Here is a 109,124-nt window from a genome sequence, read left to right as displayed (position 1 = left end):
CCGTGCCGCAACACCCGCCGAGCTTACCGCAACCCTTAGCGACATGCCCTTGCCACTGGTCATCAAAGCCGAAGGGCTGGCGCATAAGACCGAGGCAGGCGGCGTGATCTTTGTCCACCACGCGGACGACCTTGCCGAGGCTCAGGCCAAGGCCCGCGCCATGCCCTGCCAAAGCTGGCTCATCGAAGAGATGATCGCGGCCCCTATCGCGGAACTGCTGATCGGAGTGCTGCGCGATCCGGCGCATGGGTTTGTGCTGACCTTGGGCGCAGGCGGCACGCTGACCGAAATCCTGCGCGATACAACCAGCCTGCTCTTGCCGGTCACAGAGGCCGACCTCACCCAAGCCCTCAGCCACCTGCGCACAGCACCCCTGCTGGGCGGCTATCGTGGCCAGCCCGCCGCCAACCACGCCGCCATTCTGCGGGCGGTCATGGCCGTTCAGGACTATGTGATCGCCCATGCCGCGACCCTCGAAGAGGTGGAAATCAACCCGCTCCTCTGCACCGCATCGGATGCGGTCGCCGTGGATGCGCTCATCACCAAGGGAGAGAGACCATGACCGACACGCCCATTCGCACCGAACGCAACGGGGCCGTGCTTGAGGTGACATTGGATCGCCCACGCGCCAACGCCATAGACGCCGCCACCAGCCGGATCATGGGCGAGGTGTTCCGCGACTTCCGCGACGATCCCGACCTGCGCGTTGCCATCCTGACCGGCGCGGGCGGAAAATTCTTTTGCCCCGGCTGGGATCTCAAATCCGCCGCCGAGGGCGAGGCCCCCGACAGCGATTATGGCGTTGGCGGCTTTGGCGGATTGCAGGAATTGCGCGGGCTGAACAAGCCGGTGATCGCCGCGATCAATGGCATCGCCTGTGGCGGCGGGCTGGAACTGGCGCTCTCAGCAGATATCATTCTGGCCGCAGATCACGCCACCTTCGCCCTGCCCGAAATCCGCTCGGGCACCGTGGCCGATGCGGCCAGTGTCAAACTGCCCAAGCGTATCCCCTATCACATCGCCATGGAGCTTTTGATCACGGGCCGCTGGTTCGATGCAAAAGAGGCCGCGCACTGGGGGCTGGTCAACCACATCCACCCCGCCGACCGGCTGATGGACGAGGCGCGCGCCATGGCCCAGACCATCGCCGCCGGCCCACCGCTGGTCTATGCCGCAATCAAGGACATCGTGCGCGAGGCCGAGGCCATGCGCTTTCAGGATGCGATGAACCGCATCACCCGGCGACAGTTCGAGACTGTGGATACCCTCTACGCCTCGGACGATCAGAAAGAGGGCGCGCGCGCCTTTGCCGAAAAACGCGATCCTGTGTGGAAAGGGCGCTGACGAGGTTTCGATTGGCCAGAGCGGGGAATGGCCTGAAGGCGACATTGGACCTGTGCGATGAGCCGCGCGGTCGCTGGGCCGGGGACTAGCGATGCAACGGCAGTGACTGCCACTTAATGCAAGCAAAGTCCGTATGACTTGAAAGAGATGCGCTACATCTCAAAATCGCTAGGCCGCGGGACGGCCCAGCGATCGCGCGGCGCCCTTCGGGCTTGATTCCGCGCGTAAGCGCTTGGGGCCAATGTCCGCTTCAGGCCAAAACCCGTCCTGCCTCCTCACAGCCGCTTCAAATCCGCCCGAACACAGCCGCCAGAATCTCGCTCAGCCGCGCCGCATCCTCTTCGGTAAAGGCCGCCGGTTGATCGCTGTCGATGTCGAACACCGCAATCAGCCGCCCCGCCCCGTCGCGCACCGGCAGCACAATCTCTGAGCGCGTGGAACTCGCACAGGCGATATGATCTGGAAATGCCTCGACATCCGGCACCAATTGCACCGTGCCCGTGCGCGCCGCCGCACCGCAGACACCGCGCGAAAACGGGATGCTCAGGCAGCCATGCCCGCCCTGATAAGGCCCGATCTTGAGCATCTCAGGCGCGGTCACACGGTAAAACCCGGTCCAGTCGAACCGATCATCCGCATGGTGCACCTCGCACACCACCGTAGCCATGAGCGCAACGGCGTCGCTCTCCCCTTCGGTAAGCGCGGCGATGGTGCGGGCGATATGGTCATAATCAATACGCATGACAGCCCTATGCCACGGCCCAAGCGCCAAGGCCAGAGCCCGCATGCAGCCTTTGGGTTGCATCCTGTGTCCACCCATGGCAGAGACGCGCCCGCGATAAAATTACGACATGGACTATAAGGAATACGACAGATGTCCCGGCTGACCCTGCACCGCAACCAGACCCGTGATCTTGAACCTCTGGCACGCCTTTTGACCGACAAGGATGATCTTGCGCTGGTCAATCCACAGGCCAGCCATCCGTTTGACGCACGCGAATGGGCGCTGAAATGGGTGGGCGACCTTGAGGACGAAACCTTTTATCTCTGTGATGAGAACGGGCAAGAAGTGGGCTTTTTCGCCCTGCGCGTGGGCGTCGGCCCCGAGGTGCGCCACCTCACCTATGTCTTTGTCGAAGAACGCATGCGCGGCGGCACCGGCGAGGTGCTCTTGTCCCTCGCCGAAGAGGCCGCCCGCCAACTCAAGGCGCTGACCATCACCCTCAAGGTCGAACTCGACAACGCGCCCGCGCTTAACCTCTACCGCAAGGCGGGATACGAAGAACTGTCGCGCCGCCGGGGCATGGCCACCATGCGGCGCGATCTCGAGGCGGCCTGAGGGGCGTCAGACCCGCTCAATCGCAATCGCCGTGCCTTCACCGCCACCGATGCAGATGGCGGCCACACCACGGCGCAGCCCGCGTGTTTCCAACGCATTGAGCAGCGTCACCATGATCCGCGCGCCGGACGCCCCAATCGGATGACCCAGCGCACAGGCCCCACCATTGACGTTAAGCCGCTCTCGCGCCACGCCCATCTCGTGCATGAACGCCATGGGCACCACCGCAAAGGCCTCATTCACCTCCCAGAGATCGACATCCGCCACGCTCCAGCCCAGCCGGTCCAAGAGCTTGCGCGCCGCAGGCACCGGGGCGGTGGTAAAAAGGCCGGGGGCCTGCGCATGGCTCGCGTGCCCCATGATCCGCGCGCGCACCTGAAGGCCCCGCGCCTCGGCCGCCGCGCGCGACGCCAGCACCAGTGCCGCAGCACCATCGCTGATCGAGCTGGAATTGGCCGCCGTCACCGTGCCCCCCGGCCGAAACGCTGGTTTCAGCGTCGGGATTTTTTCGGGCCGCGCCTTGGCGGGTTGCTCATCCGCAGAGATCACCACCTCGCCCTTGCGCCCCCGCACCGTCACCGGCGCAATCTCACGCGCGAACGCCCCCGAGGCTTGCGCGTCCAGCGCGCCTTGCAACGAGGCCAGCGCATAGGCATCCTGCGCCTCACGGGTGAATTGAAACGCCTCGGCGCAATCCTCGGCAAAGGTGCCCATCAGGCGGCCCTTGTCATAGGCATCCTCTAGCCCATCAAGGAACATATGATCGACCACCTGCGCATGACCGAGCCGCGCGCCGCCCCGCATCTTGGGCAAAAGATAGGGCGCGCCCGACATCGATTCCATGCCGCCCGCGATCATCACCTCGGCATGACCCAAGGCAATCTGGTCAAAGGCCATCATCGCCGCCTTCATCCCCGACCCGCACATCTTGTTGAGCGTCGTGGCAGGCACCTCCTCGCCAAGCCCCCCCAGAAAACCGGCCTGCCGCGCCGGGGCCTGCCCCTGCCCCGCAGGCAGCACACAGCCCATCAAGACCTCGTCCACGGTCTCAGCCCCGGCATCCAGCAGTGCCGCGCGAATCGCAGCGCCGCCCAGTTCTGCCGCCGGCACACCATCGAAATCGCCCTGAAATCCACCCATGGGCGTGCGCGACGCCCCGGCAATCACCACCTCTTGCATCTTTGCCTCCTCGCAAATCCTGATCCTGCATACCGAATGGTAAGGAATTGGGTCTAGCGTGCCCTGTATTACTACGTATCCTGCCGGAGGCACCATGGATCTCAACACCACGCATCATCCTGACATGACCATCATCACCGTCGGCGAGGCGCGTATCGACGCCGCCGCCGCCATCCGCTTCAAGGACGCCATGCGCGCCGCTACGGCCAGCGGGGTGGGGCCAGTCGTGCTCGATCTGGGCAATGTCACTTTTGTGGATTCCAGCGGGCTGGGCGCCATCGTCGCCGCGATGAAACAGATGGGCGGCGAGCGGCGGCTCGACCTCGCCTGTCTTACCCCCGATGTGGCCAAGGTGTTTCGCCTCACACGGATGGATACGGTGTTCACCATCCATGACGATCTGCGCAGCCTCCAATCCCGCGCAACAGGGTGATCGGGCAGGATGGGCGGCCCCATGATGACCCTTGCCAGAGGTCGCGCGCCGTGATCCCCGATCCTGCGGGTCAGCACCTCACGCTTCACACCCGTGCCTCAAACCTCGCCGTGCGCGAGGTGCTGGCGCGCACCCGCGACTGGCTGCACGCCTGCGCCATGCCCGATGAGGCATGTGGCACCGTCGAACTCGTGCTGGCCGAGGCGCTGAACAATATCGTGGAACATGCCTACCCGCCCGAGACCCCCGGCGACATCCAGATCGCGCTTGCGCTTCATCCGGCCCGGCTTGTCGCCATACTCAGCGATCAGGGCGCGGCCCTGCCCGGCCTTTGCCCCCCCGACGGCCTCTTGCCCGAGCATGACGTCGCGCGCGGTGCCTTGCCCGAGGGCGGGTTTGGCTGGTTTCTGATTCGCGATCTTACCGAGCGGATCGACTATCGCCGCGCCGCCGGATGCAACCATTTGACCCTCGAATTCCACCGCGCCCCGCTCTGACACAACCCTAGGGTTAGACCGCCGCAATCTTACCTTAATCCCGGCCAACTCGCGCCGCAGAACCCCGTCATACCGAAACCTGTAGCTGCATATGGCTTCCCTCGGCGTCGCGTGTAATTGCCCCCACCCAGCGCGCGGCGTCGAGGCTTACTCTTCTCCCCCGATTGGCAAAGCCGCAAACTGCGCCTAGTGTCCCCCCATCACGGACACAAGGACAAGACATGCGCGACTTTCACAAGCCCGGCCGCTCGGCCACCTTTTCCACCAACGGAATGTGCGCGACCTCGCACCCGCTTGCGGCCAAAACCGCCATCGACATTCTCGAACGCGGCGGCAACGCCATGGACGCCGCGATTGCAGGCGCGGTCCTCTTGGGCATTTGCGAACCGCAAATGACCGGCATCGGCGGCGATTGCTTCGTCCTCTTCACCAAACCGGGCGATCCCACCATCCACGCGCTCAATGGCTCTGGCCGCGCGCCCGCCGGGGCCTCTGCCGCCGCCCTGCGCGCCGCAGGCCATGACACCGTACCACTTCAAAGCGCACATGCCGTCACCGTCCCCGGTGCAATTGACGCCTTTTGCCGCCTCAGCGCCGATCACGGCCGGCTTGGCCTCGATACCCTCCTCGCCCCCACGATCCGCTATGCCGAAGAGGGCGTGCCAGTGGCCTCCCGTGTCGCCTTTGACTGGCCCACGGCGGGTGCCGCGCTTCAGGGTCATGGCCTCACCCATTACATGCCCTCAGGCACGCCGCCCACAGCAGGCCAGATGTTCCGCGCCCCCGGTCAGGCCGAGGTGCTGCGCCGCATCGCCCGCGACGGGCGTGCCGCCTATTACGAAGGCGAAGTGGCCGAGGACATCATCACCACGCTCAACGCCTTGGGCGGCACCCACACAGCGGCCGATTTCGCCAACCAACACAGTGACTATACCACCCCGGTCAGTGGCGAATACAAAGGTGCCAATCTGGTCGAGCATCCACCAAACGGCCAAGGTGCCACCGCGATTCTGCTGCTCAACATCCTGAAACATTTCGACATTGCCGGAATGGACCCGTTTGGCGTCGAACGCACCCATATCGAGGCCGAAGCGACCAAACTGGCCTATGACGCGCGCAACCGCTTTATCGCCGACCCCGATCACATGCGCAAACTCGACTATATGCTCTCAGACGAGACCGCCGCAAAACTCGCCGCGCTGATTGATCCCAAACGCGCCATGGCCGCCGCCAAACCCCTGACCGAGGCCGTGCATCGCGACACGATCTATATCACCGTGGTGGACCGTGACCGCATGGCGGTGTCATTGATCTATTCCATCTTCCACGGTTTCGGCTCTGGCATCGCGTCTGAAAAATTCGGCGTTCTGCTGCAAAACCGTGGCGCAGGCTTTACGCTGGAAGAGGGGCATCCCAACGAACTCGGCGGCGGCAAACGCCCGATGCACACGATCATTCCCGGTATGTTGGTGGAAAATGGCCGCGTGACCATGCCCTTCGGCGTGATGGGCGGCTCGTATCAATCAACGGGCCATGCACGTCTAGTGTCGAACCTGCGCGATTTCGGGATGGACCCGCAATCCGCCATCGACGCGCCGCGCGCCTTTGCCGATCCTCTGGGCCTCAACCTTGAGCGGGGCTATGGCGACGCTGTGGCGCAGACCCTCGCCGATATGGGGCACGAGATCCTGCGTATGCCCGGCCCCATTGGCGGCGCGCAGGCGATCTATATCCATGACGATGGCGTGCTTGAGGGCGGCAGCGACCCGCGCAAGGATGGCTGCGCACTTGGCTATTGAGCATGGGCTAGGGTGGGTGCAAACCCACCCTAGCCCACTCAATTCAACTGAAAATGCAGCGGATAATGCCCATCCTCGAACGGACCAAACAGGTCCGGAATATCGGGATGCCCCACCGGCTCGCCGGAATAATCGGCGACAAGATTCTGTTCACTCACATAGGCCACATAGTAGCTTTGCTCGTTTTCCGCGAGCAGGTGATAGAACGGCTGTTCCTTGGATGGGCGGCTATCCTCAGGAATCGAGGCATACCATTCCTCGGTATTCGAGAATTGCGGATCGACATCAAAGATCACCCCGCGGAACGGGTGTTTCTTGTGACGGACCACTTGGCCCAGATGGTATTTTGCACGTGTTTTAATCATATCGCGTTTGCCCCTAATACCAGAGTGTAAACCTTTCAAGGGTGGTTTGTCCAACAGTCGGCTGAATCATGCGAGAAACAGTCTGTGAACGTAGGCGTTACAGCGCCGCAGCGCGCAACCGCGGCGAATTCGTGATTTCCCCCGGCCAGAATTTCCAGTAAACTGCATAAAAAAAGAGAGCGAGAGGCAAATGAGCAGAACTCTTCGCGCGTTGATGGTGTTGTTTGTGCTGGCTTCCTGCGGCGGTGGCGGCACGGGCTATGGCACCGCCCCGCGCAATCTAGACCACGCATGCGCCATTCTGGACGAGCGCCCCGAATACGCCCGCGCCTTCCGCGCGACAGAGCGGAAATGGGGCGTGCCCGCCCATGTGCAGATGGCCACGATCTATCAGGAAAGCAAATTCATCAGCGATGCGCGCACCCCGTTTCGCTGGACCCTTGGGGTGATTCCCACGGGCCGGGTCAGTTCGGCCTATGGCTATAGCCAGGCGCTGGACGGCACATGGGAGGAATACCAGCGCGAAACAGGCCGGTTCGCGTCTCAGCGCACCAATATTGCGGATGCCACCGATTTCATGGGCTGGTACATGGCCAAATCCAACCAGAGCCTTGGCATCCCGCTCACGGACGCGCGCAACCAGTATCTCGCCTATCACGACGGGCGCACCGGCTATGCCCGCGGCAGTTTCAACAGCAAGCCGTGGCTGCTGCGCGTCGCCGACAGTGTCGAAACCCGGTCACAAAATTACCGCGCGCAGCTTGGCACCTGTGCTCTTGGGCGCGGTCTGATCTGATCCTTGCTGGGCCTGCGGCGCGGGCTCAGCGATCCACCCGCATCCGCTCTTTGCCCGGAATGACGAAACTCTCGTCATTCAGCCGCACATCGCGCTGCATATCGCCCAGAACCACCGTGGTCTGGCTGCCGCTGCCGTCATGGATCACCCATTGACGCAATTCCACGGGGCTGCCGGTAAAGACCAGATCAATACTGCCATACTCAGGATTCGCCGGGTCTTGCGCGCGCACCGTGGTCGAGGTGCCGTCGCTCGCATGTCCCACCACCATCCGCTCGCGCGTCAGGTCCACATTGCGCGCCAGGATGATTTTCAGCGGCGTGCGGTGAAGTGGATAGCCCACCGGCCCATCATTCGAGCGCGGGTCGATGATCCCCACCGTATCGCCATCGGCCACCACCAGCGCCTGTTCGGGCGGATCGTATTCAAACCGCACCCGACCGGGGCGCTTGATCAAAATCCGGCCCGTGCTGATCGTGCCATCCTCGTTGATCTGGGTAAACGCACCTTGGGCGGTCCGCAAACCGTTCAGATAGTTTGAGATTTCCGGCAAAGACAGCTTTTCCGCCGCCGCCGGGAGGGCCATCGCCGCCCAGAGGACGGGAACCATAAGAAAACGCATCTTGTTCATACCCCAAAGATAAGACACCCCGCGCGGGATTGCACCAGCGCGGGGCGTAAATTTTTCGCAGCTGAGCGAGGCACCGCCGGTCCTACTGCGGCTCCGGCACCAGCACTTCGCGCTTGCCCACATGGTTCGAGGAACTGACCACGCCCTCATCTTCCATCTGCTCGACCAGACGCGCGGCCTTGTTATAGCCAATCGCCAGTTTCCGCTGGATATAAGAGGTCGAGCATTTGCGATCCTTGATCACAATCGCCACCGCCTGATCATAGAGCAGGTCATCACCCTCGGCCCCGCTGCCTGACGAGAGACCCAGCACCGCATCAATGCTCTCGGCCTTGTCCTCATCCGGCCCTTGCAGCACCGATCCCACATAGGTCGGCGGGCCATAAGCCTTGAGGTGATTAACCACCTCCTCCACCTCTTCATCGCTCACAAAGGGGCCATGGCAGCGCGTGATCTTGCCGCCCCCCGCCATATAGAGCATGTCGCCCATGCCAAGAAGCTGCTCGGCGCCCATCTCGCCCAGAATGGTGCGGCTGTCGATTTTCGATGTCACCTGAAACGAAATCCGCGTCGGGAAATTCGCCTTGATCGTGCCGGTGATCACATCAACCGACGGGCGCTGTGTCGCCATGATAAGGTGAATACCGCTTGCGCGCGCCATCTGCGCCAACCGCTGAATGCAGGCCTCGATCTCTTTGCCCGCCACCATCATCAGATCGGCCATCTCATCGACGATGACGACGATATAGGGCATCTTCTCGGGTGCGAATTCTTCGGTTTCAAACACCGGCTCGCCGGTGTCATCGTCAAACCCGGTCTGCACCGTGCGGCTGAACATCTCGCCCTTTTTCAGCGCCTCCTCGACCCGGCCATTATAGCCGTCGATATTGCGCACGCCCATCTTGGACATCTTGCGATAGCGGTCCTCCATCTCGGCCACCACCCATTTGAGCGCAACCACCGCCTTTTTCGGATCGGTCACAACAGGGGATAGCAGATGCGGAATGCCATCATAGACGCTCAGTTCCAGCATCTTGGGGTCAATCATGATCAACCGGCATTCTTCGGGCGTCAGCTTGTAGAGCAGGCTCAGGATCATCGTGTTGATCGCCACCGATTTGCCCGATCCCGTGGTCCCCGCAATCAGCAAATGCGGCATCTTGGCAAGGTTGGCCACAATGGGATCACCGCCAATATCCTTGCCCAAGGCCAAAGGCAGCTTTTGATTGCCATCGCCATAGGCCCGGCTTGACAGGATTTCCCGAAATCCAACCATCTCGCGGTTGTCATTGGGCAATTCGATCCCGATCACCGACCGCCCCGGCACGGTGGATACCCGCGCTGACAGCGCCGACATCGACCGCGCGATATCATCCGCCAGACCAATCACCCGGCTCGCCTTTAGGCCCGGCGCCGGTTCCAGCTCATACATCGTAACCACGGGGCCGGGGCGCACGCTGACGATCTCGCCCTTCACGCCGTAATCATCCAGCACATTCTCCAGCATCCGTGCGTTTTCTTCCAGCGACTCGTCGCTCAGATGATGGCGCTGAATATGCTCGGGGTCCGCCAATAGGCTGAGCGGCGGCAACTCATAAACCGGCTGCGCGGGGGCCTCAAAACGCAGCGCTGGCTGCGCTTCGGCCATGGCCCGCGACGACGGCTGCAAGGGCTTGCGCGGTGCATGTTGCACAACCTTGCGCGGCTCAGGCATCGGAATGCGCGGCGCAGGTGCCGCCATCTCGGGCGCATCATCTTGCCCAAACGCCTCGATCATCGCGTCGAAATCGTCGTCCTCCGTCACCTCCAACATGGGGGCGGCCATGCTCACCGGTGCGGCGGCGGCGCGCAGTAACGGCTCGGCCCTCAGCGGCGTTTGCACCACATGACGCGCCGTCAGCGGCGGCTCGGGCGGCAAAACACCACGCGGCGCAGTGTTCAGGATCAAAGGATCAGGCCCACGCCCCCGACCCTTGGTCAGGGGGGCCACAGATGCGATCTGCTCCGCCGGGCTTTGACGCACCCGCGCCTTGATCACATCGGAAATCTTGGCCCGGATCCGGTCATCGCCAGGCATCTCGGCCTCGCCCTCATAGGTCGCGGCCTCTACCAATTCCGGCTCGGGCATGACCTCGGGCTTGCGCATCAGCATCGGCATCCGCGCCAACAGCCCACCGGGCTTGTCCACCGGCTGCGCAGGCTTGGGTGCGACCGGCGCGTGCCGCTGGGCTGTCAACGGAACGGGATCTGCGCGGCGCACCCGCGCGCCGTCCAGCGCAGGCTCTGCCCGCAGCGGCACCGCCGCGCGCGCAACAGCCGCCTCACCCCGGCGTGCGCGTCGTTCCGCCATCATGGCCTGCATCGCCTGCCCCGCTTGGGCTGCACCACCCGCGCCACGACCCATCGCTTTCATCAGCGCGGCATAGCACAGGATCACCCCCACCAGCAGAAAGCGGCCCATGCGCTGCAACTCTACCCGTGTAAAGCCCAGCACAAACGCCCCCATCCCAAGCACGCCAACCCCCAGCACCAACGACAAAAGCTTGAGCCCCACACTCGCCCCGACCGGCAGAATACCCAGCAAGGCCCCCAAAACCGTGTCACCAAAAAGCCCGCCCAAACCGAAACTATGGGTCTGCGCCCACTCCGCCCCCGGCGTCAACGACGCGGCATAGAGCGCCAATATCGCAAGCCAGATCGGCGCGAAAATAAGCCGCCCCATCGCCCGGTCCTCGCCCCGGTGCAGCGCCATGCGCGCGCCCCAGACCCCCAGAACAATGGCAAATCCCCAGGATCCCCAACCGATGATCATGAACAGCGGCGCCGCCACCGACGCGCCCAAACGGCCCATCCAGTTCTGCACCGGCGCATCCGTGGCCGACATCCAGCTTGGATCGTCCGGAGTGTAAGAGACCACCATCGCCGCCGCCATAAGCGCCACCGCCATCAGCACAAGACCCAGCAATTCCTTGCCGCGTTTCTCGATTGCCTCAGCCATGTTGCTGTCCAGCAAGGGGTCGCGCCCGCGCGTCTGATATGCCATCTCGTCCCTCGTCCTCAATCATCCATAGAGACAGGCGCGCAGCCGTCTCAAACCATCTGCCATCTCATCCTTGGGGGCCACCATCGCAACCCGAATATACCCCTGACCGGGGTTCACGCCGCCTGCCTCTTGGCTCAGATAGGCCCCCGGCAACACCCGCACGCCGGTTTCCTGCCAAAGCCGCAGCGTCGCCGCCTCGCCATCCTCGACCGGCAACCACAGGAAAAATCCTGCCTCCGGGCTGCGATAGCCGGGCAGATTGCCCAGAATCTCATCGGCAATCTCATATTTCTCGCCATAAAGACGGCGATTTTCGATCACATGCGCCTCATCCGCCCAGAGCCGCGCGGCCGCATGCTGCAACGGCATCGGCAAGGGTGATCCGGCATAATTGCGCAACTGCTTCATCTGCGCGATATTCTTGGGGCCAGAGGCAACAAAGCCCGAGCGCAGCCCCGGCAGGTTCGACCGCTTCGACAGGCTGTGAAACGCCACGATACGCTCAGGATCAGCCCCCATCTCCTGCGCGACCTCCAGAATACCCACCGGCGGCGTATCGCGGTAAATCTCGGCATAGCATTCATCGGCGAAAATGCGGAAATCATAGCGCTCCGCCAGCCCGATCAACTCGGCCCAATAGGCGCGGCTCGCCACTGTGCCCTGCGGATTGGCGGGCGAACACAGATAGGCCACCGTGACGCGGTTCAACACCTCTTCGGACAGCGCCGCGAAATCCGGCAAATGCCCGGTTTCATGGGTGGCGTTCAGGAAAATCGGCTCCGCCCCCACGCTCAGCGCCGCCACCATATAGACCTGATAAAACGGGTTCGGTGCCAGCACGACCGGGCGCTTGCCGCCCTTCACTTCGGGGCTGAGCGCCATCATCGCATTATAAAGCCCCTCGCGCGTGCCGTTCAGCGCCATGATCCGGCTTGCCGGATCAAGCGTCACGCCATAGCGCCGCCCCACCCAATCGCTGGCCGCCTGCAACAACTCAGGCATGCCCTCATTGACGGGATAAGAGTTAAAGCCATCGGCATTTTCTGCAATGACATCAACGATCCAGCGCGGGAACGCATGCTTGGGCTCGCCAATCGTCATATGCACGACCTCGCCGCCGGGCGCATGAGCGTCAAGCAGGGTCCGCAGACGCGGAAACGCATAGGCCGGTAGGTTCGCAAACCGCTCGGGAAACATCTGATACTGCCTCAAGGTTCGGGATCATTCGCGTCCCGTTTCCGTGAATCTACCCAAGCCCTGCCCTCAGGTCCAGCAAAACCAAGGGCCTAGCCCCCGAATTGTGGCATTTTTGGCAAGGCGCTCAGCTTTCATCGTTCTGAAAAACCGTCTTGCGACCCGGCCTCATGCGCTCTGGCCAAGGTATGAGCGTTTAGGCCGCCGTTAATTGCCCGCCCTGCCAGCCCGTCACACGCGCCCGCACAATCTGGCCTTCGGGGTGATCGCGGTCGAAAACCACCTCGGTGAATTGCTCGGTCCGGCCCATGCGCGGGGCCTCCATCAGCACGGCATGCTCGCGCCCCTGCTGTGCGGCCAGATGGGCGGCAACCCGCCCCTCACCGGCGGCCCGCAACCGCGCGGCGCGTGCCTTGATCGCCGGGCCTTTGACCTGCGGCATCCGGGCGGCTGGCGTGCCGGGGCGGGGCGAATAGGGAAACACATGCAGCCATGTCAGGTGACACTCCTCAACCAGCCGCAGCGAGTTTTCAAACTGCGCCTCGGTCTCAGTCGGAAAGCCTGCGATAATATCCGCGCCAAAGGTCATCTCGGGCCGCAAGCGCCGCGCCTCTTCGGCAAAGCGGATGGCATCGTCACGCAAATGCCGCCGCTTCATCCGCTTGAGGATCAGATCATCGCCATGTTGCAGGCTCAGGTGCAGATGCGGCATCAGGCGCGGCTCTGTGGCAATCGCCTGCATCAGGTTTTCATCCACCTCGATGGAATCAATCGACGAAATCCGCAGACGCGGCAAATCTGGCACCAGCCGCAAAATCCGCATCACCAGATCACCCAGTTTGGGTGCTGCGGGCAAATCCGCCCCCCAGCTTGTCAGGTCCACGCCGGTCAGCACAACCTCGTTATACCCCGCCCCCACCAAGCGCTTGATCTGCTCGACCACGACGCCCGCAGGCACAGAGCGCGAATTGCCCCGGCCATAGGGGATGATACAGAATGTGCAGCGATGATCGCAGCCGTTTTGCACCTGCACATAGGCGCGGCTGCGGCTGCCGAATCCGTCAATCAGATGCCCCGCCGTTTCGCGCACCGACATGATGTCATCAACCAGCACGCGCTCGGTCTCGCCGATAAAATCGCCCGCCAGCCGCGCCCATGTGTCCGCCGCCATCTTTTCGGTATTGCCGATGACCGCATCCACCTCAGGCATTGCCGCAAAGGTTTCCGGCTCGGTCTGCGCGGCACATCCGGTCACGATCAACCGCGCCTCCGGGTTCTCGCGCCGCAAGCGCCGGATTTCCTGCCGCGCCTTGCGCACCGCCTCGGATGTCACAGCACAGGTGTTGACGATGACGGCATTGCCCAGCCCCGCTTGGCCCGCCAACTCCTTCATCGCCTCGGTCTCATAAGCGTTCAGGCGACAGCCCAGCGTGGTGAATTTCGGCGCTTGGCTCATCTCTGCGCCGCCAGAAACGCGGGCGTGAACACGCCGCTTGCCACATGCGCGGTCTCGCCGGTCATCCAGACGCCATCCTCGCGCCAATCGACATGGATCGTGCCACCATCCAGATCAACCCGCACCGCGCGCCCCGTTAGGCCCCGCCGCGCCGCCGCCACCGCCGTCGCACAGGACGACGAGCCAGAGGCCAGCGTCACCCCAACCCCCCGCTCCCAGACCCGCATGCGGATATGGTCGGGGCCAATCACTGTGGCTACTTGCACATTGGTCCGCTCAGGGTAAAGCGGGTGATGCTCATAACGCGGCCCGAATTGCGCCAGCGGCACCGCCTCGGCATCGGCCACGAAAAACGTGCAATGCGGATTGCCCATGCCCGTGGCCACCGGCCCGCCCTCGATGGGCAATTCCAGCGTATCCATCGCCTCAGCCAGCGGGATCTCGGCCCAGTCAAGCTGCGGCTGTCCCATGTTCACCGATGTCAGCCCGCCACCGGCATCCACGGCCACCAGCGCGCCGCGCGCCGTGCTCAGCTCCAGCCGCGCCTTGCCGCTTTCGTCCATCAGGTGCCGCGCGATACAGCGCGTGGCATTGCCGCACGCCGCAGAGGTCGAACCGTCGGCGTTGTAAAAGGTCAAATGTGCATCACCCATGCCTTGAGAGATCACCGCCAATTGATCGAATCCAATGCCCCGATGCCGGTCGGCGATGGCCATGATCAACGCAGGCGTCAGCCCCAGATCGCGGCCACGCCCATCCAGCACGACAAAATCGTTTCCCAGCCCATGCATTTTGAAAAAGGGCAGTCCGGTATGATCAACTTGGTCCATGCTCGCGCATATAAACCGCGCCTCGCGACGAATCCAGCAGATCGCGGAATAATCTTGCACTTTCGGGGTTGACCCCCCGCCCCGCTCTTTCTAGATAGCGCGTCTAGTGGGCCGTTAGCTCAGTTGGTAGAGCAACTGACTTTTAATCAGTGGGTCGCAGGTTCGAATCCTGCACGGCTCACCACTACTCAAAAAATGGGCGTAAGAAACCCGATGCGATGTGCCGTTCAGCGCGCGTGCAATAGCGCTGAATGGCCAAGAGCGGCGACCGTTAAGTCGCCGCCCTCTCGTGGTTTTTGGGCCTATCGGCTCAATCTGGGGCGCAGATCTGCGCCACGCCCCATATCGCCGCCCTAAGCCAGATCAATCGTCCAGACGCTCGACCACGGTTGTTGCATAGGCATCGACCAGAGCCGCGTAAAAATCGTCTTGCGACGGCTCGATCGTGACCCAACCTTCGGGGGCCGGGGTATCGCCGCTGACAGCGGTCATTTGCAACGCATAGCTGCCGATCTGTTCATCGGGATTCTCCAGACTATCGGCATTGGTGGCAACGGCATCGTTAAGCCCCTCAAAGGTCGAAACCGTCCCTTCCAGCTGGTTGAACTCGCCGGTATCCGGCAGGATGGTATCGCCATCAATCGCCACTTTGTTGATCTCAACTGCGATTCTTGGCGCGTCAGCGGTATCATTCAGCGTCACTTTCGACGCAATCGCCGTGGCAAGGTCCGCCTCAAGGGTCGGCCAATATTTCAGGACATTGTTGTCCGCGTAAGCGCTGAGGTCCACCTTGACGTCAAGGCCCGAGAGGGTCTTGTCCATGGCCAGAACTGGGCCAACGCTGGCCAAAGTCATCCCGGTGAAAAGTGCTGTCGTAAGAAGCCGTTTCATTGCAAAGTCTCCTTCTATGGGTCGTATCAAACCCGCAATGCATCAGATGCGGCGGGCAGGTGACACGCACGCCTGTGTGGCGTGATGTGATCAAAGAACGCGCGCCCTCTGGTATGGTTCCCAAAAACCTGAATACTCCGCCAAAACCGATGCATGCCGGACCCAGCCAACGCCGGAACCACAGGGCCACCACGGCGTTATTCTTCCAGACAACGACTACAGGCCGGATACAAACCAGATACAGGCCAGAGCAGGAGCACAGCGCCAGACATGCCAAAGGATGCAGCACCGGATCATGAAACAGCGGCCGATCTGGTCGAGCAGGGATGGGATGCGCTGAACGGGGACTACACCAGCGTGGGGGATATCGTGGATACGCTCGGCCGCGCCAATTTCGCACCTCTGCTGATTCTGCCCGGCTTGGCGCTGGTCTCGCCGCTCAGCGGGGTGCCCGGCTTTACCACCCTGTGCGGGCTGATCATCGCGGCGGTCTCTTTGCAGCAGATGGTCCACCGCTCATCGCTCTGGCTACCACGCTGGAGCCGCGCTGCCCGCCTGCGCACAAGCCGGGTGCGAGAGGTCTATCGCTGGTTTCGCATCCCCGCGCGCTGGCTTGACCGGGTCACGCGCCGACGGCTGCACATTCTGGTGACAGAGCCGCTGGTGATCCTGCCACAGCTGTTCTGCCTGATCTTGGGCGCGGTGATGCCATTCCTCGAACTGATCCCCTTCACCTCGTCGATCTTGGGCGTGGTGATTACCGCGCTCGCCGTTGGCATGTTTGTCGGCGACGGTCTCTTGGTCTTGCTTGGAATGCTCTTGGCTATAGGGGTCGCGACCGGCGTCGCAACCCTCGTGATGTCGTGACCGTGGCCCGCCCCTGAATGCACCTGAGGCGCCCATCCACCAGATGCGCGCCTCATATGTCTTGCAGGGTCGGATCAAACGGTCAGCTCTGCACATCCTGCGATGCACCCGTCACCGCCTGTCCGGCATCCTCGATGTCGCGACCGGCACCCTCGACCGTCTCGCAGCCTGCCAGAACACCCATAAAGAGCAGCGAAATGAGGGAAAGTTTTGCACGTGTCATTGCGTTCTCCGTTTGATTTCTTGTGCAATGACAACGCAGCGCGGCCTATTCGGTTCCCTCCGCTCCGCATATTTCCGGCAAACTCAGGCGTCGTCCTCGTCTTGGGTGGGCCATGTCATCGGAAAGACAACATGCAGCTCATACCGGTCCGGTTGCGGCGAAATCTCAAGCGTGCCGTTCAACTGGGCCACAAAGGATTCAATCAGCTTCGATCCCAGCCCCGACCCATCAATCGGCGTGACCTCAGCCCCCTCCGCAGCCTGCCCATCTGGCGCGCGCGAGTTCACAACGCTCAGGCAAAAACGATCCTCCGACACCGCTTTCAACGCGATGTTGATCCAGGCATCGGTGCCACTGGTCATGCCGCAATATTTCACGGCATTGATCGCGGCTTCTGTCGTCAAAAGAGACAGGGGCACCGATTGATCCGGGCTGATTTCCACAGGCTCCAGCGCGGTTGTCACCGCGATCTGCCGCCCCCTATCGTCCAAGGTTCCGACGATAACCAATTGCTGAATGATATCTTCAAGCAGCTTGTCGGCCCGCACCAGCGACAGTTTGCGCGCCAGATAAAGGTATCGGTGGATCGCCGACAGCGCCATCACCCGATCCTGCACCCGCCGCAAAAGATGCTTGGCCTCAAGACTGCCCGTCGCGCGGATCTGCATGTTGAGCATGCTTGAGATAAGCTGAAGATTGTTTTTGACCCGGTGATGCACCTCGCGCAATAGCACGGTCTTCTCGTTCAGGTCTTCTTCCAGCCGCCGTTCCTGCTCTGACAGCCGCCGCGTCATCGCCCGAAATGCCTCAGCCACCACCTCCAACTCTTCGGGCGCATTGTCCAGCCGGGCCTTGTCCAGATCGCCACGCCCCGCCGCGTATAGCCGCATCCAGGATCGCAGCCGGCGCACATGCCGGATCACCAGATGATTGACCCCGATATAGGCCACGATGATCGTGATCACCCACATCGCCAGCGGCAGATAAAGCGCAAAGGTGCCCTCATACCCCGGCAGCAATCCGCTCCTGTGTCGCGGCTCCCAACTGCCCAGCGCCAATACCCGGTCGCCCACAATCGGCACCACCGCAAAATCGCGGGTATTGCCATCCTGATTCACATCGCGAAACGTCTGCCGCCCGGTATCGGCCAGATCCTGCAACCCATGCGAGGCCGGCAAAACCGAGCGCCGAAAATCCGAAAACTCCGCCGTGGCGACAATCTCGCCCTCGGATTGAAACAGCACCAGATCAACATCGGGCACCACCGTCGACAGCTGGTCATTCAAGGCGCTGATCGGCACCGCGATCCAGACCGTTCCCCGAAATTGCCCCGCCGCGAACACCGGAACCGCCACGCTGACCGTGGCAATCCCCCCAATGAACTCCAGCGGATGCATCAAAATCTCGGTCCGCCGCCCCGTAAGCTCAGAGCGGATGGACGCAAGATTGCTCAGGTCCTGCCGCCCGCCGTTCGATGCACAGACCAGCGACAGCGCGTCATCGACAAACCCCGCAAAACTATAGATCGGGCTCTCTTCCACAACCCGCGCCATCACCGCATCGCAGGTCGCCTCAGCGGTATCAAAGACCGATACCGTGATCGCCAGCGTCTCGGCTGTGCTCAGCGCGGATTGGATGATGTCGCGGCTCTCTGACACGGCCTGCTGGGTCTGCTCCAAAAGCGCGGTTTCCGACAGGGCCTGCCGTTCTTCCAGAACCTTATAGGTCTGATAGACCGACACAAAACCAAGCGGCAGAATGGCAAGGCTCAACCCAATGCCCAATTGCAGCGCCAGATTAGGCGTCCAGAGCCCGCTCAGCGCGGCCAGACGCAACCTCATGCAACAGAGGTTCCAGTTACGACGGCCATCGTCGCGGCATCGGTCATCGCCAACTCATCCTCATCGTCCAGATGCATCAACTCCGCCAGCCGCTTGCGCGCGCGGTTGGTGCGGCTCTTGATCGTGCCCACCGCACAGCCGCACATTTCGGCGGCCTCCTCATAGGAAAACCCTTCTGCGCCCACCAGAACCAGAACCTCGCGCTGCTCATCGGTCAATTGCGCAAAGGCCGCGTGGAAATCCGTCATCGCCAGATGCCCGTCATGCGCGGGCTTTTCCGACAATTGCCCAGCCATCTTGCCATCGGGGTCTTCAACCTCGCGGCGACGCTTGCGATACAGGGAATAATAGGTGTTGCGCAGAATGGTGAACAACCACGCGCGCAGATTGGTGCCGGGCTTGAACTTGTCAAAATTGCCCCACGCCTTGACCACTGCATCCTGCACCAGATCATCCGCCGTCGCGGAATTGCGCGTCAGGTTCAACGCAAAGGCGCGCATCGCAGGCAAATGCCCGATCAATTCGTCGCGCGGGTCCATTTGGGGCGTCCGAGAATCCATCACGAGTCGTCACCAGACGGCTTTTGCTTCTCGCCCGACTGCTCGCGCAACTGCTCCAGCAGCTTGATAAAGCGGTCCGGTACGGGCTCCTTGGCCGTGTCCGCATAGGCACGCCGGAGATTCTCGTCGATCGTTTGCGTCAATTTCTTGGTCCTGCGATTCTTTTCCATTTCGCCTATTCATCTGCCACTAAGAGAACGGCACTTTTCTGCACCCGGTCGGGAACATAACACGCAGCTCGGCGTTTGGTTCCCTCAAAGGATACATTTTTGAGGACAGACATGACGGACACACCGCGCCAGCCAGACCTGAGCACTCAGATCGCCGAACACCTCCCCTATCTGCGCCGCTATGCACGCGCCCTGACCGGCAATCAGCAGACGGGCGATCACTACGCGCTCGCCACGCTCGAGGCCCTGCTCGAGGATCGCACTGTCTTCAATGCCGGTCTTGCGCCGAAACCTGCGCTCTTCCATGCCTTTCATAAGATATGGATGTCCTCCGGTGCCCCCATCGCCGAGGCTGACAGCGCCTCTTCCCCCGAGGCACGGGCGCAATGGCGGCTGTCCACCCTCACCCCGAACACCCGCGAGGCGCTGTTGCTGCACAGCATCGAGGGGTTTCGCGTCTCCGATATCGCCCAGATCATCGGCGGCACCGCAGACGAGGTCAGCACGCTTTTGAGCATCGCCCGCACCGAAATGACCAATGCGATCAGCGGGCGGATCATGATCATCGAGGATGAGGCGATCATCGCCATGGATATTCGCGCCATTGTCGAAGATATGGGCCATGACGTCACCGGCATTGCCCGCACCCGCGATGAGGCCGTGAAACTCGCCCGTCGCGACCCGCCCGATATGATCCTCGCCGATATCCAACTGGCCGATAAATCCTCTGGCATCGACGCGGTCAATCACATCCTCACCGAACTGGGAGAGCGGCCCATTGTCTTCATCACCGCCTTCCCCGAACGGCTCTTGACCGGCGAACGGCCAGAACCGGCCTTTCTGATCACCAAACCCTATAGCGAGGAACAGGTGCAATCCGCCGTGAGCCAAGCCATGTTCTTTGCCAGTACCGAAACCCTTCAGGGCTGATCTGGCCAGAAAAAGACCCCGCGCAACGGGCGCGGGGTCTTATGCCGTCTCACTCACGGCGCGCGGCCACGCAAGGCCCGTGCGATCATCGCCACGACAAACAACACAAGAAAGACCACGAACAGGATCTGCGCAATCCCCGCCGAAGCCGAGGCAACGCCACCAAACCCCAAAACACCGGCAATCAGCGCGACCACCAAAAAGACAAGCGCCCAATAAAGCATTGGAATCTCCTTTCAAAGCAACATGGTTTCGATTGCTAACCCAACGGTCACAGCCCTGTTTGGTTCCCGCCGCCTCGTCTTTTCCCTCAGAAACCGCTTTTTTCCAGAATTCCCGGAACCTCGCGCGCCCCTCCGCGTTGACCCATCGTAACAACATGAAAGGACGCCCCAATGGCACAGGCAAAATCCGCCGACACATCGCCGCAAGACGAGATGGATCACCTCTCCCAGCAGATTTCGACCTTGAGAGAGGATATTTCGGCCATTTCCAAAACCCTCGCAGGCCTTGGTGGCACCACCCGCGATGCAGCGGTAGATGGCGCACGCCGCAAGGTGTCACAGCTGCGCGACGCCAGTTCCGAACAGCTGCACGCCGCACAGCACCACGCCGAAGACATGGGCCAACAGGCAGCCGACGCCGTGCGCAACCAACCCGCAGCCGCGGTTGGCCTTGCGGTCGGGGTGGGCTTTTTGCTCGGGTTCCTCACAGGCCGGAAATAACCGATGAGCGGCCTTGTCTCTCACTTCCGCCGTCGGGCGCGCCATGCGGCGCGCGCGGCGGCCTTTACCGTCGCAGGCGTGATTTTTGGGATGGCGGGCTTGGCCTTTCTGACCGTGGCGCTCTGGATTCTGATCGCCACCTATGAGAGCGCGCTTGTCGCCCATGCCGTGATCGGGGCTCTCTATCTGCTCCTTGGCATCTGCTTTCTGGCCTTTGGCGGTCAGTCCACCGGCGCAGAGACCGCCCCGCAGCCCGCCGCCCCCAAAGAACCGCTGCTCCAGGTCGCCGAGGCCTTTGCCGTGGGTTTGAACGCCGGTCGCGCCGCGCGCGGCCCACGCTCCTAGGCGCGTCACGCACCCTTGACCAAGGGCTGCAACACACCGCGCACCATGTCATCGGTAAACGGGCGCACAAGCATGGCCCAGCCTTGCTTGACAACCTTGATCTCGTCGTCTTCGCCCATGGTCAGCACGATCCGCGCGCCCCGCAGGGCGAGCGCGCGGTCCAGCTCCGCCTCCAGCACCTGATCATAGCGCATTTCCAGAAACGCCGCCGAAATACGCGCCTCTCCGTCCAGCACGCGAATCAACTCATCCGGGTGCGGCACATTGAGAACACGACAGGGGCCCGCCGCCTGCAACGACCCGCAAAGATCCTCTGCAATCAATATGTTGCTGTCCATGACGATATAAACCGGCGGCTCCGGCGGCGTCGTCTCATCATAGGGCATAAGGGGCTCTTTCATCGTATCAGGTCCAAACATCCCTCATTCTGGAACATATTCCGACCTTCTGCATTAAACTATGACATCTCGACGGAGTTTTCCCATGGTTACAGATTGTCAGAATTGCCCGCTGCGCAGCCGCGCCATCTTTGCGCCAATGACGGACGCAGAGGTGGCCTTCATGCAAAGCTTCAAAACCGGCGAGCTTGAGGTTGAAGGCGGCGCCACCCTGATGATGGAGGCCTCCAACAGCCCGCAACTCTACACCGCCCTGCGCGGCATGGGCCTGCGTTACAAGACCCTGCTCTCGGGCGAACGACAGGTCATCAACTTTGTGATGCCCGGCGATTTCATCGGGCTACAGGCGGGGGTGATGCAGGAAATGCAACATTCCGTCGAGGCGACAACAGATATGAAACTCTGCGTCTTTGACCGCAAACGCCTTTGGGCCTTGTTTCGCGACCATCCCGACCGCGCCTATGACCTGACCTGGATTGCCGCCGTCGAAGAACACCTTCTAGGCGAGAGCCTTGCGATCCTCGGTCATATGAGCGGGATCGAGCGCATCGCGCGCGCCTTTGTGCGCCTTTTTGATCGCGGCGCGGCGATTGGCCTGACCCGTGGCGCAGACATGCCCCTGCCCTACCGGCAACAGGATCTCGCCGATGCGCTTGGCCTCTCGGTGGTGCATGTCAACAAGATGCTCAAACGCCTGCGCGAACAGGGGGCCGCCACATGGCAGAACGGTCGACTGACGCTGCATGATCGTGACCGTCTTTGTGATATTGCCCAACTTAACCGCGACCGTACCCCGATGACCCGCCCGCTGATCTAAAACCGTCATAGGTTCATTTTCCTGCACCACGGAACCAATCGCACGCTCATGCGTTCTCATCGTCATGCACAGATTATTCGTCAACGATGATCCGACTCTTCGCATGGCGGTGATCGTGATCGCCCTCATCCTCAGCTTTGCCGCGCTCAAGATCGGCGGGGATATTTTCGCACCGATGACCTTGGCCATCGTCACCGGGGTCATGCTCGCCCCTGTCACGGATGTCTTCGAGAGGATCGGCTTTTCCACAGGTCTCGCCGCCTCAACCGTGCTGATCCTCGGGGTCTCGGCCATTGGCATCTTGGCCATCTTGGCCGAACCCGTGATCTGGCAGATCGCCGAAGAATTGCCGCGCATCCAATACGAACTCCGCTCGATCATCGCGGAATTCAGCAACCTCATTCGCGGTCTGCAAGAAATCAACCGAGAGGTCGAAGCCGCACTTGGTGCCGCTCCAACCCCCGCAAAGGACGCCGGGGAAGGCGGCAGCCTCCCAAGCATCACAAGCGCGCTCTTCATGGCCCCTCTGGTTCTGGCGCAGGCGCTGGTCTTTTGCGGTACGCTTTTCTTCTTTTTGCTGACCCGCAAGGGCATGTACGCATGGCTGTCGCTCTGGATCGGCACCCCGGACGATACCGCCGATATTCTACGCCGCTTTACCAATGCCGAACGGCTGGTGGCCCGCTATTTCCTTGCAATTTCCAGCATAAACGCCGGCCTTGGCGCGGCCTTGGGCGGGGCGCTCTTGTTGATCAACCTGCCGGGGCCTTTCGTCTGGGCCATGGTCGCGGCCTTGCTTAACTTCGTGCTCTACGTCGGGCCGATGACCGTAACTGCGGGGCTGCTCGTGGCAGGCATCGTGGCCTTTGACGATCTGATGGTTCTGGCCCCCCCGGCGATCTTTCTCGCGCTCAACATGCTTGAGGCCCAGTTTGCAACGCCCGCCCTTGTCGGACGCCACATTTCTGTAAACCCGCTCCTGATCTTCGTGTCGCTGGTGTTCTGGCTCTGGCTATGGGGGCCCATCGGCGGCATCATCGCCATTCCGGTTCTGGTTATCGCCCTGGCCCTGCTCGACATCTTCGCAGTCGACGGGGAACCAGACAAGAGCGGGCCTTAAACCACCTCTTCGGGCATGCCCGGCAGGGGCATGGCAATCGCCTTGGCAACATCGGAATCGTAATCCACCAGAAATCCCTCACGATGCCGGGGCGGCAACACGCTATTGCTGCCAACCATGCCCTGCCACGCGCCAAAGGCGGTTTCGAGATCCAGAAACGAGGAATCCGCCTCTTTTGGCAACCAACAGCCCATGACCTTTGCCCGAATCTCGGCCACCTGATCGCGCCGGGTCACATGCAGCCCCGCTTCAGTGTCCCATCTCATGCTGCGCCCATTGAGATTGGCCGAAGACACAATTGCCTCCGCCTCATCAAAGATCGAAACCTTGGAATGCACATAGATCAGGGGCGCGCCCTCCAGCGCATCCCGCGCGGCGCTGTCGCTGGCGCGCGGCTGCACCGGCGACGCGATCACCAAACGCTCCGGCCCGAACGCCGCCTTGAGATAGGCCAGCGCGCGCGCCTGCTGATGCTCCCCAAACCGCCCATCCAGCCCCGGATCACTCGAAAACGCCACCTCCTCGGGGGCCGCTGGCAGCACAAGGATCAGGCGCAGCTCCGGGCATTGCCGCGCCCGCCGCGCCAAGGCCCGCGCCAGCGGCACATACCGAAAATACTGCGTTTCCAGATAAATCAGCCGCTCCGCCTTGGCGATGGCCGCCAAATGCGCGCTCTCGATCTCGCGCAGCACCGTATGCGGTGACAACCGCATCGGCGCGCTCAACCGGCGACGCGACAGCGTGCGCAAAAATCCCGGCACCGAGGGCGGCGGCGCGGATTTACGCGCAACCGCCGCCAGAAACCCCTCCAGATGTGCCTGGGCTGCCTTGGCAACCGGGCCCGTCGCCAGAACCTGCACATCATGCCAGGTCTGGTTCGGCTCTTGGCGATGTTGCTTGGTATCATACCGCCGCTCATTAAGATCGAGACCCCCGATATAAACCAGACGGCGGTCGAACACCGCCAGCTTCTGATGATGTGTCGCCGGATGCAGGTCCATCAACCGCGCCGGAAAACACAGTTGATCCCGGTCATCCACCCGGCAAAGGCTGCGCAAGCGCGGCGTCTCAACCCGGAACCGCTCGCGTTCCGGCTTGGTCATGTGGCACCAGCGGTCCACCATCTCGCGGATTTTCATCCGCACCAGCGGATAGAACAGCACGCGGGGGAATATCCCGCTCTTGGCCTCATGCAATGCCACGGTAAAGTCGAGCCGCGCCTCTGGCTGCGCCATTTCCCGCACCGCCGCGATCTGGCGCAATGTTTGCGACGCCAACCGATGCAGATGCACCGCCGCAATCGGATCGAAATCGGATACCAGCAGACGGATCGACACCCCGCGATCAAGCGTGTGAACAACCAGATCAAACCACGTCGCGCCAATCGCGCGCGCCTCGTCCGAGCGCAGCCGCGTCCGCAAATCAAACACCCGAAAACAGGCCGAAATCTCTGTCTGCGCCTCCAAAAAAGCACGCTCCAAAGCCGGATACGCCTCTTCTGCGGTAATCAGAACCTTGAGGTCTGTAATCGCATCTGCCGCTGTATCACCCTGCGCGGGCCTGCTCTGGGTCATGGTCCTGCCGATCAGAGGTTGAATCCAAGGCCGGTTTCCCGGACGATCTGTCGTAAATGCCCCCGCCGGGACAGGCGGGGGCAAGCACCCTAGGGACACGGGCCGGGTGCAGCAGAGCTTGGCTTGCATCTGGGGGATGACAGTCAGGCTCCGGACAGTCAGCGCCTCACGCTGACCATGCTCTTGTAACGCGCCTCCCCCCGTTCGGTTCCCTGAAAAATTCGGCGACACCAAAGACAAGCGTCCCTCGGCCTTGGCACAAAGACGGCGTCACACCCGCCCAGACCGCGGCCCGAACAACAACCACAGAATAAAGCCCAAGAGCGGCAGCAACAGGATCAACACAACCCAAAGCACCTTCTTGCCTGTCGTCGCCCCCGACCCAACAACCGAAATGATAGCCCAAATATCGAGGATCAACAGAATGATCCCGCCAATGCCGGTAATCTCAAGCATGTTCAAAACTCCAATCTTGCAGGGCGCGCCACATCTGGAACCCGCAAAGGCCAGCCCGCAACAGGCGGGGGCACGTCCCCGAGGAACGCACAAAAGCCCTCAAAGTTCCCTCAGGATCACAAGTATATTTTGACCGATTTTTGAAACCTTCTGCGCCTCTGACGGTTGGATTGACAGGGTGCCGCCTCTCAGCGGCCTCTCATCACAGCAGGACAAAGGAGTTCCTCCATGAAACGCATTCTCGCAACCACCGCAATCGTCGCACTCAGCGCAATGCCGGTTCTGGCGCAGTCGGACACCACCGATCAAACCGCCCCAAGCGCGACCGAATCCTCTGACATGACCACTGGCCAATCGGGGGCCAACTCGACCCCAGAGGCCGATGCTGGCACCACGGCGGACACAACCACCAATGCCGACGCAGCAACCATGCCGGAACTGTCCGGCGAGGAACGCGCGGCCCTCACCGCCGAGGATCTGCAAGGCGTGGCGCTCTATGACAGCGCAGACGAGCATGTCGGCGAAATCTCGGACATTGTCGTGACCGATGATGGTCAGGTCGAGCATGTCATCGTCGATGTTGGCGGCTTTCTCGGGCTGGGCGAAAAGCCGGTCGCCGTAGACTTTGACGACATCACCCTGACCCATGACGCGGACAGCGTGACGTCTTCGATCCAGGCCACGACCAGCCTCACGGTCGAGGACTTCGAGACCATGCAAGAATGGCAAGGCTAACCCCCTCGCCACATCCTCTCTTGGTCGGGCCGGGCATCTTTGCCCGGCCCTTTTTCTTGACGCGGCGGCTTTGCTAAACCGTGACCCACATTGGCCTCAAAACGGCACCGCAGCCCGAAACTTGACGCCGGCACCGCCATCCGGATGGCGCAGACGCAATTCCTCGGAATGCAGCATCAGGCGCGGATGCTCCCGCGCCGCGCCGCTCGCATAAAGAGGGTCACCCAAAATCACATGGCCCAGCGCCAGCATATGCACCCGCAACTGATGGCTGCGCCCGGTCTTGGGGCTCAGCCGCACCCGGCTTTCTTCGTCGCTCGCGCGCAGCACCCGCCATTCCGTCAGCGCCGCGCGCCCGGTCTCATGGCACACCTTCTGCAACGGGCGGTTGGGCCAATCCACGATCAAGGGCAGATCAACCACGCCCACCTCCGGCTCCAGTCGCCCCCAGACCCGCGCCACATAGGTCTTGCGCGTCTGCCGCTTTTCGAATTGCAGGCCCAGATGCCGCTGCGCATGCGGCGTCAGCGCAAAAATCATCACGCCCGATGTATCGCGGTCCAACCGATGCACCAAAAGCGCGGTGGGAAACACATCCCGCACCCGCGCCATCAGACAATCGGCCAAATGCTCGCCCTTGCCCGGCACACTCAAGAGGCCCGCAGGCTTGTTCACCACGACGATCTCATGATCGTCATGCAGCACCTCGAGCGGATCGGTTGGCGGATCATAGTCACTCATGGCCGCGCCTTACACGACCCGCCCCGCCATGACCACTCCCACATTCATCTGGCCCGAAATACCTCGGGGGGCGTGGGGGGCTGGCCCCCCACCCTGCTCACGCCTTCACGCGCTCGGATTTGGGATCATACATCGGTTTCAGTGACGCCTCCGCCTTTACCCGCACCCCGGCCACATCGACCTCATAGTTCGAGGCCAAAACCTGCTCCGCGCTCTCGCCCGCGCAGGGCACATAGCCAAGGCCCATCGCGCCCCCCAGATGATGGCCGTAAGCCCCGGAACTCAGATAGCCCACGATCTCGCCATCCCGCAGCAAAGGCTCATTGTGATATAGCATCGGCTCAGGGTCCGTCAGGCGAAACTGAACCAAGCGCCGCTCCAACCCCGCCGCGCGCTTGGCCAGCACCGCCTCGCGCCCGATGAAATCGGCCTTTCCTGTCGCCACGGCAAAGCCAAGCCCGGCCTCCAGCACATGATCCTCGCAGGTGATATCATGGCCGAAATGCCGAAATGCCTTCTCGATCCGGCAACTGTCCATCGCGTGCATCCCGCACAGGCGCAGGCCATGATCCGCGCCCGCCGCGTGCAGCACCTCGAACACATGGCCGCACATATCGGCACTTACATAGATCTCCCAACCCAACTCTCCCACATAAGAGACGCGGTGCGCCCGCGCGACACCCATGCCAATCTCGATCTGCCGCGCCTGCCCAAAGGGATGCGCGTCGTTCGAGAAATCATCAGGCGAGACCGCGCGCAAAAGATCGCGCGCCTTCGGGCCCATCACCGCCAACACGCCCTCGCCCGCCGTTACATCGGTGATCACCACCGGGTGAGCCCCGACATGCCGCCGCAGCCATGTTTCATCCGCCAGCCGCGTTGCGGCCGGTGTCACCACCAAATAGGCCGTCTCGCTCAGCCGCGTCACCGTCACATCCGCCTCGATGCCGCCCTTGGCATTCAGGAACTGCGTATAGACAATCCGCCCCGGGGCCACAGACATATCCGCCCCGCAGACATGGTTGAGAAAGGCTTCGGCACCGGCTCCCTCAACCCGCAGCTTGCCGAAACTCGACATATCATAGAGACCGACAGCCTCGCGAAGGGCGCGCACCTCGGCTGCCGTGTTCTCAAACCAATTCTGCCGCTTCCAGCTATAGCGATACTCCCGCTCCTGCCCGGCCTCGGCATACCAATTGGCCCGCTCCCAGCCTGCCAATTCGCCCATGACAGCACCTTGGGCCAAGAGTTGCGCATGAAACGGCGTGCGCCGCACACCGCGCGCCGTGGCCTTTTGCCGGTAGGGGTAGTGATCGGCATAAAGCAGGCCCAGCGTCTCCTTGGAGCGCTCGAAAAGATACGTCTTATTGCCCTGAAAGGGCTGCATCCGTGCCACATCCACATCGCCCAGATCAAACGGTCGCTCCCCCGCATCCATCCAGAGCGACAGCGCATGCCCTGCCCCCCCGGCCGACTGAATACCGATCGAGTTGAACCCGGCCGCCACCCAGACATTGTCCATCTCGGGGCAAAGCCCCAGATGATAGGCATCATCGGGGGTAAAACTTTCCGGACCGTTAAAGAACGTGTGAATTCCCGCTTCCGCCAGCATCGGCATCCGGTTCACCGCCGCCTCCAAAATCGGCTCGAAATGGTCGAAATCCTCGGGCAGCTGGTCAAACTCAAAACTCTCCGGGATGCCCTTCATTCCCCAGGGTTTCGAGACGGGCTCGAACGCGCCCAGCATGATCTTGCCCGCATCTTCCTTGTAATAGGCGCATTCATCCGGCACCCGCAGCACCGGCAATTGGCGAAGGCCCGCAATCGGCTCGGACACGATATAGAAATGCTCGCAGGCATGCAGCGGCACATTGGTGCCCGCCATCCGGCCCACCTCATGCCCCCACATGCCCGCGCAATTGACGATCATCTCACAGGCGATATGGCCGGCACTGCCATCCTCGCCCTGCCAATCCACGCCTGTCACCCGGCGGCCCGCACGGGCAATCCGCGTGACCTTCACGCGCTCCTGCACCCGTGCGCCCCGGTTGCGCGCGCCTTTGGCCAGCGCCAGCGCGATATTGGCCGGGTCCGCCTGCCCATCGGTGGGCAGCCAGACACCGCCCGTGACCCCGTCAAGGTTGAGATGCGGATAGCGCGCGTTGATCTCGGCCGGGCTCATTTCCTCGACCGGCACGCCAAAGGCCCGCGCCATCGCGGCATTGCGCTTGAGTTCCTCCAGCCGCTCGCCCGTCAGCGCGACCGACACCGATCCCACCTGCCGGAACCCGGTGGCAACGCCCGTCTCGGCCTCAAGCCCGGTATAAAGCTCTGCTGAATAGCGCGCGAGCCGCGTCATATTGGCCGTCGCGCGCAACTGCCCGATCAGCCCCGCCGCATGCCAAGTGGTCCCCGACGTGAGCTGCTTACGCTCCAAAAGAACCACATCGCGCCAGCCCAGCTTGGTGAGATGATAGGCCACAGAACAGCCCACGACGCCGCCGCCGATGATGACCACACGGGCCTGAGTTGGAAGATCGGTCATTCATAACCCCATGAAACGATGATGAAAGGTACGAGGGTGGGGGCGCTGCCCCCACACCCCCGAGGTATTTTCGGCCAGATGAACGCCTCAGACGATGTCATGCCCAGCCGCCCGCAACCGCCGCGCCAGTTCCTCGATATGCGCAGGCCCCACTTCGCAACAGCCGCCCACGATACTGGCCCCTTGATCCACCCACCCCATGGCAAACTCGGCATAGGCAGCCGGGGTCAGATCATGCCGCTGCTCCAGCGCGTCGACCGTGGGTGCCGCCCCAAGAAAGCCCGCGCTGATACAGGTGAACCCATTGGCATAGGCCCCAAAGGGCAGGCCAAACCCCTTCACGATCTCCAACCCCGCCGCCACGGATTCAGGCCGTGTGCAGTTGATCAACACCGCCTCGGGGCCAAACTCGGCCACCAGCGCCGCCAGATCCCCCAACGCCTCGCCCGAACGCAGCCGCGTGCCGTCATCATCCATGACCGTCACCCCCAGCCAGACCGGCAGGCCACTCAGCCCCGCTGCCATCAACCCGCCCCGCGCCTGATCGACCGAGGACATGGTTTCCAACAGGATCAGGTCCACCCGATCCTTGAGCAGCGCGACATTCTCGGCATAAAGCGCCGCCGCTTCGGACGCAGGTGGGCAGAGATCGGGCCGATAGGATTGCACCAGCGGCCCGATGGCCCCCGCCACCCGGCCCGACCCATGCGCATCGCGTGCAGCCACTGCCGCCCCCACCGCAACATCCGTGAGCCGCGCCACCTCATCCTGCAATCCCACGCGCGCCAAACGATCCCGCAGAACCGCATAGGTATTGGTCGAGGCCACCGTGGCCCCCACCGCAAAATAATCGTCATGCACCAGGCGCACGATCCCGGGATGGTCGATCATCACCTGCGTCGACCAGAGCGGCGTCGCCCGGTCGCCCGAGCGTTTCACCAATTCCTGCCCGATAGAGCCATCGAGCAGCGTGATTTCGGTCATTCTTTGTCCTCCGGGGGTAAAAGCACCAATTTCCCAGCATGGGTCTTGGCCTGAAAATCCGCCTGCGCACGGGCGATGTCGCGCAACGGGTAGGTGGCGGCGATCCGGGGGCGCACGCGCCCCGCGCGCGCCATCTCGATCAGCCGGGCAAAGACCTGCGGTGCCTGATAGGTGCAGCCATGCAGCGTGATATCACGCAGGTAAATCCGCCGCAGATCAACCGTGATCATTGGCCCGGCAATCGCCCCCGCCACGGCATAATGCCCGCCGGGACGGAGCGCATCAATCAGCGCGATAACCCCCGCCCCTCCCACTAGGTCAATCACCGCGTGAAAATGGTTCTGCGGCAACGGCGCGTCGCGCGCGATCACCGCCGCTGCACCGTCCGCGCGCACTATCGCCGCCTTGGCAGGCGCGGCGATGCCGGTGACGCGCGCGCCCATCGCCGCCGCAAGCTGCACCGCCGCAAGGCCGACATTGCCCGAGGCCCCGGTGATCAGCACCTCTTGACCCGGCCCAACGCCCGCCCGCTCCAAGAGGCCCAGCGCCGTGCCAAACCCACAGGGCAAGGCCGCAATCTCGATATCCGAAAGCGGCACATCGCTCACGTCATAAAGATCAGCCGCCGCCATCAGGCAATATTCGGCAAAGGCCCCGTCAATCTCGGACCCGAGCGCAACAAAGCCCACCGGGTTTTCCTCGGTCGGGCGCGGGATGTTGATGGGGCAGGTCACACGCGCGCCCAGCGCCGGGGTCTCAACCCCCGGCCCCCGCGCCACCACAACGCCGCACAGGTCACCCCCTTGGATACGCGGAAATCCCAGCGCGCCCGCCCAGCCGCCACGCGCCACACCATCCGCCGTTTCGCCCGTGGCCCCTGTCACCTCTGCCGCATACCACCCCTCGCGGGTGTTGATATCGGTGTTGTTGACGCCCACCGCCCGTACCCGCACCAAAACCTCACCGGGGCCGGGCCGTGGCAGCGGGATATCCTCGCGCCACTCCAATGCCTCGGGTCCTCCATGACGGGTGAGGATCACACCGCGCATGGTCGCGGGCAGGGTCATGCGCGCAACCGTTCATTCTCAGGGTCCCAGAGCGGCGCATCCGCCTGCACCACCGCGCGGCAGCGTTCTCCGTAAATCTCCACCTCGATTTCGGTCCCCGGCACCGCCAGATCGGCGCGCAGCATGCCCAAGGCCACGCTGGCATTCACCCGGTAGCCCCAAGCGCCACTCGTGGTCTCGCCCACGATCTGCCCCTCATGCCAGAGCGTCGACATATAGGGCGCATCCGCCGCCTTGGCCTCGACGATCAGCGTGACAAAACGCTTCTTCACGCCCGCCTGTTTCTCGGCCAAAAGTGCTGCTTTGCCGGTAAATTCCTGCGGCTTGTCGAATTTGACGAACCGCTCCAGCCCGCCTTCCAACATCGAATAATCGGTGCTCAGATCGCCTTTCCACGCGCGATAGCCCTTCTCGATGCGCAAGGAATTCAGCGCGAACATGCCAAAGGGTTTCACACCTGCGCCAATCAACGCGTCATAGATCGCAGGGATCGCCGCGTTTTCGGCATGGATTTCCCAGCCCAACTCGCCGGTAAAGCTGACCCGCGCCAGAAACGCCTTTTGCCCCGCAACACTCGCATGCTGATGGCTCAGCCACGGCAGGCTCAGATCGGCATCGCTCAGCCCTGCCAATATCTCGCGGCTCTTGGGCCCCGCCACCAAGAGCGCATCGCGCTCCGCCGTTGTCTCGCGCAGGCTCAGCCCCTCGGGCAAGGCGCGGCGTACCAATTCGCCGTCATGCCATTGCGCGGTCGAGGCCGTGATCAGCACGAAACTATCCTCTTGCAGACGGATGCAAGAAAACTCCGTCACGATGCGACCGCGTTTATCGGCCACATAAACAAGGTTCATCCGCCCGACCTTAGGCAGCCCGCCGGTCACAAACCCGCGCAGCCAGTCATCGGCCCCCGCGCCCTCGATCCAGAGCCGGGTGAACCCCGGCAAATCAAGCACGCCGCAGGCATCGCGCACCGCCTCGCATTCCTCGCGGATGCGCGCCTCCCACGGCCCCGCGCGGTCCCAGGTCTGCGTCGCCGCCTCAGATGTATCATCGCCCGGTTGCACAAACCAATTGGCCCGCTCCCAGCCGTTATAGACGCCCATCACGCCGCCCAAGGCCTTAACCTTGTCATGCACCGGCGACACCTTGCGATCCGGTGCCGCAGGCCAGCGATGCCACGGGAAATGCATCGCATATTCATGCCCATACACCTCCATCCCCTTGGCCACACAATATTCCGGGTCGGTGTAATCAGTGTAGCGGCGCGGATCACAGGCCCACATATCCCATTCCGTCGCGCCTTCCGTCACCCATTCCGCCAGCACCTTGCCGGCCCCCCCGCCCTGCGCGATGCCAAAGGTAAAGACACAGGCCTCGAACGCATTCGGAACCCCCGGCATCGGGCCAATCAGCGGCAGACCATCGGGCGCATAGGGGATCGGCCCGTTGATGACCTTGGCAATCCCCGCCTGTCCCAGCAACGGCACCCGCGCCATCGCATCCTCGATATACCACTCCAGCCGCTCCAGATCGTCGGGGTAAAGCTGAAAGCTGAAATCCTCCGGCATCGGATCCTCGGGCTTCACCCAATGCGCCTTGCAATTGCGCTCATAGGGCCCAAGGTTCAGCCCGTGCTTTTCCTGCCGCAGGTAATAAGAACTGTCGACATCGCGCAAAAGCGGCAATTTATGCCCCTGCTCCCGGCTCCACGCCTCTAATTCCGGGATTTCATCGGTCAAGAGATACTGATGGCTCATCACCATCATCGGCACGGTGCGCCCGCCATAGGGCTTGAACCATTCGCCAACCCGCTGCGCATAATATCCGGCGGCGTTGACCACATACTCACACCGGATCTCGCCCTTTTCAGTCGCAACAATCCACTCCCCGTTTTCGCGCCGCACCCCGGTCGCGGGCGTGAACCGCAGGATCGTCGCCCCCATGTCGCGCGCCCCCTTGGCCAGCGCCTGCGTCACCTGTGCGGGATCAATATCGCCGTCATTGGGATCATAGAGCGCGCCTTGCAGATCATGCGTTTCCAGAAACGGATAGCGCGCCGTGATCTCATCCACGCCCAGAATATCAAGGTTCATCCCCTGATACTTGCCCATCCCCCGCGCGCGCTGAAATTCCTGCATCCGCTCGCGGCTATGCGCCAACCGGATTGACCCCGTCTGGTGATAATTCATCGGATACTCCACCTCCGACCCCAAACGGGCGTATAGCTCGGTGGAATAGCGCTGCATGTTCATCACCGACCAGCTTGTCGAGAACGTCGGCACATTGCCCGCCGCATGCCATGTGCTGCCAGCGGTCAATTCGTTCTTTTCCAAGAGAACACAATCCGCCCACCCCGCCTTGGCCAGATGATAGAGGCAAGACGCGCCCACCACCCCCCCGCCGATGATCACAACCCGTGCCGTGCCCGGAAATTCCGCCATGTCCCTCTCCCTCAATCCGTTTGCGGCACGCCGTCCGCGATGTCGTAATAATCACCCTTGTCCTTGACAAAGATGTGCTTCTCCAACCGCAGCCCGGTCGGCGCCTCCAGCGCCCCTAGCGCGAAACTGATGGTGTCCTCCGCGTGCGCGGCCCAGAACAGGAACGCGCCGCACTTGGGGCAAAACCCGCGCTTGGCGATGTCACTCGCCGCATACCAGCTCACCGGTCCGGAAATGCTCAACTCCGCCCTTGCCACATAGGCCGAGGCCCAGACATGCCCCGATTGCTTGCGGCATTGCCCGCAATGACAGGCACTTGCCCCTTCCGGGGGCGCGGTCACAACAAATGTCACATCTCCACACAGACACGATCCCTTGTGCATCATCCTCTCCCCGGTGTTGCGGCGCTGCCCAAGGCCACGCCATAGATCACGAAACAGGCGGCCATCCCCCGCCGCAGCCAGACATTGAACACAGCGCCCAGCGCCGCCCGGCCAAGCCCCGCCCCAAGCGCGGTGTAGCCCATATAACTCAGCGTCGTCAGGCTCAGCGCGGTGGGGAAAATCACCCACATCTGCGCGCCAATCGGCACATCGGGCTGCACGAATTGGCTAAATGCCGCGAGATAGCCCGCCACGCTCTTGGGGTTGATCGTGGCAATCGCCAAGGCCCGCCAATAGACCGAGCCTTTCGGGGCCTCCCCCGCCTCAACAGGCCGCCGCGCCATGATCCAGCCGCGCACGCCAAGGTAAATCAAAAACCCCGCCCCGATCAGCTTGGCCACCTGAAACGCCACCGGCGAGGCCGCGATCAGCGCCGTCACCCCCGCCGCCGACAGGCACAAAAACAGCGTCGCCTGCGTCAGTATCGCCAACACCCCCCACAGGCTGCGCCGAAACCCGAGCGTCATGCCGTTGGTGACGCAATTGACCGCATTCGGCCCCGGCGTGGTGACAAAAACCACCCAGAAGAGCGCAAAGACAGTCCAGGCTTGATAGCTCATGCCATCCCCCTCAATACACCGGCGGGGCGATCACCCAGATCGCCACGCAAGGGATGTCATAGGGATTGGCCCAGCCATAGGGCTCACCGCGAAACCGGAAACTGTCGCCGGGGCCAACGGTGAATTTCCGCTCCCCAATACTCAGGTCCAGCCGCCCGGACAGGATATAGCCCACCTCCTGCGTCGGGCGCTGCGCCGGGCGCTGCATCTTGGAGCGGGGGCGGAATGTCGAATGGATCACCTCGAAATCATCGGTCAGGTCCGGCGAGAGCAACTCCTCGATCAACCCTTCCTCGCCCGATCCCATCGGCCGTCGCGCGCCCGCGCGCACGACATATCCCTGTTCCTCGGCCGGCGCGCTCGCATGACCAAAGAGCAGCGACATTGGCACGCCCAGCACCTCCGCCACCTGCCGCAGATCGCTGATCGACGGCTCCGACAGATCGCGCTCGACCTGAGACAGCCACCCGACCGACCGCCCCAGCATTTCGGCCAGTGCCGCCAGCGTCAGCCCGCGCGCCTTGCGCAAGGCGCGCAGGTCCGCGCCAAGGCTTCGCATCGCGTTGATCTCAGTCTGCTGCATGGAGGGTCTCGTGAAAATTTCCGCTCAATTTTCACGCTGCGCCGATTCCGTGAAAAAATCAAATGAAATTTCACGGGCGCATCGGCTTGCCTTCAGCCGCGCGGTCGCCGACCCGCGGGGTGGCGATCCGACGCGTGTGAGGGGCAGTTTATCTAGGCAAAGCCTGCCCTAAGTCCGTGGGTGCCAAAACCTCAGCCAATCGCCGCCCCGGGGGGCGGGTCGGCGATCGCGCGGCGGCCTTCGGCCTTGTTCCGCGCGAAGAAAAACGCCGACCTTACAAAATCCCCTTACAAACCTTACGAATCGTAAGGTCTAGGCCTTCGCCGCCACCTTAGGCCGCAACACATGCGGCATGACCGGATCATAGAGCGCGCTATCCTTGAAATCCGTGATCTCGCCCAGAACTTTTCCTACCATAATCAAGGCAGTACGGGTGATTTTCTCGGCGCGAACCTTGGCGTGAATATCCGCAAGCGTGCCCCGGATAAACATCTGATCCGGCCACCCCACGCGATAGGCCACCACAACGGGGCAGTCATCACCATAGTAAGGTGCCAAAATTCTGTGTATTTCCCGTAGGTTACGGATACCAAGGTGGATCGCCAGCGTCGCCCCGGTGCGCGCGAAATTCTCCAGCGTCTCGCCCTCTGGCATCGACGTGGATTTCATAGAAACCCGTGTCAAAACAATGCTTTGCGCGATTTCCGGCACGGTCAATTCCTGCCCCAGTGCCGCCGCCGCCGCCGCATAGGCCGGAACCCCCGGAATGATCTGATAATCAATCCCATCCGCCCGAAGTTTACGAATTTGTTCCGCAATCGCACCATAGAGTGACGGATCGCCTGAATGCACCCGCGCCACGTCCAAGCCCTTGGTATGGCTGTCTAAAATGACCGCATGGGTATCCTCCAGCGTCATCGGCGCGGTGTCCATCACCAGCGCGCCCTCGGGCGCACCGGCCACAACCTCGGCTGGCACAAGACTCCCGGCATAAAGGCACACGGGGCATTGCCCGATGATGCGCTCTGCCTTCTTGGTCAAAAGCTCCGGATCACCCGGCCCTGCGCCGATGAAATAGACAGTCATTTCAATGCCTTCCCTGTTCTGACCTCAGCCAGATCACCATCAATCTTGCGCGCATAGCCGCGCGGCGTGAACATGCGCGGCCCTTCGCCCAACTGCGCCAAACGGCTGTTGGACGACCCCACCAGCACCACCGTTAACATATCCACCTCATCCACCTGCAAATCGGCCAAACGCCTGTAACGCAAGGATTCTTCCGGTCGCCCCAGCGAGCTTGCCAACAGCACAGGTGTATCCGCCGGGCGGTGTTTGAGCAAAATATCCCGCGCCTCCGACAATAAAGTGCGCCGCGTTTTGGATACCGGATTATAGAAAGCGATCACAAAATCGCCCTCCGCCGCAGAATTCAACCGCCGAATGATATCTTCGCGCGGCGTTAATAGGTCACTTAACGAAATCGTGCAGAAATCATGCCCAAGTGGGGCCCCCGCCCGCGCCGCCGCCGCCTGAAGCGCCGACACACCGGGCGAGCACACAACCTCCACCCGCCGCGCCGCGTCACTCACGCCTTGCGCCTCCGGCCCTCGGTCAAGCAACTCGAAAACCAGCGCCCCCATCGCGTAAATACCTGCATCTCCTGAACAAATTAGCGCAACACTCTTTCCCTGCCCCGCCTGTTCCAACGCATATCGGCACCGCGCCTCCTCGCCTCCCAGCGGAAAATCACTGCGACTCTTACCCGCCGCCAAGGGTCCTAGCAGGTCGATATAAAGGCCATAGCCCACCAACTCATCCGCCTCAGCCACAAGCCGCGACACCTCCGGTGTCCGCCAGCTTGCCTGACCGGGGCCTATACCCAGCACGCTCAACCGTCCCCGCGCCCGCCCCGGCATCTCTGTAATGACCGCCTCAGAGCGGCTCAGCGCACAGGTTGCATTGGCAGTTTTCCTTTTTTCTACAATCAGTTGCCCACCACACGCCAGCGCCGCCCCCTCGGACACGCCATGGCATCCGACCTCGGCAAAGACCACCTCGGATGGGTTCGCCAACTGCCCGGCATAGGCCTCCAGCTCTGCCGCCGAGAACAGGCGAAACGGCACACCCAAGCGCCGCGCCACCGCATTCATCGCCGCCTCATCAGCCTTGAGATCAATTGACGCCACACAAGCAATCGCCCCCGGTGCAATCCCGCTCTCCTCCAGCGTCCGACAGACCAAATCCCACAGTTCCTCGGTCGCACATCCCCGCGCGCAGCCAAGGCCAAGCGCATAGCGCTGCGGATGATAGACCAGCCGCCGATCATTGCCCGCCACCGGCGCTTCGGTCACCGCCAATGCGACAGCGCCCCCTACATCATTGATATCAAATATATTCTCTCCTGTGACGCTGACGCCCTCACCCGCCAACATCGCCGCCATCGCCGCCTTGGCGTCGCCGGGATTGGCCAGCCGGTAACCCAGAGGGGGCGCATCGAGCGCCACGCCCATCGCCACATCGCCCGCCGTCGTCACCGCCGCCACGGCCCCCAACCCTTCGGCGATCATCGCTGCCAACCGATTGGCCCCCCGGTGCCCGCCCAAGAGCGGCACCACAACCGCCCCGTCGTCACTGACCGACACCACCGGCGGCTCGCCGCGTTTGTCGCTCAAGAGCGGTGCCACCGCCCGGATCAAGATGCCACTGGCACAAACCCCCACCACCGGCACCCCGGCGGCAAATAGATCGCGCGCGTGATCCAGCGCATTGGGAAACCACGCCGCGGCGTGGTCTACTCGCCCGTCGCGCCCATGCACATCGCCGTCAATCAACGCGGCTACACGGTGCGCGACGGCTTCACCCGACCGGCTCAGCGCCAGAACAACAGGTCTCACAGCCATGGATCGGCCCCTTTCGAAAGCAGAATCATTGAAAAATATGGTGCTTTTTCCGGTGCTTGCGCCAAGGGACAGACAATTTCCTCGGCAAGGCTCGCGCGTTCGACATAGACCGCCTCGGCAGTCAGGCCCAAACTTTCGATCACCCCCCGGATCTTGGCCAGATGCCTCCCCACCTTCATGATGGCGACACTCTCGGCCCCTTCGATCCGCGCCCGCAACTCGGCCTCGGGCAAGGGGCCGGGCAACACCGTCAAGCGCTCGTTGCGCGCCACCAATGGTCGCCCCGCCCGCGCCGCACAAGCGGCGATCGAAGTGACACCGGGCACGACTTCGACCTCGTAGCGCCCGCTCAGCCGAGCAAAGAGATACATGAATGAGCCATAAAAGAAGGGGTCGCCTTCACAGAGGCACACCACATTGTCGCCCCCGTCAAGCGCGTCAGCTATTTCCGCAGCTCCCCGATCATACGCCGCCTGCGCCGGGGCGCGCTCGACACTCATCGGCACATCCATCACGATCTCGCGTGCGCCCGGCGCAATTGCGCCCGCGGCAATCGCCCGCGCGAAACTCTCGCCGCCCGCCAATGCCGGATAGGCCACCACTGTCGCGCCAGCGATCAGCCGATGCGCCCGTAGCGTCATCAACTCGGGGTCCCCCGGCCCAAGGCCCACGCCATAAAGCTTACCGGCCATGCGAGACCCTGCCTTTCATCGTTCCAGAACTACTCAAATCCGACGCCCACCGTTCATCGCTTCACCAGGCTCCATTGCGTGACCGGCATAAGGGGTCGCCAGCCGGTCAAGCCCCCCACCGGTTCGGCCCGGCTGATTTGCAACTTGACCAATTCGCCACCGTGTCGCTTGTAGAGCGCCACCAGCACCGCCTCGCTCTCGAGCGTCACGGCATTGCACACCAGCCGCCCCAAGGGGCGCAACGCGGCCCAAGCGGCGTCAAACACCGCCTCGGTCAGCCCGCCACCGATGAAAACTGCATCAGGTGCCTCGAGACCGTCCAATGCCTCGGGCACGCGGCCTTCGATCAGTTCCAACCGTGGCACACCAAGTGCCAAGGCATTCGCCGCCGCCATCGCGCGCCGATCCGCGCGCGGCTCGATCCCGATCGCGCGGGCATAGCGCGCGCCGCGCATCCATTCCACCGCAACCGAACCACAGCCGGTGCCGATGTCCCACAGTAGCGCGCCGCGCATCGGCATCAGCTTGGCCAGCGTGGCGGCCCGCACCTCACGCTTGGTCATCGTGCCATCATGCTGAAAGAGGTCATCCGCCAGCCCCGGCACCCGTGGCATCAGCGCGGCATCAGGGGCGGCCACACAGTCGACGGCCAGCGTGTTGAAAGGCGGCACCACATGCGCCCAACTTTCGGCCAGCCCGTCAAACCGCGCCTCCTCAGCCCCGCCCATATTGGCCAGCACTGTCATCCGCGATTGTCCAAACCCCCGCTCGGTCAGAAACTGCGCAATCTGTGCGGGCGTTTCGGCCCCCGTCGTCAGGATCAAAAGCCGGGCATCGGGTTGGATAAACGCGATCATCTGCTCGACGGGGCGCCCATGCACCGTCAATGTCTCAAGGTCCGCCATGCTCCAGCCCATGCGCGCGGCCGCCAGTTGAAAGGCCGAAAGTTGCGGGTGATACACGATCTCGGAGGGTGGCAAAGACCGCCCGATGCGCGCGCCGACCGAGAACCAGAGCGGGTCGCCCGTGGCCAGCACCACGACGCGCCGCCCCCGCAATCCCGCCAATAGGCCTGTCAGCGCGTCAAAAGGCGAGGGCCAAGCGATCCGCTCTGCCGTCACAGCCTCGGACAAAAGGTGATGCCGCTCACCGCCGACGATCACCTCTGCGGCCTCTAGAATGGCGCGGGTTGCGGGCAAAAGTCCGGCCATCCCATCCTCGCCAATGCCCACAATATGCAGCCAAGGATCCGCAGTGGCCGTCATGCGCCCACCTCCGGCAAACCGGCAGACAGCGCATTGACCGCCGCACTTGCCATCGCCGATCCGCCGCGCCGCCCGCGCAGAGCGACAAATTCGCAGCCGCGTGGATTGTCTGCCAGTTCGGCCTTGCTCTCTGCCGCCCCAACAAATCCCACAGGAAAGCCAAGGATCAGCGCCGGACGCGGTGCCCCCTGATCGAGCAGTTCCAAAAGGTGGAAAAGCGCCGTGGGCGCATTGCCAATCGCGACCACGGCCCCCTCTAGCCGCTCTGCCCACAACTCAACTGCCGCTGCTGAACGTGTATTGCCGATCTCCGCCGCGATTCCCGGCACCCGCGGATCGTTCAGCGTGACAATCACCTCATTGTTGCAGGGCAGATAGCGGCGGATGATCCCGGCGCCAACCATCTCGCAATCACAAAACACGGGCGCACCGGCCTGCAAGGCGGCATGGCCCGCGGCATAGGCCCCGCTGGAAAACGCCAGCCGATCCGCCACCTCGACCATTCCACAGGCATGAATGAGCCGTATCGCAAGGCTCTCCATCCCTGGGCCAAACCGATCCAGCCGCGCCTCTTGGCGTACCGTGGCAAAGCTCATCTCATAGATGGCCGAGGGGTTCTTTTCGTAGGGGCGCAAAATCAACCCTTTGCGATTGCGGCCGGTGTCGGAGCCTCCGGCGGGAGTATTGTCACCAAGAAGAAACGCACTCAGGCCTTGGTCCGCCGCGCGCTTTCGGGCCCATGCGGATGGCGGGCATGGGGATAGGGCGCGTGGTGATGGTCGTGATCATGGTCATGGTGGTCATGGGGATGATCATGATCATGGTGGTGGTGATGCCCGTGATCATGGTCATGGTGGTGATGCTTCGCCTGCGCCTCCAACCGACACAGACCGGTGCAGAAGGTGTCGCACAGCGTGCAATCCGCCACGTTCGAGCCAGGCGCAGAGGCCCCCTGCCCTTCGACATGGTGGTGATGGCTTTCTTGCACGGCGCCAACCTCGGCCTCAAAGCCCAGAATTTGCGTGCGATATTTACACATGACGCATGTGGGCGGCGGCACATCGCCAAAGGCCGGATGCCCGGTGCCCCGTGCCTCGGCCAAGGCGGCGCGCTGTTCGGGCGTGATCCGCTGCACCGCGCCGCCCTCGATGGCGAGGATCTGCGTGCGATACTGACAGGTGCCACAATTGGGGGGCGGCACGGCGCTCAATTGCTCTGTCACACGCTCGGCAAAGGTTTCCAGCACCTTGGGATGGTCGCCCAAATACCCTGCTTTGACAAATTGCATGCCCGGATGTTCATCGGCGACGCGGTCGGTAAAGCCATAAATGCGGTCTATCAAGATGCCGGAAAAGAGGAAGTAGGGGAACACCACAACACGCTTGTAGCCCAGTTTAACCACATGTTGCAGGCATGGCTCGACCAGTGGGAAGGTGACACCGGAATAGCCCACTTCGCACCAGCCAAAGCCGATACCCTCATGCAAAAGGCGCGCAATCTTGGCGACATTGGCATTGGCATCGGGGTCAGACGCGCCGCGCCCAATCACCACAAGGCACGTGTCATGCACCCCGACCTCGCCGTATTTCACATTGGCGCGGTCAATCGCTTCGCGTATCCGTGCCCCTGCGGCGGCGATCATCTTGGGGTCCACCCCCAATTCGCGACCATAGCGCACCTCGATACCATGCGTTGCGGCATAGGTATTAAGCACGGTGGGAATATCGTTTTTGGAATGCATCGCCGCAAAGAGCATCCCCGGCACAGCCAGAATTCGCTCGCAGCCAGCCGCGCGCAGCCGGTCAAGACCGTCACGGATCACCGGATTGGCAAATTCGAGATAGCCATATTCCATCAGCCAGTCATCCGGCAGATAGCCCGGCAGTTTATCCGCCAATACGCTGAATTCATCCACCGCCGATTGACTGCGCGACCCGTGTCCGCAGATCATCACACCCGTCTTGACCATGCTCATGCCTCCTGCGGCGCCTCGTCGGCGGCCTCTTCTTCGTTCTCTTGCGTCTCTGCCCGCTCTTTGCGCGCGCGCAGACCGGACCAGAGGCCAATGGCAATCGCGGCCCCAAGTGCGGCTGCCCCCAACCAGTGGCCATGCCCCGCAACCTCTGCCAGATGGCCCGGATGGGCATAGGCGGCAGTTCCGCTCAAGAGCGCGGTCAGAATGGTGGCAAGTCGCATGGCAGTCCCCTTATCCTCGGTCGCGCAACAGGGCGAAAAGGGGCGATCGGGCCAAACGGCCCCGACGACGCGCGATCTGCCCCCGACATGGGTCAGCGATCCGTGCACACCTTTCCGGCCCGGTTGCGGGCTTCGTCATAGGCTGTGTATAGGCGCAGCGCCCCAAGGCTGCAAACGAAGAAACGAAGCCCCCGGCCCCGTTCGCGACATGTGCAGCCCTGCACGGGCGCTGCGCGGTGCTGCGGATTACTGGGGCCAGCCCATGCGCCTAGATTGATGCCAAAGAGGAGTAATCACATGGGTCAACTGGTCAACGGTAAATGGCAAGACACTTGGTATGACACCGAATCAACGGGCGGAAAATTCGTGCGCTCGACCGCGAAATTCCGGAACTGGATCACCGCCGACGGCACGGCTGGGCCCTCGGGCGACGGCGGCTTCAAGGCGGACAGCGGGCGTTATCACCTCTATGTCTCGCTGGCCTGCCCTTGGGCGCATCGCACGTTGATCTTTCGCGCGCTCAAAGGGTTGGAAGATCACATCGACGTCTCAATCGTGCATCCCGATATGCTGTCAGAGGGCTGGGAATTTCGCACGGATTTCCCCGGTGCAACCGGCGACCGTCTTTATGGTCTGCCTTACGCACGTGACATCTACCTCAAGGCCGACCCCGACATTTCCGGTCGTGTCACCGTGCCCATCCTGTGGGACACAGAGCGCGAAACCATCGTCTCGAACGAGAGCGCCGAAATCATCCGGATGTTCAATTCTGCCTTTGACGACATCACCGGCAACACACTCGATTTCTGGCCAAAAGATCTGCGCGCCGCCATCGAGCCTGTGAACGCGCGTACCTACGACACCGTGAATAACGGCGTTTACAAGGCCGGTTTTGCCACCAGCCAAGAGGCCTATGAGAGCGCCGTGCACCCGCTTTTCGACAGTCTCGACTGGCTCGAAGGCCGTCTTGGCCAACACCGCTACGTGATGGGCGACAACGCGACCGAGGTCGACTGGCGGCTCTTTACCACGCTCATCCGGTTTGATCCGGTCTATCATTTGCATTTCAAATGCAACCGGGCGCGTATCGTCGACTATCCGAACCTATGGGGCTATCTGCGCGACCTTTACCAATGGCCGGGCGTGGCGGGGACGGTCAATTTCGAGCATATCGTACGCCACTATCACTATAGCCATGACACCATTAATCCCAATCGGATCATCCCGATCAATCCGGTGCTGGATTTCGATGCGCCACATGGTCGGGGCTGAGCACCGCCCCGACCAAGGTCAAAAGGCTCAGGATGACGGCGGCCAGAGAAAATCAGGGCGCAGCGCGGCATAGACCGGGCGGCCATCGCTGGGCTTGGGTACGCCTGTGGCCGGATCATAGAACGCATGATAGCTTGCGGCACCGATCTGGTCACCATAGCCCATCAGGTTGGGCACGATCACCCGGATGCGATGCTGCTTGTCATCCAGCATGATGGGCGCGCCGCACGTCCCGCAAGTGCAAAGCTCGAGCGGACCATCGGGATTGTTAGCATTGAACGGCTGGCGGTTCATCCCCGCCTCATTGTCCGCAACAACATCACCATGGTTGTAAAACACCACATGCGTGGTGTCTTGACCTGTCACGTTCTTGCAGACGGAACAGTGGCAGTTGTGATTGTCGATCGGCGCGTGTTTGGTATGGGTGTGAATGTGGTCGCAACCACCAGAACATTGGTCAGACATCGGCCTTCCTCCTCAAAGCGATGCGGATGGGTGATCCAAGGCGAAAGCCCTCGGCTCAACCCCGGCTCTGAACCTATCACGCTCCACGTCCGAGCCCGGCGCTGATTCTGGTCGGACGCGACTAAAGGATGACAGCGGCGCAAAATGCAAAACGCCCCGATCCTTTTGGACCGGGGCGCTTTTGTGCGATGGGCTGGGCTACTCCAGCCGGAGCGGATTTAGCCGCGCTCTTCGATGATCTTAACCAGATGCGGCAGCTTGTTGACCATGCCACGCACCGAGGGGGTATCCTCGAGCTCGCGGGTCTTGTGCATCTTGTTGAGGCCCAGACCGATGAGGGTCTGACGCTGATCTTGAGGGCGGCGGATCGGGCTGCCGATCTGCTTGACGACGATGGTTTTTGCCATTTGTCCGGTTCCTTACGCTTCTGCCGCTTCAGCAACCGGCGCTTCGTCACCCTTTTTCAGGATGTCAGCCACCTTCTTGCCACGGCGCTGCGCCACCATACGCGGGCTGGTCTCTTTGCGGAGACCATCGAGCGTGGCGCGGATCATGTTATAGGGGTTTTGCGACCCGGTCGATTTCGCGACCACGTCCTGAACGCCCAACATCTCGAACACGGCGCGCATCGGACCACCGGCGATGATGCCGGTACCATGCGGAGCTGTGCGCATCACGACTTTGCCGGCGCCATGGCGACCTTCCATGTCGTGGTGCAGGGTGCGGCCCTCGCGCAGCGGCACGCGGATCATTGCGCGCTTGGCAGCTTCGGTGGCCTTGCGGATCGCCTCGGGAACTTCCTTGGCTTTACCTTTGCCAAAGCCGACGCGGCCCTTTTGATCGCCCACGACCACCAGCGCCGCGAAGCCAAAGCGCTTACCGCCCTTGACTGTCTTGGACACACGGTTGATCGCGACGAGACGATCGGCGAACTCCGGGGCTTCCTCGCGTTCGCGACGGTCGCGGCGGTTGTCTTCTCTTGCCATTCTCTCGTCTCCTTAAATCTTCAGGCCAGCTTCACGCGCGGCGTCGGCAACTGCCTTGACACGCCCGTGAAACAGAAAGCCGCCCCGATCGAAATAGGCCTCGGTGATGCCGGCCTTTTGGGCCCGCTCGGCAATCGCGGTGCCAATCTTGGTGGCCGCCTCGACATTGCACTTGCCCACCAGGCCCAGATCCTTTTCGAGGGTCGAGGCCGCCGCGAGCGTCACACCGTTGACGTCGTCGATCAGCTGCACGCTGATGTTCTTGTTGGAGCGGAAAACGCTCAGGCGCACGCGCCCTGCATTGACCTTGCGGAGTTTGTTCCGAACGCGCAGGCGGCGTTTGAGGAACAGTTTTCTTTTGCTGTTTGCCATCTGTCGCGTCCTTACTTCTTCTTGCCTTCCTTCTGGAAGATGTACTCGCCTTTGTAGCGGATGCCCTTACCCTTGTAGGGTTCGGGACGCCGCCAGTCGCGGATGTTTGCCGCGACCTGACCAACGAGCTGCTTGTCCGTGCCTTCAACCACAAGCTCAGTCTGCTTGGGTGCGGTCACGGTTACACCGTCCGGAATGGGGAAATCGACATCATGGCTGAGGCCGAGGTTCAGCTTGAGCACGTTGCCCGCCATCTGGGCACGATAGCCCACACCACGGATTTCCAGCTCTTTCTTGAAGACATCCCGAGCGCCGTGCACCATGTTGGCGATGACCGTACGGGTCATCCCCCACTGCTGGCGCGCGCGCTTGGATTTGCCGCGCGGCATTACCGAGATCGCATTTTCCTCGATGGTGATGGTGACATCATCCGTCGCGGTAAAGGTCTTGGTTGCCTTGGGGCCTTTGACTTCGATCTTCTGTCCCGAGAGCGTCACAGTGACGTCGGAGGGCAGGGGTACGGGTTTCTTGCCGATACGTGACATGTCTGGTCTCCTTAGAAGACAGTGCAGAGCACTTCGCCGCCAACATTGGCTGCGCGCGCGGCTGCATCCGACATCACACCCTTGGAGGTGGAGACAATCGACACACCCAGACCCTGACGGACCTGCGGAATGTCATCGACGCCCAGATAGACGCGACGACCGGGCTTGGAAACCCGCTTCATTTCGCGAATGACAGGCGTGCCTTCATAGTATTTCAGGCTGATCTCGATGGCAGGATGGCCATTGGCATCCTGTGTCATCTCATAGCCACGAATGTAGCCCTCGGAGGCCAACACATCGAGAACGCGCACGCGCATTTTCGAGGCGGGGGTCAACACCGTGGACTTGCCACGCATCTGCGAGTTGCGGATACGGGTGAGCATATCGCCGATAGGATCGTTCATATCTCTGACCTCCTCACCAGCTCGATTTCACGACGCCGGGCAGCTGCCCGCTCGAGCCGAGCTCGCGCAGCATGATCCGGGACACTTTAAGTTTGCGGTAATACGCATGCGGACGGCCCGTAAGCTGGCACCGGTTGTGCAGCCGTGTGGCCGAGCTGTTGCGCGGCAGTTCCGCAAGCTTGAGAGAGGCGCGGAAACGCTCTTCCATCGGCTTGCTCTGGTCATTGATGATCACTTTCAGAGCGGCGCGCTTCTTGGCGAAACGGTCAACCAGCACCTGGCGCTTCTTCTCGCGCTCGATCATTGATTTCTTAGCCATAGATCTATCCTCCCCCGGCTCAGCTGTTGAAGGGCATGTTGAAATGCTTCAACAGCGCCTTGGCTTCAGCGTCGGTCTTCGCCGTGGTTGCGATGACAATGTCCATCCCCCAAACTTCGTCGACCTTGTCGAAGTTGATCTCGGGGAAGATGATATGTTCCTTGATGCCCATGGCATAGTTGCCACGACCATCGAACGACTTGCCCGAAACCCCGCGGAAGTCGCGGATACGCGGCATCGCAATGGTGATCAGACGGTCAAGGAAATCATACATACGGTCGCCACGCAGCGTGACCTTTGCCCCAAGCGGCATGTCTTCGCGAACGCGGAAACCGGCGATGGAGTTGCGGGCCTTAGTGACGACAGCGCGCTGACCAGCGATCGTGGTCAGGTCTTCCTGAGCCGACTTCGCCTTTTTCGAGTCGCGCACAGCCTCGGCACCGCAGCCGATGTTGAGCACGATCTTTTCCAGACGCGGGATCTGCATGTCGTTCTTGTAGCCAAACTCTTCTTTCAGAGCAGGCTTGATGGCCTCACGGAAGTGGGCTTTCAGGCGCGGGGTATAGGTTGCGGTATCAAGCATCGATCACGTCCCCCGTGGTCTTGGCGTAACGGACTTTCTTGTCGCCTTCGATCTTGAAGCCAACGCGGGTCGGTTTGCCGTTCTTGTCAACAATCGCCAGATTGCTCAGGTCGATGGGCATCGCCTTGGGGATGCGGCCACCTTGGCTGGTCTGGCTCTGACGGGTGTGGCGGATCGCCATATTCACGCCTTCAACCACGGCCTTGCCGGATTTCGGGTCAACATTGGTGATCGTACCTTTTTGGCCCTTGTCCTTGCCGGACAGAACGACCACGGTGTCACCTTTTTTCAGTTTAGCAGCCATCTTACAGCACCTCCGGGGCGAGCGAGATGATTTTCATGAAGTTCTTGGCGCGCAGCTCGCGAACGACCGGCCCGAAAATACGGGTACCAACCGGCTCACCTGCGTTGTTCAGGATCACGGCGGCGTTGCGGTCAAAGCGAATGGCGGTGCCATCTTCACGACGGACTTCCTTGGCGGTGCGCACGACGACGGCCTTACGGACGTCGCCCTTCTTCACGCGACCGCGCGGGATGGCTTCCTTGACCGAGACGACAATGATGTCGCCCACGGATGCGTATCGACGCTTGGAACCACCCAGAACCTTGATGCACTGAACTCGGCGAGCGCCGGAGTTGTCAGCAACATCCAGGTTGGTCTGCATCTGGATCATTTGGTTTCTCCCGACCTATGGGGGGCGATGCACTGCCTTGTCCCCAGGGTTTCGATTAATGCCAAAAGGCGCTAAAGGCTTATGCCTCCAGCACCTCCCAGCGTTTCGTCTTGGACTTGGGCGCGCATTCGATGATCCGAACGGCATCGCCCACTTTGAACGTGTTGTTCTCATCGTGAGCCCGGTATTTCTTGGACTTACGAATTGTTTTCTGAAGCACGGGGTGCTTGAAACGACGCTCGACCGATACGGTTACGGTCTGGGCGTTTGCGTCAGAGGTCACAACCCCTTGAAGAATACGTTTGGGCATATCTCGGGCTCCTTACTCTGCTGCCGCGTTGGCTTTTTCGTTCAGAATGGTCAGCACGCGCGCGGCGTCGCGGCGGGCAATACGCATTTGAGCGGGATTTTCCAACTGGCCGGTAGCCGCCCGAAAACGCAGATTGAACTGCTGCTTCTTCAGGTTGGTGAGTTCTTCCCGGAGCTGATCCGGGGTCTTGTCACGCAGTTCCTTGGCGTTCATCGCCTTTTCCTTTCTCAAAACACCGGCCAGCCCCTGACGGTTTGCTCAGGGTAACTCGAAACCCGGTGGATGAATTGCAAATACCCGAATCCCCGGACTGGCCGGGGTGTGCGGATTGGGGCTCTATACGGGAGGCGGTGGCAGAGGGCAAGCGAAACATCCGACAATCGCAAAACACTCAAATCCGTTTCCACATAAAGAAACGGCCCCGGGTTTCCCCGAGGCCGTTCCCATCAGTTCAGATCGCTTATGCGAGCTGGAGGTTCGACGCGCTCTCACGGCCGTCACGGCCGGATTCGATGTCGAAGGTCACTTTCTGATTGTCGGCGAGGCCGGTCAGGCCTGCGCGCTCAACAGCGCTGATGTGGACGAAAACGTCCTTGCCGCCATTGTCGGGCGCGATAAAGCCGAAGCCTTTGGTTGAATTGAACCATTTCACGGTGCCGTTGGCCATCGTGATGTCTCCTCTGGTAGTGCTGCCCGCGGGAATGCGGCAGTCGCGGCGTGGTCGGTCTGGATCGAGATACTGACAGCCGGTTTAGAGGAGCAGATGATCGAAATAGAATAACGTTAGCACCCTGCACATGGGGGAGTTTGCCGCGTTTTACAAGGGGAAATCCCAAAAGACCGTAGATTCGGCGGAAAACGGGTGTTTTTGCACCCTCAATTCCAAGAATAATTGAAGCTGACGCTGATCCGGTCGTCTTCCGACATGTTCATCGGAACCTCATGACGCAGCCATGATTCCCACAACAGCACATCCCCTACCACCGGCTTGGCGTAGATAAAGGTGCGCAATTCCTGTCTCGCGTCCTTGCGGCGGACAGGGGCCGCCATCATCCGGGCCGACCTTGGGTCTTCCAGCTTGAGCGCGCTGGCGCCGTCAGGCATCGCCACGTAGGTTGTGCCGGAAATCACGGAATGCGGATGGATATGGCTGGCGTGCATCCCTCCTTCGGGCAGGATGTTGATCCATATGTCCTCTAGCTTCAATTCCTTGCCGTCGAGATCGAACTCCAGATCCTGGGCGAAGGCCGCCACATGGGCATCCAGCACCTTGACCAGATCGGCAAAGATCGGGAACCGCCACGGCAGGTCGCTGAGCGAGGCATAAGAGGTATAGCCGGGATAGCCATTCTCGTCGCACCACTCCTGCCCCGCCTCGTCATCCTCGGCGATGGAATAGCAGGACGCCTCCAGTTCCTTGGCATCAATGGCGGGGGCGTGCTCGCTCAGGGCGGCACGATAGAGGCGGGTCACGAAGAGGGAATCGATATTGGGCATGGCTCGCAATAACCAGACAGTCAGGAAAAGAGAAGAGCCCGCTTTCAAATCGAAGGATTGGACGTGGCCCTCCCGCTGTTTTTTGATACCACCCTTTCAACCTAGACCCGGTTTTCAAAGGAGAGCCCCATGCACACCCGTATCGCCCTGAGGGCGGTCACAGCGTTCTTGCTGCTTGGCACGCCTGCTTCGGCCGATGTCTGCAACTGGCGTCTCAGCAAATTGCTCGGAACCGCAAGAGCGAATGTCGCCGCGCTGATCGAGCCTGTAACAAGCCCAACGACACTCGCCGAAAAGGCGCTTGGATTCTACACGCTCAGCCATTCCGTGACCGGCGCAACCTTGCTTGGCACAACCATGGCAGGAAGCTCTGCCGCCAGCACCATAGGCATGATCGCCGGGTCGGGTGGCAGCGCGGGGGCGCTTGGGGCCGCTCTGATGTCTCCCACCGGAATTGTCGTAGGCACCATCGTCGGCGTCGGTGTCGCTGGCACCGAGGGCTACTGCTACTTCTTTCAGGATGAAAAGGTGACGGACTACGCCGAGGTTCTCTTGATCATGGACGGCTTGGCGCAGAACGCCGATCCGCGGTACTTCGAGATCGACAAACCCACCGATGACACCCTTGAAACAGCCGCGATCTTTATTCGCGGCGACGACGGGGTGCGCCAGATGTATCGAGTAAAGGACCTCTACATCGTCAACGGGGCTTTGATCCATCGGAAATGGGGGCGCAACACGCACCTCGGCAATATCGGTCTAGAGGTCGTTACTGCCCCGGACAGTGCGGCACCGGAAACCAACGCGGTTGAAACCAACCCGCCGCAAGTGAACACACCAGACGTTATCCCGCCAGAACAAGAGTAGCACCAGAAAAAACCCCCGCGCGATCTCTCGCGCGGGGGTATCTCTTAGGCTGGGTTCTACCCCGCGGCCTTTACCAGTCTTCGCGGACCACGACGCGGGTTTTGATCGGCAATTTCATCGCCGCCAGACGCAGCGCTTCAAATGCGATCTCTTCGCTCACACCGTCGATCTCGAACATGACCCGGCCCGGCTTGACCTTGCAGGCCCAGTAATCGACCGAACCCTTACCTTTACCCATCCGAACCTCGGTGGGCTTGGACGAGACCGGCACATCCGGGAAAATCCGGATCCAGACACGGCCCTGACGTTTCATGTGGCGCGTCATGGCACGACGAGCGGCCTCGATCTGACGGGCGGTGATACGCTCGGGCTGGGTGGCCTTGAGACCGAAAGTGCCAAAGTTCAGATCAGAGCCGCCTTTGGCTTCGCCTTTGATCCGGCCCTTGAACTGCTTGCGGAATTTAGTGCGCTTTGGTTGAAGCATCTTTCATTCCTCCTTAACGGCGGCCGCCGGCGCCACGGGGCGCGGGACCATCCTGGAGTTCCTGGGCCTTGCGGTCACGGGCACCGGGATCGTGCTCCATGATTTCACCCTTGAAGATCCAGACCTTGATACCAATGATCCCATAGGCCGTGGTGGCTTCGACGGGAGCATAGTCGATGTCCGCACGCAGCGTGTGCAGCGGCACGCGGCCCTCGCGATACCATTCGGTCCGCGCAATCTCGGCACCGCCAAGACGACCCGAAACGTTGACCCGGATACCAAGAGCACCCATGCGCATTGCGTTCTGCACGGCGCGCTTCATGGCGCGACGGAAGGACACACGACGCTCAAGCTGCTGTGCGATGCTCTCGCCCACAAGGGCCGCATCCAGCTCGGGCTTGCGCACCTCGACGATATTGAGGTGCAATTCGCTCGCGGTCATTGCCGCCAGCTTCTTGCGCAGACCCTCGATATCGGCGCCTTTCTTGCCGATGATCACGCCCGGACGTGCGGTGTGGATCGTGACGCGGCACTTCTTGTGCGGACGTTCGATGATCACACGGCTGATCCCGGCCTGTTTGCACTCTTCGCCGATGAACTTGCGCATCGCAAGATCTTCGAGCAGCAGATTGCCATAGTCCTTGGTGTCGGCATACCAGCGGCTATCCCAGGTACGGTTCACCTGAAGGCGCATGCCAATCGGATTGACTTTGTTACCCATTAGGCTTGCTCCTCAATTTCACGAACCTTGATCGTCAGCTCCGAAAACGGCTTTTTCAGCGCGCCAAAGCGACCACGGGCACGCGGACGGCCCCGCTTCATCACAAGGTTCTTGCCGACATAGGCCTCTGCCACGATCAGACCATCCACATCGAGATTGTGGTTGTTCTCAGCATTGGCAATTGCGGACTGAAGACACTTCTTGACATCCTGCGCGATGCGCTTGTTCGAGAAAGTGAGATCGGTCAGCGCCTTGTCGACCTTCTTGCCACGGATCATCGCGGCAACGAGGTTCAGCTTCTGCGGGCTGGTACGAAGCATGCGCAACTTGGCCATTGCTTCGTTGTCTGCCACGCGGCGGGGGTTCTTTTCCTTGCCCATGACTTACTTCCGCTTCGCTTTTTTGTCTGCGGCATGACCGTAATAGGTCCGGGTCGGTGAATATTCACCGAACTTCTGACCGATCATGTCTTCGCTGACGTTGACAGGGATATGCTTGTGGCCGTTGTAGACGCCAAACGTGAGACCCACGAATTGCGGCAGGATCGTCGAACGACGCGACCAGATCTTGATAACTTCATTACGCCCCGACTCGCGCGCTGCCTCGGCCTTTTTCAAGACATAGGCATCGACAAAGGGGCCTTTCCATACAGAACGTGCCATGTGTTAGCGGCCCTTCTTCTTGGCGTGACGCGAGCGCACGATGAGATCCTGCGACGCCTTGTTCTTGTTGCGGGTGCGCGCGCCTTTGGTGGGCTTGCCCCAAGGCGTAACCGGGTGACGACCACCCGAGGTCCGACCCTCACCACCACCATGGGGGTGGTCGATCGGGTTCATAACCACACCACGCACAGACGGGCGGATGCCCTTGTGGCGCATACGGCCCGCTTTGCCGTAATTCTGGTTCGAGTTATCGGGGTTGCTGACGGCCCCAACAGTGGCCATGCATTCCTGGCGCACCAGACGCAGCTCGCCCGAGCTCAGACGGATCTGAGCATAGCCACCGTCGCGGCCCACGAATTGTGCATAGGTGCCAGCGGCGCGTGCAATCTGCCCGCCCTTGCCGGCCTTAAGCTCGATGTTGTGAATGATCGTGCCGATGGGCATGCCTGAGAACGGCATTGCATTGCCCGGCTTGATGTCGGCCTTGGCCGACGCGATGACCTTGTCACCAATCGCCAGACGCTGCGGTGCAAGGATATAGGCTTGCTCGCCATCTTCATATTTGATCAGCGCGATAAATGCGGTCCGGTTCGGGTCATATTCGATCCGTTCCACGGTTGCCGAGATATCAAATTTCGTCCGCTTGAAATCGACGATACGATAGAGGCGTTTAGCCCCGCCGCCTTTGCGACGCATCGTGATCCGTCCGGTATTGTTCCGGCCGCCATTCTTGGTCAAACCCTCAGTGAGAGATTTGACCGGACGTCCTTTCCACAGCTCCGAACGGTCGATCAGCACCAGCCCACGCTGGCCCGGCGTCGTCGGCTTATACGACTTGAGTGCCATGCTTTCTGTCTTCCGTTTGCTTACGGCAGGTAAACCCGCCTATGTTATAGCCCCCCGAGGGTGGCCAAGGTATGAGGCCCCGTAGGTCCCCGGTTAGAGTTGCCCTTGCGAACAACAGCGAAGCCCCGGACGAATCCGGGGCCTTGCGGATGGGGTCTGATAAGGGAGGCCACATGCGCGGTCAAGGGGTTTGCCCAAGATTTACAGGCGGAAACCACCAGTGATCAAAGGCCCAGACCGATCATCACCTCGTCCAGTGCCTCTGGCATTTTACGCATCAGCCTTGTGCAGCATCACACGGCGTGTTTTCGGGGGCGAGTCGAGATCTGTCAGGGTGCCGAACGTCTCCAGCTTTTCGGCCTGCACCTTCGCCGTGCTCCGGCGCAGATCGAATATCGCAGCCCCACCGGGACGCAAAACCTTGTCGAGAAATGGCAGATACATATCCACAGGATAGTGGAACCCGCAGGAGAGAAAGCTGACAACCAGATCGACGGGCTTGGCCGTCTCAGCGGGCTTTGTCATTGGATTGAGCGTTTCAATTCTGTCAGCCTTGATCCCGTTCGCCTTGAGCAACCCTTTGGCGCGGCTCAGCGAGGAATAGGCGGCACCTTCGGTGTTGAACCCGAAATGACGATGCGTGTTCTCCTCTAAGTCGATCAAGAGCACCTTGCACCCCAGATCCTGCGCCGCAAAGAGATCGAAAAACCCATAGCCACAGCCAATATCCGCGATCCGCTTGGGATTGAGATCCTGTAGGAGGCTCTTGATTAACTTGTATTCGGCGTGAATGACGCCTGCCGCACGACGCGCTATCGTGTCTCCCATCTCATCCACCACGGCTTGGATCGGGGCATCGTCGCCCTCCTGCCAGGCTTTGATGATCCGCCCCGATTTGGGCCGGTCAAACATCACCTCAGAACGCTGCAAGATCAGGTTCACATAATCGCCGCGATCAAAGCAGGTAAGGTCAAGTGACGCGATCCGATCCTCCATTGCCTCGGCGGCAATGTCTATTTCAAGCTGCATGTCGATCCTACTCTCTGCAACGCCGCCAACTTGCAGATAAATGCCAGTATTCCAGAGGAAAGTCGCCCCTTTTCGACAAGCGAAAAGCGATCACAAGGGTCATACAAGACCGTGAAAAGCGAAACCCCGGCCACCTCTCGGCAGCCGGGGTTCACGCTTAATTCGTAGCGTGGGTGTTACCCCATCACGATCAGAGACCGGTGGTCACGTCGATCGTGTTGCCTTCGGCAAGCGTCACATAGGCTTTCTTGACGTCATTCCGACGGCCAAGCTGACCCCGGAAGCGCTTTTGCTTGCCCTTGGTGATCGTGGTGTTCACAGCCGTCACCTTAACTCCAAAGAGCGCCTCAACGGCCTCCTTGATGGCAGGCTTGTTGGCGTCCATGTGGACTTCGAACACCACAGCCCCATTTTCCGAGACCATAGTGGCCTTTTCGGTGATGATCGGCTTGCGGATCACATCGTAATGTTCAGGTTTCGCGCTCATTTCAGACGAGCCTCCAGTGCTTCGACACCCGCTTTGGTGATCACGAGCGTGTCACGCTTGAGGATGTCATAGACGTTTGCGCCCATCGACGGCAGCACATCGAGACCCTCGATATTGGCTGCGGCACGGGCGAATTCTGCATTCACCTGTGCGCCGTCGATCACCAGCACGCGCTTCCAGCCGAGGTTCTTGACCTGCTTGGCCAATTCCCCCGTCTTGCCGTTCGAAGATGCCTCGTCAAGGATGACAAGCGCGCCTGCCTTGGCCTTGGCCGAGAGAGCGTGCTTGAGACCAAGCGCGCGAACCTTCTTGGGAAGGTCATGGGCGTGGCTACGCGGGGTCGGACCCTTGTAGATACCACCATGGCGGAAGATCGGCGCGTTCTTGTCACCGTGGCGTGCGCCGCCGGTGCCCTTTTGGCGATAGATCTTCTTGGTGGAATAGCTGGTTTCCGACCGGGTCTTGACCTTGTGCGTGCCGGCCTGCGCCTTGTTGCGCTGCCAACGAACGACGCGGTGCAGGATGTCTGCGCGCGGCTCCAGGCCGAAGATGTCTTCGCCCAGATCGACCGAGCCGGCCGTCCCGCCGTCCAGTTTGATCACGTCGAGTTTCATTCTTCGCCTTCCTTCTTCTCAGCCTGAATGCTGGCCTCAGCCTCTTTCAGTGCAGCCTCCTCAGCGGCGGCGGCCTCTTCGGCCAGACGCTTGGCTTCAGCTTCTGCTTCCGCCGCAGCAGCAGCGGCCGCAGCCTCAGCAGCTTTGGCAGCCTCTTCAGCAGCAGAGCGCAGAGCAGCGGGCAGAATGGCGTTCTCGGGGAACGGCTTTTTCACCGCATCCTTGATCGTCACCCAACCACCTTTGGACCCCGGAACAGCGCCCTTGATCATGATAAGGCCACGGTCGGCGTCGGTCTTGACGACCTGAAGGTTCTGCGTGGTGACACGCACAGCCCCCATATGCCCGGCCATTTTCTTGCCCTTGAACACCTTGCCCGGGTCCTGACACTGACCCGTCGAGCCGTGCGAACGGTGGCTGATCGACACACCGTGGCTGGCCCGCAGACCGCCAAAGTTGTGACGCTTCATCGCACCGGCAAAGCCTTTACCGATCGAGGTGCCCGAGACATCCACAAACTGACCTTCAAAGTAATGGTCAGCAGTGATTTCCTCGCCCACATTGATCAGGGCCTCAGGCGCTACGCGGAATTCCGCGATCTTGCGCTTGGGTTCAACCTTGGCTGCGGCGAAGTGGCCACGCATGGCCTGCGTCGTCCGCTTGGCCTTGGCGGTTCCAGCACCGAGTTGCACGGCCGTGTAGCCGTCTTTCTCAGGGGTGCGCTGTGCCACCACCTGAAGTTTGTCCAATTGAAGAACGGTCACAGGAACCTGTTTGCCGTCTTCGAGGAAAAGCCGGGTCATGCCGACTTTTTTCGCGATCACACCAGAGCGCAACATCTCTTGCTCTCCTTAAACCGAAATCTGCACGTCCACGCCAGCGGCGAGGTCGAGCTTCATCAGCGCGTCCACCGTCTGCGGCGTGGGATCGACGATGTCCAAGAGACGCTTATGCGTCCGGATCTCGAACTGGTCGCGGGATTTCTTGTTCACGTGCGGACTACGCAGAACCGTGAATTTCTCGATCTTGTTCGGCAGCGGGATCGGCCCACGCACCTGGGCACCGGTCCGTTTGGCGGTATTGACGATTTCCTGCGTGCTGGCATCCAGCACACGGTAATCAAACGCCTTGAGCCGAATGCGAATATTTTGGCTTTGCATTTGTCTTAGCCTTTCGCGGCATTGGAGTTGATAGGAGGAAGGCCGGACCATCCGGCCTCCCTCGTCGAACCCTTAAAGGTTGTTACTCGATGATCTTCGACACGACGCCGGCGCCGACGGTGCGGCCGCCTTCGCGGATGGCGAAGCGCAGGCCGTCTTCCATGGCGATGGGCGCGATCAGCTCAACCGTGAACTTCAGGTTGTCGCCCATCCACCTGATCGACCTTGTTCATGTAGACGACCATGAAGGGGATGCCCACCTGACGACCAAGCAGGATGTGCTCGCGCGTCTGCGGCATCGGGCCGTCAGCCGCGTTCACAACCAGGATCGCGCCATCCATCTGGGCGGCACCGGTGATCATGTTCTTCACATAGTCGGCGTGGCCGGGGCAGTCGACATGCGCATAGTGACGCGCCTCGGTCTCATATTCCACATGCGCGGTCGAGATCGTGATCCCGCGCGCCTTCTCTTCAGGCGCCCCGTCAATCTGGTCATAGGCCCGGAACTCGCCGAAATACTTGGTGATCGCCGCCGTCAACGTCGTCTTGCCATGGTCAACGTGACCAATCGTGCCGATGTTCACATGCGGCTTGTTACGTGCAAACTTTTCCTTTGCCATTGTTCTGGCTCCTTCTTGGTTCGAATGCGGTGCGCGATGGCGCACCCTACAGGGGTGGTAGGGTGGGCAAATTGCCCACCGCCGTTATGCGTATTTCTTCTGGATCTCTTCAGAGATGTTGTGCGGAACCGGCTCATAATGCGAGAATTGCATGGTGAACTGGGCGCGTCCCGAAGACATCGAGCGCAGCGTGTTGATATAGCCGAACATATTGGCCAGCGGCACGTTTGCATTGATCGCAATCGCGTTGCCGCGCTGCTCCTGACCCGAAACCTGCCCACGCCGCGACGTAAGATCGCCGATGACGTTGCCGGTATATTCCTCGGGCGTCACGACTTCGACCTTCATAACCGGCTCGAGCAGCTTGGCACCGGCCTTCTTGAGACCTTCGCGCATGCCCATCCGGCCAGCAATCTCGAACGCCATGACCGAAGAGTCCACGTCGTGATACTTGCCGTCGATCAGCGCGACCTTGAAGTCGATCACCGGAAAGCCAGCGAGCGGGCCGCTGTCCATCACCGAACGGATACCCTTTTCGACACCCGGGATATATTCCTTGGGCACGGCACCGCCAACGATCTTGCTTTCAAAGCTGAAGCCTTCGCCCGGTTCTGTCGGCGTGATGACCAGCTTGACCTCGGCGAACTGACCCGAACCACCCGACTGTTTCTTGTGGGTGTAGGTATGCTCGACCATATGGCTGATGGTCTCACGGTAAGCCACTTGCGGCGCACCGATATTGGCCTCAACCTTGAACTCGCGACGCAGACGGTCAACCAGAATGTCGAGATGCAGTTCGCCCATGCCCTTCATGATCGTCTGACCGGATTCAATATCGGTCTCGACGCGGAAAGAGGGGTCTTCTGCCGCCAGACGGGCCAGACCCGCCGACATTTTCTCCTGGTCGCCTTTGGTCTTGGGTTCAACCGCGATCTCGATAACCGGATCGGGGAAGGTCATGGTTTCCAGAACAACCGGCTTGGTCGGATCGCAGAGCGTGTCACCCGTGGTGGTCTCTTTCAGACCGGCCAGAGCGATAATGTCGCCTGCAAACGCCTCTTCGATCTCTTCGCGGTTGATGGCATGCATCATCATCATCCGGCCAACGCGCTCTTTCTTGCCCTTGGTCGAATTGAGCATCGCGTCACCTTTTTTCATTTGACCCGAGTAAATCCGGGTAAAGGTCAGCGATCCCACGAACGGGTCGTTCATGATCTTGAACGCGAGTGCCGAGAACGGCTCTGCATCATCAGCATGGCGCGCGATGTTACGGGTCTCGGTCTCGTCATCCGGGCTAAAGCCCATGTACGGAGGAACGTCGAGCGGCGACGGCAAGAAGTCGATCACGGCATTCAGAAGCGGCTGCACGCCCTTGTTCTTGAAGGCAGAGCCAACCAGAACGGGAACAAAGCTGAGAGACAGCGTGCCCTTGCGGATCAGCGAACGCAGAGTTGCCTCATCGGGCTCTTTGCCTTCGAGATACCCTTCCATCGCGTCGTCGTCCATTTCGACGGCGACTTCAATCAGGTTGGCACGCCATTCGTCGGCCATATCCTTGAGGTCGTCACGGATCGGCTGGCGAACCCAGGACGCGCCCAGATCTTCGCCCTTCCAGACCCATTCTTCCATCTTGATCAGGTCGATGATGCCTTCGAGTTGATCTTCGGCACCGATCGGCAGAGCCACAGGCGCGGGGATAGCCCCGGTGCGGTCCTTGATCATCTTGACGCAGTTGAAGAAGTCAGCGCCGATCTTGTCCATCTTGTTGACGAACACGAGACGCGGCACCTTGTAGCGGTCAGCCTGACGCCACACGGTTTCGGTCTGCGGCTCGACACCGGCGTTCCCGTCCAAAAGACAGATCGCGCCATCGAGAACCGCCAGCGAACGCTCGACTTCAATGGTAAAGTCGACGTGGCCGGGGGTGTCGATGATGTTGAAGCGGTACTTGGTATCCGACGCACCCTCTGCGCCCGGATCTTCCTGACGCTGCCAGAAGGTCGTGGTCGCGGCCGAAGTAATGGTGATACCGCGTTCCTGCTCCTGCTCCATCCAGTCCATCGTTGCGGCGCCGTCGTGGACTTCGCCGATTTTGTGGGACTTGCCGGTGTAGAACAGAATGCGCTCGGTGGTCGTGGTCTTGCCCGCATCGATGTGGGCCATGATCCCGAAATTCCGGTAACGCTGGAGGGGATAGTCGCGTGCCATGATTCAAATGCCTCTGAGGTTTACCAGCGGTAGTGGCTGAACGCTTTGTTTGCGTCTGCCATCTTGTGGGTGTCTTCGCGCTTTTTCACGGCCGAACCGCGGCTCTGGACTGCATCAAGCAGTTCGCCTGCCAGACGCTCTTCCATCGTGTTCTCGTTGCGCGAGCGCGACGCGTTGATCAGCCAGCGGATCGCCAGTGCTTCACGACGCTCGGGGCGAACTTCGACGGGCACCTGATAGGTGGCACCACCGACGCGGCGCGAGCGCACTTCGACCGACGGTTTGATGTTGTCGAGCGCTTCGTGGAACACTTCCACGGGGGCGCGCTTGATCTTGCCTTCGACGCGCTCGAGCGCGTTGTAGACGATCGTTTCGGCGACGGATTTCTTACCGTCGATCATCAGGTTGTTCATGAACTTGGTCAGAACCCGATCACCATACTTGGCATCGGGAAGGACTTCGCGTTTTTCTGCGGCGTGACGACGAGACATCTGTGATTCCTCTTACTTCGGACGCTTCGCGCCATATTTCGAACGGCGCTGCTTACGATCCTTGACGCCTTGCGTATCGAGAACGCCGCGCAGGATGTGGTAACGCACACCGGGAAGGTCTTTTACACGGCCGCCACGGATCAGAACCACAGAGTGCTCCTGAAGGTTGTGGCTCTCGCCGGGAATATAGCTGATGACCTCAAAGCCGTTGGTCAGGCGCACCTTGGCAACCTTACGCATGGCCGAGTTCGGCTTCTTCGGCGTCGTCGTATAGACGCGCGTACAGACGCCACGCTTTTGCGGGCAGCCCTGAAGATGCTGTGACTTGGTGGTTCTGACTTTCGGCTGCCGCGGCTTGCGGATCAGCTGTTGGATCGTTGGCATTCCGGTTATTTCCCCGTCTCTCAACACATGTGTCTGCACAAGGACCAGCCCCATGCGGTTAATCAAAAGCGAATCACGCGTCCGCAATACGCAAAGACCGCAATCGCACCCTATCAATCGGGTCCGACGCGGTGGGTTTCCAGAGGATCGGGGCGCATTCGCCCGGATCTTGACCACTACAGTTCTGATACAGGCGACGGGGCGACCCCCTCAGCCATGGATGGGGCGCGTATAGGGGGAGTCGCGGGGGTTGTCAACAGGTCCGGACTTGCGTTCACAGCAGGCCAATGCCACAGTCGATAGCGGCAGTCTAAAGCATGCAGGGCAGGATGGAAAATGCAAATTCGCAGGTGATCGGCCTGTGCCGGTTTTCCTATCCAGCCCTTGGCGGATTTCAGGTCGAACATACTGAAACCGCCGAGCGTGAGGCCTATCTTTACGCCCCCGAACGGATGCAGGAACGCTTTCGCCTGTTTGAGCAATTCACCCTGCCGCCCCTGCGCGCACAGAGCGATCCGGAATTCACCCTACTGGTGGTCATCGGCCCCAATATGCCGCGCCAGGACCACGCCCGCCTGATGGACAATCTCAGCGGCCTGCCACAGGCGCGCGTCATCATCCGTGCCCCGGGGCGCCACCGCGACGTGATGCGCGAGGTCATCAACGAGGCCCTTATCGACAGCGATTTGCCATCGCTGCAATTCCGCATGGATGATGACGATGCGGTCTCGGTGCATTTTGTCGAACGGCTGCGCAAACTGGCCACCAACGCACGTGGGCTTTTGCGCAGCAATCGCCACGTCGCGATTGATTTCGTCAATGGATTTGTCGCAACACCCACGCCCGATGGAATTCTGGCCTCGGCCACGTTTCAGCACATGTGGACACCGGCCCTTGCCCTTTCGGTGCGCACCGGTGTGCGTCATACGATCATGAACTATTCCCACGCCCGTCTCTGGCAGAATGTGCCCACGCTTTCTTGGCCAGAGGAACCGATGTTCGTGCGCGGGCATAACGGCTATAACGACTCGCGCCAGAAAGAGGGGGTCAGAATGCCCAAACTGTCGCTGTTGGATGCCGAGGGCGAAGCACTCTTTCGCGCACAGTTTCATATTGATGCGGACAACGTCCGCGCCAGCTTTCGCTAGAGGTCAGGACAGGGCATGCGCGTGATCGGAATCTGCCGGTTTTCCTATCCCGCCTTGGGCGGGTTCAAACGCATGCATGACACTGTCAAAGAGCGCGAGGCATATCTCTATGCCCCCGCCCGGATGGAGCTGCGCTTTCGCCATTTCGAATGCCTCACCCTGCCCTCGATTGCCGCCCAACAGAACCCCGATTTCACCTTCCTGGTGATGATCGGGCAGAACATGCCGAAACCCTACCTGGACCGGCTGCATGACCTGACCGCCCCGGTGCCCCAGATCAAAATCATCCAGAGCGAGCCGATGAAACATCGCCTTGCCATGCAGCTGGCGATCAAGGAAGAACTGGGCGAGGATACAGACCTTTCCATGCAATTCCGCCTGGATGATGACGACGCGGTCGGCCTCAGCTTTGTGCGCAGCCTGCGCTGGTTCGAGAAACACACCCGCACCATGCGCAAGAGCTGGCGGCATTTGGCCATTGACTATAACCGGGGCTATTCGGTCACCCTCTCAGACCGCGGGATCATCGCCGAAGAGCTTCAGGCGCCCTTTTGGGCCTGTGGCCTTGCGGTATTGTTTCGCCCCGGTGATCCGCTGACCGTTATGAACTTCGGCCATCACAAGCTGCATTTTGATATGCCCACACTGATCCAGCCCGGCCCGCATATGTATTTGCGGGCCAAACATAGCGACAACGACTCGCATGCCAAATACCAGACCGGCCCGATGCATCCGATCGACGCACGCGAGGCGGCGTTCTTCAAGTCTCAGTTCAACGTGGACGAGGACCAAGTGAAAGCTGTCTTTTCAAATCCGCCTTGGCCCGTCGGCTGATCTGCGCCTCGCGGTAGAGGGTGAAAAGACCACTCGCCACCACGATTCCGGCCCCGACCAAGGTCAAGGTCTGCGGCCAGTCTCCAAAGGCCAGCCAGCCGAGGATCAGCGCCCAGATCAGGCTGGTATAGCGGAACGGGGCCACAAAACTGATCTCGCCCACGCGCATCACCATGATCGAAAACAGATAGCCGCCAATGATCATCACCGCGGCACCGCAAATCAAAAGAGCGGCCCGACCATCCAACGCCACCCATTCTCCGGTCAGGCTTCCCAGACCGAAAAAGGCCATGATGAAGAACGAATTGAACAGCGTCACCAGCATAGAGGGCACATCACGCGATAGCCGCCGCGTTGCCAGATCGCGCAGCGTGACAAAGGCCACCGCCGCCAATCCATAAACCGAATAGATGTTGAACCCTTCGGTTCCCGGCCGCACGATCAGCATGACGCCGATGAACCCCGCCATGATCGCGGCCATCCGCCGCCAACCCACCGGCTCGCGGAAAAAGAGCGCGGCAGCCAGCGTCAGCGTCAGCGGCAGGGCCTGCATGATCGCGCTGATATTGGCCAACGGCATGTGATAGAGCGCTGTGACAAAGAAATAGGCCGATCCGATCTCGCCCACCATGCGCCAGAACACCGGCCCCCAGTCCTCGCGCGGCAAATGCCGCTTGAGCGCGCCCATCTTCCAGGCAATCAACGCGACCAGGATCGTCGTCACCAATCCGCGCAGGAACATCACCTGAAACAGCGGCACCTGCCCGGCCAACGCCTTGATCATGGCGTCGTTCAGCGTAAACGCCGCCATAGAACCCATCATCAAGAGGGCGCCGGTCAGATTGTCGGAGCGGGGCATGATGTGCCTGTTTTTTGATCCTGTCGCCTGCGCATTAGACGTGGATCGCCGCTGGGTGCAAGGGGCATCACCCCGCCAATGCGGCGTGCAAAGCTCCGTGCAGCACCGGGTTCGCGGCCAAAACACCATCCACCATCGGCACCGGATTGTTGAACCGCAGCGGTGCGGCGCGGCGGTCGGAGGTCATCGCGCCTGCCTCGCGCAAAATCAGATCGCCCGCCGCGATATCCCATTCCCAGGACGGGCGCAGCGTCATCATCGCATCATAGCGCCCTTCCGCCACAAGACTGAGGCGATAGGCCAAAGACGGGCGAAAGGCGCGCGCCACCTCGGGCACGTGGCCGCCCCGCCAATGCTCGGGCGCATAATTCGGCTTGGAGGCCAGGATGGACGCCCCCACCAGATCGGCCCGGCCCGTGGCCCGGATCGGCAGACCATTCAACGTGGCCCCCTCACCCGCAGCCGCGGCATAGAGTTTGTCGCGCATCGGCAAATAGATCGCGGCGGCCACCACCACACCGCCCTGCGCCACAGCGAGCGAATGCGCCCAATTGTGATTGCCTTCAATGAAACTGCGCGTGCCGTCGATGGGATCGACAATGAACACCCGATCCGCCGCCAATCGTGCGGTCGTATCCTCGCTCTCTTCCGACAACCAACCATAGCCCGGCCGTGCGCTGCGCAATTGCTTCGCCAGCATCGCATTGACCGCGAGATCCGCCGCCGTCACCGGGCCTGCCCCCCCGGCCTTGTCCTGCACCTCTAATGGCCCACCGACATAGGCGGTCGCAATCCGGCCCGCTTCACGCGCAGCCTCGATCAAGAGTGCGAGGTCATTCCCCGGCAAGCGTCAGCCCCTCGATCAACAGCGATGGCACAACCCGCCCCAAATGCGTGCGCGCGTCATTGGCCGGAATCAGGCGGCGCAACATCTCTGGCAGACTGCCCGCGATCGTGCATTCATTGACCGAATAGGCAATCTCGCCATTCTCAACCCAAAACCCCGCCGCCCCCCGCGAATAATCGCCGGTGTTGGGATTGATCGTCGAGCCGATCATCGACGTGACCAACAGGCCCGTTCCCATCTCGCGGATCAGATCATCGCGGCTCTGCGCGCCCTGCGTGAGCGCGATATTCCACGTCCCCGGCGAGGGCGCAGAGGATGTGCCGCGCGTGGCATTGGCGGTGCTCTGCATCCCCAGCTTGCGCGCATTGGCCAGATCAAGCGTCCAGCCCATCAGCATGCCGTCCTGCACAATCGCCCGCTTGGCGGTCGGCAACCCCTCGGCATCAAACGGGCGCGACCCGCTCACGCGCGGACGGTGCGGGTCTTCCATCACCGAGAGCGCCTTGGGCAGCACCTGCTCGCCCAACCGCCCCCGCAGCCAAGACGACCCCCGCGCCACCGACGCGCCATTCGCCGCAGCCAAGAGATGCCCGATCAACGTGCCAGAAATGCGCTCGTCAAACAGCACCGGATAGGCCCCGGTGCGCGGACGGCGCGCGCCCAGACGCTCCACCGCACGCAGACCAGCCCTTTGCCCGATCTCCGCCGCATCCCGTAAATCGCTGGCGAAAATCCGGCTATCGCCATCATAATCGCGCTCCATACCGGTGCCTGTCCCTGCTATCGCCACGCAAGACAGGCCGGTATCGCTGCGGGCATAGCCACCCGAAAACCCGTTGCTTGCCGCAATATGCACCGCGCGGTGGCTGTAACCTGCCGTCGCGGATTGCACCTGCGTCACACCATCAACCGCCAAGGCCGCCGCCTCAGCCTCCTGTGCCATCCGCGCCAAGGCATCGGGCGCAGGCTCGGGTGCCGGATCACACAGTTCCAGCGCCGCCACATCCCAATCTTTCGCCAGCTGCCCCGCATCGGCCAGCCCGGCATAGGGATCAACCGGGGCTTCCCGTGCCATCGCCACCGCCCGTTCGGCCAAGGCCGCAATCGTCATGGCCCCGGTATCCGAGGCTGAAACCGTCGCCTGCCGGCCCCCGATCAAGACCCGCAAACCGATGTCCACGCCCTCGGCCCGCTCTGCCTGCTCCAGCGTGCCACCGCGCATGTCGATTGTGATCGACTGCCCGCGCAGGGCTATCGCATCCGCAGACTCTGCCCCCGCCTTCAGCGCCGCATCAATCAGCGCGTGGGTCAATTCATCGAGCGCTTTCGCCATGGACATCTCCTTGTTGCCGCCCTGAGGTAGACCGCCGCCCCCCCACGCGCAAGCCCGCGCCCAAGCAAAAGGGCCACGCGCCTGCGCCCGTGGCCCCTCTGTGCGATAATTTTCGCGTTATTTCAGACGCTGACCGTTGGCCAGAACCTGCCCGTCCTCGGTCACTTCGATGCGCGAGGTCAGCTCATCCTCGCCCGCCCCCGTGCGCGCAAACATGCCGGCCATCATCCGCACCATCATCGCCTGATCCTCGGCCACAAAACCCATGCCGATCAGCGTATCCAGCAGACCATTGCCCCCGACCAGACGCAGATCAATCGCGCCTTCCGGTGCGGGCACCCCATCAAAGCTGGTCAAGTCCGACTGATCAAAGGTAAACGCCCCTGCCCCGGTCAGCTTGGCACCCGCAAGCTCCACCGTCAGGTCATTCAGAACAAGGCTTTCAACCTCGCCCGGCACCTCGTCGCTTTCCTCAAGTTTGGTCATCTGTTCCGGGTCCAGCAGATCGAAAAAGAGCCGGCCCTTACCCGACAGGTCGACATTGATCGTCGCGGGATCGCGCGGCAGTTGCGCAGCCGGATCGAACATCGCCCAAAGCGAGTCGGCCATGGTAAACCCGCCGAATTCCAACCCCAAGGCGAAATCCTGCGTTTCGTCGCTCTTGGACACAGGCATCAATAGGTTGAACCCCATCCGCGCCATTTCGGCCGTCACCGGAAATGGCATCGCGCTGCCCTCCAAGGCCATGCGCACGTCGCGCCCCTCGCCGCCATAGAGCAAGCCATCCGGCCCCATACCCACGCGCAGCTGACCGCCTTGCGAACTTTGCGTTCCCTCGACGACCCCATCCTCACTGGTCAACGTGTAGGTCGTGTTCCCCTCTTCATAGTCGATTAGGCTGTCCACCCGAAACCCGGCGCGCAAGGCCGCCGCCATGTCGGTGGTGTCAACGCCATCGACCATATCGCCATCCCCGGTCATGCTCAGCCGCGCCATCGTGCCTTGAATTTCGGCGCGCCCACCTTCCTCGGTGTCGGTGAAATCAATCTCATAGACCACCGGACCAGCCGTCAGCTCTTGTGTGACGGCGCGCATGCCACCATCAAGCGCGCTCTGATGCTGACCTTCCATATCGGTCATGCGAATTTCGGCCAAACCAATTTCAACTGTGTTCTCGCTCGTGACAATATCGTTCAGCGTCATCGCCACCTCTTGCGCCGCATAGTCATAGGTCATGGCGCTTGGGTCCCCCGTCACGACCATTTCCATGCCTTTTTGCGCAACCTGCATCGTGATCGCCACCTGCTCGCCGGTCTCGTCCTTGAGGTCCATCGCAATCGGCATGACCTCGGGCAGGATCACGGCCACCGATCCGTCGCCTTGCTCGACCAGTTGCATCTCTCCCATGCGCAGCTCGACCGTGCCGCCCTCTTCGGGGACGGCCAACCGCATCGCCATATCGCGGATCGTAAGCGTGTCGCCCGCCTGCGCGGTCTGGGCCGTCACGGTATAGCCATTGCTTTCCAGATAGCTCTGCCAATCCTGCCAGACTTCGGCGGCGGTTAGATCAGCAAATCCAGCTGTCGCCGACAGGCAAAGAACAGAGGTAGAAGCGGCAAGCGTGCGCATATAGGACATCGAGAGCACCTTTTTGAAAATCGGAGTTACCGACAACTTCGGTTGTCCCGGCATCATGGTCAAGGGATGATCTGACTGGAACTTGGCCCACCCCGGCGTTAGGACGGGGGCACTGATGAAGGGGAATACTATGGATATGCAAGGCAAATGCGTTCTCATCACCGGCGCCAGCAAAGGGATCGGTGCCGCCGCTGCGCGGGTTTTTGCCGCTGCGGGCGCGCAGGTGGCACTGGTCGCGCGCAACGCCGAGGCGATTGCCGAACTGGCCGGCGAAATTGGCCCTTCGGCCATCGCCATCCCCTGCGATGTCAGCCGCTACTGGGAAATGGAGGCCGCCGTCGCCGCCTGCCACACGGCCTTTGGTCAGTTGGATGTGCTCATCAACAATGCAGGCGTGATCGAGCCGATCACCAGCCTGTCAGAGGCCGACCCAGAAGCATGGGCGCGCGCCATCGACATCAACCTCAAGGGCGTGTTCAACGGCATGCGCGCGGCCCTGCCCGGCATGATCACGCGCGGCTCGGGCAGCATCCTGACCGTCAGCTCTGGGGCAGCCCATAGCCCGCTCGAGGGATGGAGCGCCTATTGCACCTCCAAGGCCGGGGCCGCGATGCTCACCCGCTGCGCGGATCTTGAGGCCGCATCCGCCGGTGTGCGCATCATGGGTCTCTCGCCCGGCACCGTCGCCACCGACATGCAGCGCGAGATCAAGGCCAGCGGCGTGAATCCCGTCAGTCAATTGGACTGGTCCATACATATCCCCGCCGACTGGCCCGCCCGTGCCCTTTTGTGGATGTGCAGCCCTGATGCCGCTGAGTTTGCAGGACAAGAAATTTCCTTGCGTGACGAGGCCATCCGCCGCCGGGTCGGGCTGGTATGACCACGGCCCCTCTGGTCACGCTCGAACGCGACGGCGGGCTTTGGATTGCCACCCTCAACCGCCCGGACAAGGCCAATGCCCTGACCGAAGCGATGCTGACCGACTTGGCCGAAATCGCCGAAGCCGCGCAAGCGGCCCGCGCATTCATCCTGACCGGCGCAGGCCGCGTGTTTTCCGCCGGGGCCGATCTTGAGGCCGTGCATGGCGGCCTTGCCACCAGCCCGGTTTGGGAACGCCTCTCATGCGCTATAGCGGCCCTGCCCGGCCTCAGCATCGCCGCACTCAACGGTACGGTCGCAGGCGGGGCCATGGGCATGGCGCTCGCCTGTGACATCCGCATCGCCGCCGAAGGCGCGGGCGCATTCTATCCGGTGATGAAGCTTGGATTTCTGCCGCAACCCAGCGACCCGGCCCGCCTTGCCGCCCTGATCGGTCCGGTGCGCGCCCGGATGATCCTTTTGGCCGGGGCGCGGCTCAGCACGGAAGAGGCGCTCGGCTGGGGTCTTTTCGACCGCGTGGTCCCGCGCGACGGCGTATTGGCAGCCGCGCAGGAATTGGCTGCACCAGCCCTCTCCGCCTCAGCCGCCCATGCAACCACCCTCAAGGCGATGTGTCGCGTGATGGTCTGATCACCCGACCACAGGCATAGGAAATGGCCTGAGCCGTGTATCCTTGCGCAGGTAAAGCGGATGTTTGGCCGATCCGTCCTTGTTCAACCCAAGACACATCAGCGGCTTGCCCGTCGCGGCAATCTCGCACAGGGCCTGCCGCACAACCCCTTGATACCGCGCGTGAAGTTTCCCAAACGCCAGCACAACCACTTCGCATTGCTCCGCCATTGCCACCAGTGCCGGGATATTCGCTTCGCTGCACGCCTCATTGGGATCACGCGGCAGGTCTTTGGGCGAGGTCGCCCGCCAATCCAGCATGTTGCCCTTGAAATAAAACGAGTATCCCCAATCCTTGGCGAACATCACTTCTCGATGACAGGTCGGATCAGAGACCTCGGCGCTCGCGACTGACGGGTTCATCCCCACGAATAGCACCCGTCGCGGGGCCACCCCGTCAGCCGTCCAATCGCGGCTCAAAACCTGCCGATACCGCCCGCAGGCCGAGTATTCCGCCCCGCCGACCACCCCGTCAGGCAGGCGCAAGCGCACCTTGCCGCCCGGATCATGCAGATGATCGGGGGCAGCCCCACTCATTGATTAAACACCCGGCTAGGATGCAGTTCCCCCGCCTTGTAGCGCCCGACAGCCACAGCCTTGCCGTCAATCGCGGCCCAGCATTCGTCGCCATATTCAATGCCCTGCGCGATCACCATGCCGGGGTTGCCATTGCGCAGGCGCGCCGCGCCCTCGGGCGTGGCCGTAACCATGGGCACATCCGCGAGCCCCTCTTCAAGCGGGCGTACATGCGCCTCCAATTCCGGCGTGTGCGCCAGCTTGTCGATGTCCTCGATGCTCAACCCATCCTCGGCCTCGAACGGGCCCGACCAAACGCGCCGCAACCACGCCACATGGCCGAAACAACCCAGCTTCTCGCCCAGATCCCGTGCGACCGAGCGCACATAACCGCCCTTGCCACAGGTCATTTCCAACACCGCATGATCCGCATCAGGCCGGTCCACGAGCAGCAATTCCTCAACCCACAGAGGCCGCGCTGCCACTTCGAACTCTTCGCCCTCACGTGCCAGCTTATAGGCGCGTTGCCCGTCAATCTTGACGGCGGAATATTTCGGCGGCACCTGCATCACATCCCCGACAAAGCTACCAAGCAGCGCCTTGATGTCCTCATCCGTGGGACGGCGGTCGCTCTCGGCGATCACCTCGCCCTCCGTGTCATCGGTGTTGGTCGCCTGCCCCAATCGCACGCAAAACGTATAGGCCTTGAGCGCGTCGGTGATATAGGGCACCGTCTTGGTCGCCTCGCCAAGCGCTACGGCCAGAACCCCCGTCGCCTCAGGGTCGAGCGTGCCGGCATGGCCCGCCTTTTGCGCCTGCAACGCCCATTTCACCTTGTTGACCACGGCGGTCGAGGTCATGCCAGCGGGCTTGTCCACAACCAGCCACCCCGAAATCTCGCGCCCTTTGCGTTTGCGTGCCATGCCCGGCCCTTTGCCTGTTGCCTAAGCCAGCAGCGCCTAATCCACCGCAGCATCCGCGTCAATCACCGCGCCCACCATCGGCCCCAGAGGAAAGCCGATGTCAGAGCGCCCCAACCCCGGCGCGAACAGACGCGATATCTTGCCATCAAAGTAAAGCGCTTGGCGCACTCTCAGGTGATCGCGAAAAAATCGCCCGAATGTGTGAAAATTCACCGCCCGGTCAGAGATCACGAACCAGGCCCGCCGCCCGTCTTCCGACGTGCCTACCCCGTTGCGGATATAGCGGCTGTCGCTTTCCACCAGAAACCGCGGATGCAGCGCGCCATCAATCACCAGCATCGGACCCGATTGGCTGGCATCACGACAGCGCGGGCGCTCGCGCGCAAACCGCAGGGTCTCGATCACATCGGCGCGGCCCTCTCGGATGCAAAACACCCCGTTGGGCAAGAGGCCGAAATTGCCGGGGCCATCGCGGGTGACAAGGCCGCGCATCTCTTGGCCCGCCTCCACATAAAGCCCCACCGGGCTGCGATCTGCATGATACATCCCTGCATTCATCGCAAAGACCAGCGTTTTGCCCTCGGCCTTCAGCTTGCCTTCAATTGCCCCAAAGCTGCCCAGCGGCGTGCCGGTCTCGACGCTGTTTAGAAAAAGCCGAAGGTCATCGCGCACCATGTCCACTGCGCAAACGGTATAGCTTTCGCCTTCGAACCGTTCGGCACGGCACTCTGCGGCCTGCCCCGCGCCAGAGCTGAACACCGCCACAAGCAAAAGACCGAGCCTAGCCTTCAACATCCCGACGCACCGTATCTTGATCAAAGAGGCGTCGCGTCTCATCCATCTGGTCAAAGGTCTCGTCCAGCCGAAACCGCAGATCGGGCGCGTATTTCAGCCCCACCTTCTTGCCGATCATGCGCCGCAACTCGTTCTTGTTGCGCGCAAGGAGCGCGATCAGATCGTCTTGCCCCTCGCCCCCCAACGGCATCACATAGGCCGTCGCGATCTTCAGATCAGACGAGGTGCGCACCTCGCCCACCGTCACCGAAATACGGTTGAGGTCGGGATCGTGGATGTCGCCGCGCATCAGCACCTCGGACAGCGTCCTGCGGATCAACTCGCCCACGCGAAGCTGCCGTTGCGAAGGGCCGGGCCCATCATGAAACTTGTTCTTTGCCATGCCCCGCATCTAATCGCTTGGACCAGCATTTCCAAGCAGAGAAATCGGCCCAGCTTCTTCTTGGCTGAAATACTCCTGCCCAGACCGTGCCGTCACCCGCGCCCTTGCCGCTTCAAGCCCGGCGCGCTATGCAGGCCCGCAATCACCACCAAGGAGCCACCAATGACCGACCTGCCGGGCATCGTGATCACAGGGGCCTCGGGCCGTATGGGCCAGATGCTGATCCGCACGCTGGCTGAGAGCCCCCGCGCGCAGCTGATCGGCGCGTTGGAGCGACCCGGACACGATTGGATCGGGCAGGATGTGGGCCGCGCGATGGGCGGGGCCGAGATCGGTGTCACAGTGACCGATGACCCGCTTGAGGCAATCGCGCGCGCCCATGCAGTGATCGACTTTACCGCGCCTGCCGCCACACTGGAATTCGCCATTCTGGCAGCTCAGGCGCGGGTCGTGCACGTGATCGGCACAACCGGGTTTGAGGCAGAGCACTTGACGAAGCTGGACGCCGCCGCGCGCCATGCGGTCATCATTCGCGCGGGCAACATGAGCCTTGGTGTCAACCTGCTTACCCAACTGACCAAGCGCGTGGCAGCGGCCTTGGACGAGGATTTCGATATCGAGATCGTCGAGGCGCATCACAATCAAAAGGTCGATGCACCCTCGGGCACGGCGCTCATGCTGGGCGAAGCGGCGGCAGAGGGGCGCGGGGTGGCGCTCGAGCGGGCCAGCGACCGCGCCCGCGACGGCATCACCGGCAAACGCACGCGTGGGCATATCGGATTTTCCGCCATTCGCGGCGGCGACATCGTGGGCGAGCATGACGTGATCTTTGCAGCGGCGGGCGAGCGGATCGTCCTGCGCCACATCGCCACCGATCGCGCGATATTTGCGCGTGGCGCGCTCAAGGCCGCACTCTGGGGGCTGGGGCGCAAACCGGGCAACTATGACATGATCGACGTTCTGGGCCTCGGCGATAACTGATCCGATCCCGGCACTCCTGCGTAACCACCTTAGAAACCAACTTGGCTATGGTGTCCCGATGCGTGTTGCCCTTGCTGTTATTTTGATCCTCGGCCTTGCCGCCCCTGCCATGGCAGAGGGCTTTGCCCCGGTGACAAAACGCGACCGCTTCGTTTCTCTGATCGAGGGGCGTGATCTGACGCGGTTCGGCATCACCTTGAACGTGACCTCTGATGGCCAGATCAAAGGCCGTGCCTTTGGTCGCGATGTGACCGGCGCATGGCGCTGGAACGGAGATTACTTCTGCCGTGATCTTTATTGGGGCAGCATGGATCTTGGCCCCAACTGTCAGGCCGTGCGGGTGCAGGGCAACACGCTGCGCTTCATCTCGGATCAGGGCGCTGGACAATTTGCCGATCTCAGCCTGAGATAACGCCGCGCGCCAGCCCCCTCAAAAGTCGATGGCAAGGCCCTTCTTCTCCCAATCGCCGTAGCGCACGGGTTCCAAACCTTCACGTCGGCCGCCCAATTCGCGCGGCAGGTCCAGTGCTTCGGCCGCTTTGCGCCGCGCCTCGGCTTCGGCAAGCGCGCGCTGTGCTGCGGGGGGCAAATCACGGGACGGCATCTGTATATCATCGGTCATGGACGGGCTTTCCTTGGCAAGACCCCCCTGATATATCGCACAGCCAACCCTTCGCCAAGGACATGGCCCATGAAAAAGCCCAAGCTCACCGCCCGCTCCGCCGCGGCGCATCTGCTCGACCGCGTGTTGGGCGAGGGGCGGCTTATGTCCGATCTCATCGCGGGCGGCGCGCTTGATCCGCTTGCCCCCGCCGACCGCGCCCGCGCGCAACGGCTGGCCTCCGAAACATTGCGCGGGCTGGCGCGCGCCGACCGCCTCTTGTCGCGCCACCTGCGCAAGGGGCCGCCCCTGCCCGTGCAGAACGTGCTGCGTCTGGCAACCGTAGAGCTGGCACAGGGCGGCGAGTCGCATGGCGTGGTCAATGACGCCGTAGACATTATCGGCCAGAGCCCGCGTCATGCCAATCTCAAGGGGCTGGTCAACGCCGTGCTGCGCAAAGTGGCCGAAGAGGCCCCGCGCAGTTGGAACGACCTGCGCCAGCCCGGCCTGCCCGATTGGCTGCGTGGCCCATTGGTCGAGGCTTGGGGCAAGGGGGCTGTCACCGCGATGGAACGCGCACATTTCGCCGGGGCAGCGCTCGACATCACCGTGAAATCCGATCCGCAAGGCTGGGCAGACCGTCTGGGTGCCACGCTTTTGCCTACGGGTTCGCTGCGGCGCAGTGATCCGGGGCAGGTCTCGGCCCTGCCCGGCTATGCCGAGGGCGCATGGTGGGTGCAGGACGCTGCCGCCGCTTTGCCGGTGCAGGTTCTGGCCCCGCAGCCCGGCGAGACAGTGCTGGATCTCTGCGCCGCACCGGGGGGCAAGACGCTGCAACTGGCCGCGGCAGGGGCCGAGGTGACAGCGCTGGACCTGTCAGAGCGCCGCATGGCACGTGTTGCCGAAAACCTTGCGCGCACCGGGCTTGAGGCCACCTGCCGTGTCGAGGATGCCCGCGCCCATCAGGGGGGACCCTATGACGCAATTCTGCTCGACGCGCCCTGTTCGGCGACAGGCACCATTCGGCGGCATCCCGACCTGCCCCATGCCAAGGACGGCTCAGACTTTGGCGCGCTCATCACCCTTCAGGCCGAGATGCTGGATCATGCGCTGACCCTCCTGAAACCTGGCGGGCGGCTTGTCTTTTGCACCTGTTCGCTTTTGCCAGACGAGGGCGAATGTCAGGTAGAGGAAGCGCTGGCGCGTCATCCCGGCCTCACAGTTGACCGCGCGGCCCTTGCGCAGCCGGGGATTGATCCCGCGTGGATCACCGAAGAAGGCGGCCTACGTCTGCGGCCCGATTACTGGGCAGACTTGGGTGGAATGGATGGATTCTATATCGCCTGCCTGCGGTTTTAAGGCCAGAAAAGCCAACAAAGAAACGGTGACTTGATTCCCCCCCACCGCTATAGTGTGCTCATCAACGCCGCGAGAAGCGTCCAGAGGCACGGCATATGTCCACATCCGATCCCTTGCCAGAACGCTGGCCAGAGCGCTGGTCGCGCCTGCTGAACCGGCTGGCGGCACGCCGCGCCGCGCTCAGCCGCCCTGCCACCGCCTTTCTGTCGCAGCCGGAACCGCGCAGCATCGGCTATCTCGCGCGGGGCCGTCAGCTGTGCGCAGGAAATTTCGTCTTTGCGGGGCACCTCATAGAGGCCCCGGATACGCTCATCTGGAAACTTGACCCGCCCGACGCGGGTTTTGCCGCGCAACTGCACGGCTTTGGCTGGCTCGACGATCTGGCGGCGGCGGGCGATGCGGCGGCACGGGCGCGCGCGCAAGAATGGCTCTGGGCTTGGATCGACCTTTACGGCAACGGCACCGGACCGGGCTGGACCCCGGATCTGACTGGCCGCCGCCTGATTCGCTGGATCAGTCAGGCGCTTTTCGTGCTCAGCGGCCAGCCGTCACAGGCGTCTGGCCCCTTTTACCGCTCTTTGGCGCAGCAGACCGCCTTTCTTGCCCGCCGATGGCAGGCCGCCCGCCCCGGTCTGCCCCGGTTCGAGGCGCTGACCGGGTTGATCTATGCCGGATTGTCGCTTGAGGGGATGCACCCGCATCTCGATCCGGCGCTGACGGCGCTGGCGCGAGAATGCGAGACGCAGATCGACGCGCAGGGCGGCGTGCCCACCCGCAACCCAGAAGAGCTGCTAGAGGTCTTTACCCTGCTCACATGGGCCGCCATGGCGCTCAGCGAATCCGGCAGGACCGCAGGCGAGGCGCATTGGCGCGCGATCGAGCGGATTGCCCCAACCCTGCGCAGCCTGCGCCATGCCGATGGCGGGCTGGCCCGATTTCACGGCGGCGGGCGCGGGCTGGAAGGGCGGCTTGACAGCGCGCTTGCCACCAGCGGGGTCAAGACCCGGCGCACGGATGGGTTCGCCATGGGCTTTGCCCGGCTTGGCGCGGGCCGCACCAGCGTGATCATCGACGCGGCCGCGCCCCCCACCGGCGCGGCGTCCTCGGGGGCGCATGCCTCGACCCTTGCGTTGGAACTGACCTCGGGCCGACGCCCGCTGATCGTCAATTGCGGCTCAGGCCATAGTTTTGGGCCAGAATGGCGACGGGCGGGCCGGGCCACGCCCTCGCATTCGACGCTGGTGCTGGCCAATGGCTCCAGCGCGCGATTGAGCAATGACAAACGCCACCCCGACTGGCTGAGCGAAGCGCCGCGCCATGTGCCGGTCAACCTGACCAAGGCCCCCGACGGGCTGCGCTTTGAAGGGGCGCAGGACGGCTATCTGCGCGGTCATGGCCTTACCCATGTGCGCCAACTCGACCTTACCTTGGACGGGCGCGCGCTGGTGGGTGAGGATATGCTGCTCGCCATCGAAGAGACGGACAAACGCCGCTTTGACCGCGCCCTAGACGAGACCCGCATGAAGGGCATTGCCTATGATATCCGCTTTCATTTGCACCCGGATGTAGATGCCTCGGTCGATATGGGGGGGGCCGCCATCTCTCTGGCGCTGCGCAGCGGCGAAATTTGGGTGTTCCGCAGCGACGCGCGCGCCGCTTTGTCCTTGCAACCGAGTGTGTATCTTGAAAAAACGCGCCTCAAACCGCGTGCGACCAAACAGATCGTTTTATCCGGTCGCGCGATGGACTATGCGACCCATCTGAGATGGTCACTGGCCAAGGCGCAAGATACCCCGGTCGGCATCCGCGATGTCGAGGAGGAGGCGCTTGATCCCGTGGCCGATGAGTGAACCGACAAGGCAGGACCGCCCGACATGACCGATCACGCGCCCATCACCCGCGCCCTTCTTTCTGTTTCCGACAAGACCGGGCTTCTCGAGCTTGGCCAAGCGCTGGCCGCGCGCGGGGTCGAGCTTTTGTCCACCGGCGGCACCGCCAAGGCGCTGCGCGAGGCCGGTCTTGCGGTGCGTGACGTGGCCGAGGTGACCGGCTTTCCTGAAATGATGGACGGGCGCGTGAAAACCCTGCACCCGATGGTGCATGGCGGCCTTTTGGCGCTGCGCGACAATCCCGAGCATCAGGCGGCGATGCAGGCGCATGGGATTGGTCCGATCGACCTTTTGGTCGTCAACCTCTACCCGTTCGAGGAAACCGTCGCCCGCGGTGGCGACTATGAGGACTGCGTCGAGAATATCGACATCGGCGGCCCAGCGATGATCCGCGCCGCGTCCAAGAACCACGGCTTTGTCACCGTGGTCGTGGATGTGGCCGATTACGCGCCGCTTCTGGCAGAGCTGGACGCGCATAACGGCCAGACCACACGTGCCTTCCGTCAACGACTGGCGCAAATCGCCTATGCCCGCACCGCCGCCTATGACGCAGCGGTCAGCACATGGCTGGCCGGGGCCATCGACGATGCCACGCCGCGCCGCCGCGCCTTTGCTGGCACGCTGGCGCAAACCCTGCGCTATGGCGAGAACCCGCATCAGGCAGCAGCCTTTTACACCGATGGCTCGGACCGGCCCGGCGTGGCCACCGCCCGGCAGGTGCAGGGCAAGGAACTGAGCTATAACAACATCAACGACACAGACGCGGCCTTTGAACTGGTGAGCGAATTCGCCCCGGCCGATGGCCCTGCCTGCGCCATTATCAAACACGCCAACCCCTGCGGCGTGGCGCGTGGCGCGACCCTGCTTGAGGCCTATAAACACGCCTTTGATTGCGATCGCACCTCGGCCTTTGGCGGCATCATCGCGCTCAATCAGCCGCTGGATGCCGTCACCGCAGAAGAGATTGCAGAAATTTTCACCGAGGTGGTGATTGCCCCCGGTGCCGACGCCGGTGCCATGAGTATTTTCGCCAAGAAGAAAAACCTGCGCCTCCTTTTGACAGACGGGCTGGCTGATCCCGCCACGGCGGGGCGGATGATCAAGCAGGTGTCCGGCGGCTATCTGGTACAGGACAAGGATACCGGCCATATCGCCGCAAGCGACCTCAAGGTCGTGACCAAACGCGCGCCCGACCCGCGCGAATTGGCGGATCTGCTCTTTGCGTGGAAAGTGGCGAAACACGTCAAATCCAACGCCATTGTCTACGTCAAGGATGGGGCCACCGTGGGCGTGGGCGCAGGCCAGATGAGCCGGGTCGATAGCTGCCGCATCGCTGCGCGCAAGGCGGTGGACATGGCCGAAACCCTTGGTCTGGCGTCCCCCCTGACCCAAGGCAGCGTCGTGGCCTCGGATGCGTTCTTTCCCTTTGCAGATGGCCTGATGACCGCCGCAGAGGCGGGTGCCACCGCGATCATTCAGCCCGGCGGCTCGATGCGCGACGACGAGGTGATTGCAGCGGCGGATGCGGCGGGGTTGGCGATGGTCTTCACCGGCATGCGCCATTTCCGGCACTGACGCGCCGATGCGGATTGTTTTCTGGACAGCATTCTGGATCTTCCTGCTGGATCAGGCCACGAAATATCTTGTGGTACATGCGATGGACCTGCGCAGTCTCGGGGCGATTGACCTGTGGCCGCCGTTTATCAACCTCCGCATGGCGTGGAACTACGGCATCAATTTCGGGATTCTCGCCGGTGATGATCCGGTCACACGCTGGGTGCTGATCGCGGTGGCGCTGGTCATCGCAGGCGCAGTGCTCTGGTGGGTGCATACCGAACCCCTGGGCCGCTGGCACCGCTTGGCGGCGGGGCTGCTGGTGGGCGGCGCTCTCGGTAATGTGATCGACCGGCTGATCTATGGCGCGGTGGCGGATTTCCTTAATATGTCTTGCTGCGGCTTTACCAATCCTTATGCGTTCAACGTGGCCGACATTGCGGTTTTCGTCGGGGCCTTTGGTATGGTTCTGCTGCCGTCTGGCAAAAAGCCCTCGTGACCTCGGGCTTTGAATGCGATAAGGCTCCCATGACCTTGCAGGAGAGTGGCGATGGCGATGCCGCGAAAAACAGTTCTGACCCTTCTTGTGGCCACTTTCGTGGCCGGGTGCGGCGGGCGCGACGACGTCACGCTCAGCAAGATTCGTCATACCGGAAACGGGCCTGACGAGTTTTCCATTATTCCCGGCAAGCCCTTGCAAACACCCGAGGATTTGGCCAGCCTGCCTGCCCCGAACCCCGGTGGTGCCAATCTGACGGATCAAAACCCGCTGGCCGATGGTTTGGCCGCCTTGGGGGGCAATTCGGCAGGTGGGGTCGCAGGCAATGGCGCGCTCGTCAATCACGCGAACCGCTACGGGGCCACCCCCGCCATCCGCCAGACCCTCGCCGCCGAGGACAAGGCCCTGCGTCAGGCGCATGGCCGCGTCGACGTGCTGCGCTTCCTGCCGGGCGACGATTATGTTCAGGCCTACCGCCGCGAATGGCTGGATGCCTATTCAGAGGAACAACGTCTGCGCAACCGCGGCGTTCTCACCCCGGCAAGCCCGCCCCCGCCAGAGTGAAAACCCAACCGCTTGAAACGGCGCGGCCAAGGCGTATCTACTTGATCAAATGCGACTTAGACCGGAGACCGTAAATGCGACATTTCCTTGCCGGGCTGACGCTGGCCCTCTTACCGCTCGCGGCCCCAGTATCAGCAGCGACCACCGATCAGGTGACGCATTTCACGCTCGACAACGGGCTTGATGTGGTGGTGATCGAGGATCACCGCGCGCCAGTTGTCACGCAAATGCTGTGGTATCGCGCCGGGTCCGCCGACGAAACGCCGGGCGTCTCGGGCGTTGCACATTTTCTTGAACATTTGCTCTTCAAGGGCACCAAGACCATGGAACCAGGCGAATTTTCCGCCACCGTGGCGCGCAATGGCGGCTCGGACAATGCATTTACCAGCTATGATTACACCGCCTATTTCCAGCGCATCGCCGCCGACCGGCTGGAGTTGGTCATGCGGATGGAATCGGACCGTATGACCAATCTGCAGCTCGACGAGGCCGATATCCTGACCGAGCGCGATGTGATCATCGAAGAACGCAATCAACGCGTCGAAAACAGCCCCGGCGCGCTGTTCCGTGAGCAAAAGAACGCGACGCAATATCTCAATCACCGCTACGGTGTGCCGATCATCGGCTGGCGGCACGAGATGGAGGCCCTCGATCTTGACGCGGCGCTAGAGTTCTATCGAACATTCTACGCCCCCAATAACGCCATCCTGATCATCGCGGGCGATGTCACGCCTGACGCGGTGCGCGCTCTGGCCGACACCTATTACGGCCCCATCCCTGCCAACCCTGCCCTGCCCGAGCGCGCCCGCCCGCAAGAACCGCCGCAACTTGCCGAGCGGCGGATCACGATGCGCGACGCGCGCGTGTCGCAACCCTATGTGACCCGCTCCTATCTCGCCCCCGAGCGTGACAGCGGCGCACAGGGAAAGGCCGCAGCGCTGACCCTGCTGGCCGATATTCTGGGTGGCGGTCAAACATCCCTTCTGGCCGAGAAACTGCAATTCCAGAACCAGACAGCGGTGCAGGTTGGCGCGTCTTATTCGGGCCTGTCGCTGGATGACACCACCTTTGACCTCTTTGTCGTGCCCGCCCCCGGTGTCACACTGGAACAGGCCGAGGCGGCGATGGACGAGGCGCTTCTGACATTCCTGGAAACAGGCGTGGATGCCGAACAGCTTGAGCGTATCAAGACGCAATTCCGCGCCTCGGAAACCTATGCCCGTGACGATGCCGGCGGCTTGGCCAATCGCTATGGTCAGGCGCTGACACAGGGGCTGACCGTGGCCGATGTGCAGGCGTGGCCCGCGATCCTTCAGGCCACAACCGAAGAAGACATCCTGCAGGCCGCACGCGACGTGCTGGATCGCACGCAATCTGTCACAGGCTGGCTTATGGCACCGGAGGTCACGCAATGATCCGTTTCGTTCTGAGTTTCGTTCTTTTGCTGGCTGCGCTGCCCGCGCGCGCTGAAATCGAGGTCAGGGAAATCACCACGCCCGGCGGGCTTGAGGCTTGGCTGGTCGAGGATCACTCGATCCCCTTCGTGGCGCTTGAATTGCGCTTTCGCGGCGGCGGCACTCTTGATCCGGAGGGCAAGCGCGGCGTGACCAATCTCATGGTCGGCCTGCTTGAGGAAGGCGCCGCCGAGATGGACGCGCAGGGCTTTGCGCGCGCCTCTGAATCCCTCGCCGCCGATTTCCGCTATTCCGTCAATGACGACCGCGTCAGCGTCTCAGCCCGGTTTCTGACCGAAAACCGCGATCAAGCGGTTGATCTCCTGCGGTCAAGCCTCGTAGAGCCGCGCTTTGATCCCGACGCCATCGAGCGTGTGCGCGCCCAGATCCTGTCGATCATCAACGCGTCGCAAACCGATCCGCGCGATATCGTCGGACAAGCGTTTGACAGCCTCGTGTTCGGCGATCATCCCTATGGCTCATCGCTTGACGGCACCATCGAGAGTGTCACGGCCCTTACCCGCGACGATATTTTGGCCGCACATCAGGGCGCTCTGGCCCGTGACAGGCTTTATGTCTCTGCCGTGGGCGACATCACCGAGGCAGAGCTTGCCGCCCTTCTCGATAGCCTGCTTGGCGACCTGCCCGAAAGCGGCGCACCGCTGCCGGGCAATGTTGCGCCCAATCTGCCGGGCGGTGTGAAGGTCACGGACTTTGCGACACCGCAATCCATTGTGGCCTTTGCCCAACCGGGCATCGACCGCGACGATCCCGATTTCTTTGCCGCCTATATCCTCAACCACATCCTTGGCGGTGGCGGCTTTGAAAGTCGGTTGATGAGCGAGGTGCGTGAAAAGCGCGGCCTGACCTATGGCGTCTATTCCTACCTCGCGGACAAGGACGCGGCCCAACTCTGGATGGGGTCTGTCGCCTCTGCCAACGACCGCGTCGCCGAGGCGATCACTGTCATTCGTGACGAGTGGGACCGTATCCACACAGAGGGTGTCACACCTGAAGAGCTGGAAAACGCCAAAACCTATCTGACCGGCGCCTACCCTTTGCAGTTCGAGGGGAATGGCCCCATCGCCGACATCGCCGTCGGCATGCAGATGGAGGGGTTGCCGACCGATTACATCGTAACGCGCAATGACAAGGTGAATGCAGTCACGCTCGACGATATCAACCGTGTCGCGCGGGAATTGCTCGATCCGGAAACGCTGACCTTTGTGGTGGTGGGTCAGCCTGTTGGATTGGACAGCACCCTCAACTGACGGATCATTTGTCCTGACGCAGCCCCACCTGCGTCAGGGCCGCATCCAACGGCGCAAGGTCTGACACCTGCAAGCGCATCGGCAGGCTTAGCACCTTGCGCCGGAACGCCAGTGGTAACCGCACGGCATCCTCTTCTGTCGTCACCAGTTGGGCGCGGCGCAAAGACGCCTCTCGCTCCAACCGCGCCAATAGGCCCGGACCATAGGCTTCCTCGGTGGCCAACGCCTCAAAGCGCACAGGCTCTGCCCCAAGCCCCCGCAACATGGCAAAGAAAAGCGCCGGATCTTCGCCCCCCGCAAAGGCCAAGACCCGCGCGCCCGCCCAATCCATGCCCGTTTCCAGCGGGTGCAATTCGCCCGCCATCACCGGCGATGAAATCCGCGCGCCCCATAGCGCTGCAAACCGCGCCTGCGCGGCATGCGGCCCCACCGTCAGCATCAGGTGAACCCGCGCCAACCCAGCCTCCAACGGCTCGGCAAGTGGCCCAGCCGGACGACACCGCCCATTGCCAAAGCCGCGCACGGCATCGACCACCCCAATGGACAGGTCCTTGATCAACGCGGGATCGCGCAGCCCGCCCATCATCACCAGACAATCGGCAGACCCCTCCGCCAAGGCCGCCCGCGCGCCCTCAGCCCAGTCGGGCGCAACCCAAGTCGGCGCAAAATCGGCCGCAAGCAGCGCAGCGCCCCCAACCTCCTCCGCACCATGGCGGCGCGGATCAATCCGAACCGGCCCCGCCGCCCCGCGCGCAAGGACCACGGGCGCAAACCCAAGCCGCTGCACCTGCCCGATCACCGCCAGCACCGCAGGCAAATTGCCCACGCTCCCCGCCGCCAACATATCGACCGAGATCACCGGCATCGGCGCACGCCAGCCAACCTGATCTTCCCCCGCGCGCCGCGCACGCCAGAGCGCCCAAGGGGTCAAAAGCCGCGCGCGCAAACCGGGCCGATCCGGTGGCGTGAACCAATAGGCGGGCAGGCTCATCGCGCGGCGTCCAGCCTATCCAGCCGATCCAGCAGCATATCTTGAATGCGGTCAGTCACAGCCGCCCCACGCGAGGCCACATCCCACGCCGCATGCGCCATCACCGCCGCCTGATCCGGCGCAATCAACCGCTGCACCGCCGCTGTCAGCGTCGGGCTGTCGCGCACAATCCGCGCCGCCCCCGCCTCGGCATAGCGCGAATAGCGATTGAGATAGCGGCCCACATTGGGGCCGTAAAGGATTGCCGAGCCATGCGCGGCAGGCTCATTGGGATCGCGCCCATGTTGTCCAGACACCAGCGACGAGCCCATGAACGTCACCGGGGCCAGACGATACCACAGCCCCATCTCGCCCCGCGTATCGGCCAGAATCACCTGCGTTGTCTCGCTTGGGATCTCGCCCTCGGACCAGACCGCCACCCGCCAACCCTGCGCCTCCAGCGTGGCGCGCATCTCGGCGCAGTCCTGCAAATCGTCCGGCACAAGGATCAGTACGCTGCGATGCGCCAGACGGCTGACTTCACGGTGGGTTTCCAGCACGGTTGCCAATTCATCGCGGTGGATGCGCGAGGCCAACCAGATCGGGCGACTGCGCAAAAGGCCCGCCATCTCTTCGCGCTCGGCGGCATTAAACGGCAGCGTCATCGCGCCTTCTTGGAACGCGCCCGTGACGGTCACGATCCGTTCGGGTGCCCCAAAGCGGCGCACCAGCCGTGCCGCCGCTTCGGTCCGCGTCAGGATTTCCGTAAATAGCCCCAGCACTGCGCGCGGCATGTCGGGAAACCAACGCCAGCTTGCCCGGTCCAGATTTTCCTCGTCGGCATCAACCAGATAAAGCGGGGTCGCCATCCGCGAGGCACAGATCAGCAGCGCAGGCCGCAAATCACCGCCCGTCCACACGCAGATGTCAGGCCGCCAATGGGCCAAAAATGCCTCAGCGGCGGGTAGGTTATCCTCGGGCACTGTCTGCCAGATGACCGATGCCGCCATGTCGGTCCGGGCCGGGGTCGTGCTTGATGTGGTCAACAAAAGATGCAAGCCGCGCCGCTGCGCCGCCAACCGCTCCGCAAGATGCACCAGCGTGTCCGCGCGCGCCGCATCGACCGCATGCGCCCAAATCAAGGGCCCGGGCGGGCGCACCTGATCCGGCACAGGGCCCGCGCGCCCGGCGCGGCGCGCATAGGCCAGATAGGCCGATAGGCTAAGCGACCGGCTCATGCCAGCACCCCGGCAAGCGCCGCCAAGGCCGATGCAATCAGACTTTCAGGCGCGACATGCTCGACCGGCGCCCCATGCTCTCGCAGCGCCCCGGCAAGGCCCGCTGCCTGTGATCCATCCGCAATCAGCACCACGCTTTGCCCCAGCCAATAGGGCCGCGCCGCCGCCAATTCCGCCGCCAGAAGATGCCCGGTGATCGCTGCCGAATCCCCGCGCACCTCCGCCCCCCGCAGATGCGCCGCCAATCGTTCCGGACGGCTGAGCGTATCAGCCATGGCCTCGGCGCAGGGCAGCACCGCACCGCCCAAAAGACGCACCAGCCGGGGCGTCACAAAGCTCTGGCAACTCACCGCCTCGCCCGCGCTCAGATGCACCCAATGGCTCAGGTCGCGCCCGACCACCCAAGCCACCCCATCCCATTGCGCCCGCGCCTGCAAAAGACCGATCAGCAAAAGGCGCACCCAGGCGTCAATCACATCGGGCGGGGTGTCCTGAACCAGCGGGGCCAGACCCCGCCCACCTTGGGGCAATACCTGCGTGGGCAGGTGATCCCCCTGCCCCTCACCGATGCGAAACACCCGCTGCGGCATCGACAGCAGCTGCGCCCGCGCAGCTGCTTGATCCGGGGCTGCGGCCTGCTCGACGATCCGGGCGCCCTGCATCACAAAGGCGCGCGCGCACGCTCCGTCATGGCCGATGGCGGCCCAATCGGTCATTGTCGGCGTTCAAGCTGCGCCACAAGACCGGACATGTCATAGCCCGCCTTCGCGGTCGCGCGCAGGATCTCGTCCGCACCCAAGTCTTCGAACCGCGTGATGCTCCACAGCATCGTGCAGCGCGTGCCAGAGCGGCAATAGGCAAGGATCGGCTTGGGCATTTCCTCTAGCGCCACGCGAAACTCGTCCAGCGCAGCCTGCGTCATCTGCCCAGAATGGATGGGCACCCACCGCACCGCCAGCCCCGCCGCTTCTGCCGCCGCCGCAACGGCATCAAACGCAGGCTGCCCGTAATCCTCGCCATCCGGTCGGTTGCACAGGATCGAGCGATATCCGGCATCGACGAGCGCGGCCACATCCGCCACCTCGATCTGCGGGGACACAGTGAAATCTTGGGTAATCAGGCGCAAGTCCATGAGGCTCTCCAGCAGGGTTTGCCCCATCTATGCGCAAATCCCCCGCCGGATTCAATGGGACAGACGTCACCGTGACAGAGCGGCGCGCGGCGATACGCCACGCACGCAACTCTGCATCAAAGCCGAAGATTCTTGCAGGACATCCCGAATTTTGCCGAAATTTACAGCGTTCGGCCTGCAAAACCGGGAAATCCGGGAAAACCGCAGACGTAACCTCTGGTAGAGTAACCTACCGGGCGCCGTCAGGATGCCCGGACAAGCAACAACAACGAGGGAGATCCTGTCATGTCTGGAAAGTTCGTCGTCGGCTACGACGGCAGCGTGTCATCGCGACGCGCCTTGGAATTCGCGGTAGACCGCGCACGCGCTCAGGGCGGCACCATCGTTCTGGCGCATGTGCTTGAATGGTCGCCCTATTCCTTCCTGACCGCAAGCGAACTGGAAGAGCGCCACAAACGCCGCCGCGAAGAAATGGAACGCGCCGAAAAGGCGATCACCTCTACCGTCGTGGCCGAATTGCAGGACAGCGGGATGCCGGTTGAGACCATGATCCGCTACGGCAATACCGCCGATCTGCTCTGCCGTATCGCCAAAGAGGTGAACGCCGTTCAAATCGTGATCGGGCGTGATGGCCAGTCGGCGATTGGCGCGCGGGTGTTCGGATCGGTCGCCGGTGCGCTCGTGCAGACAGCGCCGGTGCCCTGCACCATTGTTCCATAAAATATAGAAACAACAGGGATGATAAAAATGAAACGATACGCATTTCCTGCGGCGGCTGCGGTTGGGGCGGCATTGCTTGCCATGCCCGCCTATGCACAATCTGTTGATGAAAAGGTCAATCAGATCTTCGCAAGTTCAACCGGCTGGTTCGTCAATCTGATCTTTTCCAACTTTCCGGGCACCTCCTTTCCGTGGATCGTGGCTTGGTTGGTGATTGGTGCCACCGTGTTCACGCTCTATTTCGGCTTTATCCAGTTTCGCGCGATCGGCCATTCCATTGCATTGGTCAAAGGCGACTACTCCGACCCCAACGATGCCGGTGAGGTCAGCCATTTTCAGGCGCTCGCGACGGCCCTCTCGGGCACTGTCGGCCTTGGCAATATCGCAGGCGTCGCCGTTGCGGTCAGCATCGGTGGCCCCGGGGCCACCTTCTGGATGATCCTTGCGGGCCTCATGGGCATGGCGTCTAAATTCACCGAATGCACCTTGGGCGTGAAATACCGCAACGAATACCCCGATGGGCGCGTTTCCGGCGGCCCGATGTATTACCTGACCAAGGGCTTTGCCGAACGCGGCGTGCCGGGTGGCAAAATCCTCGCCGTGCTCTTCTCGATCTTTTGTATCCTTGGCGCGCTTGGCGGCGGCAATATGTTTCAGGCCAATCAGGCGCATCAGCAGATTGCGGGCATCGTCGGCGCATATCCGGGCTGGATCACCGGCGTGATCTTTGCCGGTGTGGTCTTTGCGGTGATCGTGGGCGGCCTGAAATCCATCGCGCGGGTCACAGAAAAGGTCGTGCCGTTCATGGGTATCCTCTATGTCGGCACAGCGCTTATCATCATCGTGATGAACGCGGATCAGATCGGCTGGGCTTTTGGCCAGATTTTCGAAGGGGCCTTTACCGGGCTTGGCGTTGCGGGCGGCATGGTCGGCGCGCTCATTCAGGGCTTCAAACGCGCCGCCTTCTCGAACGAGGCTGGCGTCGGTTCAGCGGCCATCGCCCATTCGGCCGTGCGCACCAAGGAACCAATCACCGAAGGGTTCGTATCGCTGCTTGAGCCTTTCATCGACACCGTGGTGATCTGCACCATGACCGCTCTTGTGATCATCATCACCGGGCAGCTTGTTGCAGGACCGGATGGCAATTACCTGCTCAACGAAGCGGGCACCGCGATCCAAACCGTCGGCGGCACTTCGGGCGTTGGTCTGACCTCCGCTGCCTTTGGCAGTGCGATCAGTTGGTTTCCTTATGTTCTGGCAATCGCCGTCGTGCTCTTTGCCTTTTCCACCATGATCAGCTGGTCCTATTACGGCCTCAAGGCCTGGACCTATCTCTTTGGCGAAGGCGAGACCAAGGAACTGGTGTTCAAGGTGATCTTCTGCATCTTCGTGGTGATCGGTGCCGCCGCCAATCTTGGCCCGGTGATCGACTTCTCGGATGCGGCGATCTTTGCCATGGCAGTGGTCAATATCATCGGGCTCTACATCCTGATGCCCATCGTCAAACGCGAGTTGGACAGCTACCTCAGCCGGCTTAAATCAGGCGAAATCAAGAAGTTCGAGTAAGTTTTCACCCGATTTGACAATCATGGGGGCCAGCGGACATCCGCTGGCCCCTTTGGATTCGCGCAGATCATGCATAGGTAGACGTCAGAACGACACGACGATTTTCCCTCAAGGAGGACCCGTTATGGACAAAGAGACATACCAGAAAAAGCTGCAAGCCCAACTCGATCAATGGAAAGCCGAAATCGACAAGCTGCAAGCCCAGTCGCGCGAGGCGTCTGCCGACATGCAGATCAAGTATCAGGAGCAGATCAAAGAGCTGCGCGAAAAACGCGCCGAGATGGCAGCCCAGTATGACAAGATTGAGGCCGCCAGCATCGAAGCGTGGAAAGATTTCAAGACCGGCGCAGACGAGGCTTGGGACAACATGTCCAAAGCCATGAAATCAGCATGGGGTCGGTTTGGCTGACTGTCTGCCAAGCCTTTTCAACTGCCGCCACGCAAGCGCCATAACAGGCGCTTGCGTGCTTTTTCAGAGGTAGAATGGCCTGCTCAGGCTGCCGCAAACCCGGCATCAAGCGCCGACAGGATCACGTTCACCTCAGCCTCGGAAATCACCAGAGGCGGCGACATCAGGATGTTATGCGCCCCCAGACGCACCATCGCCCCCGCCTCATACGTCGCCTGATGCACCCGCTTCATAGTCGCGGCATCCATGGGCGTCTTTTTCGCGCGGTCGCTGACCAGCTCGATACCCATCATCAAGCCATGACCGCCACGCACATCACCGATGATGTCGTATTTTTCGGCCAGCTTCTTGACCCCTTCATAAAGCTGCGTGCCGCGCACAGCGGCATTGCTCTTGGTATCCAGCCGCAGCGTTTCTGACAGGCAGGCCACCACCGCCGCCGCCCCCACCGGATGCGCCGAATAGGTGTAGCCGGTCCAGATGCTGCCCTCTGGCCCCGCCTTTTCAAACACCTCGGCGACCTTGTCGCCCAAAACCACGCCGCCCACAGGGAAATATCCGCTTGTGATGCCCTTGGCGATGGTCATCATGTCGGGCTTGACGCCCCAATGCCGGGCTCCGGTCCAATCTCCCGTGCGCCCAAATCCGGTGATCACCTCGTCCGAGATCATCAGAATGCCGTAGCGGTCGCAGATGTCGCGCATATGCTTCATAAAGGACGCATCCGGCACGATCACACCGCCAGCCCCTTGAATAGGCTCCATGATAAAGGCGGCAATCGTGCTGGGGTCCTGAAACTCGATCTCATCCACCATGGCGGCGGCGATCTTTTCCGCCAGTTTGGCCCCATCGGTCTCATCGAACGGGTTGCGATAGGTATAGGGGCTGGGCAGATGAAAACAGCCCGGCAACAGCGGCTCATAGGTGATCCGGAACCGGTTGTTGCCATTGACCGACGCGCCACCCCAATGGGTGCCGTGATAGCCCTTTTTCAGGCTCAGGAACTTGGTGCGCGTGGGTTCCCCCCGCAGGCGGTGATATTGCCGCGCCATGCGCAGCGCCGTGTCCACGCTATCCGACCCGCCCGAGGTGAAAAAGACGCGCGTCATCCCATCCTCGGCAAAGAACTCCTGCACCGCATAAGAGGCTTCGATGGCCGCGGGGTTGGTGCTCCCGGCAAAGGCAGAATAATAAGGCAATTGCCAAAGCTGATCGGAAATCGCCTGCTTCACCACATCGTTGGAATAGCCAAGGTTGACGCACCACAGGCCCCCCACCGCATCCACCGGATCATGCCCGTCGATATCGGTGATCCGCACGCCTGCGGCACTTTTGATGATTTTCGGTGCATTGGCCTGCTGCTCACCGGGATGCCCCATCGGGTGCCACAGATGGCGCGCGTTCATCTCACGCAGGAAATTGTCGTCTTTCATGGGGTGCTCCGGCAGGTAGAGGGAATTTGATCAAATTCTGCCACTGCCGTGCGAAACTGTCCAGAGGGATAAACGGGCCGGGATACGCAATCCCGACCCAACCCCGCCCGGTGGATCACTCCGCCAGCTTTTCCTCGATGATCGCCTTGAGATCGTCATAGGCCATGTTGGCATATTTCTGCTCGTTGATCACCAGCGTCGGCGTCGACTCGACGCCATGGGCCTCGGCGTTCTCTTGATACCACGCGACCAGCGCCTTGGCCTTTTCGGTGTCATTGAGACAGGCTTCAACCGCATCCGGCTCCAGCCCTGCAACCTTGCCGATCCGGCGCAGGTTGTCGGCAATCGCGGCAGGCTCGCCTTGGGTCCATTCCCCCTGCTGCTCATAAATCATGTCCGAGATGCCAAAGAATTTCTCTGGCCCGCCACAGCGCGCCACCATCGACGCCCATAGGCCGAACCGGTCAAAATAGACATCGCGATAGATGAAATGCACCTTGTCCGTGTCGATATACTCAGCCTTCAACTGTTTGAGCGGCCCCTTGTGAAAATTGGCACAATGCGGACAGGTAAAGGACGCGTATTCGATGATCGTCACCTTGGCATCCTCTGGCCCCATCGTCATTTCGACGATTTGCGATGTACCCGGGGCCGCCTCTTGCGCCACGGCGGGGCCGGTAAGCATGGCAAGGGCCAGCGCCCCGGTTGCGATCAAGTGTTTCATATCATTATCCTTGGTCTGATGGGTCAGTCAGTGTTGTGACTTTGTTAACACGTTGCGCGCCAGCCTTTCCAGCGCCGCCCGCAATCCATCGTCGGTCACAGGTGCGGCAAGGCTCGTGGCGGTTTGCAGCGTCTCGGGTGCCACGACGGGCGGGGCCGCCACTTTGGGCCGATGGGTGAACTCCACCTGCCCCTCTGCAAAGCCCACGGGCGCGGTCTGAGTGATGCGGATACGCGCGATGGCATTGTAGCCATAGACGGCATTGACCCGCTCGCGCAGCTTTTCCTTCTGCATCTCCAGCATCGGGGCCTGCGCGCCGGTCGTGAGCAGCGTGAGCGTCGCCCCCATCCCCTGCCGCGCATAGGACACTTCGACGGGCCGCGCGATGGCGGCGATGTCGTCGCCCACCACTTCGGCCCAATGCGTCAATAGCCGCGATTGCGCAAACCCACGGCTCTCGGAGGCGCGGCGTATGCTGGTCTGCAGCAACGCCGAGGTGCGTTTGAACCCGTATGTCGCGGCCTTGCGGCTGGTCATGGTTGGCGCTCTCCTCACTGGCGCTAATCTATGGCATGTGACAGGGGATACCAGAGCCGATTGCGCGGCAAGGGGGTAAACTATGCGTTATTTCGCCGAGGCCGAAAGCCTGCTTGCGTGGTATGATACCCATGCCCGCGACCTGCCTTGGCGGATCAGCCCCGCAGCCCGCGCGGCAGGTGCCCATCCCGATCCCTACCGTATCTGGCTGAGCGAGGTGATGCTCCAACAGACCACCGTCGCGGCGGTCAAATCCTATTTCCTGCGCTTCACCACGCTTTGGCCCACCGTCGCCGATCTTGCCGCGGCCGAGGATGCGCAGGTCATGGGGGAATGGGCCGGACTTGGCTATTACGCCCGCGCCAGAAACCTTCTGAAATGCGCGCGCGTTGTGGTGCGCGATCATGGCGGGCGGTTTCCCGACACGCTTGACGGCCTGCGCGCCCTGCCCGGCATCGGGCCTTATACCGCCGCCGCCATTGCAGCGATTGCCCACGATCAACCGCATGTCGTGGTAGACGGCAATGTCGAACGGGTGATGGCCCGGCTCTATGATATCCATACCCCCCTCCCCACCGCCAAGCGCGCGTTGACCGAGGCGGCAGCGCGCCTTACCCCCCGCTTGCGGCCCGGCGATTATGCTCAGGCGGTGATGGATCTTGGCGCCACCATTTGCACGCCCAAATCCCCCGCCTGCGGTCTTTGCCCGTGGCGTGCGCCCTGTGCGGCCCGCGCCGCAGGCACCGCCCAACATCTCCCCCGCAAACTGCCCAAAACGCCCAAGCCGGTGCGCCATGGTCACGCCTATGTCGCACGGCGGGCCGATGGCGCATGGCTCTTGGAACGCCGCCCCGATAGCGGCCTCTTGGGCGGCATGCTGGGCTGGCCCGGCAGCGACTGGGGCGAATCTCCGCTCCACACACCGCCCATCGCCGCCGACTGGCAACAGCTAGAGGCCGAAGCGCGCCACACTTTCACTCATTTCCACCTCCGCCTCACCGTCCACATAGCCTTTGTGCCCCATGGCGTGCCCCCCGAACGTGGCATGTTCCTATCTGACGCAGCGTTTCGCCCCACAGAGCTGCCAACCCTCATGCGAAAGGTCTTTGACCTCGCGCGGGCTGCGCTAAACTATGCCCCATAACGCAAGCGCGAAACTTCTCAGGACCGTTCCATGATACCCGCCGACAAGGTTGCCCAACTGCACCGCGCCCTGCCCTTCTGGATGTCGCTTATCTTGCTCCCTGTGGCCGTGCTGGGCGCATTGCAAGGCGGCTGGACCGTGCTTTTGTTGCCTCTGACCACATGGTATTTTTTCTCGATCCTCGACGCCTTTCTCGGGCTCTATACCGAGAATGCCGATCTTGAGACGCGCGACGATCAACTGACCTGGTATCGCGCGATCACCCTGATCTGGGCACCGTTCCAATTTGGCCTGCTCTATTGGTTGATCTGGTATGTCACAGGCCCGGGCGACGCGCATCTCAGCCCGCTGGAAACCATCCTTCTGTTCTTCGGGGTGGGGGTGATCACCGGTACTGTGGGCATCAACTATAGCCATGAACTCATGCACCAGAAAAACCGGAGCGAGCGATTTCTTGGCGATGTTCTGCTTGCCATGGTGCTCTATTCGCATTTCCGGTCAGAGCATCTTTTGGTGCACCACCGCTACGTCGGCACCCCCCGCGATCCCGTCACGGCCCGCTATAACGAGGGGTTTCACCGCTTTTTCCCGCGCGTGCTGCGGCAAAGCTGGCAGTCAGCCTTCAAGGCCGAGGCCGACATGCTCGCCCGCCGCAACTTGCCTTGGCACGACCTCAAGAACCCGTTTTTCAAATACTGGGCACTCCAAGGCTTCATGGCCCTGCTGGCCGTTCTGATCGGCGGCTGGATTGGGCTTGCCCTGTTTTTCTGGCAAGCCTTTGTCGCGATTTGGCAGCTAGAGCTTGTAAATTACATCGAACATTACGGCCTCACCCGCAAACATCTTGGTGGCGGCAAATACGAGCATGTTCAACCGCGCCATAGCTGGAACGCGGCACACAAGGCGTCAAATTGGCTGTTGATCAACCTGCAACGCCATTCCGATCATCACTATAAACCCGATCGCCGCTTTCCGCTCTTGCAGAACTATACCGAGGCGGACGCGCCGCAATTGCCCTATGGCTATCCGGTGATGACCATGGCCGCCATGGTTCCGCCCATTTGGCGGCGGGTGATGAACCCCCGCGTGCGCCGCTGGCGCGAGATGTATTACCCCGAGATCACCAATTGGCGACCCTATAATCGCGCCAGCACCCCGATGCCGCGCTAGACGTACATCGGCCGGGGCCAAAGGCCGCGCGCGGCGTATCGACACTGAAGTAAGCGGTATCCAAAGGGTCAAACTGATGGAGTTTGACAAGGATCGTGCAGCCCTCTGAGAAAGAACTGCATGGATGCGCTTGGCGGCCCCTCCTGCACGTCAGAGAGGCAACGCACCGGCCAGGTCAAGCGCGCTCGATCACCGCCTGTGCCTCGGCAAAAGACAACAACCGGCGTCCCTGTTCATCCCACAGGTGGAGCCGCGCATTGGCGAGGCTCTCGCGGATGGTCATCCGGTTGATTTCCGCCAATTGCGCGTGATCGCGCAACGCCTCAGGCAGCCGATAAAACGGGATACGGCTGTTGACGTGATGCACGTGGTGAATCCCGATATTGGCGCTCAGCCATTGCAGCCAGCCGGGCAACACGTAATGCGAACTGCCCTCAAGGGCGGCATCATGCAATTGCCAGTTTTCCTCGGCCTCCCAATGGGTGGTCTCGAATTGATGCTGCACGTAGAACAGCCACACCCCCGCCGTCGCCGCCAGAACGGTCGAGGGCAAAAAGATCAAGAGGATCGGCATCAGCCCACCGAACCAGCCCACCAAACCCAGCACCAGCAACAAAGCGGCGTTGGTGGCCATTGCGCTGACCCAATAGCGCGCTTTGCCCATGAAGCCGAGCGGCAGACGGTTTTCCAGCAAAAAGATATACCCCGGCCCCAGCCCGAACAGAACCAGCGGGTTGCGGTAAACCCGGTATTTCAGGCGCTGAAACGGCGTCAGCGCGGCATATTCCGCAACCGTCAGCGTGTCGATATCGCCAATCCCCCGCCGCCCCAGATTGCCCGAGGAACTGTGGTGGATCGAATGTGAATGCCGCCACACGTCATAGGGCGTCAGCGTCACCACCCCAAGCACCCGGCCAAGCCAGTCATTCATCGACCGGCTCTTGAAAAAGGCCCCGTGGCCGCAATCATGTTGGATCGCAAAGAGGCGCAAGAGGAACGGCGCGGCACAAAGCGCCAGCACGACACTCAGCACATAACTCAGCGACAAAGCCCACCAGGACAGCCCCCAAAGTGCGAGGAACGGACCAACGGTCACGGCCAATTCGAATGCAGCACGGGGCGAACTCGGCTCGCGGTATTTCGCAAGGAGTTGCGCCCATTCCCTGCCAGCACGTGTTTCGGGTGGCAGCGGGGCGGGGTGGGGTTGATCGAGCATGTGCCTGTTTTTTTTTGGTACCGATTGCCAAACTCATAGAGGATTGACCAGCGTTTGCAAACGTTGCGTCACCCTAACCCCTGCGCTATTTGACCACGTTTGAGAAATTTATGACCCTACGTCACGCAAAAGCCCCGCAAGACGACCTTGCGGGGCTTTGCAGTTCATAAAATGGGTCGACTCACTCAGCTTGTCTTCTTGCCCTTGATCGGCGCCCAGATCCGCTTGTTGGTCAGATAGAGCAATACCGACAGGATCGTCAGAAAGATCACCCCGGTCAGGCCCGCATGCTTGCGCGCCATCATCTTGGGCTCTGCGGTCCACATCAGGAAGGCCGCAACATCCTCGGCCTGCTGTTCCAGCGTGGCAACGGTGCCGTCGTCATATTCGACATCGTCACCCCAGAGCGGCTGACCCATGGCGATCCAGCTACCGGGCACCGTGTGATGACCATCCTCATCCTTGCACTCGTCCGGATAGCCACCGGCGGTGAAGGCCGCGTTATACGTGCCGGTGAAATCCTCCGGCGCGCATTCCGGCGCTTCGTGATACCCGACCATCAGCGAGTAGATATATTCCGCCCCGCCCATACCGTTGAAAAGCTGGCTCAGACCGGTGCCGTAGGGGCCATGAAACCCCGCACGCTTTTTGGCCATAAGGCTCAGGTCCGGCGCGCTCGCAGAGGTGACAGCCGGAAAATGGTCAGTCGGGGTGGCGGGCCGGAAATCGTCAAGCTCCGGATCGAATACCTCGAACTGCTCGGAATAGGCAAAGACCTGATCCTGAGGCAGCTGCGGCCCCCCCTCGTCCCCCAAGGTCCGAAGCGGCACATATTGCAGGCCGTGGCACGCCGCGCAGACCTGCGTATAGACCTTCAGACCGCGCTGAAGCTGGTTCTGGTCAAACTTGCCGAACGGACCTTCAAAGGAAAAGGCGACGTCCTCGATATGCCCCTCGCCCCCGGCGGCCAATGCGCCGCCAGTCGAGAGGGACAGGGCCACAAGGGCCGCAATGCCTGTTGTCTTGAACATTGTCATCCGTCCTTTCTTATTCGGCGGGCGTGTGGGCCTTGCCATAATGCGCATCGAAGTCTTCCTCGATGGTGGCAGGCTGGGCCTCAGGTTTCTCGATCACGCCCAAGAGCGGCAGGATCACCAGGAAATAGGCGAACCAATAGGCCGACGCGATCAACGAGATGGTCGAATAGGGCGGCTCGGCGGGCATTGCGCCAACCCAGGTCAAGACCACAAAGTCGATCACCAACAGCCAGAACCACCACTTGAACATCGGACGATAGCGGCCCGACCGCACCGAAGAGGTATCAAGCCACGGGGCCAGCGCCATGACCGCAATCGCCCCGAACATCGCCAACACACCAAAGAACTTGGCGTCGATGATGCCACCGGTGATCCAGCTGGCGAACATCACCACCCAGACATCGCCGGTAAAGGCGCGCAGGATCGCGTAGAACGGCAGGAAGTACCATTCCGGCACGATATGCGCAGGCGTGACCAGAGGGTTCGCTTCGATGTAGTTGTCGGGGTGGCCAAGGTAGTTGGGCATAAAGCCGACAACCGCAAAGAACACCACCATGATCACGGCAAGCGCGAACAGGTCTTTGATCACGAAATAGGGCCAGAACGGCACAGTATCGCGAGCGGCCTCATCCTTGGACGTGCGGCGCACATCAACCCCGGTTGGGTTGTTGTTGCCGGTGGTGTGGAACGCCCAGATATGCAGCGCAACCAGTGCGGCAATAACGAACGGCAGCAGATAATGCAGCGAGAAGAAGCGGTTCAGCGTGGCATTGTCCACCGCCGGCCCACCCAAAAGCCACGTTTGGATCGAGTCGCCGATGAACGGGATCGCACCAAAGAGACCGGTGATCACCGTGGCCCCCCAGAACGACATCTGGCCCCAAGGCAGCACGTAACCCATGAACGCCGTACCCATCATCATCAGATAGATGAGCATGCCGATGATCCATGTCACCTCACGCGGGGCCTTGTAAGACCCATAGTAGAGGCCGCGGAAAATATGCAGATAGACCGCAACAAAGAACAGCGACGCGCCGTTCATGTGCAGATAGCGGATGAAGTGGCCGCCATTCACGTTGCGCATGATATGCTCAACGCTGGCAAAGGCCAGATCGACATGCGGCGTGTAATGCATCACCAGAATGATGCCGGTAACGATTTGCAGCACCAGACAGAAGGTCAGAACGATCCCCCAAATCCACATCCAGTTCAGGTTCTTGGGCGTGGGGATCATGATGGTGTCATAGAGCAAGCCGACGATGGGCAGGCGCGAATGCAGCCATTTCTCGCCACTCGTCTTGGGCTCGTAGTGATCGTGCGGAATTCCGGACATTTGCGCGTTTCCTTATCCCAGTTGGATCGTGGTTTCGTCGAGGAATGTGGCGACGGGAATCCACAGGTTCTCAGGCGCCGGACCTTTGCGGATACGGCCAGCCGTGTCGTAATGCGACCCGTGGCAAGGGCAGAACCAGCCGCCAAAATCGCCCGATCCGTCGCCAATCGGCACGCAACCCAGATGGGTGCACACGCCGATCATCACGAGCCATTCGCCCGCCTCATCCAGCGTGCGGTTCTGGTCCGACGCATCAAGCGCGAGGTCATTACGGTTCTGTGCATTCTGGTCCGGCAGTTCCGCCAGCTCAACGGCACGGGCAGCTTCGATCTCTTTTTCCGTGCGGCGACGGATGAAAACCGGCTTGCCCAAGAATTTGACGCTGATCTGCGTGCCGGGCTCCACACCCGAAACATCGACGCGGATCGAGGACAGCGCCTGCACATCCGCCGAAGGGTTCATCTGGTTGATGAGCGGCCAGATGGCCGCACCTGCGGTCACGGCACCGACGCCTGCGGTCGCATAATAGAGGAAATCCCTCCGGGTGCCTTCGTGATCTTCTGCGTGGGACACGAGAATTACTCCCTATATATCAGAGCCGCAATCGGCCTCATACGATGTTAGGCCACGGGATTCCCATGGCCAGTCTGTGCGGCTATTTAGCGGGGCTTTGGGGGGCCGTCCAGCCTGCATTACCCCAAGATTTGGTCAGAGCGCGCATCTGTCGCGCTTGACCGGCTTCTATCGCGAAATCAGACAGCGCCATGGCCCCCCTCTCTCGCCTGTTGGCGGGGCTTATGCGGGGGCTGTTCGCATCATGCTGTCGCGCGCGGCCATCTTGGCATACCACGCCTCCAGCGCCGGATGCCCAACCCGCCAGCCGCGCGCATCATGGCGGAAATCAAGATAGCCCAGCGCACAGCCCAGCGCGATATGGCTCATATCGAGCGGCCCCGCGAGATGGCTCATCCAGCGGCCCTCAACGGCCTCCAGCGCCCGTGCAACCTTGGCCCATTGCCCCTCGACCCAAGGGGCATAGCGGATCTCTTCGGGCCGGAACCGCGCCTCATAGGTCATCGCCAGCGCCGCCTCCATGATCCCTTCGGCAATCGCCTCCAGCGTCAGCACCTCCCAGAGCCGCGCCTCGGGATAAAACCGCCCATCAGCGCGCGCATCCAGATAGCGGGTGATCACCCGGCTGTCATGGATCGCCGGGCCGTCCAGCCGCACCAGCGCCGGTATCTTGCCCAGCGGATTGGCCGCCGCCGCCTGCGGATCGGTCTCAAGCGGTGTGGTGGTCACATCGACCACCTCAACCTGATCGTCCAACCCGGATTCCAGCAAGAGCACGCGGACCTTGCGCACAAAGGGGGACAATGGCGAGGAAATCAGTTTCATGGCGCGCTCCTTTAGATGTTCGCCGCGACCCTAGGCGCAGCCCCCAACGCTGTAAAGCCGCTCACGCAGGCGGCGCGCGCATCCACTCCGCCAACAAGTCACTCTCTTGCCCCTGCCCCGCCGGCCCCAGATGATCGGCGGCGCGCAGGCGCACATCCTCGGGCTTGTTCTGCCCCAATTTCCACGTGCCTGCGATCTCGTCCACGCGCATTGCACAGGGCACGATCTGCCGCATCATCCGCTCCAGCACCTCGGGTGTCATCTTCTCGGCCCGCCATTCCGGCTTGGGCGCAAGCCGCGCCTCGAACTCCGCCGATTGCCGATCCAAAAGGTCGCGCATCCCCTCCTGCGGCTGCAACGTGACCTCGCCCACCAGATGCACAGCCACGTAATTCCACGTGGGCACCTGATCCTCGACCCCATACCAATCGGGCGAGACATAGGATTGCGGCCCCTCTATCGCCAACCGCGCGCGCAACGGCCCACTCAAAAGCCGCGCAATCGGGTTTGACCGCACCAGATGAAATTCGGCCCGCGTGCCGTCGGCATTCAAAAGAAACGGAATATGGCTCATCAGCGGCCCCTCGGGGCTGCAAACGGCCAGAATGCCAAAGCCCCGCGCGCGGGCAAATTCCAGATTGCGCTCGTTCGGTGTCTGACGAAAAGCAGGATTGGGATGCATGGCCTTAGTCCTCGCGCCGGGGGCAGAGAATATCCTCAACGGCCTGCGCCACCCGCAACAGCCGCTCTTCGCCATAGGGCTGACCGCAGAGCATCAGCCCACAGCTGGGCACCCCTGTGGGCAGCGTCACGGCACACAGCCCCAAAAGATTGCCCACCCGCGTATTGCGCAGGGTCAGCAGATTTTCGGTCACGTAATAGTCAGGGTCCGCCAAAAGCCGCGCCTGATCCGGCGGCAGGTTGGGGGCCGAGGGCATGAGCACCGCATCATAGCCCGCAACCCGCGCGGTCCACGCCGCACGCAGCGCCTCTAACTTGCGCCAGCCCGCCACATAATCCGCCGCACTTATATCTTTGCCACTGCGGAACCGCTCCAGAATCGGCGCGAACATCTTGTCCGGGGCCGCCTCGATCACCTCGCGCCATAGACCATAGGCCTCGCCCGTGAACAGCACCGGCGACAGCGGTAGCGCCTCGGCCACCTCTGGGGCTTCGATCTCGTCGATCACCGCGCCCGCATCGCGCAGCATCTCCAGCGCCAGCGCATGCGCACGCGCAGGCTCGGGGCGAATATCCTCCATCACGCCCGTGCGCAGCGCCGCAAACCGCAACCCCAAGAGCGAAGCCCCACGCAAATCGGCCGCTTTGCGCCCTTCCAGCGCCGCCAGCATCAGCGCGCAATCCTCGACCGAGCGCGCCAGTGGTCCCACCGTGTCGAACCGCAGGCAGAGCGGCACCACCCCTTGCAAAGACACCCGCCCCGACGTGGTCTTGAGCCCGACCAGATCGTTCCACGCCGCAGGGATGCGCACCGACCCGCCAGTGTCCGACCCGATCCCGCAGGGGGCCAGATCAAACGCCACGCTCGCCGCCGCCCCCGAAGATGATCCGCCAGGCACAGCATCTGCGTTGTTCACGCAAGGCGGCGTTGCCGTCACCGGGTTCAGCCCCAGACCGGAAAACGCCAATTCGCTCATATGTGTCTTGCCAAGGCACACCAGCCCCGCCGCCGTGCCATTGCGCAACACCTCGGCATCTCGTTCCGGCACCCGGCCTTTCAACAGCGCCGATCCCGCCTCGGTCGCGACACCCGCGCTGTCAAAGAGGTCCTTCCAACTGACCGGCACCCCGTCCAGCAGGCCCAGACGTTGCCCCGCCTTGGCCCGTGCCGATGCCGCCGCCGCCTCAGCCCGCGCGCGGCTCTCTGTCACAGCGCTGTAGATGCGATCGCGCAGCGGATGGGCGGTGATCGCCGCCAGATAGGTCTCGCACAGCGCCTCGGGGTCAATCTCGCCACGCGAAATGCCGCGCCCCAGATCGCCCGCCGTCATCCTGAGCCAGTTCTGCATCGCGTTCCCCTATCCGTTCAAAAACCATTGCTAGCGGCAGAGCGGCGCATGGACAATCCCGCGCGCACGCACATATTGGGCGGCATGACACATGACAGCGATCTTCTCATCGTCGGCGGTGGCCTGAATGGCCCCGCTCTTGCGCTTGCCGCAGCACAGGCCGGGCTTTCCAGCACCGTGATCGACGCCCTGCCCGAACCGACCCGCAAAAACGCGGCCTTTGACGGTCGATCCTATGCTTTGGCACTCGCCTCCGTGCGGCTCTTGCAAAACCTCGGGATATGGGACCGCGTGGCCGAGCATGCCCAACCGATGTTGGAAATCAAGGTCTCGGACGGGCGCGCGGGCGAAGGGCCATCGCCCTTCTTTCTGCATTTCGACCATGCCGAGATCGAAGAAGGCCCCATGGGCCATATGCTTGAAGACCGCTTTTTGCGCCGCGCCCTGATCGAGGCCATGGCAGAGCAACCGCTGATCACCCAAGTTTCCAACGACACGGTCACAGCCCAAGAAAGCGCCGCCACCGGCGTTACCCTCACGCTTGCCTCGGGCAAAACCCTGACCGGGCGGCTTTTGATCGGGGCCGATGGGCGCGCCTCGGGTACAGCCGCGCGCGCCGGCATCCGGCGCACCGGCTGGGGCTATGGTCAAACAGCACTTGTCGCCGCCATCGAACACGAATTACCGCATCACGGCATCGCGCATCAATTCTTCATGCCCCCCGGCCCGCTCGCGATCCTGCCGCTGCCGGGCAATGTCAGCTCGATTGTCTGGTCTGAAACAGACGCCACCGCCGCCCGGTTTGCCGCCCTTCCCGATGCAGATTTCATGGAGGTGCTGCGGCCCCGCTTCGGCGATTTTCTGGGCGCGATCAAGCTGCGCGGCGCGCGCTATACCTACCCGCTCAGCCTGACGGTGGCCAACAGCTTTGTCGCCGAACGCCTCGCTCTGATCGGCGACGCCGCCCACGGTATGCACCCGATTGCCGGTCAGGGGCTGAACGCAGGTCTGCGTGATGTGGCCGCCTTGGCGCAGGTTATGACCGAAGCCAACCGCCGGGGCGAGGACATCGCGGCACCCGATGTGCTTGCCCGTTATCAACAATGGCGGCGGTTCGATACCGCGACGCTGGCCTTGGCCACCGACCTCACCAACCGGCTCTTCTCCAACGACAACCCGATCCTGCGCACCGCCCGCGACCTTGGCATGGGCGCGATCAGCCATATGCCACGCCTGCGCCGGGGCTTCATCCGCGAGGCCGCAGGGCTGACAGGGGATTTGCCCGAGTTGATGAAAGGGTAAGAGGGGCTGCCGATTTTGGCACTGAGGCGCGCCGTCGCTGGGCCGGGGACTAGCGAAGCAACGGAAGTGGATGCCACTTTATGCCAGCAAATTCCGTGTGACCCGCCAGAGCAGCGCCACACCTCCAAATCGCTGGTCCGCGGGACGGCCCAGCGATCCGCGCGGCGGCGCTACGCGCCTTGATTCCGCGCGGGGCACATGGGGCAAAAACCGGCATAAACCTACCCTACCCGCGCTCCAGAAACCGGATCATCGTATCGCCATAGCGCCGCTCTTCGATCATCCGCATCCCTTCAGGCGGGGTGATTGCAGCACTTTCCTCCCAGACAATCAGCGCCCCGTCAGAAATCCATCCCCCTGCCAGCGCCGCTGCCAGCGCCTCTTCGCCCAGCCCCTTGCCATAAGGCGGATCGAGAAAGACCAGATCATGCGGCACCATGGGATTATTCCCCGGCTTGCGCGCATCCAGAGGGAATACGCGCGTCTCCTCCTCGGCCCGGCAGAGTGCAATGTTTTGCCGCAAGAGCGACTGCGCCTTGCGCCCGCTTTCGATGAAACTCACGGCCTCCGCCCCGCGCGACAGCGCCTCAAGCCCAAGCGCCCCGGTACCCGCAAAAAGATCAAGCACCCGCGCGCCCGTCACGGGATCGCCATAGCCCCCGGCCAAGACGTTGAACAGCGCCTCGCGCACCCGGTCCGACGTGGGCCGCAGATGCGCCGCCACATCGCCCTTGCCGACACTGGCCAAAGCCCGCCCGCGATGCGCCCCGCCGATGATCCTCACCCCAGCAACACCTTGAGATCGGCCGCCGCATCCGCGACCACCGCCGGATCAGCGGTCTTGCCCGCATCAATCAACCGCTTGCCCACCATATAGGCGCGTGGATCGTTCATCGCGTCCACCGCCAGCAACTGATCCCCCCGGAAATACCAGAACGACACCGAAGCCGCCCCATCGCGCGTCACGATCCGGTCATAGCCGGTGCTCAGCCCCGCAATCTGCAACTTCACATCATATTGATCCGACCAGAACCACGGCTTGGGCACATAGGCCACAGCGGCCCCCAGGATATTGCCCGCCACACAATCGGCCATGTCGATGGCATTGGGCACGCTCTCGAGGCGCAAACGCCCCTCGCCATGGGGAAAAGACGCGCAATCGCCAACGGCCCAGATTGTGGGATCAGACGTGCGCCCTTGGGCATCTACCGCAATGCCATTGTCAATCGCCAGCCCCGCCGCCTCGGCCAGCGCGGTATCGGGCACGATCCCCACGCCGACAATCACCATATCCACGGCCACCTCGGTCCCATCGGTCAGGCGCGCACCGTTTACCTGCCCGTCACCCAGCAAACGCTCCAATCCCACACCCTCGCGGATATCCACCCCGTGCCGCCCATGCAGCGCGCGGAAATAATCCGAAGTCTCTTTTGCCGCCACCCGCTGCAAGATACGCGGGGCCATCTCGACCAATACCACCTGCATCCCGCGCGAGGCCGCGACCGCCGCCGCCTCAAGCCCGATATAGCCGCCGCCCACAATGAGCACGCGCGCCCCCGGCACGAAACCGGGTGCCATCGCATCCACATCCGCCAGCGTGCGCACCACATGCACGCCCCCCAATTCCCCCCCAATCGCCGCAGGCAGGTGGCGGGGGCGCGATCCCGTGGCCAGCACCAGATGCGCATAGCCCAGCCGCTCGGTGCCGATCACAACCTCTTGCGCCGCGCGGTCAATCGCCGTGACGCGCGCATTCAAGCGCAGATCAATACCCGCTTCGGCATAATAGCTTTCGGGCCGCAGATAGAGCCGCTCCAGCGCCATATCGCCCAGCAGGTATTTCTTGGACAGGGGCGGGCGCTGATAGGGCGGCACCGGCTCTTCGCCGATCAGCGTGATGGGTCCATCATAGCCCTCACTGCGCAGCTTTGCCACCAGCGAGGCCCCCGCCTGCCCCGCTCCGATCACCACGACACCCGTCATCTTGCTTTCCCCTTCTTTGGCATGGTCACTTGCCTATCACCGGCCTATACCTACATCCATCCCGAAACCCTCGACAGACAAGGAACGACCATGACCCTTTCTTCCGGCGACAAACTGCCCGATGCAACCCTTCTGAAACTGGGCGAAAAGGGCCCCGAAGCGGTCGATCTCAAGAGCCTGACCGCGGGCCGCAAGGTGGTGATCTTTGCTGTGCCCGGTGCCTATACGCCCACCTGTTCCGCGGCGCATGTCCCCAGCTTCATCCGCACCAAGGCGCAGTTCGACGCCGCGGGCGTGGATGAAATCATCTGCGTCTCGGTCAATGATCCCTTCGTGATGAAGGCCTGGGGCGAGGCCACCGGCGCCACAGAGGCCGGAATCACCATGCTGGCCGACGCCGAAAGCGCCTTTACCAAGGCCATCGGCCTTGATTTCGACGCGCCGCCCGCTGGCCTCTTGGCGCGCTCCAAGCGCTATGCAATGGCGGTCGAGGATGGCACCGTCACGGTGCTGCATGTCGAGGAAAGCCCCGGCACCTGCGAAGTGACCGCCGGCGAATCGCTGCTCGCGGCGATGTAAAGCGGGCCAAGGGTGCGAGGGGCCAGCCCCTCGCGCTCCCCGGAGTATTTGGGCCATAAAGAAACAGCCACGCCCAAACCCTACAGTCCCGGTGGCGTCAGGATGTGACGCAAGAGCGCCAGCGGATGCGCCCGCAGGCTGAGGCGCAGGGCGGTATAATCCTCGACCACCTCCTCGCCCAGCGTCATGGCGGGCAGATGCGCCGCAGGCTCGACAATCCCCTCTCCATCAATATCGCGCGCGAATAATGGCAAGGGCCGCTCTGCCCCAATCGCCCGCGCCTGCCAGAGTGCGTCGCGCCGCGAAAGCCCAAGTGCGGCAAAGACATCCGCCTCGGCCAGACGTGTCAGCACCGCCGGGGCCACCCCCGCCCGCCGCCAGACATCCTCGGGGCCGACATAGCCATTGCCCCGCGCCGCCGCGATCCAGTCCGCCTCGTCCTGCGCCACGCCCTTGATCTGGCGAAACCCCAGACGCAGCGCCAGCCGTCCCCGGCTGTCCGGCTCGATGGTATTGTCCCAATAGGAGGCGTTGATGCAGACCGGGCGCAGCGTCACGCCATGTTCGCGCGCATCCCGCACGATCTGGGCGGGCGCATAAAACCCCATCGGCTGCGAATTCAGCAGCGCACAGGCAAAGATCGCCGGGTGATGGCATTTGAGCCAGGCGCTCGCATAGACCAGATGCGCGAAACTGGCGGCATGGCTTTCGGGAAACCCATAGCTGCCAAAGCCCTCGATCTGGGAAAAACAACGCTCGGCGAAATCGCTGTCATAGCCATTGGCCTGCATGCCACGCAGAAACCGCGCGCGAAATTCACTGACATTGCCGTGCTTCTTGAAAGTGGCGAGCGATCGGCGCAAACGGTCCGCCTCTTCGGGGGTGAACCCCGCGCCGATGATGGCGATCTGCATCGCCTGTTCCTGAAACAGCGGCACGCCCAGCGTCTTGCCCAGCACCCGGCCCAGATCATCCGAGGGAAAGCTGACCGCCTCTTCGCCATTGCGACGGCGGATGAACGGATGCACCATATCACCCTGAATGGGGCCGGGCCGGATGATCGCAACCTGAATCACCAGATCGTAAAAGGTGCGTGGGCGCATACGCGGCAGGAAATTCATCTGCGCCCGGCTTTCGACCTGAAAGACCCCCAGACTGTCGGCGCGGCTCAGCATTTCGTAGACTTGGGCGTCCTCGGGCGGCAGGGTGGCCAGGCTATAGACCTGCCCGCGATGCTGCCCCAAAAGGTCAAAGGCTTTGCGGATACAGGTCAGCATCCCCAGCGCCAGCACATCGACCTTGAGAATACCCAGCGCGTCGATGTCATCCTTGTCCCAGCAAATGACCGTGCGCCCCTCCATGCTGGCATTCTCGATGGGCACCAATTCATCCAGCCGCCCCTCGGTGATGACAAAGCCGCCGACATGCTGGCTCAGGTGCCGGGGAAAGCCGATGATCTCGCGGATCAGCGCCAGCGTTCGCGCCAGACGCGGATCGCGCGGATCAAGCCCGATCTCGGCCAGGCGCGCCGGCTCCAGCGCGCCCTCACCGCCATGCCCCCAGATCTGCGAGGTCATCGCGCCCAGCAAATCCTCTGACAGGCCCATGGCGCGGCCCACCTCACGGATCGCACGCTTGGTGCGGTAATGGATCACCGTGGCGCAGAGGCCCGCGCGATGCCGCCCGTAACGCTCATAGATCCACTGGATCACCTCCTCGCGGCGCTCATGCTCGAAATCCACGTCGATATCGGGCGGCTCGTCGCGCGCCTCAGAGACAAAGCGCTCGAACACCATCGTGCCGATCTCGGGGCTGACAGAGGTCACGCCAAGGCAATAGCAAACCACCGAATTGGCCGCCGATCCGCGCCCCTGGCACAGGATGCCGCGTGAGCGTGCAAAGGCAACCACGTCATGCACGGTCAGGAAATAAGGCTCGTAGCGCAGCTTGGCGATCAGGGCCAATTCATGCTCCATCATGCCACGCACCCGCGCAGGCGCCCCGCCCGGATAACGCCACTCAAGCCCCGCCTCCGCCAACCGCCGCAGCCGCTGCGCGGGGGTCTCATTCTCGGCAACCTCGCTGGGATATTCATAGCGCAATTCATCCAGCGAAAAATCCAGCCGCGCCGCCAGTGCCGCCGCACGGCTGACCGCCCCCTCATGCCCCGCAAAAAGGCGGCGCATCTCCTCCTCTGAACGCAGGCGCTGTTCGGCATTGCGCAGCGCATGACGGCCCAGCCGGTCCACCGTCACCCCCAGGCGGATCGCGCTCAGCACATCGGACAGACGGCGGCGATAGCCGCGATGCAGGATCGGTGCCGCCGCCGCCACCGTCGGCAGGCCCAGCCGCGCCGCCAGCCCCGCCAACCGCTCGAACCGCGCCGGATCGCGCCCGTCATAGCGCGGGCTGAGCAAGAGCGCGACAGAGCCCCCCCAGCGCGCCGCCAATTGCAGCACCTGCGCCTGCCACGCGCGCCCCGGTGCCGGGTGCACCAACAGATGCAGCTCCGCCGCCCCCGCCAGCACATCCGCCAGCCCCAGATCGCACGCGCCCTTTATCGCCCGCTGCCGCCCAAGGCTGATGAGGCGACAAAGGCTGGCCCAGCCGCCGCGATCCAGCGGCAGGGCGGTGATCTCGATCCCCTCGCGCAGCACCAGCCGCGCGGCAGGAATGAGGCGCGGGCAATTGGCCCAATCGGGCGGTGCTGCAGGCTGCGGCGCAGGTGGCCCGATGGGCCCCTGCCGTGCCTCCAGTGCCTGCCGCGCGGCGACCTCGCGCGCAATCTCGCGCGCTGCCGCATGGGCGCGCACGATGCCCGCAACCGAATTCACATCGGCAATCGCCACACCCGACAGGCCCAGCGCCGCGGCATGGCGGATATACTCCTCAGGATGCGACGCCCCGGTGAGAAAGGTGAAATTCGACGTGGCAGAAAGCTCGGCAAAGGGCATGGCGGCACTGATTCCCAGACCCATGCAGTATGTTCACTTTTTGTTCCAATTTCCAGCCCTGCTATGGCCGCCCTCAGCGGCGCTCAGCTGTGCAAGCGCCCCCTTGCAGACAGCGCAGCGCCTTGTCCAGCATCGCGGGCGTCGGCTCTGCATGGCCCATGCCGCCGCAAGGGTCCACCGCCAGCACATAACCGCCGTCCCGCCGCTCCAGAAACCCCAGATATTCGGTCCCCGGCACCGCCGAGGCGCACCACGGGCCAAAACATTGCACATCAAGCGTGATGGCACGATCAAACGCCTGATCGAACCCACCCTTTGTCAGCGCCTGCCCCGTCAACCGCGCCGGAATAAACGTATGCGCGGGCTTTTGTTGCGGGATCATATCCGTGCTGGGCAGACGCGCCGGATCAAAGGCCAGCCGCCCATGCACCACGATATAGGTCTCCGCCGCCTCTGCCGCGCGCCGATAGGTCTCGGCCACATCCTGTGGAAAGCAACTCAGCGCAACCGCCGGTCCCGCCAACACCAAGCCCAGCGCAAGAACCGCCGCCCGGATCACAGCAACGCCCCGAATTCGTCCAGCACACGGGAATAAACCGCGCGCTTGAAGGGCACGATATTGGCCTCCAGATCACTGGGCGGCAACCAGCGCCATTCGGAAAACTCCGGGTGATCGGTGGCGATATTCACATCTGTATCTTGGCCCAGAAACCGCATCAGCACCCATTTCTGTTCTTGCCCCCGATACCGCCCCTTCCAGATGCGCGGCACCATCTCCTGCGGCAAATCATAAGTCAGCCAGCCGGTCGTTTCCGCCTCAACGCGCACCTTGTCCGCTGTCACGCCGGTTTCTTCCCACAACTCTCGCAGGGCGGCTTCGGTCACGCTCTCGCCCTTGTCGATCCCGCCCTGCGGCATCTGCCAGGCGGGAACCTCATTGTCGATCCGCTGGCCCACAAACACCTGCCCCGCCGCATTGACCAGCATCAACCCCACGCACTGGCGATAGGGCAGTTTCGCAATCTCTTCGGGCGTCATCGTCGGGCCTCTCAGCTTGGGTCGCGGGCAGAGTGCGGCGTGCAGCCGTAGGCGTCAAGAGGCCAGCCTCCTCACACCTCGCGCGTGCCGACCATGCCCATGATCTCATAGGTCTGGCGCAGGATCGGCGCGGCAATCGTGCGCGCCCGCGCCGCACCATCCGCCAAAATCCGGTCAATCTCGGACAGATCCTGCATCAGCCGCGCCATTTCCGTGGAAATCGGCGCGATGCGGTCAACGGCCAGATCCGCCAGCATCGGCTTGAACTCGGAAAAGGGCTTGCCGCCTGCCTCGGCCATCACCTGATCCACCGTCATATCAGCCAGCGCTGCATAGATATTCACCAGATTGCGCGCCTCTGGCCGCACCTCCAGCCCCGCCGCCTCAGAGGGCAGCGGCTCGGGGTCGGTCTTGGCCTTGCGGATTTTCTTGGCGATGGTGTCGGCGTCATCCGTCAGATTGATGCGGCTCATGTCCGAGGGATCAGATTTCGACATCTTGTTCGATCCGTCGCGCAGGGACATCACCCGCGTCGCCGCCCCTTCGATCACCGGCTCGGGGATCGGAAAGAACTCGACGCCGTAATCATGGTTGAACTTGATCGCAATGTCGCGCGTCAATTCCAGATGCTGCTTTTGATCCTCGCCCACCGGCACATGCGTGGCGTGATAGGTCAGGATATCGGCGGCCATCAGCGCCGGATAGGCAAACAGACCAAGCGAGGCGTTCTGCGCATTCTTGCCAGCCTTGTCCTTGAACTGCGTCATGCGCTGCATCCACCCCATGCGCGCCACACAGTTAAAGACCCACGCCATTTGCGTATGCTCGGCCACCTGAGACTGATTGAAGAGAATGGACTTGGCCGGATCAAGACCAGAGGCAATGAACCCCGCCGCCAATTCCCGCGTTGCACGGGCCAGATCAGCCGGGTTTTGCCAAACCGTGATCGCATGCAGGTCCACCATGCAATAGAGCGTCTGGATGCCCTTGTTCTGCGCCTCGGCAAACCGCTTCAATGCACCCAGGTAATTGCCCAGATGCAGGTTGCCCGAGGGCTGGATTCCCGAAAACACGCGGGGGGTAAAGGCCGCCTCGGTCATGACGCAACTCCGTGGTGGATTTCTCTGCCCGCCTCGCTTACCCATGCGCCACAGCCCCGTCAAGGAGAGGTGCCATGCCCGACCAAGGACCACCCGCCCCCGTCAACCCCCTGCCTCTTCTACACATCTCCGAGCCCACGA

Annotated in this window: 125 protein-coding genes, 1 tRNA gene and 1 pseudogene (1 of these 127 running past the window's edge); 37 read left to right on the top strand and 90 right to left on the bottom strand. The window is 62.1% G+C overall.

What is annotated here, in order from left to right:
- Nucleotides 1–562, top strand: the 3' portion of a protein-coding gene (locus tag GC127_RS12820; RefSeq protein WP_151978449.1) for an acetate--CoA ligase family protein. Its footprint begins 1,487 nt before the window's first position; the window shows 562 of its 2,049 coding nt (coding positions 1,488–2,049); the start codon falls outside the window, past its left edge; its stop codon occupies nt 560–562.
- Entirely contained in the window at nt 559–1,344 is a 786-nt protein-coding gene (locus GC127_RS12815) for a carnitinyl-CoA dehydratase (RefSeq protein WP_151978447.1), read from the top strand. The genes GC127_RS12820 and GC127_RS12815 overlap by 4 nt, the downstream gene beginning before the upstream one ends.
- Before the next feature lie 286 nt (nt 1,345–1,630).
- On the opposite strand, the gene GC127_RS12810 is transcribed toward GC127_RS12815, so the two are convergent.
- Complete coding sequence (locus GC127_RS12810; protein WP_037297256.1) at nt 1,631–2,086, bottom strand: GAF domain-containing protein; 456 nt, start codon at nt 2,084–2,086, stop codon at nt 1,631–1,633.
- A gap of 132 nt (nt 2,087–2,218) precedes the next feature.
- Here GC127_RS12810 and GC127_RS12805 point away from each other — a divergent pair, with 132 nt between their 5' ends.
- The gene (locus GC127_RS12805; protein WP_008279795.1) at nt 2,219–2,683 is read left to right on the top strand and encodes an N-acetyltransferase; all 465 of its coding nucleotides are present in this window, start codon (nt 2,219–2,221) and stop codon (nt 2,681–2,683) included.
- 6 nt (nt 2,684–2,689) lie between these two features.
- Here the strand turns inward: GC127_RS12805 and GC127_RS12800 are convergent, their stop codons facing one another.
- Nucleotides 2,690–3,862, bottom strand: coding sequence for an acetyl-CoA C-acyltransferase (locus tag GC127_RS12800; RefSeq protein ID WP_151978445.1), 1,173 nt, complete (start codon nt 3,860–3,862; stop codon nt 2,690–2,692).
- Nucleotides 3,863–3,956: 94 nt separating this feature from the next.
- On the opposite strand from GC127_RS12800, the gene GC127_RS12795 reads away from it, so the two are divergent.
- From GC127_RS12795 to GC127_RS12785, 3 genes are all read left to right on the top strand, one after another.
- Nucleotides 3,957–4,295: an STAS domain-containing protein gene (locus GC127_RS12795; RefSeq protein ID WP_151978443.1), complete on the top strand. Its 339-nt coding sequence runs from the start codon at nt 3,957–3,959 to the stop codon at nt 4,293–4,295.
- A 50-nt stretch (nt 4,296–4,345) separates the two neighbouring features.
- Nucleotides 4,346–4,792, top strand: a complete 447-nt coding sequence (locus tag GC127_RS12790; protein ID WP_254700100.1) for an ATP-binding protein — start codon at nt 4,346–4,348, stop codon at nt 4,790–4,792.
- A 221-nt stretch (nt 4,793–5,013) separates the two neighbouring features.
- Nucleotides 5,014–6,591, top strand: a complete 1,578-nt coding sequence (locus GC127_RS12785) for a gamma-glutamyltransferase family protein (RefSeq protein WP_151978439.1) — start codon at nt 5,014–5,016, stop codon at nt 6,589–6,591.
- Nucleotides 6,592–6,629: 38 nt separating this feature from the next.
- On the opposite strand, the gene hspQ is transcribed toward GC127_RS12785, so the two are convergent.
- Complete coding sequence (hspQ, locus tag GC127_RS12780; RefSeq protein WP_008283234.1) at nt 6,630–6,956, bottom strand: heat shock protein HspQ; 327 nt, start codon at nt 6,954–6,956, stop codon at nt 6,630–6,632.
- Between the two features lie 190 nt (nt 6,957–7,146).
- On the opposite strand from hspQ, the gene GC127_RS12775 reads away from it, so the two are divergent.
- Entirely contained in the window at nt 7,147–7,752 is a 606-nt protein-coding gene (locus GC127_RS12775; RefSeq protein WP_151978437.1) for a lytic transglycosylase, read from the top strand.
- A gap of 25 nt (nt 7,753–7,777) precedes the next feature.
- Here GC127_RS12775 and GC127_RS12770 read toward each other — a convergent pair whose 3' ends face one another.
- The 5 genes from GC127_RS12770 to dapF all read right to left on the bottom strand — a co-directional run bounded on the left by GC127_RS12770 (nt 7,778) and on the right by dapF (nt 14,906).
- Nucleotides 7,778–8,383 (bottom strand): outer membrane lipoprotein carrier protein LolA, encoded by a 606-nt coding sequence (locus GC127_RS12770; protein ID WP_008283232.1) that lies wholly within the window; start codon nt 8,381–8,383, stop codon nt 7,778–7,780.
- Nucleotides 8,384–8,465: 82 nt separating this feature from the next.
- Nucleotides 8,466–11,426, bottom strand: a complete 2,961-nt coding sequence (locus GC127_RS12765; protein ID WP_151978435.1) for a DNA translocase FtsK 4TM domain-containing protein — start codon at nt 11,424–11,426, stop codon at nt 8,466–8,468.
- Nucleotides 11,427–11,444: 18 nt separating this feature from the next.
- On the bottom strand, nt 11,445–12,623 hold the full coding sequence (locus tag GC127_RS12760; RefSeq protein WP_151979735.1) for an aminotransferase class I/II-fold pyridoxal phosphate-dependent enzyme: 1,179 nt from the start codon (nt 12,621–12,623) through the stop codon (nt 11,445–11,447).
- Nucleotides 12,624–12,816: 193 nt separating this feature from the next.
- The gene (mtaB, locus tag GC127_RS12755) at nt 12,817–14,076 is read right to left on the bottom strand and encodes a tRNA (N(6)-L-threonylcarbamoyladenosine(37)-C(2))-methylthiotransferase MtaB (protein ID WP_151978433.1); all 1,260 of its coding nucleotides are present in this window, start codon (nt 14,074–14,076) and stop codon (nt 12,817–12,819) included.
- Complete coding sequence (dapF, locus tag GC127_RS12750; protein ID WP_081507851.1) at nt 14,073–14,906, bottom strand: diaminopimelate epimerase; 834 nt, start codon at nt 14,904–14,906, stop codon at nt 14,073–14,075. The genes mtaB and dapF overlap by 4 nt, the downstream gene beginning before the upstream one ends.
- Nucleotides 14,907–15,014: 108 nt before the next feature.
- Between dapF and GC127_RS12745 the strand changes: the two genes are divergently transcribed.
- A tRNA-Lys gene (locus GC127_RS12745) sits at nt 15,015–15,090 on the top strand.
- A 179-nt stretch (nt 15,091–15,269) separates the two neighbouring features.
- Here the strand turns inward: GC127_RS12745 and GC127_RS12740 are convergent.
- The gene (locus tag GC127_RS12740) at nt 15,270–15,797 is read right to left on the bottom strand and encodes a hypothetical protein (protein ID WP_008283227.1); all 528 of its coding nucleotides are present in this window, start codon (nt 15,795–15,797) and stop codon (nt 15,270–15,272) included.
- Between the two features lie 270 nt (nt 15,798–16,067).
- Here GC127_RS12740 and GC127_RS12735 point away from each other — a divergent pair, with 270 nt between their 5' ends.
- A complete protein-coding gene (locus tag GC127_RS12735; protein WP_151978431.1) occupies nt 16,068–16,664 on the top strand; it encodes an exopolysaccharide biosynthesis protein in 597 nt (198 codons plus the stop codon).
- 82 nt (nt 16,665–16,746) lie between these two features.
- Here the strand turns inward: GC127_RS12735 and GC127_RS12730 are convergent, their stop codons facing one another.
- The 4 genes from GC127_RS12730 to GC127_RS12715 form a co-directional block, all read right to left on the bottom strand.
- Complete coding sequence (locus tag GC127_RS12730) at nt 16,747–16,887, bottom strand: entericidin A/B family lipoprotein (protein ID WP_008283225.1); 141 nt, start codon at nt 16,885–16,887, stop codon at nt 16,747–16,749.
- An 83-nt stretch (nt 16,888–16,970) separates the two neighbouring features.
- Nucleotides 16,971–18,728, bottom strand: a complete 1,758-nt coding sequence (locus GC127_RS12725; RefSeq protein WP_081507849.1) for a sensor histidine kinase — start codon at nt 18,726–18,728, stop codon at nt 16,971–16,973.
- On the bottom strand, nt 18,725–19,267 hold the full coding sequence (locus tag GC127_RS12720) for an RNA polymerase sigma factor (RefSeq protein WP_037299000.1): 543 nt from the start codon (nt 19,265–19,267) through the stop codon (nt 18,725–18,727). The genes GC127_RS12725 and GC127_RS12720 overlap by 4 nt, the downstream gene beginning before the upstream one ends.
- A gap of 20 nt (nt 19,268–19,287) precedes the next feature.
- Nucleotides 19,288–19,458 (bottom strand): NepR family anti-sigma factor, encoded by a 171-nt coding sequence (locus tag GC127_RS12715; protein ID WP_008283222.1) that lies wholly within the window; start codon nt 19,456–19,458, stop codon nt 19,288–19,290.
- Between the two features lie 111 nt (nt 19,459–19,569).
- Between GC127_RS12715 and GC127_RS12710 the strand changes: the two genes are divergently transcribed.
- Complete coding sequence (locus GC127_RS12710; protein WP_151978427.1) at nt 19,570–20,388, top strand: response regulator; 819 nt, start codon at nt 19,570–19,572, stop codon at nt 20,386–20,388.
- Between the two features lie 53 nt (nt 20,389–20,441).
- Here GC127_RS12710 and GC127_RS12705 read toward each other — a convergent pair whose 3' ends face one another.
- On the bottom strand, nt 20,442–20,612 hold the full coding sequence (locus GC127_RS12705; RefSeq protein ID WP_008283220.1) for a DUF1328 domain-containing protein: 171 nt from the start codon (nt 20,610–20,612) through the stop codon (nt 20,442–20,444).
- Between the two features lie 171 nt (nt 20,613–20,783).
- Between GC127_RS12705 and GC127_RS12700 the strand changes: the two genes are divergently transcribed.
- Together GC127_RS12700 and GC127_RS12695 are read left to right on the top strand one after the other, a co-directional pair.
- A complete protein-coding gene (locus tag GC127_RS12700) occupies nt 20,784–21,113 on the top strand; it encodes a YqjD family protein (RefSeq protein WP_151978425.1) in 330 nt (109 codons plus the stop codon).
- 3 nt (nt 21,114–21,116) lie between these two features.
- Nucleotides 21,117–21,458 (top strand): phage holin family protein, encoded by a 342-nt coding sequence (locus tag GC127_RS12695; RefSeq protein WP_008283218.1) that lies wholly within the window; start codon nt 21,117–21,119, stop codon nt 21,456–21,458.
- Between the two features lie 5 nt (nt 21,459–21,463).
- Here GC127_RS12695 and GC127_RS12690 read toward each other — a convergent pair whose 3' ends face one another.
- A complete protein-coding gene (locus GC127_RS12690; protein ID WP_232279273.1) occupies nt 21,464–21,859 on the bottom strand; it encodes a hypothetical protein in 396 nt (131 codons plus the stop codon).
- An 82-nt stretch (nt 21,860–21,941) separates the two neighbouring features.
- Between GC127_RS12690 and GC127_RS12685 the strand changes: the two genes are divergently transcribed.
- Entirely contained in the window at nt 21,942–22,673 is a 732-nt protein-coding gene (locus GC127_RS12685) for a Crp/Fnr family transcriptional regulator (RefSeq protein WP_151978423.1), read from the top strand.
- 64 nt (nt 22,674–22,737) lie between these two features.
- Nucleotides 22,738–23,793 carry an AI-2E family transporter gene (locus GC127_RS12680; RefSeq protein ID WP_037298994.1) on the top strand — a complete coding sequence of 352 codons (1,056 nt, stop codon included), beginning with the start codon at nt 22,738–22,740 and terminating at the stop codon, nt 23,791–23,793.
- Here GC127_RS12680 and GC127_RS12675 read toward each other — a convergent pair.
- On the bottom strand, nt 23,790–25,367 hold the full coding sequence (locus tag GC127_RS12675) for a phospholipase D-like domain-containing protein (protein ID WP_151978421.1): 1,578 nt from the start codon (nt 25,365–25,367) through the stop codon (nt 23,790–23,792). The two genes, GC127_RS12680 and GC127_RS12675, sit on opposite strands and share 4 nt — an antisense overlap.
- Nucleotides 25,368–25,637: 270 nt before the next feature.
- Nucleotides 25,638–25,823, bottom strand: a complete 186-nt coding sequence (locus GC127_RS12670) for a PLDc N-terminal domain-containing protein (protein ID WP_008283213.1) — start codon at nt 25,821–25,823, stop codon at nt 25,638–25,640.
- A gap of 228 nt (nt 25,824–26,051) precedes the next feature.
- Between GC127_RS12670 and GC127_RS12665 the strand changes: the two genes are divergently transcribed.
- On the top strand, nt 26,052–26,558 hold the full coding sequence (locus tag GC127_RS12665; RefSeq protein WP_151978419.1) for a PRC-barrel domain-containing protein: 507 nt from the start codon (nt 26,052–26,054) through the stop codon (nt 26,556–26,558).
- Nucleotides 26,559–26,654: 96 nt separating this feature from the next.
- Here the strand turns inward: GC127_RS12665 and GC127_RS12660 are convergent, their stop codons facing one another.
- From GC127_RS12660 to GC127_RS12590, 15 genes are all read right to left on the bottom strand, one after another.
- Nucleotides 26,655–27,299, bottom strand: coding sequence for a pseudouridine synthase (locus tag GC127_RS12660; RefSeq protein ID WP_008283211.1), 645 nt, complete (start codon nt 27,297–27,299; stop codon nt 26,655–26,657).
- Nucleotides 27,300–27,396: 97 nt separating this feature from the next.
- On the bottom strand, nt 27,397–29,844 hold the full coding sequence (locus GC127_RS12655) for an FAD-dependent oxidoreductase (RefSeq protein WP_151978417.1): 2,448 nt from the start codon (nt 29,842–29,844) through the stop codon (nt 27,397–27,399).
- Nucleotides 29,845–29,931: 87 nt separating this feature from the next.
- Nucleotides 29,932–30,828, bottom strand: a complete 897-nt coding sequence (locus tag GC127_RS12650) for a homocysteine S-methyltransferase family protein (RefSeq protein WP_008281905.1) — start codon at nt 30,826–30,828, stop codon at nt 29,932–29,934.
- Nucleotides 30,825–31,895: a zinc-binding dehydrogenase gene (locus GC127_RS12645; protein WP_151978415.1), complete on the bottom strand. Its 1,071-nt coding sequence runs from the start codon at nt 31,893–31,895 to the stop codon at nt 30,825–30,827. Before GC127_RS12645 ends, GC127_RS12650 begins: the two co-directional genes overlap by 4 nt.
- Nucleotides 31,892–34,336, bottom strand: coding sequence for an FAD-dependent oxidoreductase (locus tag GC127_RS12640; RefSeq protein ID WP_151978413.1), 2,445 nt, complete (start codon nt 34,334–34,336; stop codon nt 31,892–31,894). Before GC127_RS12640 ends, GC127_RS12645 begins: the two co-directional genes overlap by 4 nt.
- An 11-nt stretch (nt 34,337–34,347) precedes the next feature.
- Nucleotides 34,348–34,722 carry a GFA family protein gene (locus tag GC127_RS12635; protein WP_008281902.1) on the bottom strand — a complete coding sequence of 125 codons (375 nt, stop codon included), beginning with the start codon at nt 34,720–34,722 and terminating at the stop codon, nt 34,348–34,350.
- A complete protein-coding gene (locus tag GC127_RS12630; RefSeq protein ID WP_151978411.1) occupies nt 34,719–35,339 on the bottom strand; it encodes a LysE family translocator in 621 nt (206 codons plus the stop codon). Before GC127_RS12630 ends, GC127_RS12635 begins: the two co-directional genes overlap by 4 nt.
- 10 nt (nt 35,340–35,349) lie before the next feature.
- Nucleotides 35,350–35,922 (bottom strand): helix-turn-helix domain-containing protein, encoded by a 573-nt coding sequence (locus GC127_RS12625; protein WP_151978409.1) that lies wholly within the window; start codon nt 35,920–35,922, stop codon nt 35,350–35,352.
- 312 nt (nt 35,923–36,234) lie between these two features.
- A complete protein-coding gene (gene cobM / locus GC127_RS12620; RefSeq protein ID WP_081507837.1) occupies nt 36,235–37,008 on the bottom strand; it encodes a precorrin-4 C(11)-methyltransferase in 774 nt (257 codons plus the stop codon).
- A complete protein-coding gene (cobJ, locus tag GC127_RS12615; protein ID WP_151978407.1) occupies nt 37,005–38,822 on the bottom strand; it encodes a precorrin-3B C(17)-methyltransferase in 1,818 nt (605 codons plus the stop codon). The genes cobM and cobJ overlap by 4 nt, the downstream gene beginning before the upstream one ends.
- Nucleotides 38,813–39,514: a precorrin-2 C(20)-methyltransferase gene (cobI, locus tag GC127_RS12610; protein WP_151978405.1), complete on the bottom strand. Its 702-nt coding sequence runs from the start codon at nt 39,512–39,514 to the stop codon at nt 38,813–38,815. The genes cobJ and cobI overlap by 10 nt, the downstream gene beginning before the upstream one ends.
- Before the next feature lie 53 nt (nt 39,515–39,567).
- Entirely contained in the window at nt 39,568–40,779 is a 1,212-nt protein-coding gene (cbiE, locus tag GC127_RS12605) for a precorrin-6y C5,15-methyltransferase (decarboxylating) subunit CbiE (protein WP_151978403.1), read from the bottom strand.
- The gene (locus GC127_RS12600; RefSeq protein WP_199861249.1) at nt 40,776–41,414 is read right to left on the bottom strand and encodes a precorrin-8X methylmutase; all 639 of its coding nucleotides are present in this window, start codon (nt 41,412–41,414) and stop codon (nt 40,776–40,778) included. The genes cbiE and GC127_RS12600 overlap by 4 nt, the downstream gene beginning before the upstream one ends.
- Before the next feature lie 71 nt (nt 41,415–41,485).
- The gene (locus GC127_RS12595; protein ID WP_008281894.1) at nt 41,486–42,754 is read right to left on the bottom strand and encodes a sirohydrochlorin chelatase; all 1,269 of its coding nucleotides are present in this window, start codon (nt 42,752–42,754) and stop codon (nt 41,486–41,488) included.
- A complete protein-coding gene (locus GC127_RS12590; protein WP_081507831.1) occupies nt 42,751–42,975 on the bottom strand; it encodes a DUF6732 family protein in 225 nt (74 codons plus the stop codon). Before GC127_RS12590 ends, GC127_RS12595 begins: the two co-directional genes overlap by 4 nt.
- Nucleotides 42,976–43,272: 297 nt before the next feature.
- Between GC127_RS12590 and GC127_RS12585 the strand changes: the two genes are divergently transcribed.
- Nucleotides 43,273–44,247, top strand: a complete 975-nt coding sequence (locus GC127_RS12585; RefSeq protein WP_151978399.1) for a glutathione S-transferase family protein — start codon at nt 43,273–43,275, stop codon at nt 44,245–44,247.
- 27 nt (nt 44,248–44,274) lie between these two features.
- Here GC127_RS12585 and GC127_RS12580 read toward each other — a convergent pair whose 3' ends face one another.
- The 14 genes from GC127_RS12580 to GC127_RS12515 all read right to left on the bottom strand — a co-directional run bounded on the left by GC127_RS12580 (nt 44,275) and on the right by GC127_RS12515 (nt 50,402).
- Nucleotides 44,275–44,712: a GFA family protein gene (locus GC127_RS12580; protein ID WP_151978397.1), complete on the bottom strand. Its 438-nt coding sequence runs from the start codon at nt 44,710–44,712 to the stop codon at nt 44,275–44,277.
- Nucleotides 44,713–44,930: 218 nt separating this feature from the next.
- Entirely contained in the window at nt 44,931–45,119 is a 189-nt protein-coding gene (gene rpmD, locus GC127_RS12575; protein WP_008281890.1) for a 50S ribosomal protein L30, read from the bottom strand.
- A 12-nt stretch (nt 45,120–45,131) separates the two neighbouring features.
- Entirely contained in the window at nt 45,132–45,698 is a 567-nt protein-coding gene (gene rpsE, locus GC127_RS12570; RefSeq protein WP_008281889.1) for a 30S ribosomal protein S5, read from the bottom strand.
- 12 nt (nt 45,699–45,710) lie between these two features.
- On the bottom strand, nt 45,711–46,070 hold the full coding sequence (gene rplR, locus GC127_RS12565) for a 50S ribosomal protein L18 (protein WP_008281888.1): 360 nt from the start codon (nt 46,068–46,070) through the stop codon (nt 45,711–45,713).
- An 11-nt stretch (nt 46,071–46,081) separates the two neighbouring features.
- Nucleotides 46,082–46,615, bottom strand: coding sequence for a 50S ribosomal protein L6 (gene rplF / locus GC127_RS12560; protein WP_008281887.1), 534 nt, complete (start codon nt 46,613–46,615; stop codon nt 46,082–46,084).
- Nucleotides 46,616–46,626: 11 nt separating this feature from the next.
- Nucleotides 46,627–47,019 (bottom strand): 30S ribosomal protein S8, encoded by a 393-nt coding sequence (rpsH, locus tag GC127_RS12555; protein ID WP_008281886.1) that lies wholly within the window; start codon nt 47,017–47,019, stop codon nt 46,627–46,629.
- Nucleotides 47,020–47,032: 13 nt separating this feature from the next.
- Nucleotides 47,033–47,338 carry a 30S ribosomal protein S14 gene (rpsN, locus tag GC127_RS12550; protein WP_008281885.1) on the bottom strand — a complete coding sequence of 102 codons (306 nt, stop codon included), beginning with the start codon at nt 47,336–47,338 and terminating at the stop codon, nt 47,033–47,035.
- A 19-nt stretch (nt 47,339–47,357) separates the two neighbouring features.
- Nucleotides 47,358–47,921, bottom strand: a complete 564-nt coding sequence (gene rplE / locus GC127_RS12545; RefSeq protein WP_081507828.1) for a 50S ribosomal protein L5 — start codon at nt 47,919–47,921, stop codon at nt 47,358–47,360.
- Nucleotides 47,914–48,225 carry a 50S ribosomal protein L24 gene (gene rplX, locus GC127_RS12540; RefSeq protein ID WP_008281883.1) on the bottom strand — a complete coding sequence of 104 codons (312 nt, stop codon included), beginning with the start codon at nt 48,223–48,225 and terminating at the stop codon, nt 47,914–47,916. Before rplX ends, rplE begins: the two co-directional genes overlap by 8 nt.
- A 1-nt stretch (nt 48,226) precedes the next feature.
- Nucleotides 48,227–48,595: a 50S ribosomal protein L14 gene (gene rplN, locus GC127_RS12535; RefSeq protein WP_008281882.1), complete on the bottom strand. Its 369-nt coding sequence runs from the start codon at nt 48,593–48,595 to the stop codon at nt 48,227–48,229.
- A gap of 79 nt (nt 48,596–48,674) precedes the next feature.
- Nucleotides 48,675–48,905, bottom strand: coding sequence for a 30S ribosomal protein S17 (rpsQ, locus tag GC127_RS12530; RefSeq protein WP_008281880.1), 231 nt, complete (start codon nt 48,903–48,905; stop codon nt 48,675–48,677).
- Between the two features lie 12 nt (nt 48,906–48,917).
- On the bottom strand, nt 48,918–49,118 hold the full coding sequence (rpmC, locus tag GC127_RS12525) for a 50S ribosomal protein L29 (protein ID WP_008281879.1): 201 nt from the start codon (nt 49,116–49,118) through the stop codon (nt 48,918–48,920).
- 247 nt (nt 49,119–49,365) lie between these two features.
- Nucleotides 49,366–49,572, bottom strand: coding sequence for a cold-shock protein (locus GC127_RS12520; protein WP_008281878.1), 207 nt, complete (start codon nt 49,570–49,572; stop codon nt 49,366–49,368).
- Between the two features lie 209 nt (nt 49,573–49,781).
- Entirely contained in the window at nt 49,782–50,402 is a 621-nt protein-coding gene (locus tag GC127_RS12515) for a 2OG-Fe(II) oxygenase family protein (RefSeq protein ID WP_008281877.1), read from the bottom strand.
- Between the two features lie 129 nt (nt 50,403–50,531).
- Here GC127_RS12515 and GC127_RS12510 point away from each other — a divergent pair, with 129 nt between their 5' ends.
- Nucleotides 50,532–51,269 carry a hypothetical protein gene (locus tag GC127_RS12510; protein ID WP_151978395.1) on the top strand — a complete coding sequence of 246 codons (738 nt, stop codon included), beginning with the start codon at nt 50,532–50,534 and terminating at the stop codon, nt 51,267–51,269.
- 70 nt (nt 51,270–51,339) lie between these two features.
- On the opposite strand, the gene rplP is transcribed toward GC127_RS12510, so the two are convergent.
- The 15 genes and pseudogenes from rplP to rpsL form a co-directional block, all read right to left on the bottom strand.
- The gene (gene rplP / locus GC127_RS12505; RefSeq protein ID WP_008281876.1) at nt 51,340–51,753 is read right to left on the bottom strand and encodes a 50S ribosomal protein L16; all 414 of its coding nucleotides are present in this window, start codon (nt 51,751–51,753) and stop codon (nt 51,340–51,342) included.
- Nucleotides 51,754–51,766: 13 nt separating this feature from the next.
- A complete protein-coding gene (rpsC, locus tag GC127_RS12500; RefSeq protein ID WP_008281875.1) occupies nt 51,767–52,474 on the bottom strand; it encodes a 30S ribosomal protein S3 in 708 nt (235 codons plus the stop codon).
- Complete coding sequence (gene rplV, locus GC127_RS12495; protein ID WP_008281874.1) at nt 52,474–52,854, bottom strand: 50S ribosomal protein L22; 381 nt, start codon at nt 52,852–52,854, stop codon at nt 52,474–52,476. The genes rpsC and rplV overlap by 1 nt, the downstream gene beginning before the upstream one ends.
- Nucleotides 52,855–52,857: 3 nt before the next feature.
- The gene (rpsS, locus tag GC127_RS12490; RefSeq protein ID WP_008281873.1) at nt 52,858–53,136 is read right to left on the bottom strand and encodes a 30S ribosomal protein S19; all 279 of its coding nucleotides are present in this window, start codon (nt 53,134–53,136) and stop codon (nt 52,858–52,860) included.
- A gap of 3 nt (nt 53,137–53,139) precedes the next feature.
- A complete protein-coding gene (gene rplB, locus GC127_RS12485; protein WP_008281872.1) occupies nt 53,140–53,982 on the bottom strand; it encodes a 50S ribosomal protein L2 in 843 nt (280 codons plus the stop codon).
- A 270-nt stretch (nt 53,983–54,252) separates the two neighbouring features.
- Nucleotides 54,253–55,011 carry a cyclopropane-fatty-acyl-phospholipid synthase family protein gene (locus GC127_RS12480; protein ID WP_151978393.1) on the bottom strand — a complete coding sequence of 253 codons (759 nt, stop codon included), beginning with the start codon at nt 55,009–55,011 and terminating at the stop codon, nt 54,253–54,255.
- A 190-nt stretch (nt 55,012–55,201) separates the two neighbouring features.
- Nucleotides 55,202–55,498 carry a 50S ribosomal protein L23 gene (locus GC127_RS12475; RefSeq protein ID WP_008281870.1) on the bottom strand — a complete coding sequence of 99 codons (297 nt, stop codon included), beginning with the start codon at nt 55,496–55,498 and terminating at the stop codon, nt 55,202–55,204.
- Entirely contained in the window at nt 55,495–56,112 is a 618-nt protein-coding gene (rplD, locus tag GC127_RS12470) for a 50S ribosomal protein L4 (RefSeq protein ID WP_008281869.1), read from the bottom strand. The genes GC127_RS12475 and rplD overlap by 4 nt, the downstream gene beginning before the upstream one ends.
- A complete protein-coding gene (gene rplC, locus GC127_RS12465; RefSeq protein ID WP_008281868.1) occupies nt 56,109–56,951 on the bottom strand; it encodes a 50S ribosomal protein L3 in 843 nt (280 codons plus the stop codon). Before rplC ends, rplD begins: the two co-directional genes overlap by 4 nt.
- 12 nt (nt 56,952–56,963) lie before the next feature.
- Entirely contained in the window at nt 56,964–57,272 is a 309-nt protein-coding gene (rpsJ, locus tag GC127_RS12460) for a 30S ribosomal protein S10 (RefSeq protein ID WP_008281867.1), read from the bottom strand.
- Between the two features lie 82 nt (nt 57,273–57,354).
- Entirely contained in the window at nt 57,355–57,435 is an 81-nt protein-coding gene (locus GC127_RS23130; protein WP_081620098.1) for a hypothetical protein, read from the bottom strand.
- A gap of 46 nt (nt 57,436–57,481) precedes the next feature.
- Nucleotides 57,482–57,892 (bottom strand): annotated as a pseudogene (locus tag GC127_RS12450) (GTP-binding protein); the annotation flags it as partial.
- 84 nt (nt 57,893–57,976) lie between these two features.
- Nucleotides 57,977–60,100, bottom strand: a complete 2,124-nt coding sequence (gene fusA / locus GC127_RS12445; protein ID WP_008281865.1) for an elongation factor G — start codon at nt 60,098–60,100, stop codon at nt 57,977–57,979.
- 20 nt (nt 60,101–60,120) lie between these two features.
- The gene (gene rpsG / locus GC127_RS12440) at nt 60,121–60,591 is read right to left on the bottom strand and encodes a 30S ribosomal protein S7 (protein ID WP_008281864.1); all 471 of its coding nucleotides are present in this window, start codon (nt 60,589–60,591) and stop codon (nt 60,121–60,123) included.
- Nucleotides 60,592–60,603: 12 nt separating this feature from the next.
- On the bottom strand, nt 60,604–60,975 hold the full coding sequence (gene rpsL, locus GC127_RS12435) for a 30S ribosomal protein S12 (RefSeq protein ID WP_008281863.1): 372 nt from the start codon (nt 60,973–60,975) through the stop codon (nt 60,604–60,606).
- Nucleotides 60,976–61,304: 329 nt separating this feature from the next.
- Here rpsL and GC127_RS12430 point away from each other — a divergent pair, with 329 nt between their 5' ends.
- Both GC127_RS12430 and GC127_RS12425 read left to right on the top strand, forming a co-directional pair.
- Complete coding sequence (locus GC127_RS12430) at nt 61,305–62,123, top strand: putative rhamnosyl transferase (protein ID WP_254700099.1); 819 nt, start codon at nt 61,305–61,307, stop codon at nt 62,121–62,123.
- Nucleotides 62,124–62,138: 15 nt separating this feature from the next.
- Nucleotides 62,139–62,957 (top strand): glycosyltransferase, encoded by an 819-nt coding sequence (locus tag GC127_RS12425; protein ID WP_081507822.1) that lies wholly within the window; start codon nt 62,139–62,141, stop codon nt 62,955–62,957.
- On the opposite strand, the gene GC127_RS12420 is transcribed toward GC127_RS12425, so the two are convergent.
- The 4 genes from GC127_RS12420 to GC127_RS12405 form a co-directional block, all read right to left on the bottom strand.
- Nucleotides 62,896–63,816 carry a DMT family transporter gene (locus GC127_RS12420; protein ID WP_008281859.1) on the bottom strand — a complete coding sequence of 307 codons (921 nt, stop codon included), beginning with the start codon at nt 63,814–63,816 and terminating at the stop codon, nt 62,896–62,898. The two genes, GC127_RS12425 and GC127_RS12420, sit on opposite strands and share 62 nt — an antisense overlap.
- A 67-nt stretch (nt 63,817–63,883) precedes the next feature.
- The gene (locus GC127_RS12415; RefSeq protein WP_151978389.1) at nt 63,884–64,663 is read right to left on the bottom strand and encodes a 3'(2'),5'-bisphosphate nucleotidase CysQ; all 780 of its coding nucleotides are present in this window, start codon (nt 64,661–64,663) and stop codon (nt 63,884–63,886) included.
- A complete protein-coding gene (locus GC127_RS12410; RefSeq protein WP_151978387.1) occupies nt 64,650–65,996 on the bottom strand; it encodes a TldD/PmbA family protein in 1,347 nt (448 codons plus the stop codon). The genes GC127_RS12415 and GC127_RS12410 overlap by 14 nt, the downstream gene beginning before the upstream one ends.
- A 117-nt stretch (nt 65,997–66,113) precedes the next feature.
- Nucleotides 66,114–67,634 carry a DUF2125 domain-containing protein gene (locus tag GC127_RS12405; protein ID WP_151978385.1) on the bottom strand — a complete coding sequence of 507 codons (1,521 nt, stop codon included), beginning with the start codon at nt 67,632–67,634 and terminating at the stop codon, nt 66,114–66,116.
- A 130-nt stretch (nt 67,635–67,764) separates the two neighbouring features.
- On the opposite strand from GC127_RS12405, the gene GC127_RS12400 reads away from it, so the two are divergent.
- Both GC127_RS12400 and GC127_RS12395 read left to right on the top strand, forming a co-directional pair.
- The gene (locus tag GC127_RS12400) at nt 67,765–68,514 is read left to right on the top strand and encodes an SDR family oxidoreductase (protein ID WP_151979733.1); all 750 of its coding nucleotides are present in this window, start codon (nt 67,765–67,767) and stop codon (nt 68,512–68,514) included.
- Nucleotides 68,511–69,143: an enoyl-CoA hydratase/isomerase family protein gene (locus GC127_RS12395; RefSeq protein ID WP_254700098.1), complete on the top strand. Its 633-nt coding sequence runs from the start codon at nt 68,511–68,513 to the stop codon at nt 69,141–69,143. Before GC127_RS12400 ends, GC127_RS12395 begins: the two co-directional genes overlap by 4 nt.
- On the opposite strand, the gene GC127_RS12390 is transcribed toward GC127_RS12395, so the two are convergent.
- From GC127_RS12390 to rbfA, 4 genes are read right to left on the bottom strand one after another with little or no spacing between them, the layout of a single operon-like run.
- Nucleotides 69,144–69,719, bottom strand: a complete 576-nt coding sequence (locus tag GC127_RS12390) for a DUF1643 domain-containing protein (RefSeq protein WP_151978383.1) — start codon at nt 69,717–69,719, stop codon at nt 69,144–69,146.
- Entirely contained in the window at nt 69,716–70,621 is a 906-nt protein-coding gene (gene truB, locus GC127_RS12385; RefSeq protein ID WP_151978382.1) for a tRNA pseudouridine(55) synthase TruB, read from the bottom strand. The genes GC127_RS12390 and truB overlap by 4 nt, the downstream gene beginning before the upstream one ends.
- A 36-nt stretch (nt 70,622–70,657) precedes the next feature.
- Nucleotides 70,658–71,416, bottom strand: coding sequence for a phosphodiester glycosidase family protein (locus tag GC127_RS12380; RefSeq protein ID WP_151978380.1), 759 nt, complete (start codon nt 71,414–71,416; stop codon nt 70,658–70,660).
- The gene (rbfA, locus tag GC127_RS12375; RefSeq protein WP_037298203.1) at nt 71,403–71,798 is read right to left on the bottom strand and encodes a 30S ribosome-binding factor RbfA; all 396 of its coding nucleotides are present in this window, start codon (nt 71,796–71,798) and stop codon (nt 71,403–71,405) included. Before rbfA ends, GC127_RS12380 begins: the two co-directional genes overlap by 14 nt.
- A 162-nt stretch (nt 71,799–71,960) precedes the next feature.
- Between rbfA and dapB the strand changes: the two genes are divergently transcribed.
- Complete coding sequence (gene dapB, locus GC127_RS12370) at nt 71,961–72,779, top strand: 4-hydroxy-tetrahydrodipicolinate reductase (protein ID WP_081507813.1); 819 nt, start codon at nt 71,961–71,963, stop codon at nt 72,777–72,779.
- Nucleotides 72,780–72,837: 58 nt separating this feature from the next.
- The gene (locus tag GC127_RS12365) at nt 72,838–73,191 is read left to right on the top strand and encodes a dihydrodipicolinate reductase (RefSeq protein WP_151978378.1); all 354 of its coding nucleotides are present in this window, start codon (nt 72,838–72,840) and stop codon (nt 73,189–73,191) included.
- A gap of 18 nt (nt 73,192–73,209) precedes the next feature.
- Here the strand turns inward: GC127_RS12365 and GC127_RS12360 are convergent, their stop codons facing one another.
- On the bottom strand, nt 73,210–73,401 hold the full coding sequence (locus GC127_RS12360; protein ID WP_151978376.1) for a DUF1674 domain-containing protein: 192 nt from the start codon (nt 73,399–73,401) through the stop codon (nt 73,210–73,212).
- A gap of 69 nt (nt 73,402–73,470) precedes the next feature.
- Here GC127_RS12360 and GC127_RS12355 point away from each other — a divergent pair, with 69 nt between their 5' ends.
- From GC127_RS12355 to GC127_RS12325, 7 genes are all read left to right on the top strand, one after another.
- Entirely contained in the window at nt 73,471–74,739 is a 1,269-nt protein-coding gene (locus GC127_RS12355) for an RsmB/NOP family class I SAM-dependent RNA methyltransferase (protein ID WP_081507811.1), read from the top strand.
- 95 nt (nt 74,740–74,834) lie between these two features.
- Nucleotides 74,835–76,589 (top strand): heparinase II/III family protein, encoded by a 1,755-nt coding sequence (locus tag GC127_RS12350; protein WP_151978374.1) that lies wholly within the window; start codon nt 74,835–74,837, stop codon nt 76,587–76,589.
- A 24-nt stretch (nt 76,590–76,613) separates the two neighbouring features.
- Entirely contained in the window at nt 76,614–78,203 is a 1,590-nt protein-coding gene (gene purH / locus GC127_RS12345) for a bifunctional phosphoribosylaminoimidazolecarboxamide formyltransferase/IMP cyclohydrolase (RefSeq protein WP_151978373.1), read from the top strand.
- 7 nt (nt 78,204–78,210) lie between these two features.
- Entirely contained in the window at nt 78,211–78,681 is a 471-nt protein-coding gene (lspA, locus tag GC127_RS12340) for a signal peptidase II (protein ID WP_008281842.1), read from the top strand.
- 51 nt (nt 78,682–78,732) lie between these two features.
- Nucleotides 78,733–79,245 (top strand): DUF3035 domain-containing protein, encoded by a 513-nt coding sequence (locus GC127_RS12335; protein WP_008281841.1) that lies wholly within the window; start codon nt 78,733–78,735, stop codon nt 79,243–79,245.
- 74 nt (nt 79,246–79,319) lie between these two features.
- Nucleotides 79,320–80,660 (top strand): pitrilysin family protein, encoded by a 1,341-nt coding sequence (locus GC127_RS12330; RefSeq protein ID WP_151978371.1) that lies wholly within the window; start codon nt 79,320–79,322, stop codon nt 80,658–80,660.
- Nucleotides 80,657–81,970: a pitrilysin family protein gene (locus GC127_RS12325; RefSeq protein ID WP_151978369.1), complete on the top strand. Its 1,314-nt coding sequence runs from the start codon at nt 80,657–80,659 to the stop codon at nt 81,968–81,970. Before GC127_RS12330 ends, GC127_RS12325 begins: the two co-directional genes overlap by 4 nt.
- A 4-nt stretch (nt 81,971–81,974) precedes the next feature.
- Here the strand turns inward: GC127_RS12325 and GC127_RS12320 are convergent, their stop codons facing one another.
- From GC127_RS12320 to GC127_RS12305, 4 genes are read right to left on the bottom strand one after another with little or no spacing between them, the layout of a single operon-like run.
- Complete coding sequence (locus GC127_RS12320) at nt 81,975–82,961, bottom strand: tetraacyldisaccharide 4'-kinase (protein WP_151978367.1); 987 nt, start codon at nt 82,959–82,961, stop codon at nt 81,975–81,977.
- Nucleotides 82,958–84,178 carry a 3-deoxy-D-manno-octulosonic acid transferase gene (locus tag GC127_RS12315; RefSeq protein ID WP_081507805.1) on the bottom strand — a complete coding sequence of 407 codons (1,221 nt, stop codon included), beginning with the start codon at nt 84,176–84,178 and terminating at the stop codon, nt 82,958–82,960. Before GC127_RS12315 ends, GC127_RS12320 begins: the two co-directional genes overlap by 4 nt.
- Nucleotides 84,175–84,894 carry a 2-dehydro-3-deoxygalactonokinase gene (locus GC127_RS12310; protein WP_151978366.1) on the bottom strand — a complete coding sequence of 240 codons (720 nt, stop codon included), beginning with the start codon at nt 84,892–84,894 and terminating at the stop codon, nt 84,175–84,177. The genes GC127_RS12315 and GC127_RS12310 overlap by 4 nt, the downstream gene beginning before the upstream one ends.
- Entirely contained in the window at nt 84,891–85,337 is a 447-nt protein-coding gene (locus GC127_RS12305) for a TIGR01244 family sulfur transferase (protein WP_008281835.1), read from the bottom strand. Before GC127_RS12305 ends, GC127_RS12310 begins: the two co-directional genes overlap by 4 nt.
- A gap of 258 nt (nt 85,338–85,595) precedes the next feature.
- On the opposite strand from GC127_RS12305, the gene GC127_RS12300 reads away from it, so the two are divergent.
- From GC127_RS12300 to GC127_RS12290, 3 genes are all read left to right on the top strand, one after another.
- Nucleotides 85,596–86,030 (top strand): universal stress protein, encoded by a 435-nt coding sequence (locus tag GC127_RS12300; RefSeq protein WP_008281834.1) that lies wholly within the window; start codon nt 85,596–85,598, stop codon nt 86,028–86,030.
- A 27-nt stretch (nt 86,031–86,057) separates the two neighbouring features.
- Nucleotides 86,058–87,596 (top strand): sodium:alanine symporter family protein, encoded by a 1,539-nt coding sequence (locus GC127_RS12295; protein WP_151978364.1) that lies wholly within the window; start codon nt 86,058–86,060, stop codon nt 87,594–87,596.
- A gap of 124 nt (nt 87,597–87,720) precedes the next feature.
- Entirely contained in the window at nt 87,721–88,005 is a 285-nt protein-coding gene (locus GC127_RS12290) for a hypothetical protein (protein WP_151978362.1), read from the top strand.
- Between the two features lie 83 nt (nt 88,006–88,088).
- On the opposite strand, the gene GC127_RS12285 is transcribed toward GC127_RS12290, so the two are convergent.
- The 3 genes from GC127_RS12285 to GC127_RS12275 form a co-directional block, all read right to left on the bottom strand.
- Nucleotides 88,089–89,438, bottom strand: coding sequence for an aminotransferase class III-fold pyridoxal phosphate-dependent enzyme (locus tag GC127_RS12285; protein ID WP_008281831.1), 1,350 nt, complete (start codon nt 89,436–89,438; stop codon nt 88,089–88,091).
- A gap of 115 nt (nt 89,439–89,553) precedes the next feature.
- Nucleotides 89,554–90,162, bottom strand: a complete 609-nt coding sequence (locus GC127_RS12280; protein ID WP_151978360.1) for a DsbA family protein — start codon at nt 90,160–90,162, stop codon at nt 89,554–89,556.
- A 27-nt stretch (nt 90,163–90,189) separates the two neighbouring features.
- A complete protein-coding gene (locus GC127_RS12275) occupies nt 90,190–90,699 on the bottom strand; it encodes a DUF721 domain-containing protein (protein ID WP_081507800.1) in 510 nt (169 codons plus the stop codon).
- An 82-nt stretch (nt 90,700–90,781) separates the two neighbouring features.
- Here GC127_RS12275 and mutY point away from each other — a divergent pair, with 82 nt between their 5' ends.
- Both mutY and GC127_RS12265 read left to right on the top strand, forming a co-directional pair.
- Complete coding sequence (mutY, locus tag GC127_RS12270) at nt 90,782–91,843, top strand: A/G-specific adenine glycosylase (protein WP_151978358.1); 1,062 nt, start codon at nt 90,782–90,784, stop codon at nt 91,841–91,843.
- A 30-nt stretch (nt 91,844–91,873) separates the two neighbouring features.
- Nucleotides 91,874–93,013 carry an alkane 1-monooxygenase gene (locus GC127_RS12265; protein WP_151978356.1) on the top strand — a complete coding sequence of 380 codons (1,140 nt, stop codon included), beginning with the start codon at nt 91,874–91,876 and terminating at the stop codon, nt 93,011–93,013.
- Nucleotides 93,014–93,188: 175 nt separating this feature from the next.
- Here the strand turns inward: GC127_RS12265 and GC127_RS12260 are convergent, their stop codons facing one another.
- From GC127_RS12260 to GC127_RS12230, 7 genes are all read right to left on the bottom strand, one after another.
- Complete coding sequence (locus GC127_RS12260) at nt 93,189–94,229, bottom strand: fatty acid desaturase (protein WP_151978354.1); 1,041 nt, start codon at nt 94,227–94,229, stop codon at nt 93,189–93,191.
- Nucleotides 94,230–94,414: 185 nt separating this feature from the next.
- The gene (locus GC127_RS12255; protein ID WP_008281824.1) at nt 94,415–95,266 is read right to left on the bottom strand and encodes a cytochrome c1; all 852 of its coding nucleotides are present in this window, start codon (nt 95,264–95,266) and stop codon (nt 94,415–94,417) included.
- A gap of 10 nt (nt 95,267–95,276) precedes the next feature.
- The gene (gene petB / locus GC127_RS12250; protein ID WP_008281823.1) at nt 95,277–96,599 is read right to left on the bottom strand and encodes a cytochrome b; all 1,323 of its coding nucleotides are present in this window, start codon (nt 96,597–96,599) and stop codon (nt 95,277–95,279) included.
- Between the two features lie 12 nt (nt 96,600–96,611).
- Nucleotides 96,612–97,172: a ubiquinol-cytochrome c reductase iron-sulfur subunit gene (gene petA / locus GC127_RS12245; RefSeq protein WP_008281822.1), complete on the bottom strand. Its 561-nt coding sequence runs from the start codon at nt 97,170–97,172 to the stop codon at nt 96,612–96,614.
- A gap of 222 nt (nt 97,173–97,394) precedes the next feature.
- Nucleotides 97,395–97,997, bottom strand: a complete 603-nt coding sequence (locus GC127_RS12240) for a glutathione S-transferase (RefSeq protein ID WP_008281821.1) — start codon at nt 97,995–97,997, stop codon at nt 97,395–97,397.
- Nucleotides 97,998–98,058: 61 nt separating this feature from the next.
- Nucleotides 98,059–98,679: an FMN-binding negative transcriptional regulator gene (locus GC127_RS12235; protein WP_081507797.1), complete on the bottom strand. Its 621-nt coding sequence runs from the start codon at nt 98,677–98,679 to the stop codon at nt 98,059–98,061.
- 4 nt (nt 98,680–98,683) lie between these two features.
- Nucleotides 98,684–100,027: an amidase gene (locus GC127_RS12230; RefSeq protein ID WP_151978352.1), complete on the bottom strand. Its 1,344-nt coding sequence runs from the start codon at nt 100,025–100,027 to the stop codon at nt 98,684–98,686.
- Nucleotides 100,028–100,075: 48 nt separating this feature from the next.
- Between GC127_RS12230 and GC127_RS12225 the strand changes: the two genes are divergently transcribed.
- Entirely contained in the window at nt 100,076–101,329 is a 1,254-nt protein-coding gene (locus tag GC127_RS12225; RefSeq protein WP_151978350.1) for an FAD-dependent monooxygenase, read from the top strand.
- A gap of 226 nt (nt 101,330–101,555) precedes the next feature.
- On the opposite strand, the gene rsmD is transcribed toward GC127_RS12225, so the two are convergent.
- Together rsmD and GC127_RS12215 are read right to left on the bottom strand one after the other, a co-directional pair.
- The gene (gene rsmD / locus GC127_RS12220; RefSeq protein WP_151978348.1) at nt 101,556–102,113 is read right to left on the bottom strand and encodes a 16S rRNA (guanine(966)-N(2))-methyltransferase RsmD; all 558 of its coding nucleotides are present in this window, start codon (nt 102,111–102,113) and stop codon (nt 101,556–101,558) included.
- Nucleotides 102,110–103,312, bottom strand: a complete 1,203-nt coding sequence (locus GC127_RS12215) for an NAD(P)/FAD-dependent oxidoreductase (protein ID WP_081507793.1) — start codon at nt 103,310–103,312, stop codon at nt 102,110–102,112. The genes rsmD and GC127_RS12215 overlap by 4 nt, the downstream gene beginning before the upstream one ends.
- 90 nt (nt 103,313–103,402) lie before the next feature.
- Here GC127_RS12215 and GC127_RS12210 point away from each other — a divergent pair, with 90 nt between their 5' ends.
- The gene (locus tag GC127_RS12210) at nt 103,403–103,891 is read left to right on the top strand and encodes a peroxiredoxin (RefSeq protein ID WP_037298091.1); all 489 of its coding nucleotides are present in this window, start codon (nt 103,403–103,405) and stop codon (nt 103,889–103,891) included.
- An 80-nt stretch (nt 103,892–103,971) separates the two neighbouring features.
- On the opposite strand, the gene GC127_RS12205 is transcribed toward GC127_RS12210, so the two are convergent.
- From GC127_RS12205 to trpS, 4 genes are all read right to left on the bottom strand, one after another.
- Nucleotides 103,972–106,869, bottom strand: coding sequence for an error-prone DNA polymerase (locus GC127_RS12205; RefSeq protein WP_254700097.1), 2,898 nt, complete (start codon nt 106,867–106,869; stop codon nt 103,972–103,974).
- A 49-nt stretch (nt 106,870–106,918) separates the two neighbouring features.
- Nucleotides 106,919–107,404 (bottom strand): hypothetical protein, encoded by a 486-nt coding sequence (locus GC127_RS12200; protein WP_151978346.1) that lies wholly within the window; start codon nt 107,402–107,404, stop codon nt 106,919–106,921.
- Nucleotides 107,401–107,883, bottom strand: a complete 483-nt coding sequence (locus GC127_RS12195) for an RNA pyrophosphohydrolase (protein ID WP_151978344.1) — start codon at nt 107,881–107,883, stop codon at nt 107,401–107,403. Before GC127_RS12195 ends, GC127_RS12200 begins: the two co-directional genes overlap by 4 nt.
- Before the next feature lie 71 nt (nt 107,884–107,954).
- Entirely contained in the window at nt 107,955–108,983 is a 1,029-nt protein-coding gene (gene trpS / locus GC127_RS12190) for a tryptophan--tRNA ligase (RefSeq protein WP_151978342.1), read from the bottom strand.
- Between the last annotated feature and the right edge of the window lie 141 nt (nt 108,984–109,124).

Source organism: Roseovarius sp. EC-HK134, assembly GCF_902498815.1.
GTDB classification, from domain to species: Bacteria; Pseudomonadota; Alphaproteobacteria; order Rhodobacterales; family Rhodobacteraceae; genus Roseovarius; species Roseovarius mucosus_A.
The sequence above is the reverse complement of the archived record's forward strand: the minus strand, read 5'-3'. Positions and strand labels throughout refer to the sequence as shown.

Excerpts from the sequence above, each read along its gene's own strand:
- GC127_RS12645 (WP_151978415.1), bottom strand. The coding sequence starts at position 31,895 with ATGACCCTGCCCGCGACCATGCGCGGTGTGATCCTCACCCGTCATGGA.
- GC127_RS12765 (WP_151978435.1), bottom strand. The coding sequence starts at position 11,426 with ATGGCATATCAGACGCGCGGGCGCGACCCCTTGCTGGACAGCAACATG.
- GC127_RS12680 (WP_037298994.1), top strand. The coding sequence starts at position 22,738 with ATGCACAGATTATTCGTCAACGATGATCCGACTCTTCGCATGGCGGTG.
- fusA (WP_008281865.1), bottom strand. The coding sequence starts at position 60,100 with ATGGCACGCGACTATCCCCTCCAGCGTTACCGGAATTTCGGGATCATG.
- rpmC (WP_008281879.1), bottom strand. The coding sequence starts at position 49,118 with ATGAACGCCAAGGAACTGCGTGACAAGACCCCGGATCAGCTCCGGGAA.
- GC127_RS12800 (WP_151978445.1), bottom strand. The coding sequence starts at position 3,862 with ATGCAAGAGGTGGTGATTGCCGGGGCGTCGCGCACGCCCATGGGTGGA.
- cobM (WP_081507837.1), bottom strand. The coding sequence starts at position 37,008 with ATGACTGTCTATTTCATCGGCGCAGGGCCGGGTGATCCGGAGCTTTTG.
- GC127_RS12280 (WP_151978360.1), bottom strand. The coding sequence starts at position 90,162 with ATGAAACACTTGATCGCAACCGGGGCGCTGGCCCTTGCCATGCTTACC.
- GC127_RS23130 (WP_081620098.1), bottom strand. The coding sequence starts at position 57,435 with ATGGAAGACGGCCTGCGCTTCGCCATCCGCGAAGGCGGCCGCACCGTC.
- rplE (WP_081507828.1), bottom strand. The coding sequence starts at position 47,921 with ATGCTTGATACCGCAACCTATACCCCGCGCCTGAAAGCCCACTTCCGT.
- dapF (WP_081507851.1), bottom strand. The coding sequence starts at position 14,906 with ATGGACCAAGTTGATCATACCGGACTGCCCTTTTTCAAAATGCATGGG.
- GC127_RS12405 (WP_151978385.1), bottom strand. The coding sequence starts at position 67,634 with ATGTCCTATATGCGCACGCTTGCCGCTTCTACCTCTGTTCTTTGCCTG.
- GC127_RS12725 (WP_081507849.1), bottom strand. The coding sequence starts at position 18,728 with ATGAGGTTGCGTCTGGCCGCGCTGAGCGGGCTCTGGACGCCTAATCTG.
- GC127_RS12695 (WP_008283218.1), top strand. The coding sequence starts at position 21,117 with ATGAGCGGCCTTGTCTCTCACTTCCGCCGTCGGGCGCGCCATGCGGCG.
- GC127_RS12690 (WP_232279273.1), bottom strand. The coding sequence starts at position 21,859 with ATGAAAGAGCCCCTTATGCCCTATGATGAGACGACGCCGCCGGAGCCG.
- GC127_RS12360 (WP_151978376.1), bottom strand. The coding sequence starts at position 73,401 with ATGACCGATGATATACAGATGCCGTCCCGTGATTTGCCCCCCGCAGCA.
- rplX (WP_008281883.1), bottom strand. The coding sequence starts at position 48,225 with ATGGCTGCTAAACTGAAAAAAGGTGACACCGTGGTCGTTCTGTCCGGC.
- GC127_RS12315 (WP_081507805.1), bottom strand. The coding sequence starts at position 84,178 with ATGAGCCGGTCGCTTAGCCTATCGGCCTATCTGGCCTATGCGCGCCGC.
- GC127_RS12390 (WP_151978383.1), bottom strand. The coding sequence starts at position 69,719 with ATGAGTGGGGCTGCCCCCGATCATCTGCATGATCCGGGCGGCAAGGTG.
- GC127_RS12215 (WP_081507793.1), bottom strand. The coding sequence starts at position 103,312 with ATGACGGGTGTCGTGGTGATCGGAGCGGGGCAGGCGGGGGCCTCGCTG.
- mtaB (WP_151978433.1), bottom strand. The coding sequence starts at position 14,076 with ATGAGCCAAGCGCCGAAATTCACCACGCTGGGCTGTCGCCTGAACGCT.
- GC127_RS12300 (WP_008281834.1), top strand. The coding sequence starts at position 85,596 with ATGTCTGGAAAGTTCGTCGTCGGCTACGACGGCAGCGTGTCATCGCGA.
- rbfA (WP_037298203.1), bottom strand. The coding sequence starts at position 71,798 with ATGGCAAAGAACAAGTTTCATGATGGGCCCGGCCCTTCGCAACGGCAG.
- GC127_RS12580 (WP_151978397.1), bottom strand. The coding sequence starts at position 44,712 with ATGTCTGACCAATGTTCTGGTGGTTGCGACCACATTCACACCCATACC.
- GC127_RS12640 (WP_151978413.1), bottom strand. The coding sequence starts at position 34,336 with ATGGCGGAATTTCCGGGCACGGCACGGGTTGTGATCATCGGCGGGGGG.
- cobJ (WP_151978407.1), bottom strand. The coding sequence starts at position 38,822 with ATGGCTGTGAGACCTGTTGTTCTGGCGCTGAGCCGGTCGGGTGAAGCC.
- GC127_RS12475 (WP_008281870.1), bottom strand. The coding sequence starts at position 55,498 with ATGAGCGCGAAACCTGAACATTACGATGTGATCCGCAAGCCGATCATC.
- GC127_RS12400 (WP_151979733.1), top strand. The coding sequence starts at position 67,765 with ATGGATATGCAAGGCAAATGCGTTCTCATCACCGGCGCCAGCAAAGGG.
- rpsC (WP_008281875.1), bottom strand. The coding sequence starts at position 52,474 with ATGGGTAACAAAGTCAATCCGATTGGCATGCGCCTTCAGGTGAACCGT.
- GC127_RS12235 (WP_081507797.1), bottom strand. The coding sequence starts at position 98,679 with ATGCATCCCAATCCTGCTTTTCGTCAGACACCGAACGAGCGCAATCTG.
- petB (WP_008281823.1), bottom strand. The coding sequence starts at position 96,599 with ATGTCCGGAATTCCGCACGATCACTACGAGCCCAAGACGAGTGGCGAG.
- GC127_RS12365 (WP_151978378.1), top strand. The coding sequence starts at position 72,838 with ATGCGTGTTGCCCTTGCTGTTATTTTGATCCTCGGCCTTGCCGCCCCT.
- hspQ (WP_008283234.1), bottom strand. The coding sequence starts at position 6,956 with ATGATTAAAACACGTGCAAAATACCATCTGGGCCAAGTGGTCCGTCAC.
- GC127_RS12295 (WP_151978364.1), top strand. The coding sequence starts at position 86,058 with ATGAAACGATACGCATTTCCTGCGGCGGCTGCGGTTGGGGCGGCATTG.
- rplR (WP_008281888.1), bottom strand. The coding sequence starts at position 46,070 with ATGGCAAACAGCAAAAGAAAACTGTTCCTCAAACGCCGCCTGCGCGTT.
- GC127_RS12275 (WP_081507800.1), bottom strand. The coding sequence starts at position 90,699 with ATGACCAGCCGCAAGGCCGCGACATACGGGTTCAAACGCACCTCGGCG.
- GC127_RS12650 (WP_008281905.1), bottom strand. The coding sequence starts at position 30,828 with ATGACCGAAATCACGCTGCTCGATGGCTCTATCGGGCAGGAATTGGTG.
- GC127_RS12770 (WP_008283232.1), bottom strand. The coding sequence starts at position 8,383 with ATGAACAAGATGCGTTTTCTTATGGTTCCCGTCCTCTGGGCGGCGATG.
- GC127_RS12355 (WP_081507811.1), top strand. The coding sequence starts at position 73,471 with ATGAAAAAGCCCAAGCTCACCGCCCGCTCCGCCGCGGCGCATCTGCTC.
- GC127_RS12265 (WP_151978356.1), top strand. The coding sequence starts at position 91,874 with ATGATACCCGCCGACAAGGTTGCCCAACTGCACCGCGCCCTGCCCTTC.
- rpsS (WP_008281873.1), bottom strand. The coding sequence starts at position 53,136 with ATGGCACGTTCTGTATGGAAAGGCCCCTTTGTCGATGCCTATGTCTTG.
- GC127_RS12635 (WP_008281902.1), bottom strand. The coding sequence starts at position 34,722 with ATGATGCACAAGGGATCGTGTCTGTGTGGAGATGTGACATTTGTTGTG.
- GC127_RS12705 (WP_008283220.1), bottom strand. The coding sequence starts at position 20,612 with ATGCTTTATTGGGCGCTTGTCTTTTTGGTGGTCGCGCTGATTGCCGGT.
- GC127_RS12715 (WP_008283222.1), bottom strand. The coding sequence starts at position 19,458 with ATGGAAAAGAATCGCAGGACCAAGAAATTGACGCAAACGATCGACGAG.
- rpsG (WP_008281864.1), bottom strand. The coding sequence starts at position 60,591 with ATGTCTCGTCGTCACGCCGCAGAAAAACGCGAAGTCCTTCCCGATGCC.
- rplF (WP_008281887.1), bottom strand. The coding sequence starts at position 46,615 with ATGTCACGTATCGGCAAGAAACCCGTACCCCTGCCCTCCGACGTCACT.
- rpsQ (WP_008281880.1), bottom strand. The coding sequence starts at position 48,905 with ATGCCCAAACGTATTCTTCAAGGGGTTGTGACCTCTGACGCAAACGCC.
- trpS (WP_151978342.1), bottom strand. The coding sequence starts at position 108,983 with ATGACCGAGGCGGCCTTTACCCCCCGCGTGTTTTCGGGAATCCAGCCC.
- GC127_RS12330 (WP_151978371.1), top strand. The coding sequence starts at position 79,320 with ATGCGACATTTCCTTGCCGGGCTGACGCTGGCCCTCTTACCGCTCGCG.
- cobI (WP_151978405.1), bottom strand. The coding sequence starts at position 39,514 with ATGGCCGGTAAGCTTTATGGCGTGGGCCTTGGGCCGGGGGACCCCGAG.
- GC127_RS12255 (WP_008281824.1), bottom strand. The coding sequence starts at position 95,266 with ATGACAATGTTCAAGACAACAGGCATTGCGGCCCTTGTGGCCCTGTCC.
- GC127_RS12310 (WP_151978366.1), bottom strand. The coding sequence starts at position 84,894 with ATGACCGATTGGGCCGCCATCGGCCATGACGGAGCGTGCGCGCGCGCC.
- GC127_RS12595 (WP_008281894.1), bottom strand. The coding sequence starts at position 42,754 with ATGAGCATGGTCAAGACGGGTGTGATGATCTGCGGACACGGGTCGCGC.
- GC127_RS12480 (WP_151978393.1), bottom strand. The coding sequence starts at position 55,011 with ATGCAGCTTGAAATAGACATTGCCGCCGAGGCAATGGAGGATCGGATC.
- GC127_RS12335 (WP_008281841.1), top strand. The coding sequence starts at position 78,733 with ATGGCGATGCCGCGAAAAACAGTTCTGACCCTTCTTGTGGCCACTTTC.
- GC127_RS12630 (WP_151978411.1), bottom strand. The coding sequence starts at position 35,339 with ATGAGCTATCAAGCCTGGACTGTCTTTGCGCTCTTCTGGGTGGTTTTT.
- GC127_RS12675 (WP_151978421.1), bottom strand. The coding sequence starts at position 25,367 with ATGACCCAGAGCAGGCCCGCGCAGGGTGATACAGCGGCAGATGCGATT.
- rplV (WP_008281874.1), bottom strand. The coding sequence starts at position 52,854 with ATGGGCAAGGAAAAGAACCCCCGCCGCGTGGCAGACAACGAAGCAATG.
- rpsH (WP_008281886.1), bottom strand. The coding sequence starts at position 47,019 with ATGAACGATCCTATCGGCGATATGCTCACCCGTATCCGCAACTCGCAG.
- cbiE (WP_151978403.1), bottom strand. The coding sequence starts at position 40,779 with ATGACGGCCACTGCGGATCCTTGGCTGCATATTGTGGGCATTGGCGAG.
- GC127_RS12225 (WP_151978350.1), top strand. The coding sequence starts at position 100,076 with ATGGACAATCCCGCGCGCACGCACATATTGGGCGGCATGACACATGAC.
- GC127_RS12740 (WP_008283227.1), bottom strand. The coding sequence starts at position 15,797 with ATGAAACGGCTTCTTACGACAGCACTTTTCACCGGGATGACTTTGGCC.
- rplN (WP_008281882.1), bottom strand. The coding sequence starts at position 48,595 with ATGATCCAGATGCAGACCAACCTGGATGTTGCTGACAACTCCGGCGCT.
- truB (WP_151978382.1), bottom strand. The coding sequence starts at position 70,621 with ATGGCACGCAAACGCAAAGGGCGCGAGATTTCGGGGTGGCTGGTTGTG.
- GC127_RS12230 (WP_151978352.1), bottom strand. The coding sequence starts at position 100,027 with ATGCAGAACTGGCTCAGGATGACGGCGGGCGATCTGGGGCGCGGCATT.
- rpmD (WP_008281890.1), bottom strand. The coding sequence starts at position 45,119 with ATGGCAAAAACCATCGTCGTCAAGCAGATCGGCAGCCCGATCCGCCGC.
- GC127_RS12795 (WP_151978443.1), top strand. The coding sequence starts at position 3,957 with ATGGATCTCAACACCACGCATCATCCTGACATGACCATCATCACCGTC.
- GC127_RS12520 (WP_008281878.1), bottom strand. The coding sequence starts at position 49,572 with ATGGCCAACGGCACCGTGAAATGGTTCAATTCAACCAAAGGCTTCGGC.
- GC127_RS12285 (WP_008281831.1), bottom strand. The coding sequence starts at position 89,438 with ATGAAAGACGACAATTTCCTGCGTGAGATGAACGCGCGCCATCTGTGG.
- rpsE (WP_008281889.1), bottom strand. The coding sequence starts at position 45,698 with ATGGCAAGAGAAGACAACCGCCGCGACCGTCGCGAACGCGAGGAAGCC.
- GC127_RS12205 (WP_254700097.1), bottom strand. The coding sequence starts at position 106,869 with ATGGGTCTGGGAATCAGTGCCGCCATGCCCTTTGCCGAGCTTTCTGCC.
- GC127_RS12685 (WP_151978423.1), top strand. The coding sequence starts at position 21,942 with ATGGTTACAGATTGTCAGAATTGCCCGCTGCGCAGCCGCGCCATCTTT.
- rplP (WP_008281876.1), bottom strand. The coding sequence starts at position 51,753 with ATGCTTCAACCAAAGCGCACTAAATTCCGCAAGCAGTTCAAGGGCCGG.
- GC127_RS12585 (WP_151978399.1), top strand. The coding sequence starts at position 43,273 with ATGGGTCAACTGGTCAACGGTAAATGGCAAGACACTTGGTATGACACC.
- GC127_RS12590 (WP_081507831.1), bottom strand. The coding sequence starts at position 42,975 with ATGCGACTTGCCACCATTCTGACCGCGCTCTTGAGCGGAACTGCCGCC.
- GC127_RS12305 (WP_008281835.1), bottom strand. The coding sequence starts at position 85,337 with ATGGGGCAAACCCTGCTGGAGAGCCTCATGGACTTGCGCCTGATTACC.
- GC127_RS12430 (WP_254700099.1), top strand. The coding sequence starts at position 61,305 with ATGGAAAATGCAAATTCGCAGGTGATCGGCCTGTGCCGGTTTTCCTAT.
- GC127_RS12665 (WP_151978419.1), top strand. The coding sequence starts at position 26,052 with ATGAAACGCATTCTCGCAACCACCGCAATCGTCGCACTCAGCGCAATG.
- GC127_RS12210 (WP_037298091.1), top strand. The coding sequence starts at position 103,403 with ATGACCCTTTCTTCCGGCGACAAACTGCCCGATGCAACCCTTCTGAAA.
- rplD (WP_008281869.1), bottom strand. The coding sequence starts at position 56,112 with ATGAAACTCGACGTGATCAAACTGGACGGCGGGACGGCCGGCTCGGTC.
- rplB (WP_008281872.1), bottom strand. The coding sequence starts at position 53,982 with ATGGCACTCAAGTCGTATAAGCCGACGACGCCGGGCCAGCGTGGGCTG.
- GC127_RS12350 (WP_151978374.1), top strand. The coding sequence starts at position 74,835 with ATGTCCACATCCGATCCCTTGCCAGAACGCTGGCCAGAGCGCTGGTCG.
- mutY (WP_151978358.1), top strand. The coding sequence starts at position 90,782 with ATGCGTTATTTCGCCGAGGCCGAAAGCCTGCTTGCGTGGTATGATACC.
- GC127_RS12240 (WP_008281821.1), bottom strand. The coding sequence starts at position 97,997 with ATGAAACTGATTTCCTCGCCATTGTCCCCCTTTGTGCGCAAGGTCCGC.
- GC127_RS12815 (WP_151978447.1), top strand. The coding sequence starts at position 559 with ATGACCGACACGCCCATTCGCACCGAACGCAACGGGGCCGTGCTTGAG.
- GC127_RS12805 (WP_008279795.1), top strand. The coding sequence starts at position 2,219 with ATGTCCCGGCTGACCCTGCACCGCAACCAGACCCGTGATCTTGAACCT.
- GC127_RS12410 (WP_151978387.1), bottom strand. The coding sequence starts at position 65,996 with ATGGCGAAAGCGCTCGATGAATTGACCCACGCGCTGATTGATGCGGCG.
- GC127_RS12655 (WP_151978417.1), bottom strand. The coding sequence starts at position 29,844 with ATGACCGATCTTCCAACTCAGGCCCGTGTGGTCATCATCGGCGGCGGC.
- GC127_RS12730 (WP_008283225.1), bottom strand. The coding sequence starts at position 16,887 with ATGACACGTGCAAAACTTTCCCTCATTTCGCTGCTCTTTATGGGTGTT.
- GC127_RS12710 (WP_151978427.1), top strand. The coding sequence starts at position 19,570 with ATGACGGACACACCGCGCCAGCCAGACCTGAGCACTCAGATCGCCGAA.
- GC127_RS12290 (WP_151978362.1), top strand. The coding sequence starts at position 87,721 with ATGGACAAAGAGACATACCAGAAAAAGCTGCAAGCCCAACTCGATCAA.
- GC127_RS12785 (WP_151978439.1), top strand. The coding sequence starts at position 5,014 with ATGCGCGACTTTCACAAGCCCGGCCGCTCGGCCACCTTTTCCACCAAC.
- GC127_RS12325 (WP_151978369.1), top strand. The coding sequence starts at position 80,657 with ATGATCCGTTTCGTTCTGAGTTTCGTTCTTTTGCTGGCTGCGCTGCCC.
- GC127_RS12320 (WP_151978367.1), bottom strand. The coding sequence starts at position 82,961 with ATGAGCCTGCCCGCCTATTGGTTCACGCCACCGGATCGGCCCGGTTTG.
- lspA (WP_008281842.1), top strand. The coding sequence starts at position 78,211 with ATGCGGATTGTTTTCTGGACAGCATTCTGGATCTTCCTGCTGGATCAG.
- GC127_RS12195 (WP_151978344.1), bottom strand. The coding sequence starts at position 107,883 with ATGACGCCCGAAGAGATTGCGAAACTGCCCTATCGCCAGTGCGTGGGG.
- purH (WP_151978373.1), top strand. The coding sequence starts at position 76,614 with ATGACCGATCACGCGCCCATCACCCGCGCCCTTCTTTCTGTTTCCGAC.
- GC127_RS12700 (WP_151978425.1), top strand. The coding sequence starts at position 20,784 with ATGGCACAGGCAAAATCCGCCGACACATCGCCGCAAGACGAGATGGAT.
- rpsL (WP_008281863.1), bottom strand. The coding sequence starts at position 60,975 with ATGCCAACGATCCAACAGCTGATCCGCAAGCCGCGGCAGCCGAAAGTC.
- rpsJ (WP_008281867.1), bottom strand. The coding sequence starts at position 57,272 with ATGCAAAGCCAAAATATTCGCATTCGGCTCAAGGCGTTTGATTACCGT.
- GC127_RS12395 (WP_254700098.1), top strand. The coding sequence starts at position 68,511 with ATGACCACGGCCCCTCTGGTCACGCTCGAACGCGACGGCGGGCTTTGG.
- GC127_RS12380 (WP_151978380.1), bottom strand. The coding sequence starts at position 71,416 with ATGTTGAAGGCTAGGCTCGGTCTTTTGCTTGTGGCGGTGTTCAGCTCT.
- GC127_RS12720 (WP_037299000.1), bottom strand. The coding sequence starts at position 19,267 with ATGGACCCGCGCGACGAATTGATCGGGCATTTGCCTGCGATGCGCGCC.
- GC127_RS12760 (WP_151979735.1), bottom strand. The coding sequence starts at position 12,623 with ATGTTTCCCGAGCGGTTTGCGAACCTACCGGCCTATGCGTTTCCGCGT.
- rplC (WP_008281868.1), bottom strand. The coding sequence starts at position 56,951 with ATGTTGCGCTCTGGTGTGATCGCGAAAAAAGTCGGCATGACCCGGCTT.
- dapB (WP_081507813.1), top strand. The coding sequence starts at position 71,961 with ATGACCGACCTGCCGGGCATCGTGATCACAGGGGCCTCGGGCCGTATG.
- GC127_RS12810 (WP_037297256.1), bottom strand. The coding sequence starts at position 2,086 with ATGCGTATTGATTATGACCATATCGCCCGCACCATCGCCGCGCTTACC.
- GC127_RS12735 (WP_151978431.1), top strand. The coding sequence starts at position 16,068 with ATGCCAAAGGATGCAGCACCGGATCATGAAACAGCGGCCGATCTGGTC.
- GC127_RS12625 (WP_151978409.1), bottom strand. The coding sequence starts at position 35,922 with ATGCAGCAGACTGAGATCAACGCGATGCGAAGCCTTGGCGCGGACCTG.
- GC127_RS12420 (WP_008281859.1), bottom strand. The coding sequence starts at position 63,816 with ATGCCCCGCTCCGACAATCTGACCGGCGCCCTCTTGATGATGGGTTCT.
- rpsN (WP_008281885.1), bottom strand. The coding sequence starts at position 47,338 with ATGGCTAAGAAATCAATGATCGAGCGCGAGAAGAAGCGCCAGGTGCTG.
- GC127_RS12515 (WP_008281877.1), bottom strand. The coding sequence starts at position 50,402 with ATGCCCAATATCGATTCCCTCTTCGTGACCCGCCTCTATCGTGCCGCC.
- GC127_RS12660 (WP_008283211.1), bottom strand. The coding sequence starts at position 27,299 with ATGAGTGACTATGATCCGCCAACCGATCCGCTCGAGGTGCTGCATGAC.
- GC127_RS12425 (WP_081507822.1), top strand. The coding sequence starts at position 62,139 with ATGCGCGTGATCGGAATCTGCCGGTTTTCCTATCCCGCCTTGGGCGGG.
- GC127_RS12670 (WP_008283213.1), bottom strand. The coding sequence starts at position 25,823 with ATGCTTGAGATTACCGGCATTGGCGGGATCATTCTGTTGATCCTCGAT.
- GC127_RS12510 (WP_151978395.1), top strand. The coding sequence starts at position 50,532 with ATGCACACCCGTATCGCCCTGAGGGCGGTCACAGCGTTCTTGCTGCTT.
- GC127_RS12260 (WP_151978354.1), bottom strand. The coding sequence starts at position 94,229 with ATGCTCGATCAACCCCACCCCGCCCCGCTGCCACCCGAAACACGTGCT.
- GC127_RS12775 (WP_151978437.1), top strand. The coding sequence starts at position 7,147 with ATGAGCAGAACTCTTCGCGCGTTGATGGTGTTGTTTGTGCTGGCTTCC.